The organism is Streptomyces sp. NPDC002055, assembly GCF_040296705.1.
Lineage (GTDB): Bacteria > Actinomycetota > Actinomycetes > Streptomycetales > Streptomycetaceae > Streptomyces.
The window spans coordinates 1-115,343 of the sequence record NZ_JBEOXS010000015.1; the positions used below are offsets into that span (position 1 = coordinate 1).

General features: G+C 72.7%; 100 protein-coding genes and 2 pseudogenes (1 of these 102 running past the window's edge). 57 read left to right on the plus strand and 45 right to left on the minus strand.

Annotated features, from left to right (window positions below):
• Window positions 1-172: 172 nt before the first annotated feature.
• The 4 genes from ABT112_RS11720 to ABT112_RS11735 are packed head-to-tail and all read right to left on the minus strand — an operon-like array spanning window position 173 to window position 3,793.
• Window positions 173-1,372: an ABC transporter permease gene (locus tag ABT112_RS11720; RefSeq protein WP_351508220.1), complete on the minus strand. Its 1,200-nt coding sequence runs from the start codon at window positions 1,370-1,372 to the stop codon at window positions 173-175.
• Entirely contained in the window at window positions 1,369-2,052 is a 684-nt protein-coding gene (locus ABT112_RS11725; protein WP_351508222.1) for an ABC transporter ATP-binding protein, read from the minus strand. Before ABT112_RS11725 ends, ABT112_RS11720 begins: the two co-directional genes overlap by 4 nt.
• Complete coding sequence (locus ABT112_RS11730) at window positions 2,049-3,260, minus strand: peptidoglycan-binding protein (RefSeq protein ID WP_351508224.1); 1,212 nt, start codon at window positions 3,258-3,260, stop codon at window positions 2,049-2,051. The genes ABT112_RS11725 and ABT112_RS11730 overlap by 4 nt, the downstream gene beginning before the upstream one ends.
• Window positions 3,257-3,793: a hypothetical protein gene (locus ABT112_RS11735; RefSeq protein WP_351508226.1), complete on the minus strand. Its 537-nt coding sequence runs from the start codon at window positions 3,791-3,793 to the stop codon at window positions 3,257-3,259. The genes ABT112_RS11730 and ABT112_RS11735 overlap by 4 nt, the downstream gene beginning before the upstream one ends.
• 143 nt (window positions 3,794-3,936) lie before the next feature.
• Here ABT112_RS11735 and ABT112_RS11740 point away from each other — a divergent pair, with 143 nt between their 5' ends.
• From ABT112_RS11740 to ABT112_RS11760, 5 genes are all read left to right on the plus strand, one after another.
• On the plus strand, window positions 3,937-4,593 hold the full coding sequence (locus tag ABT112_RS11740; protein ID WP_351508470.1) for a response regulator transcription factor: 657 nt from the start codon (window positions 3,937-3,939) through the stop codon (window positions 4,591-4,593).
• On the plus strand, window positions 4,590-5,861 hold the full coding sequence (locus ABT112_RS11745) for a sensor histidine kinase (RefSeq protein ID WP_351508228.1): 1,272 nt from the start codon (window positions 4,590-4,592) through the stop codon (window positions 5,859-5,861). The genes ABT112_RS11740 and ABT112_RS11745 overlap by 4 nt, the downstream gene beginning before the upstream one ends.
• A 140-nt stretch (window positions 5,862-6,001) precedes the next feature.
• Window positions 6,002-6,307: a response regulator transcription factor gene (locus tag ABT112_RS11750; RefSeq protein ID WP_351508230.1), complete on the plus strand. Its 306-nt coding sequence runs from the start codon at window positions 6,002-6,004 to the stop codon at window positions 6,305-6,307.
• A gap of 113 nt (window positions 6,308-6,420) precedes the next feature.
• On the plus strand, window positions 6,421-6,798 hold the full coding sequence (locus ABT112_RS11755) for a peptidase inhibitor family I36 protein (protein WP_351508232.1): 378 nt from the start codon (window positions 6,421-6,423) through the stop codon (window positions 6,796-6,798).
• Between the two features lie 171 nt (window positions 6,799-6,969).
• The gene (locus ABT112_RS11760; protein ID WP_351508234.1) at window positions 6,970-7,905 is read left to right on the plus strand and encodes a hypothetical protein; all 936 of its coding nucleotides are present in this window, start codon (window positions 6,970-6,972) and stop codon (window positions 7,903-7,905) included.
• Between the two features lie 23 nt (window positions 7,906-7,928).
• Here the strand turns inward: ABT112_RS11760 and ABT112_RS11765 are convergent, their stop codons facing one another.
• Both ABT112_RS11765 and ABT112_RS11770 read right to left on the minus strand, forming a co-directional pair.
• On the minus strand, window positions 7,929-9,329 hold the full coding sequence (locus ABT112_RS11765) for a glycosyltransferase family protein (RefSeq protein ID WP_351508473.1): 1,401 nt from the start codon (window positions 9,327-9,329) through the stop codon (window positions 7,929-7,931).
• A 792-nt stretch (window positions 9,330-10,121) separates the two neighbouring features.
• On the minus strand, window positions 10,122-10,424 hold the full coding sequence (locus tag ABT112_RS11770) for a hypothetical protein (protein WP_351508236.1): 303 nt from the start codon (window positions 10,422-10,424) through the stop codon (window positions 10,122-10,124).
• A 697-nt stretch (window positions 10,425-11,121) separates the two neighbouring features.
• Between ABT112_RS11770 and ABT112_RS11775 the strand changes: the two genes are divergently transcribed.
• The 21 genes from ABT112_RS11775 to ABT112_RS11875 all read left to right on the plus strand — a co-directional run bounded on the left by ABT112_RS11775 (window position 11,122) and on the right by ABT112_RS11875 (window position 35,968).
• Window positions 11,122-13,383, plus strand: coding sequence for an MMPL family transporter (locus tag ABT112_RS11775; protein ID WP_351508238.1), 2,262 nt, complete (start codon window positions 11,122-11,124; stop codon window positions 13,381-13,383).
• 84 nt (window positions 13,384-13,467) lie between these two features.
• Window positions 13,468-14,130 carry a helix-turn-helix transcriptional regulator gene (locus ABT112_RS11780; protein ID WP_351508240.1) on the plus strand — a complete coding sequence of 221 codons (663 nt, stop codon included), beginning with the start codon at window positions 13,468-13,470 and terminating at the stop codon, window positions 14,128-14,130.
• A gap of 108 nt (window positions 14,131-14,238) precedes the next feature.
• Window positions 14,239-14,367 carry a hypothetical protein gene (locus ABT112_RS11785; protein WP_351508242.1) on the plus strand — a complete coding sequence of 43 codons (129 nt, stop codon included), beginning with the start codon at window positions 14,239-14,241 and terminating at the stop codon, window positions 14,365-14,367.
• A gap of 131 nt (window positions 14,368-14,498) precedes the next feature.
• Window positions 14,499-15,452, plus strand: coding sequence for a class I SAM-dependent methyltransferase (locus ABT112_RS11790; protein ID WP_351508243.1), 954 nt, complete (start codon window positions 14,499-14,501; stop codon window positions 15,450-15,452).
• 104 nt (window positions 15,453-15,556) lie between these two features.
• Window positions 15,557-16,465 (plus strand): MaoC/PaaZ C-terminal domain-containing protein, encoded by a 909-nt coding sequence (locus ABT112_RS11795; RefSeq protein WP_351508245.1) that lies wholly within the window; start codon window positions 15,557-15,559, stop codon window positions 16,463-16,465.
• Window position 16,466: 1 nt separating this feature from the next.
• Window positions 16,467-17,465 carry an ACP S-malonyltransferase gene (locus ABT112_RS11800; RefSeq protein ID WP_351508247.1) on the plus strand — a complete coding sequence of 333 codons (999 nt, stop codon included), beginning with the start codon at window positions 16,467-16,469 and terminating at the stop codon, window positions 17,463-17,465.
• Between the two features lie 154 nt (window positions 17,466-17,619).
• Entirely contained in the window at window positions 17,620-18,375 is a 756-nt protein-coding gene (locus ABT112_RS11805) for an SDR family NAD(P)-dependent oxidoreductase (protein WP_351508249.1), read from the plus strand.
• A gap of 310 nt (window positions 18,376-18,685) precedes the next feature.
• Entirely contained in the window at window positions 18,686-18,940 is a 255-nt protein-coding gene (locus ABT112_RS11810) for an acyl carrier protein (protein WP_351508251.1), read from the plus strand.
• Window positions 18,937-20,169, plus strand: coding sequence for a beta-ketoacyl-[acyl-carrier-protein] synthase family protein (locus ABT112_RS11815; RefSeq protein WP_351508253.1), 1,233 nt, complete (start codon window positions 18,937-18,939; stop codon window positions 20,167-20,169). The genes ABT112_RS11810 and ABT112_RS11815 overlap by 4 nt, the downstream gene beginning before the upstream one ends.
• 5 nt (window positions 20,170-20,174) lie before the next feature.
• Complete coding sequence (locus tag ABT112_RS11820) at window positions 20,175-21,041, plus strand: SDR family oxidoreductase (RefSeq protein WP_351508255.1); 867 nt, start codon at window positions 20,175-20,177, stop codon at window positions 21,039-21,041.
• An 8-nt stretch (window positions 21,042-21,049) separates the two neighbouring features.
• On the plus strand, window positions 21,050-22,159 hold the full coding sequence (locus ABT112_RS11825) for an SDR family oxidoreductase (RefSeq protein WP_351508256.1): 1,110 nt from the start codon (window positions 21,050-21,052) through the stop codon (window positions 22,157-22,159).
• A complete protein-coding gene (locus ABT112_RS11830; protein ID WP_351508258.1) occupies window positions 22,156-23,409 on the plus strand; it encodes an aspartate aminotransferase family protein in 1,254 nt (417 codons plus the stop codon). The genes ABT112_RS11825 and ABT112_RS11830 overlap by 4 nt, the downstream gene beginning before the upstream one ends.
• 69 nt (window positions 23,410-23,478) lie before the next feature.
• A complete protein-coding gene (locus tag ABT112_RS11835; protein WP_351508260.1) occupies window positions 23,479-24,045 on the plus strand; it encodes a type II toxin-antitoxin system RatA family toxin in 567 nt (188 codons plus the stop codon).
• Window positions 24,042-25,232, plus strand: coding sequence for an acyl-CoA dehydrogenase family protein (locus ABT112_RS11840; protein ID WP_351508262.1), 1,191 nt, complete (start codon window positions 24,042-24,044; stop codon window positions 25,230-25,232). Before ABT112_RS11835 ends, ABT112_RS11840 begins: the two co-directional genes overlap by 4 nt.
• A 171-nt stretch (window positions 25,233-25,403) precedes the next feature.
• The gene (locus tag ABT112_RS11845) at window positions 25,404-26,486 is read left to right on the plus strand and encodes a hypothetical protein (RefSeq protein ID WP_351508263.1); all 1,083 of its coding nucleotides are present in this window, start codon (window positions 25,404-25,406) and stop codon (window positions 26,484-26,486) included.
• 2 nt (window positions 26,487-26,488) lie between these two features.
• A complete protein-coding gene (locus ABT112_RS11850) occupies window positions 26,489-28,804 on the plus strand; it encodes a SagB family peptide dehydrogenase (protein ID WP_351508265.1) in 2,316 nt (771 codons plus the stop codon).
• Window positions 28,801-30,960, plus strand: coding sequence for a YcaO-like family protein (locus tag ABT112_RS11855; protein WP_351508267.1), 2,160 nt, complete (start codon window positions 28,801-28,803; stop codon window positions 30,958-30,960). The genes ABT112_RS11850 and ABT112_RS11855 overlap by 4 nt, the downstream gene beginning before the upstream one ends.
• Window positions 30,961-31,161: 201 nt before the next feature.
• On the plus strand, window positions 31,162-31,947 hold the full coding sequence (locus ABT112_RS11860) for a DUF5944 family protein (RefSeq protein ID WP_351508269.1): 786 nt from the start codon (window positions 31,162-31,164) through the stop codon (window positions 31,945-31,947).
• Window positions 31,935-33,380: a M16 family metallopeptidase gene (locus ABT112_RS11865; RefSeq protein ID WP_351508271.1), complete on the plus strand. Its 1,446-nt coding sequence runs from the start codon at window positions 31,935-31,937 to the stop codon at window positions 33,378-33,380. Before ABT112_RS11860 ends, ABT112_RS11865 begins: the two co-directional genes overlap by 13 nt.
• A gap of 260 nt (window positions 33,381-33,640) precedes the next feature.
• On the plus strand, window positions 33,641-34,912 hold the full coding sequence (locus ABT112_RS11870; protein ID WP_351508273.1) for a M16 family metallopeptidase: 1,272 nt from the start codon (window positions 33,641-33,643) through the stop codon (window positions 34,910-34,912).
• 147 nt (window positions 34,913-35,059) lie between these two features.
• Entirely contained in the window at window positions 35,060-35,968 is a 909-nt protein-coding gene (locus ABT112_RS11875; protein WP_351508275.1) for an MOSC domain-containing protein, read from the plus strand.
• On the opposite strand, the gene ABT112_RS11880 is transcribed toward ABT112_RS11875, so the two are convergent.
• Together ABT112_RS11880 and ABT112_RS11885 are read right to left on the minus strand one after the other, a co-directional pair.
• Entirely contained in the window at window positions 35,902-37,134 is a 1,233-nt protein-coding gene (locus ABT112_RS11880) for an MFS transporter (RefSeq protein WP_351508277.1), read from the minus strand. The two genes, ABT112_RS11875 and ABT112_RS11880, sit on opposite strands and share 67 nt — an antisense overlap.
• Entirely contained in the window at window positions 37,131-37,769 is a 639-nt protein-coding gene (locus ABT112_RS11885; RefSeq protein WP_351508279.1) for a TetR family transcriptional regulator, read from the minus strand. Before ABT112_RS11885 ends, ABT112_RS11880 begins: the two co-directional genes overlap by 4 nt.
• 314 nt (window positions 37,770-38,083) lie before the next feature.
• On the opposite strand from ABT112_RS11885, the gene ABT112_RS11890 reads away from it, so the two are divergent.
• From ABT112_RS11890 to ABT112_RS35350, 3 genes and pseudogenes are all read left to right on the plus strand, one after another.
• The gene (locus ABT112_RS11890) at window positions 38,084-38,851 is read left to right on the plus strand and encodes a DUF1206 domain-containing protein (protein WP_351508281.1); all 768 of its coding nucleotides are present in this window, start codon (window positions 38,084-38,086) and stop codon (window positions 38,849-38,851) included.
• 653 nt (window positions 38,852-39,504) lie between these two features.
• Window positions 39,505-41,130 (plus strand): FAD-binding oxidoreductase, encoded by a 1,626-nt coding sequence (locus ABT112_RS11900; RefSeq protein WP_351508283.1) that lies wholly within the window; start codon window positions 39,505-39,507, stop codon window positions 41,128-41,130.
• A 58-nt stretch (window positions 41,131-41,188) separates the two neighbouring features.
• Window positions 41,189-41,377 (plus strand): annotated as a pseudogene (locus ABT112_RS35350) (hypothetical protein); the annotation flags it as partial.
• On the opposite strand, the gene ABT112_RS11905 reads toward ABT112_RS35350, so the two are convergent.
• From ABT112_RS11905 to ABT112_RS11945, 9 genes are all read right to left on the minus strand, one after another.
• On the minus strand, window positions 41,360-42,454 hold the full coding sequence (locus tag ABT112_RS11905) for an alanine racemase (RefSeq protein ID WP_351508286.1): 1,095 nt from the start codon (window positions 42,452-42,454) through the stop codon (window positions 41,360-41,362). The pseudogene ABT112_RS35350 and the gene ABT112_RS11905 sit on opposite strands and share 18 nt — an antisense overlap.
• A gap of 466 nt (window positions 42,455-42,920) precedes the next feature.
• Complete coding sequence (locus tag ABT112_RS11910) at window positions 42,921-43,058, minus strand: hypothetical protein (RefSeq protein WP_351508287.1); 138 nt, start codon at window positions 43,056-43,058, stop codon at window positions 42,921-42,923.
• A 421-nt stretch (window positions 43,059-43,479) separates the two neighbouring features.
• On the minus strand, window positions 43,480-44,589 hold the full coding sequence (locus ABT112_RS11915; protein ID WP_351508290.1) for a hypothetical protein: 1,110 nt from the start codon (window positions 44,587-44,589) through the stop codon (window positions 43,480-43,482).
• Window positions 44,586-44,894, minus strand: coding sequence for a helix-turn-helix domain-containing protein (locus ABT112_RS11920; RefSeq protein WP_351508292.1), 309 nt, complete (start codon window positions 44,892-44,894; stop codon window positions 44,586-44,588). Before ABT112_RS11920 ends, ABT112_RS11915 begins: the two co-directional genes overlap by 4 nt.
• Window positions 44,891-45,637, minus strand: a complete 747-nt coding sequence (locus tag ABT112_RS11925; protein WP_351508294.1) for a hypothetical protein — start codon at window positions 45,635-45,637, stop codon at window positions 44,891-44,893. The genes ABT112_RS11920 and ABT112_RS11925 overlap by 4 nt, the downstream gene beginning before the upstream one ends.
• Window positions 45,628-45,924 (minus strand): hypothetical protein, encoded by a 297-nt coding sequence (locus ABT112_RS11930; protein WP_351508295.1) that lies wholly within the window; start codon window positions 45,922-45,924, stop codon window positions 45,628-45,630. Before ABT112_RS11930 ends, ABT112_RS11925 begins: the two co-directional genes overlap by 10 nt.
• Entirely contained in the window at window positions 45,921-46,760 is an 840-nt protein-coding gene (locus ABT112_RS11935; protein ID WP_351508298.1) for a hypothetical protein, read from the minus strand. Before ABT112_RS11935 ends, ABT112_RS11930 begins: the two co-directional genes overlap by 4 nt.
• 66 nt (window positions 46,761-46,826) lie before the next feature.
• Window positions 46,827-47,561 (minus strand): Crp/Fnr family transcriptional regulator, encoded by a 735-nt coding sequence (locus ABT112_RS11940; RefSeq protein ID WP_351508300.1) that lies wholly within the window; start codon window positions 47,559-47,561, stop codon window positions 46,827-46,829.
• Between the two features lie 637 nt (window positions 47,562-48,198).
• The gene (locus ABT112_RS11945; protein WP_351508303.1) at window positions 48,199-49,020 is read right to left on the minus strand and encodes a hypothetical protein; all 822 of its coding nucleotides are present in this window, start codon (window positions 49,018-49,020) and stop codon (window positions 48,199-48,201) included.
• A gap of 487 nt (window positions 49,021-49,507) precedes the next feature.
• On the opposite strand from ABT112_RS11945, the gene ABT112_RS11950 reads away from it, so the two are divergent.
• Window positions 49,508-50,977: an AAA family ATPase gene (locus ABT112_RS11950; RefSeq protein WP_351508305.1), complete on the plus strand. Its 1,470-nt coding sequence runs from the start codon at window positions 49,508-49,510 to the stop codon at window positions 50,975-50,977.
• Between the two features lie 331 nt (window positions 50,978-51,308).
• Here the strand turns inward: ABT112_RS11950 and ABT112_RS11955 are convergent, their stop codons facing one another.
• The 10 genes from ABT112_RS11955 to ABT112_RS12000 all read right to left on the minus strand — a co-directional run bounded on the left by ABT112_RS11955 (window position 51,309) and on the right by ABT112_RS12000 (window position 62,076).
• A complete protein-coding gene (locus ABT112_RS11955; protein ID WP_351508307.1) occupies window positions 51,309-51,623 on the minus strand; it encodes a DUF6087 family protein in 315 nt (104 codons plus the stop codon).
• 306 nt (window positions 51,624-51,929) lie between these two features.
• A complete protein-coding gene (locus tag ABT112_RS11960; protein ID WP_351508309.1) occupies window positions 51,930-52,118 on the minus strand; it encodes a hypothetical protein in 189 nt (62 codons plus the stop codon).
• Window positions 52,115-52,465, minus strand: a complete 351-nt coding sequence (locus tag ABT112_RS11965) for a DUF6415 family natural product biosynthesis protein (protein ID WP_351508312.1) — start codon at window positions 52,463-52,465, stop codon at window positions 52,115-52,117. The genes ABT112_RS11960 and ABT112_RS11965 overlap by 4 nt, the downstream gene beginning before the upstream one ends.
• A gap of 87 nt (window positions 52,466-52,552) precedes the next feature.
• Complete coding sequence (locus ABT112_RS11970; protein ID WP_351508314.1) at window positions 52,553-53,806, minus strand: helix-turn-helix domain-containing protein; 1,254 nt, start codon at window positions 53,804-53,806, stop codon at window positions 52,553-52,555.
• A 177-nt stretch (window positions 53,807-53,983) separates the two neighbouring features.
• Window positions 53,984-54,886, minus strand: coding sequence for a GNAT family N-acetyltransferase (locus tag ABT112_RS11975; RefSeq protein ID WP_351508316.1), 903 nt, complete (start codon window positions 54,884-54,886; stop codon window positions 53,984-53,986).
• A 175-nt stretch (window positions 54,887-55,061) separates the two neighbouring features.
• On the minus strand, window positions 55,062-56,225 hold the full coding sequence (locus tag ABT112_RS11980) for an XdhC family protein (protein WP_351508475.1): 1,164 nt from the start codon (window positions 56,223-56,225) through the stop codon (window positions 55,062-55,064).
• 44 nt (window positions 56,226-56,269) lie between these two features.
• Complete coding sequence (locus ABT112_RS11985) at window positions 56,270-57,730, minus strand: NCS2 family permease (protein ID WP_351508318.1); 1,461 nt, start codon at window positions 57,728-57,730, stop codon at window positions 56,270-56,272.
• Window positions 57,731-58,167: 437 nt separating this feature from the next.
• A complete protein-coding gene (gene pucD / locus ABT112_RS11990) occupies window positions 58,168-60,582 on the minus strand; it encodes a xanthine dehydrogenase subunit D (protein WP_351508320.1) in 2,415 nt (804 codons plus the stop codon).
• Window position 60,583: 1 nt separating this feature from the next.
• On the minus strand, window positions 60,584-61,186 hold the full coding sequence (locus ABT112_RS11995) for a (2Fe-2S)-binding protein (RefSeq protein ID WP_351508322.1): 603 nt from the start codon (window positions 61,184-61,186) through the stop codon (window positions 60,584-60,586).
• Window positions 61,177-62,076, minus strand: coding sequence for an FAD binding domain-containing protein (locus tag ABT112_RS12000; protein WP_351508324.1), 900 nt, complete (start codon window positions 62,074-62,076; stop codon window positions 61,177-61,179). The genes ABT112_RS11995 and ABT112_RS12000 overlap by 10 nt, the downstream gene beginning before the upstream one ends.
• Window positions 62,077-62,352: 276 nt before the next feature.
• Here ABT112_RS12000 and ABT112_RS12005 point away from each other — a divergent pair, with 276 nt between their 5' ends.
• From ABT112_RS12005 to ABT112_RS12015, 3 genes are all read left to right on the plus strand, one after another.
• On the plus strand, window positions 62,353-64,050 hold the full coding sequence (locus ABT112_RS12005) for a PucR family transcriptional regulator (RefSeq protein WP_351508325.1): 1,698 nt from the start codon (window positions 62,353-62,355) through the stop codon (window positions 64,048-64,050).
• A gap of 435 nt (window positions 64,051-64,485) precedes the next feature.
• Window positions 64,486-65,268 (plus strand): hypothetical protein, encoded by a 783-nt coding sequence (locus ABT112_RS12010; RefSeq protein WP_351508328.1) that lies wholly within the window; start codon window positions 64,486-64,488, stop codon window positions 65,266-65,268.
• 344 nt (window positions 65,269-65,612) lie between these two features.
• Window positions 65,613-66,101 (plus strand): allene oxide cyclase barrel-like domain-containing protein, encoded by a 489-nt coding sequence (locus ABT112_RS12015; RefSeq protein ID WP_351508329.1) that lies wholly within the window; start codon window positions 65,613-65,615, stop codon window positions 66,099-66,101.
• 234 nt (window positions 66,102-66,335) lie between these two features.
• Here ABT112_RS12015 and ABT112_RS12020 read toward each other — a convergent pair whose 3' ends face one another.
• Together ABT112_RS12020 and ABT112_RS12025 are read right to left on the minus strand one after the other, a co-directional pair.
• On the minus strand, window positions 66,336-67,925 hold the full coding sequence (locus ABT112_RS12020) for an APC family permease (RefSeq protein WP_502975316.1): 1,590 nt from the start codon (window positions 67,923-67,925) through the stop codon (window positions 66,336-66,338).
• A gap of 270 nt (window positions 67,926-68,195) precedes the next feature.
• A complete protein-coding gene (locus ABT112_RS12025) occupies window positions 68,196-69,020 on the minus strand; it encodes a GntR family transcriptional regulator (protein ID WP_351508334.1) in 825 nt (274 codons plus the stop codon).
• A 117-nt stretch (window positions 69,021-69,137) separates the two neighbouring features.
• Here ABT112_RS12025 and ABT112_RS12030 point away from each other — a divergent pair, with 117 nt between their 5' ends.
• Window positions 69,138-69,980, plus strand: a complete 843-nt coding sequence (locus ABT112_RS12030) for a (2Fe-2S)-binding protein (protein ID WP_351508336.1) — start codon at window positions 69,138-69,140, stop codon at window positions 69,978-69,980.
• A gap of 185 nt (window positions 69,981-70,165) precedes the next feature.
• On the opposite strand, the gene ABT112_RS12035 is transcribed toward ABT112_RS12030, so the two are convergent.
• Window positions 70,166-71,275 (minus strand): LmeA family phospholipid-binding protein, encoded by a 1,110-nt coding sequence (locus ABT112_RS12035; protein ID WP_351508339.1) that lies wholly within the window; start codon window positions 71,273-71,275, stop codon window positions 70,166-70,168.
• A gap of 314 nt (window positions 71,276-71,589) precedes the next feature.
• On the opposite strand from ABT112_RS12035, the gene ABT112_RS12040 reads away from it, so the two are divergent.
• A complete protein-coding gene (locus tag ABT112_RS12040) occupies window positions 71,590-72,723 on the plus strand; it encodes a DUF2637 domain-containing protein (protein WP_351508341.1) in 1,134 nt (377 codons plus the stop codon).
• 81 nt (window positions 72,724-72,804) lie between these two features.
• On the opposite strand, the gene ABT112_RS12045 is transcribed toward ABT112_RS12040, so the two are convergent.
• Window positions 72,805-73,290, minus strand: coding sequence for an ATP-binding protein (locus ABT112_RS12045; protein ID WP_351508344.1), 486 nt, complete (start codon window positions 73,288-73,290; stop codon window positions 72,805-72,807).
• A gap of 395 nt (window positions 73,291-73,685) precedes the next feature.
• Window positions 73,686-75,428 carry a pyruvate dehydrogenase gene (locus ABT112_RS12050; RefSeq protein ID WP_351508345.1) on the minus strand — a complete coding sequence of 581 codons (1,743 nt, stop codon included), beginning with the start codon at window positions 75,426-75,428 and terminating at the stop codon, window positions 73,686-73,688.
• A gap of 586 nt (window positions 75,429-76,014) precedes the next feature.
• Here ABT112_RS12050 and ABT112_RS12055 point away from each other — a divergent pair.
• The 3 genes from ABT112_RS12055 to ABT112_RS12065 all read left to right on the plus strand — a co-directional run bounded on the left by ABT112_RS12055 (window position 76,015) and on the right by ABT112_RS12065 (window position 78,327).
• Complete coding sequence (locus ABT112_RS12055; RefSeq protein WP_351508347.1) at window positions 76,015-77,091, plus strand: helix-turn-helix domain-containing protein; 1,077 nt, start codon at window positions 76,015-76,017, stop codon at window positions 77,089-77,091.
• Between the two features lie 83 nt (window positions 77,092-77,174).
• Window positions 77,175-77,657 carry a DUF456 domain-containing protein gene (locus ABT112_RS12060; RefSeq protein ID WP_351508350.1) on the plus strand — a complete coding sequence of 161 codons (483 nt, stop codon included), beginning with the start codon at window positions 77,175-77,177 and terminating at the stop codon, window positions 77,655-77,657.
• 292 nt (window positions 77,658-77,949) lie between these two features.
• On the plus strand, window positions 77,950-78,327 hold the full coding sequence (locus tag ABT112_RS12065) for a PPOX class F420-dependent oxidoreductase (protein ID WP_351508351.1): 378 nt from the start codon (window positions 77,950-77,952) through the stop codon (window positions 78,325-78,327).
• Window positions 78,328-78,330: 3 nt separating this feature from the next.
• Here ABT112_RS12065 and ABT112_RS12070 read toward each other — a convergent pair whose 3' ends face one another.
• The 3 genes from ABT112_RS12070 to ABT112_RS12080 form a co-directional block, all read right to left on the minus strand.
• Window positions 78,331-78,828, minus strand: a complete 498-nt coding sequence (locus ABT112_RS12070; protein ID WP_351508353.1) for a methylated-DNA--[protein]-cysteine S-methyltransferase — start codon at window positions 78,826-78,828, stop codon at window positions 78,331-78,333.
• Complete coding sequence (locus ABT112_RS12075) at window positions 78,825-80,603, minus strand: DNA-3-methyladenine glycosylase 2 family protein (protein WP_351508355.1); 1,779 nt, start codon at window positions 80,601-80,603, stop codon at window positions 78,825-78,827. The genes ABT112_RS12070 and ABT112_RS12075 overlap by 4 nt, the downstream gene beginning before the upstream one ends.
• Before the next feature lie 263 nt (window positions 80,604-80,866).
• Window positions 80,867-82,069 carry a YihY/virulence factor BrkB family protein gene (locus ABT112_RS12080; RefSeq protein ID WP_351508357.1) on the minus strand — a complete coding sequence of 401 codons (1,203 nt, stop codon included), beginning with the start codon at window positions 82,067-82,069 and terminating at the stop codon, window positions 80,867-80,869.
• 18 nt (window positions 82,070-82,087) lie between these two features.
• Here ABT112_RS12080 and ABT112_RS12085 point away from each other — a divergent pair, with 18 nt between their 5' ends.
• Both ABT112_RS12085 and ABT112_RS12090 read left to right on the plus strand, forming a co-directional pair.
• Entirely contained in the window at window positions 82,088-83,749 is a 1,662-nt protein-coding gene (locus ABT112_RS12085; RefSeq protein ID WP_351508359.1) for an acyl-CoA dehydrogenase family protein, read from the plus strand.
• 259 nt (window positions 83,750-84,008) lie between these two features.
• Window positions 84,009-85,310, plus strand: a complete 1,302-nt coding sequence (locus tag ABT112_RS12090; protein WP_351508361.1) for a helix-turn-helix domain-containing protein — start codon at window positions 84,009-84,011, stop codon at window positions 85,308-85,310.
• Between the two features lie 317 nt (window positions 85,311-85,627).
• On the opposite strand, the gene ABT112_RS12095 is transcribed toward ABT112_RS12090, so the two are convergent.
• A complete protein-coding gene (locus ABT112_RS12095; RefSeq protein ID WP_351508363.1) occupies window positions 85,628-86,446 on the minus strand; it encodes a hypothetical protein in 819 nt (272 codons plus the stop codon).
• A 388-nt stretch (window positions 86,447-86,834) separates the two neighbouring features.
• Between ABT112_RS12095 and ABT112_RS12100 the strand changes: the two genes are divergently transcribed.
• From ABT112_RS12100 to ABT112_RS12155, 12 genes are all read left to right on the plus strand, one after another.
• Window positions 86,835-87,512 carry a class F sortase gene (locus ABT112_RS12100; protein WP_351508365.1) on the plus strand — a complete coding sequence of 226 codons (678 nt, stop codon included), beginning with the start codon at window positions 86,835-86,837 and terminating at the stop codon, window positions 87,510-87,512.
• A gap of 64 nt (window positions 87,513-87,576) precedes the next feature.
• The gene (locus ABT112_RS12105) at window positions 87,577-88,149 is read left to right on the plus strand and encodes a GNAT family N-acetyltransferase (protein ID WP_351508367.1); all 573 of its coding nucleotides are present in this window, start codon (window positions 87,577-87,579) and stop codon (window positions 88,147-88,149) included.
• 451 nt (window positions 88,150-88,600) lie between these two features.
• Window positions 88,601-90,298 (plus strand): nitrite/sulfite reductase, encoded by a 1,698-nt coding sequence (locus ABT112_RS12110; RefSeq protein WP_351508369.1) that lies wholly within the window; start codon window positions 88,601-88,603, stop codon window positions 90,296-90,298.
• A complete protein-coding gene (locus tag ABT112_RS12115) occupies window positions 90,295-90,477 on the plus strand; it encodes a hypothetical protein (RefSeq protein WP_351508371.1) in 183 nt (60 codons plus the stop codon). The genes ABT112_RS12110 and ABT112_RS12115 overlap by 4 nt, the downstream gene beginning before the upstream one ends.
• Window positions 90,474-91,181 (plus strand): phosphoadenylyl-sulfate reductase, encoded by a 708-nt coding sequence (locus ABT112_RS12120; protein ID WP_351508373.1) that lies wholly within the window; start codon window positions 90,474-90,476, stop codon window positions 91,179-91,181. Before ABT112_RS12115 ends, ABT112_RS12120 begins: the two co-directional genes overlap by 4 nt.
• A 44-nt stretch (window positions 91,182-91,225) precedes the next feature.
• A complete protein-coding gene (gene cysC, locus ABT112_RS12125) occupies window positions 91,226-91,792 on the plus strand; it encodes an adenylyl-sulfate kinase (protein ID WP_351508375.1) in 567 nt (188 codons plus the stop codon).
• Window positions 91,789-92,724 (plus strand): sulfate adenylyltransferase subunit CysD, encoded by a 936-nt coding sequence (gene cysD / locus ABT112_RS12130; RefSeq protein ID WP_351508376.1) that lies wholly within the window; start codon window positions 91,789-91,791, stop codon window positions 92,722-92,724. The genes cysC and cysD overlap by 4 nt, the downstream gene beginning before the upstream one ends.
• 2 nt (window positions 92,725-92,726) lie before the next feature.
• Complete coding sequence (locus ABT112_RS12135) at window positions 92,727-94,061, plus strand: sulfate adenylyltransferase subunit 1 (RefSeq protein ID WP_351508378.1); 1,335 nt, start codon at window positions 92,727-92,729, stop codon at window positions 94,059-94,061.
• Between the two features lie 220 nt (window positions 94,062-94,281).
• Window positions 94,282-95,409: an aliphatic sulfonate ABC transporter substrate-binding protein gene (locus ABT112_RS12140; RefSeq protein WP_351508380.1), complete on the plus strand. Its 1,128-nt coding sequence runs from the start codon at window positions 94,282-94,284 to the stop codon at window positions 95,407-95,409.
• A gap of 31 nt (window positions 95,410-95,440) precedes the next feature.
• On the plus strand, window positions 95,441-96,238 hold the full coding sequence (locus tag ABT112_RS12145; protein ID WP_351508382.1) for an ABC transporter ATP-binding protein: 798 nt from the start codon (window positions 95,441-95,443) through the stop codon (window positions 96,236-96,238).
• A complete protein-coding gene (locus tag ABT112_RS12150) occupies window positions 96,225-97,193 on the plus strand; it encodes an ABC transporter permease (RefSeq protein ID WP_351508384.1) in 969 nt (322 codons plus the stop codon). Before ABT112_RS12145 ends, ABT112_RS12150 begins: the two co-directional genes overlap by 14 nt.
• An 8-nt stretch (window positions 97,194-97,201) precedes the next feature.
• Window positions 97,202-98,005: a sirohydrochlorin chelatase gene (locus tag ABT112_RS12155; protein ID WP_351508385.1), complete on the plus strand. Its 804-nt coding sequence runs from the start codon at window positions 97,202-97,204 to the stop codon at window positions 98,003-98,005.
• A gap of 200 nt (window positions 98,006-98,205) precedes the next feature.
• On the opposite strand, the gene ABT112_RS12160 is transcribed toward ABT112_RS12155, so the two are convergent.
• Window positions 98,206-98,745, minus strand: a complete 540-nt coding sequence (locus ABT112_RS12160) for a DUF1697 domain-containing protein (RefSeq protein ID WP_351508387.1) — start codon at window positions 98,743-98,745, stop codon at window positions 98,206-98,208.
• A gap of 81 nt (window positions 98,746-98,826) precedes the next feature.
• Here ABT112_RS12160 and ABT112_RS12165 point away from each other — a divergent pair, with 81 nt between their 5' ends.
• Entirely contained in the window at window positions 98,827-99,378 is a 552-nt protein-coding gene (locus ABT112_RS12165; RefSeq protein ID WP_351508389.1) for a GNAT family N-acetyltransferase, read from the plus strand.
• A 181-nt stretch (window positions 99,379-99,559) separates the two neighbouring features.
• Here the strand turns inward: ABT112_RS12165 and ABT112_RS12170 are convergent.
• Window positions 99,560-100,546 (minus strand): annotated as a pseudogene (locus ABT112_RS12170) (glycosyltransferase family 2 protein); the annotation flags it as partial.
• Between the two features lie 436 nt (window positions 100,547-100,982).
• Here ABT112_RS12170 and ABT112_RS12175 point away from each other — a divergent pair.
• Complete coding sequence (locus tag ABT112_RS12175; protein WP_351508392.1) at window positions 100,983-101,819, plus strand: hypothetical protein; 837 nt, start codon at window positions 100,983-100,985, stop codon at window positions 101,817-101,819.
• 118 nt (window positions 101,820-101,937) lie between these two features.
• Here ABT112_RS12175 and ABT112_RS12180 read toward each other — a convergent pair whose 3' ends face one another.
• From ABT112_RS12180 to mgt, 3 genes are all read right to left on the minus strand, one after another.
• Window positions 101,938-103,158 (minus strand): S8 family peptidase, encoded by a 1,221-nt coding sequence (locus ABT112_RS12180; RefSeq protein ID WP_351508394.1) that lies wholly within the window; start codon window positions 103,156-103,158, stop codon window positions 101,938-101,940.
• Between the two features lie 434 nt (window positions 103,159-103,592).
• Entirely contained in the window at window positions 103,593-104,822 is a 1,230-nt protein-coding gene (locus ABT112_RS12185; RefSeq protein WP_502975319.1) for a CDP-alcohol phosphatidyltransferase family protein, read from the minus strand.
• A gap of 359 nt (window positions 104,823-105,181) precedes the next feature.
• On the minus strand, window positions 105,182-106,378 hold the full coding sequence (gene mgt / locus ABT112_RS12190; RefSeq protein WP_351508398.1) for a macrolide-inactivating glycosyltransferase: 1,197 nt from the start codon (window positions 106,376-106,378) through the stop codon (window positions 105,182-105,184).
• 288 nt (window positions 106,379-106,666) lie between these two features.
• Between mgt and ABT112_RS12195 the strand changes: the two genes are divergently transcribed.
• Window positions 106,667-107,572, plus strand: a complete 906-nt coding sequence (locus tag ABT112_RS12195; RefSeq protein ID WP_351508400.1) for an aminoglycoside phosphotransferase family protein — start codon at window positions 106,667-106,669, stop codon at window positions 107,570-107,572.
• A gap of 381 nt (window positions 107,573-107,953) precedes the next feature.
• Here ABT112_RS12195 and ABT112_RS12200 read toward each other — a convergent pair whose 3' ends face one another.
• From ABT112_RS12200 to ABT112_RS12215, 4 genes are all read right to left on the minus strand, one after another.
• Window positions 107,954-108,685 carry a 3'-5' exonuclease gene (locus ABT112_RS12200; RefSeq protein ID WP_351508402.1) on the minus strand — a complete coding sequence of 244 codons (732 nt, stop codon included), beginning with the start codon at window positions 108,683-108,685 and terminating at the stop codon, window positions 107,954-107,956.
• A gap of 190 nt (window positions 108,686-108,875) precedes the next feature.
• On the minus strand, window positions 108,876-110,111 hold the full coding sequence (locus tag ABT112_RS12205; protein WP_351508405.1) for a DUF5919 domain-containing protein: 1,236 nt from the start codon (window positions 110,109-110,111) through the stop codon (window positions 108,876-108,878).
• A 99-nt stretch (window positions 110,112-110,210) separates the two neighbouring features.
• Window positions 110,211-111,518, minus strand: coding sequence for a copper amine oxidase (locus tag ABT112_RS12210; protein WP_502975318.1), 1,308 nt, complete (start codon window positions 111,516-111,518; stop codon window positions 110,211-110,213).
• Window positions 111,519-111,578: 60 nt separating this feature from the next.
• On the minus strand, window positions 111,579-112,409 hold the full coding sequence (locus ABT112_RS12215; RefSeq protein WP_351508407.1) for a Tat pathway signal sequence domain protein: 831 nt from the start codon (window positions 112,407-112,409) through the stop codon (window positions 111,579-111,581).
• Window positions 112,410-112,630: 221 nt separating this feature from the next.
• Between ABT112_RS12215 and glgX the strand changes: the two genes are divergently transcribed.
• Window positions 112,631-114,769, plus strand: a complete 2,139-nt coding sequence (gene glgX / locus ABT112_RS12220; protein WP_351508409.1) for a glycogen debranching protein GlgX — start codon at window positions 112,631-112,633, stop codon at window positions 114,767-114,769.
• A 247-nt stretch (window positions 114,770-115,016) separates the two neighbouring features.
• A protein-coding gene (gene treY / locus ABT112_RS12225) for a malto-oligosyltrehalose synthase (RefSeq protein ID WP_351508410.1) crosses the window boundary here: on the plus strand, window positions 115,017-115,343 show its start. Its footprint extends 2,160 nt past the window's final position; only the first 327 of its 2,487 coding nucleotides appear in the window; it begins with the start codon at window positions 115,017-115,019; its stop codon lies beyond the right edge, outside the window.

Consider the following 115,343-nt stretch of genomic DNA (forward strand, 5'->3'; position numbering starts at 1 on the left):
GCTGCTCATCGGCGCCGTCGCCGGTCTCTACCCGGCGGTCCGGGCGTCCCGCATGCCGCCGACGGAGGCACTGGCCGGCGGCTCGTCCGATCCACTGCCCCGGGCCGGCGGCTCGTCCGGTCCGGCGCCGAGCGAGTGCCCGGCGCCGGTCGGGCCCCGCCGAGGACGGCCCTCACCGCGCGGCCAGTGCCTCCGTCGGCGGCATGCGGGACGCCCGGACCGCCGGGTAGAGACCGGCGACGGCGCCGATGAGCAGCGTCAGCGCCAGTCCGCCGGACACCGCCCACCAGGGGACCACCACCGACCAGCCCTGCGCCGTGGCGTACGCGGCGGTCACCGCCGTGCCCAGCAGCACCCCGCCCGCCCCGCCGAGGGCCGTCAGGAGCAGCGACTCGGCCAGGAACTGCAGCCGGATCTGCCCGCGGGACGCCCCGAGCGACCGGCGCAGCCCGATCTCCGGGCGCCGTTCCAGGACCGAGACGACCATGGTGTTGGCCACCCCGATGCCCCCGACGAGGAGCGCCACCGCGCCCAGGCCCAGCAGCAGGGCGCTCAGCGTCTCGTCGGTGGCCCGGCGGGCGGCCAGCGCGTCCGAGGGCCGGGAGACCCGGACCTCGGTGGGTGCCTCCGGGTTCGCGGTGGCCGCGAGTACCGAGCGCACCGTCTCCACGGCCGGTTCGGCGGATCTGACGTACAGGCAGGAGGGGTGGCCGTCGAAGCCGAGGTAGCGTTCCGCGGTGCGCCAGCCGACGAGGGCGGCGCCGTCCAGCTCTCCGGCCAGCGGCATCGGGGCCAGGATGCCGGTCACGCTGAACCACTCCTCCCCCAGCCAGACCCGGAGTCCGGGGGTGCGCACGTCCAGGCGCCGGGCCGCCGTGGCGCCGAGGACGACGCCCGGGTAGCGGGAGGTGGCGTCGTTCAGCCAGGCGCCGGAGCGGACGCGGCCGGCGAGGGCGCGCGGCAGGTCGGTGCGGGCCGCCAGCACCTCGATGCTGTTGGTCTGCCCGACGGGGATGCGGTCGTTGCGGTAGACGTGCGCCTCGACCCGGCCGACCGCCGACACCGACCGCACCGGCCCGATCCGGCGGACCATCGCCACGGCCCGCTCGGGGAGTTCGGCCGAGCCGCCGTACATCGTGCTGCCGGGGGCGACGGTGAGCAGATTGGTGCCGAGCCGGTCCAGGGCCCGGTCCAGACCGGCCCGGCTGGAGGCGGAGATGCCGACCACCGAGAGCATCGCCGCGATGCCGATGGCCACGCCGAGCGCGGAGAGCACGACCCGCAGCGGGCGGGTGCGCAAGCCCGCCGTGCCGACCCGGACCACGTCGGCGGCGCTCAGCCGCGCCTGGACCAGCTCCCCGGTCCCGGTCACGACGCCCCGCCCGCTGCCGCTTCGGAGGCCGGGCGGCCGTCGCGCATGTGCACCCGGCGGGGCAGTCCGGCGGCGACGTCCCGGTCATGGGTGATCACCAGGACGGTGGTGCCGGCCGCGTGCAGCTCCCGGAGGACCGCCAGCACGGCGGCTCCGGAGGCCGAGTCCAGGTTGCCGGTCGGCTCGTCGGCGAGCAGCAGGACCGGGTCGCCGACGACCGCGCGGGCCATCGCCACCCGCTGCTGCTCACCGCCGGAGAGCTGGTGCGGGCGGTGGCCGAGCCGGTGCCCCAGGCCCACCCGCTCCAGGGCCTCGGCGGCCGCCCGGCGCCGCTCGCGCAGCGGCACACCCGCGTAGAGCAGCCCGCCGGCCACGGCGTCCAGGGCCGAGGTCCCGGCGGACAGATGGAACTGCTGGAAGACGAAGCCGATCCGGCGGGCCCGCAGCGCCGAGACCCGGCGGTCGGACAGCCGGGCGACGTCGTGCCCGTCGACCAGTACCCGGCCGGAGGAGGGCCGGTCCAGGGTGCCGATGATGTGCAGCATCGTGGACTTCCCGGAACCGGACGGACCGACGATGCCGACCAACTCGCCGTGGGCCACGGTCAGATCGACCCCGCGCAGCGCTTCCACACCGCCGGGGTGGACCTTGGAGACCCGGTGCAGCTCGACGACGTTCATCGGGGCATCCCCACCGTCCGGCCGGCCCTGATCCCCTCGCCGCGCACCTCGACGCGGCCCTCGGCGAACAGGCCGGTGCGCACCGGCGCGATCCGGGTGCGCGGTGGTGCGCCGTTCCGCCCGGGTTCGACGAGCTCCAGGCCGTAGCCGCCCTCCGCGAGGGCGAGCAGCGCGGCCACCGGCACGGTGAGGGCTCCGGTGCGCCGGTCGGCGGTGAAGCGGATGCCGACCGGGGCGTGTTCCGGGCCGCGGAGCGCCTGCTGGGCGGCGACGGACACGGTGATGCGGACGGTGGCGTCACCGCCGGTTCCTGAGCCGCCGGAGCCGCCCCCGCCGGCGCCTCCCGAACCGCCGCCTCCCGAACCGCCGCCGGTTCCGGAGGAGCCGGAGCCGCCGCCTCCCGAACCGCCCGAGCCCCCCGACGCGTTGCCGTCCCCGCCGTCCTGCGTGCCCTCACCGGAGCCCTCGTCGGTGCCCGTGCCCGTGACGGTGCCCCGGACGGTCCGTCCGTTCTCCAGCTCCACCCGCACCTTCGCCCCCCGGACCGCCCAGCCGGCGTCGAGCACCCGCACCTCGGCCGTGACCACCCGCTCGGTGCCGGTGCGGGACAGGACCTCCGCGTCCGCGGAGCCGCCGACGCGGGCCGTGTGCCCGGCGATCCGCACCGGACCCGGCGCGTACACCACCTGCCCGACGGCGACCGATCCGGTTCTGCGCAGCCCGAGGCGCGCCTGCCAGCGTTTGACCGCGGCGGCCGTGTAGGCGGTGTACCGCTCGTCGGCGTCGAAGCCGACGTAGCCGAGCGCCGCCAGATTGCGTTCGAACTGGAGCACGTCCCGGCCGCGGGAGCCCGTCCGGAGCTCGCGGTACATCGGCAGGGCGCCGTAGAGCAGCGGCACCGGCCGGTCGTCCGCCCGCAGCAGCGGTGCGCCCCGGGTGACGGTGCTCCCGACAGCGGGCAGCCAGGTCACCGTGCCACCGGCCCGGGAGGCGACCGGCGTGGTGGCGCCGTATCCGAGTTCGCCGTCCACGGTGGTCGCGTCGGTCAGCGTCTGCCGGGTGATACGCGTGGTGGCCGCGGGGCCGTCGCGGCGCGGCGGCTCGGCTCCGCCGCCGGTGCCCGCGATGCCCACGGCGACGACCGCGGCCACGGCCGTCACGGCGGCGGCGGCCGCCACGGTCCGCGTCCGGCGGGTTGTCTTCCTCATCCGCCGTTCACCGCCGATCCGCCGGCGCCGGGCAGGAGTTCACGGCAGGTCTGCAGCGCCTCGGGGGTCTGGGGGTCCTTCTTGATCCGTTCGGCCAGCTCCGCGTCCATCTCCGGCTCACCGGTGCGCGGATCGGGGTCGGGGTACTGCGGAACCCCGTGCCGCCGCATGCACGCGGCGTACCGGCCGCGCTTCTCGATGTCCTCGGGCGCCGCCTTCTCCGGGGCGGTGCCGCCGGGCTGCAGGTCGCGGCACTTCTCGGCCGCCTCGGTGATCTTCCGGACCGGGGTGCCGTCCTTGTCCACCTGCGGCAGTCCCTCGGAGGTCTCCTCCAGCACCACGCCGTGCCGGCGCATGCAGGCGGCGTACTCACGGGCGCGTTTCCCGTCGTCCGGGTCCGCCGAACCGCGGGCGGTCGGCGAGCCGTCGGCCGTGGCCACTCCGGGGCCGTGGTCGTTGCCGCACCCGGTCAGTCCCAGGACGACGGCGAGCAGGGACGCTGCCGCGAGTCGTACCGTTCGTTGTCCAGCCATGGTCGGATTCCTTCCCTTTGGCCGGTCCGTGCCGTAGCCGATGAGAGCGAACGGTTTGTAAGTTCGCTGTCAGGATGAGTGCTTATGCCTGCCTTATGGGCGATGGCACACCATCCGGGAATCGACTCGAGGGGTGGCCGGTGGTGCGGGTGCTCGTGGTGGAGGACGAGGAACTCCTGGCGGACGCGATCGCCGAGGGGTTACGGCAGGAGTCCCTGGCGGTGGACGTCGCGTACGACGGGGCGGCGGCGCTGGACCGGCTGGGGGTCAACGAGTACGACGTCCTCGTGCTCGACCGGGATCTGCCGCGGGTGCACGGCGACGAGGTGTGCCGCGCCGTGGTGGCCGAGGGGTACGGCACGCGCATCCTGATGCTGACCGTGGCCGGTGACGTCGGCGACCGCATCGCCGGGCTCTCGCTCGGCGCCGACGACTACCTGCCCAAGCCGTTCGCCTTCGGCGAGCTGGTCGCCCGGGTCCGGGCGCTGGGGCGGCGGGCCCGCCCGGCCACTCCCCCGGTGCTGATCCGGGCGGGCATCTCGCTCGACCCCGGCCGCCGGGAGGTCTTCCGCGACGGCCGGTACGTCCCGCTGTCCCGCAAGGAGTTCGCCGTGCTGGAGGAACTGCTGCGGGGCGAGGGCAGTGCGGTGAGCACGGAGCAGCTGCTGGAGCGGGCCTGGGACGAGAACATCGACCCGTTCACCAACGTCGTCCGCGTCACGGTCATGACCCTGCGCCGCAAGCTCGGGCCGCCGCAAGTGGTGCGCACGGTCGCGGGGTTCGGGTACCGGATCCCATGAGGCCGAACACCTGGACCATCCGCGTCCGGCTGACCCTGCTCTACGGCGGGCTGGTCCTGCTGGCCGGGCTCGCGCTGCTGACCGTGACCTATGTGATGCTCGACCGGATCATCGCCACCCAGCCGATCACTCCGCCGACGGGGATGCCCGCGAGCGCGACCGGCGCCGAGGCCGGGCCCGCGCCCTCCGCACCGGCCTCGCCCGGCCCCCGGGCACCGTCCGCACCGGCCTGGCCCGGCCCCCGGGCGTCGGCCGGGGCACCGGCACCCCCGCCCGCGGGCCGGGACGAACGCGAGGCCATGGCGGTCAAGAAGCGGCTCAGCGCCGCGAGCGAGGAGCTCCGGCAGGAGTTCCGCCGGCGCACGCTCGACCCGCTGATCGGCCGCGGGGCCCTGACGCTGGGGATCTTCGCCCTGGGGGGCCTGTGGATCGGCTGGCTGGTCTCCGGGCGGGCTCTGCGGCCGATCAGCCGGATCGCGGCCACCGCGCGCCGGGTGGCGGACCGCAGTCTGCACGAGCGGATCGCGCTGACCGGGCCGCGCGACGAACTGCGCGAACTGGCGGACACCTTCGACGACATGCTGGGCCGGCTGAGCGCGGCGTTCGAGGGGCAGCGGCGGTTCGTGGCCAACGCCTCCCACGAGCTGAAGACGCCGCTGGCCATCAACCGGACGCTGCTGGACGTGGCGATGGCCCGGCCCGACGCGCCGCCGCAGCTCCGGCACCTCGGGGAGACGCTGATCGAGGTGAACGCCCGGCACGAGCGGCTGATCGAAGGACTCCTCATGCTGGCCCGGTCCGAGCACACGGTGGCCGACCCGGTGCCGCTGGACCTGGCCGACCTGGTGCGGCACGCGGTGGACGCCGCCGGGCCCGAGGCGGCGCACGCCGGGGTGCGCCTGTCGTGGGACGTAACACCGGCGCCCCTGACGGGGGATCCGGTGCTGCTGGAGCGCCTGGTGCAGAACCTTCTGCAGAACGCGATCCGGTACAACACCGCCGACGGGTGGGTGCGCGGCACCTGCCGCCGCGCCGGCGGATCCGTCCGGCTGACCCTCGCCAACAGCGGTCCCGTCGTGGCGGCGCACGAAGTCCCCGCGCTCTTCGAGCCGTTCCGCCGCCTCGACGACCGGGTCGGCTCGGCGCGGGGAACGGGGCTCGGGCTCTCGATCGTCCGCTCGGTCGCCCGGGCGCACGGGGGCACCGCCGTTGCGACACCGCGCCAGGGGGGCGGACTGGAGGTGACGGTCACGCTCCCCGCGCACTGAGTGTGCCCTGACGCGCCGATACGCGCCGCGTATGTAGGGGTATACGTCTTCCGCGCGCTATGTCTGCCCCGGAGTCACTGGGGGCGGTGAACGGACCTGGCACATCTCGGATGGATCGACGGATCGCAAATGAGGCAACCATGGACTCGCGCAACGAGTGCCGGATCTGTGCACTGTGCCTGCTCCCCCCGGAGCACGGGGCGGAGGGCGGCGCAACGGCCGTACTGGAGCGGGTCGGCCTGCTCAGCCACCGCGAGCGGGACGTTCTCCTGCTGCTGTCCGGGGGCCCGTCGAACCGGGACATCTCCCGCGCGCTGTGCATCACCGAGCGAACAGCAAAGGCCCATGTTTCCAGCATTCTGAGCAAGTTGGCGGTCAAGTCGCGTTTACAGGCCTGCCTGATCGCCTGCGCCTATCACGCCCAGAACTGTCCCAAGGGCCAATAGATGACACCTCCCGGTATCTGCTGCCATTGCCATGTCCGGCCGAAGGGGCCGGATTTCCATCGCATCGGCCACCAGATTCTGGGGGAAGCATGCACGGTAATATCAGACGAAGAATGCACCGCGCTCTCGCCACCGCGGCGGCACTGGCCGCTCTGGGCGGTCTGGGCATCGCCACGGCCGGCACGGCGGACGCCGCCGGGAAGAACGGCGTGGTGGAGGTCGGTGAACTCGGGCTGTACTACCTCACGGACTACCGCTCACCCATCTTCGACCTCTACGTCTCGGACGCCGACTTCAGCAACGACGTGTTCCCGGGCACCAGCATCTCCGCCAACAACAACACCGAGTCCTTCTGGAACCGCGACTCGTTCACCTGGTACGTGTGCCTGAACGCCAACTACGGCGGCGGCTGCGGCTACATCAATGCGGGCCAGTACGCCAACTTCAGCGCCACCTTCAAGAACACGGTGACGTCGGCGTACTACGCCTGATCCGACGAGGTCCGATCCGACGACGCCCGGCCCGACCAGGTCCGATCGGGCTCGCCTGATCCGACTCGCCGGAGGCACGACCTGAGGCACAAAGGGGCCGGTGCTCCGCCCATTGGAGCTGGGCGGAGCACCGGTGCCCGCACTCTATCCGCATTCCGCAGGGAGCCCACCATGCCCATGCCCGGCCGCCGACTCCCCGCACAGCGCGCCGCGACTCTCCTCACACTGTGCTGCGCGCTCCTGGTGTCCGCCGGCTGCTCCTCCGGCACGGCCGGCCCGGACCGGCGGGAGCCCGAGGTCACCGGCATTCCCTCGGTCCTCGCCAGTACGAAGCTGCGGATGCCGCTGGAGAGTTATCTCCCCAGCCGAGAGGAGCTGCGCGAAACGGACCGGGCCCGTGTCGTACTGATCGACCGCTGCATGGAGCGGTTCGGATTCGATTACACCGTCCAGCCGCCGGAGCGGGAATACGGCCCGCGCAGCCTGACGGAACGGCGGTACGGAATCTCCGAGGCGAAACTCGCGGCCGAGAACGGCTACGGCCTCGGCGACCGGGACCCGAGCCGGCAACCCCCTCCTGCCCGCCCGAAGGTCGGACCCGCCGCGGAGACAGTGCTCTTCGGCAAGGGACGCTCGACCGTCAGGGGAAAGAGTGTTCCCGAGGGAGGCTGTGCGGGGCGGGCCGAGCGGGAGTTCACCGCGCCCTCCTCCGCCGGCGCCTCGTCGGCCCTCGATCTGCCGCAGAGACTGTCCATGGAATCCTTCAACCGGTCACGGCTGGATTCCCGGGTGAAAAAGGCGTCCCGGGCATGGTCGGAGTGCATGACCGAGCGCGGCTACGACTACCCGGACCCGTTGGCCCCGCTGGCGGATCCCCAGTTGCGCGGGGACGGCAATACCGAAGCGGTCGCCACCGCCACGGCCGATATCCGGTGCAAGAAACGCACGAATCTGATCGGTATCTGGTTCGCCGTCGAATCCGCGTATCAGCGGGAGCTCATCCGGAAGAACTCCGGCGCACTGCAGATCGTCCGGCGGGCGAACGGGGAACGGCTGCGCATGGCCCGCGCCGTCACCACCGGAGTGTCCCGCGCGGGGCCGCGGTAGGCAGAGTGAGCCGAAGGCGACGATCAGCGAGCTTGCACAAGCCGCTCATACACCGTCACCCTGCGACCCCGAACCTGCTGATCGGCAACGCGTCTGAAGTGCTTCCTGAGCACGGAGATCTTCGCCCTGTCCCGCTCGGCGCTCACCGGCTTCGCCACCCGACTCGCATCCGTCACCAGCAGGATGCGTCGTTGGGTGAGCATCGCGGCACGTATGCGCTCCGGGTCTGCCTCCACGCCCTTGAGCGTCCCGGACTTCTCCGGGCTCTCCATCAGAGCTATGTCCCGCAGACCGGTGAAGGCCTCCGGCGAGACGGATCTGGTGTCCCGACGTGCCGAAGGGACGAAGAGCACCGCGTTCCCGCTCTCCTTCATGCGTCGCACCTCCGACGCCACAGACACGACGTCGTCCACCCTGCTCATGGGGGACCGCTTGGCCAGTGACTGCGGCAGCAGTGCCGCCATCGCCAGGGTGACCACTGCGGGGAGGATCCACTTCGCCGCCTTCGGATGTCGGGGCCTGACTGCCCGTATCCCCGAGCCGACCGCTGAACCGATCATCAGCGCCAGACCCAGCAGACTGAAGAGGATGTACCGGTCCAGGAACAACGGCTGGAACAGGGAAAGCCCGATCAGGGCGAACTGCGGCACAACCAGCAACGGTAATCCGACAGTTGCTGTCGACAGTCGGCCCACTTGGGGCCGATCCACTAGGGCTCCGACGCCACCGATCGCCAGCAGGACCACGGGACCGATCATCATGTGCCAGGTCAGCGGCGGGATCCACGACACCTGTGCGGCCTGGCCTCGGCTGAAGAGGACCAAAGGCAGCACACCAGCCGTGGCAGCCGCGGAGGCTGCCGTCCAGCCTGCCCAGACTCGGCGCCTGGCTCGTGCCCAGAACAGAGTTGCCAAGTGCGCCGGAAGGATCAGGAGCGAGAGCCAGTTCAGAAGCCCGATCATCATGACGGTGCCGCCATAGGCGGCCCAGTGCAGCCGCCGGACAGGCTGCTGGAGCACGGTCACGAGGAGCAGCGTGGACATACCGGCCCCGGCTGCGACCAGTGCGTACGGCCGCCCCTCCTGGAGGTAGAACTGCACAGCAGGAAGCAGACCGAACGCCATCCCTCCCGCTGAGCCCACCCACATGCCGCCCAGCCGGTGGCCCATGACGGCCACACAGGCCGCCGCCACTCCCATGGCCAGCACCGAAGGCAGGCGGAGGGTCGGGGTGCAGGGCCCGAAACATTCAAACAGTGCGTGCATCAGCAGGTAGTAGCACCCGTGCACGACGTCAACGTTGCCCAGCATGTGCCAGATCTCCGCCGTGGAGCGTTGGGCTACCTGCCAGGTTGCGGCCTCGTCTCGCCACACACTGCCCTGCCGCGAGAGCCCCCACAGGCCCAGAGCGAAAGTCCACAGCATGGGAATGACCCAGACAAGGAAATCACGACGTGGCAGGTGGGCGGGAAAAGTGGTGAACGATGTTCCGCTCCCCAAGTGGCGGGGCGGCACACGTAACTCACGATCGGTGGTCATGAATAAGGGCTTCCGGATAGGCTGTTGAACAGGGGGCGTCAGAGACGCTTGAAATCACTCGCCGGCTACGAATCGTACGCGCCGTAGCGCACCCCTATACGGCCCCGTTGAAAACCTCCACTGTCCATGGATGCCCACTCTGCGTCCGCTTGTCGCGCCCCTATTTGCTGGCCAGGACGGCGCGGGGGCTGAGAGAGTGCCTATATGAGCAACTCCGCTCACGGCCCTGCTGAATACAGATCCGAGGTGCGCGACCCGGCCCTTCGCGCCGCCTCCCACGGTCGCCTTGCCTCACGGACGACGCCTGCAGCGCAATTGCCACTCAGGCGGTGGGCTTTCCCGAGCTCAATGATGCGCTGCATTCCGTCAAGGCGAAAAGGCTGCACAACGGCGTCAACACGGTGAGTTCTGTTGGCCGTAAGCCCGCCTCGCCGCAGCGGGCCCCCGGACCATTTCGCCGCCGCGCGCAACGCACACATCGCGCCCGTGGCCCAGGAGACCGGCGGCCCGCCCGGCAAAGGGGACAGGCCGCCGGTCCAGGTGCTTCATCGGTTGTCGCGGATCACATGGCGCCGTGGCTGCAGAGCAGTTCCTCCCGCCGGCCGGCTTCGCACTTCACCGAGATCGGCGCCCCCGGACTCCGGCCACCGCCTCCGCCACCGCTCCCCCTCTCCGTGGTCAGCTCCCGTCCGCGATCAGTGAACGGACCATCCGGCAGGTCGTGTTGGACGGCCGGTGGATGCCGATGCGGGCGGCCGTGCTGCGTATCCGGCGGTTGCGGGCCTGCTCGGTCCGGTAGACGCCCGTGTCGAGCAGGGCGATGACCAGGCGCATGGCCTTCAGCTTGCGGTTGTGGGACTCGTACCACTCACGGGGCCGGCCCGCGGGCAGCGGCTTCTTCCGCAGCGGCGCGGGCGGTTGGGGCGTCGGCTTCGTCCGGTGCTTCGTGGTCGGCTTCTTCGTGACTGCGGTTGTGGCCATCGGCGACCTCCTGGCGTGCTGATCGGACCCCTCACGAACTGCCTCCATTTTACGGGCGACCACTGACAAAGGGCCTGGCCGGAGCGGGTGCGGCAGGGGGGGAGACTGGGGTGCGACCGGGGGTGCGGAGCGCCGTGGAGGCGGCCGGATCCGGAACGGTTCGCCCCGCCCCCGGAGCCGCCCGGGCCCCGACCCCCGCCCCGGACATGCCGTCCGGGCCCCGGCGCACGCCCCTCCGCCCAGGCGGCCGGGACTCCGCCGCGGAATGGCCGGGGCCGGCGAGAGGAGCCGGCCCCCGCACCGGAACGAGGCCGCCACCGCAGGCTCCAGGGTGACCAGTTACCGCCGTGACACCGCCGATCGCGGATGCCAGGGTGCTGGCTGCACGTGCACGTGCACGGGGCGGCGGGAGGCGCAGCACCGCCTGCCGTGTCCGTCCCGAGCGGAATTGGCCGGAGCCGACGCGAGGGGCGGGATCGCGCCGCCCGCGGCGCACGGCGCGTCCGGGGGTGGGAGCCCGGCGCCGGGCGCCCGGCCGCGACCGCCCCGTACCGCCCGGAAGGTGTCGGCGAAGATCGGATTCAACGGACTGTCAGAAACGTGTCTTCGCTGGTGACATGCGGTTTTCCGGCGTTCGTGGTGATCATACATACGCTCCTGTATGATTACGCCTCCGCCGATAGCTACGGGGGCTGGCATGGCAAGGCACACAGAGCCGCTACCTTCCGGGGAACTGCTCGACGGCCCGACGAACCGGCAGAGCGGCGGCACCTGGCTGGAACGGTTCGCCGCGATCGTGCTGCGCCGGCGCCGTGCCGTGCTGGTCGCGACCCTGCTGCTCACCGCGCTGGCGGGGGTCTACGGCGGCGGAGTGGTCGACCACCTCTCCAACGGCGGCTACGCGGCCTCCACCAGGGACCTCCGGATCGCGGAGGACACCCTGCAGGAGAAGTTCGGGGTGTCCAAGCCCCATCTGCTGCTCCTGCTCGAGTCCGGAACCCGGGTCGACACTCCGGCCACCGCCGCCGCCGGCACCGCGTACACCGAACGCGTCCGCAGACAGCCCGGAGTGGCGTCGGCCGAGTCCTACTGGACCACCGGCGACACCTCGATGCGGGCCCGGGACGGGCGTTCCGCGGTGGTGGCGGTGCGGCTGTCGGGGGACGACGACCGGGTGCAGGACACCACGGCGCGGCTCGTGCCCCGGCTCCGCGGTGCACAGCCGCCGTTCGAGGTCGGGGTGACGGGCGAGGCCGAGGCCAACGCGGAGCTGCAGCGGCAGAGCGACGAGGACCTCGTCCGGGCCGAGCTGGTGGCGGCGCCGCTGATCCTGCTGGTGCTGCTGCTGGTCTTCCGCACGGTGGCCGCGGCGCTGCTGCCGTTCCTCGTCGGAGTGGTCGGGGTGGCGCTCACCCTGGCCATTCTGCAGGGGGTCACCGAGTTCACCCAGGTGTCGATCTTCTCGCTGAACCTGACGACGGCGCTGGGGCTCGGGCTGGCGGTCGACTACAGCCTGCTGTTGCTGATGCGCTTCCGGGAGGAGACCGGCAAGGGGCTCGATCCGCACACGGCGGCGATCGTCACCGTCCGGACCGCGGGGCGCACCGTCTTCTTCTCCTCGCTCACCGTGGCGCTCTGTCTGAGCGCCCTGCTGATCTTCCCGCTGTACTTCCTGCGCTCGCTCGCCTACGCCGCCATCCCGGCGGTGCTGACGGTGGGGGTGGCCGCGATCGTGGTGCTGCCCGCCGCGCTGCTGGCGCTGGGCCGGTGGCTGGACGCGGGGGACGTCACGCCGCTGCTGCGCGGGTTCCGGCGGCGGGAGCGGTCCGCCGAGCCGGGGCCGCCGTTCTGGTCGCGGGTGGCCCAGCGGGTCTCGCGGCGGCCGCTGCTCATCGCGATGCCCGTGGTGATCCTGCTCGTCGGCCTCGGCCTGCCGTTCACCCAGGCGAAGTTCGGGCTGACCGACGAGCGGGTGCTGCCGCTGAGCGCCGAGGCGCACAGCACGGCGCGCAGCGTGGAGCGGCACTTCGCGGCCGGGGCGCTGAACCCGGTGCACGCCGTGCTCCGGGACGCCCCGGCGGACGAGCAGGCCGGCTACTTCCGCCGGGTGTCGCGGCTGGACGGGGTCGAGTACCTCGACACCCCGCTCGGCGCCTACGCGGACGGCAAGCGGGTGGGCAGGGCCGACCTGCCGGCCCGGGCGTATGTGCGGGGCGATGTGACGCGGCTGCTCATCGTGCCGTCCGACAACGCGTTCTCGCCGCGCAGTGAGGAGATCGTCCGGAAGGTCCGGGCGATGCCGGCGCCCGGCACCGTCCATGTGGCGGGCGACGCGGCGCGGTTCGCGGACACCAAGTCGGTGATCGGCGACCGGCTGCCGTACGCCCTGGGCATCATCGTGATCCTCATGTTCGTGCTGCTCTATCTGTTCACGGGCAGCCTGCTCGTACCGGCCAAGGCGATCCTTTTCAACACCCTCAGCCTCACGGCGTCGTTCGGCGCCATGGTCTTCATTTTCCAGGACGGACATCTGAAGTGGCTGGTGGGAGATTTCACCTCGACGGGCTATCTCGACGTCACCGTACCGGTGCTGATGTTCTGCGCCGCGTTCGGTCTGTCGATGGACTACGAGGTGTTCCTGATGTCCCGGATCCGTGAGCAGTACTCGGTGCACCGGGACAACACACGCGCAGTCATCGAAGGGGTGGGCAGGACCGGACCGATCGTCACGGCCGCGGCCGTGCTGATCGGCGGAGTGCTGCTCGCGCTCGCCAGCTCCGACATCTCGGTGCTCAAACTGCTCGGCCTGGGCATGTTCCTGGCCGTGCTGGTGGATGCGGTACTGATCCGGGGGGTTCTCGTACCGGCATTCATGCTCGTCATGGGCAAGGCGAACTGGTGGGCACCGCGCCCGCTGCGCCGCTTCCACGCCCGTTTCGGCATCACCGAGAGTGACTGACGCGTCGTCGAATCCTGTTCGGATCACTCCGGAGAGAATTCATGGAAGTGCAGTCGGTTTGTCAATTTCCGGGAAGAGGACTCTGTGACTCGCTCGTCCCTCAAGGACATCAAGCGCACCCCGGCAGAAACCGAGCGGGGGGACTGCTCTGTGATACTCGTCGGCACCTGGCTGGCGCTCTCGATGAACGCCACGGAACATTACGAAGGAGCGTGTATACACCGCTGTCCGGACCGCGACGACCTGATATCCGTCGTGCACGCGCGGCGGGCCGACTGGATCCTGGCCGGGCCGGAGCTGGACGACGGGGACATCCAGCGGCTGTTCTCCGTGGCGGGCGCGGTGCGGGAGAACGTCCGGCTGGCGATCCTGGGCCACCGCCGGGACTGGCGGCGCTGCGACCGCTGGATCCGCCGCGGCTGCCGCGTCTACCTCGACGAGTCGGTCGGGCCGGACCGGGCGGTCGCCGCCATCCGGGCCGCCCACACCCTCGGAGTGAACGTCATGGACCGGGGGTTCACCGAGGCGCTGCGCGAGCGGGCGACCGGTCCGGCGCCCCATCTGACCCGGCGTGAGCGCGAGGTCCTCGACCTGCTGCGGCGCGGGATGCGCAACCGGGAGATCGCCGGCGCACTGTTCGTCAGCGAGAACACCGTGGAGTACCACATGCGGCATCTGCTCTCGAAGTTCAGCGCCAGGAACCGGCTGGAAGTGGTGGAGCGGGCCACGGCGCTGGGCCTGGCCTGAGGGGTTGACCCCCGGATACTACGGCTATCCGGGATGCCCGCGGTGGCGCTCTCTTCATAATCTGGATCCCGCAAGGCCAGGAAATCCCGAATGAAAGTGGTGACAACAATGGAAGACATCACGTTCGAGATTGTGGACGAGCAGGTTTCCAGCCTCGACGCGATCGGCGTCGACGAGGGCTGCTCCACCACCACGACCAGCTCCTCTCTCGACATCTCCGAGGTCGAGTTCGAGTAAGCGGGAACGCTCCTCGCCGACGCGCGTCCGTGGGCCGTCGAAAGACGGTTCGCGGACGCGCGTCACGCGTATGCGGACACGGCGGCAGCGGGAATGCGGCGGACGGCACGGACCGGACGGAAGGCACACGCATGGGCGGCACGGTGCGGCATCAGCGGGATCTGCAGGGCGACTACCACCACCGCATCTTCCACGCGCTCCACGACTGGGAGCGGACCTGGTCCGGCGCCCTGGACGTGGCCGGTGAAGGGGCCCGGGCGCGTTCGCTCGGCTTCGACCAGCTGGGCCACTTCGGCGCCCCGGGCTGCGCCCTCGTCGTCGAGGAGCTCGTGCGCCGGCTGGGGCGGACGGACGGCACGCAACCGCCTCCGGCGCTCGCCGAGTTCGGCTGCGGGTTCGGCGGCGCGCTCCGCGAACTGGTGCGTGGCCTGCGCGAACACGGCGTCGAGGTGGGCCGGGCGGTGGGCTTCGACCTCGTCTGGGACCACGTCCGCCTGTTCCGCACCATCCAGCTGTCCGGCGCGGGCGGGCCGGCGGCGGGCCCGACCGGCGGGGCGGCGGCGCCCGAGGCCCGGCCGGTGCAGGCGGACGTACGGGCGGTGCCGGTGCGGGACGGGGCGCTCGACGCCGTGGTGTGCACCGGGTCGCTGCCGCACTTCGCCGATGTGCCGGCGGTGTTCGCGGAGGCCGCCCGCACCCTGCGTCCCGGCGGCGCGCTGGTGATGACCGAGGAGGCCAGCCTGGTGGCGGACGGGCGGACGGTGTCCGCGGAATTCCGCCGCCGGCATCCCCCGGAGATCTTCTTTCTCACCGAATCCGGGGAACGGGTGGCGCAGTTGGCCGCGGCCGGCTTCACCGATATCCAGGTGCGCGATGTCGGCGCCTGGGCCTGCCGGCTGCTGCACGACCGGCTCAAGGCGATGCGGCTGTTCTTCGGAGATGTCGCCGCGATTTACGGCGAGGAGGAGACGGAGACCCTTCTCGGAACGCTCGGCGCGGCCCGTGAGGAGTATGTGAGCGGAGCGCTCCTGCCGGCCCTGGTGACCGCGCGCCGGGCACACCCCGGGGAAATCCCCGAAAAATAACCACGGTATTCCGGGTGGTTGAGAGCCGTACCGATTCCATAGTCTTCTTCCATTCCCAGGAAAGCAATTCTCCGGCCCGTGGGGATTGCGGAACGGAAGGGACCGTGACCGTGAGTCAGCCGCTGTCCGCACCGCGCGCCGTCGCCCCGGCGTACCGGTTCGCGATCGACCCGTCGGAGGTCGCGCGCTTCCGGCGCCTGCTGCCCGGCGCCACCGACGCCGGCACCGGCGCGCCGCTCGCGGGCACCTCCGTACCGGCCTTCTTCCTCTGCCGCGCGCTGCCTCCGGCGGTGCGGTCCGCGCTCGCCGGAACCGGCGCCGACGCGGCGGCGGTGCGGCACGCCGGACAGCGGATCACCCTGCACCGCCGTCCGGGCCCGGACGAACGGCTCACCGCGCACGCCGTCGTCGAGTCCGTCGGCGACTACGGCTTCCAGCGGGCCGTCGTGCTGCGGGTGACCCTCCGGGACGCGGCCGACGGCGCGGTGGCCGAACTGCTCACCACCCTCGCCATCGGGCCCGCCACCGGGCAGGGCAGGATCGACCCGCCCCCGGCCGCGGTGCTCCGCGGGCCGCCGCTCCTGCGCTGGCACGCCCGCGTCCCGGACGACCTGCCGGAGCGCTACGCGCGGGCCAGCGGGGACGACAACCCCATCCACACCGACGCCGACGCGGCCCGCCGGGCCGGGCTGCCCGGCGTGGTGCTGCACGGCATGGCGACGCTGCAGCTGGCCGCCGCGGGGGTGACCGAGCGGCTCTTCGGCGGGGACGAGACCCGCTGGCGCGAGGTCCGGACCCGGTTCGCCCGCCCGGTACGGCCGGGCGACACCATCGCGTTCACCGTGCACCGCGACGAGACTTACCACGACGAGGCATACCGCACGGAGGGGTACCGCGAAGAGGCCTATCGCGCGGAGGGCGCCGCGCCGGGCGGGGACGTCCTCGGCCTCACCGCGAGCGTCGACGGGAATCCCGTCCTGAAGGACACCTGGTTCTCCGGGGCGGTGGCGTGAGATGACGGTCTGGATGTTCCCCGGCCAGGGCGCCCAGCGCCCGGGGATGGCCCGCGGACTCGACACCGCCCCGCGGCTGCTGCGGGAGGCGAGCGCGCTGCTCGACGAAGATCTGGCCGCCCTGTGCCTCACCGACGAGAACCCCGACGGGCGCCCCGAACTCGTCCAGCCCGCCCTGTTCGTGGTCGGCGTGGCGGCCGCCGCCGCACTGCGGCGGCACGGCCCGGCCCCGGCCGCCGTCCTCGGCCACAGCTTCGGCGAGTTCGCCGCCCTCACCGCCGCCGGCGCGCTCACCTTCGCGGACGGAGTGCGGCTGACCGCGCTGCGGGCCCGCGCCATGCTGCGCTGCGCCACCGCGGACAGCGCCATGGCGGCGGTGCTCGGCCTGGGCGAGGACGCGGTGCGCGCGGTCTGCGCGGAGGTCGGCGCGGGCGGCGGGCTGGTGGAGATCTCCAACATCAACAGTCCGGAGCAGATCGTCATCGCCGGGGAGCGCGCCGCGCTCGACGAGGCCACGGCGCGCTGCCGCGCCCGGGGCGCCTTCAGGATCCGCCCGCTCCGGGTACCGTACGCCGCGCACACCCGGCTGATGGCGCCCGCCGCCGACGAACTCCGCGCCGCGCTGGAGCCGGTGGAGCTGCGCCCGCCGGCCGCCCCGCTGTTCTCCTGCATCACGGCGGAGGCCACCACCGATCCGCACCGCGTCAAGGAGCTGCTGGTCCTCGGCCTGACCGGCACGGTGGACTTCGCCGCCGCCGTCCGGGCCGCGTCGGCCGCCGGGCACCGGGACTTCACCGAACTCGGCCCCGGCTCCCCCGCCCGGCTCCTCGGCCTGGTCCGGGCCGTCCTCCCCGGGCAGGCGCCCGGGCTGCGGCTGGTCTCCAACGACGCGGAGGCCCGCACACCCCAGCCGTTCCAGGCCGAGCGCGGCGGAACGCCGGGGAGCGTCCGGCCCCCGGTGGCAGTGCGTGCGGCGGGAGGCGGCGGCGATGGTGGGTGAACGGGTGGGCTCGGGGCCGGACTTGAGGGGTTCAAGCCGTGACGCGGGGCCGGACACGAGGGGCGCCCGTCCCGGCCCTGGGCCGGACACCAGGGACGCACGCCCCGGCCCGGGACCGGACACCAGGGACGCACGCCCCGGCACCGGACCTGTCGTGGGGGCAGGTCCCGGTACCGCGGGGGCGGCGCCGGCGGACGGCCCGCGGGTCGCGCTGGTCACCGGGGCGAGCGGGACCATCGGTTCGGCCGTGGCCCGGGCGCTGGCGGACGCCGGGCTGCGCGTCGCGGCCGGCTACCACCGGGACGCCGACGCGGCCCGGCAGCTGGCGAAGGAACTGCCCGGCGCGCTGGCCGTACCGGTCGACGTGACCGATCCGGACGCCGTACGGGCCGCCTTCCGGGACGTGGCCTCGGCCGCGGGACCGGTGACCGTCCTGGTCAACGCCGCCGGGGTGCTCCGGGACCGGCCGCTGCTGCGGATGGCCGACCGCGACTGGGAGGAGGTGCTGTCCGCGAACCTCACCGGCCCGTTCCGGTGCGTGCGCCAGGCCCTGCCCGCCATGGTCGCGGCCGGGTACGGGCGGATCGTCAGCATCGGGTCCGCGGCGGCGGCGTACGGGACGCCCGGCCAGGCCAACTACAGCGCGGCGAAGGCCGGGCTGCTCGCCCTCACCCGCTCCGTCGCCCGCGAGTACGGACGGCACGGGGTGACCGCCAACGTGGTGGCGCCCGGGCTCGTGGAGTCACCACTGATCGCCGGGGTCGGCGCCGACTCCCGGGCCGGGTTCGCCGAACGCACCGCGACCGGGGGCCTGGTGAGCGCGGAGGACGTGGCGCGGGCCGTGCGGTTCTGCGTCGAGACCCCCGGGCTGACCGGACGATCCGTCGACGTCGACGGGGGGTTCGGCTGACCGCGGGACCGGCTCCCGACGGCGTCGGCGGGACGTAAGACCGGCCGCGCACACACCGGACCAGCATCGACCCGGCCGGAGCACCGGCCACCGGCCGGGGAGCACCGACAGGGCGGGAGCACCACCACCGGGCCGGCACACCACCCCGGGAGCACGACCGCCGGGCAGCACCACCGCCGGGCAGCACCACCACCGGGCAGCACCACCGTCGGGCCCCCGGAGCACCACCGCCGGGCCGGCACCCGGCCGCACCGAGCGGCAGCCGGCCCGCCCCACCACACACGCCGTACCCAGCAGCGAGGAGAAGGCCGTGCAGGACAACAGGGAGAAGATCGAGGCCGAGGTGCGGGAGCTGCTCACCGAGCGGTTCGCGGTGCCCGCCGACCGGATCACGCCGGAGGCCCACGTGTTCGACGACCTCGGTCTCGACTCGGTGGACCTGATGAGCGCCGTCGCCATTCTGGAGGAGCGGTACGACACCTCCGTGTCCGACGCGGAACTCCAGGACATGCTCGTCATCGGCGGGGTCGTCGACCGGTTCAGCGCCACCGCGGACGCGGCATGACCCGGCGCGTCGCGATCACCGGCATCGGGCCGGTCACCCCGATCGGCATCGGGGTCAAGACGTTCGAGGAGTCGCTCCGCGAGGGCATGTCCGGCATCGGCCCGCTCACCCGCTTCACCGTGCCGGACTTCCCGGTGCACGCGGCCGGGGAGATCGACGACTTCGACCCGGCCGAGTACCTCGACGCCCGGCTGATCCGGCGCGCCGAACGGTTCGCCCAGTTCGGGGTCGCCGCCGCCCGGCTCGCCGTCGAGGACGCGGGGAACGTGGCCGACGGCCTCGATCCGGAGCGCGGCGCCGTGGTCGTCGCCACCGCCTACGCCGGGATGGAACGGATCTCGGCCGAGGCCGAGGTCCTGGGCCGGCGCGGCTGGCGGGCCGTCTCCCCGACCACCAGCATGGCCATGATGCCCGCGGTGGCCGCCGGGCTGATCTCCATGGAGTACGGCTTCATGGGCGCCGTCGAGTGCCCCACCACCGGCTGCGCCGCGTCCGGGCACGCCCTGTCGCGGGGCGCCGAACTGATCCGGCAGGGCCTGGCGGACGTCGCCCTCGCGGGCGGCTGCGACGCACCGCTCAATCCGGTGTCGCTGGCCACCTTCGCGACCGCCCGCGCCCTGTCCACCCGCAGCGACGACCCGGCCGCGGCCTGCCGCCCGTTCGACGCCGACCGGGACGGGTTCGTGATGAGCGAGGGCGGCGTGGTCCTGGTCCTGGAGGACTGGGAGCGGGCGCGGGCCCGCGGCGCCCGGATCTACGCCGAACTCGTCGGACACGGCCACACCGCCGACGCCTTCAACCTCTCCCGGCCGCGCCCGGACGGCCGGGGCGCCCTGAACGCCATGCGGCTGGCCCTGCGGATGGCCGGCCGGGAGCCCGCGGAGGTCGGCTATGTCAACGCCCATGCGGCGGGCACCCCGGCCGGCGACGCGGCGGAGGTGCTGGCGCTGCGCACGCTGATCGGGCCGGCCCTGCCCCCGGTGTCGTCCACCAAGTCGATGCACGGCCATCTGATGGGGGCCACGGCCGCCGCCGAGGCCGCCGCCACCGCCCTGGCCCTGCACCGCGGGCTGCTGCCGCCCACCATCAACTTCCGCACCGCCGACCCGGACTGCGCCGTGGACGTCGTCCCCGGCCGGGCCCGGAAGGCCGACGTGGACCTGGCGCTGAGCAACTCGTTCGCACTCGGCGGAGTCAACTGCTCCCTGGCTCTGGCGAAGGCGGTGTGAGCGCGGTGGATCCCCGGACGGAGACAGGCGACGGCACCGAGCCGTCAACCACCGATCGCGCGGTCCCGGGCACCGGCGGCTCCTCCCCCGCCTCCCATGACGGTGCGGAAGTCCGCGGCCCCGAGCGGTCGTTCGCCGGTCAGGTCGCGCTGGTCACCGGCGGCACCAAGGGGATCGGCGGCGGTATCGCCCGCCGGCTGGCCGCCCTCGGCGCCGATGTGGCCGTCACCTATCTGCGCGACCGGACCAGTGCCGAGAAGACGGTCGCGACGCTGACCGAGCTGGGTGTGCGGGCCTGCTCCCGCCGGGCGTTCTTCGGGGACCCGCAGGGGGACGTGCCTGCCGCGGTCGTCGACTGGGTCACCGCCGAACTGGGACCGCCCACCCTGCTGGTCTCCAACGCCGGTACGGGCGTCGAACGCTCCCTCATGGACTCCAAGCGGAGTCACTGGGACTGGACGGTGGAGACCCACGCCCGTTCCCTGCTGCGGCTGGTGCAGTGTGCCTCGCCCGGCCTGCGGGCGGTCGTCGCGGTCTCCAGCCCCGGCGCCCAGCGGGTGATACCGCACGCCTACGGGCTGCTGGCGGCGTCCAAGGCGGCCCAGGAGTCGCTGGTGCGGTATCTCGCCGTCGAGCTGGCGCCGCACTGCCGGGTCAACGCGGTCACCCCCGGCCTGGTCGACACCGACGCCGCCCGGAGCTTCGGCCGGCACGAGGAGCTGTTCACCACGGCACGGTCCCGCACGCCCGCCGGGCGGCTGACCTCTCCGGACGATGTGGGAGCGGCGGCCGCGTTCCTGCTCTCCGACGACGCACGAATGATCACCGGCCAGAACCTCGTCATCGACGGCGGCTATTCGATCCTGATGTGAGGCCCCACGTGAGCGCTGCTTCCCCACCCCGCCCTTCCCTCTCCCCGCCCCACCCCGGTTCCGTCTCCCCGCCCCGCGCCCGTCCGGACGCACCGCCCGAATCCGGTCCGCACGCCCCGTCCCGCCCGTATCTGCTGACCGGCGCGGGCGGGGTCATCGGCCAGAGCCTGGCCACGGCGCTCGGGCCGGGGCACGTCATCGGCCTGGTGCGGCCGGGCGGCAACCGGCCCGGACCCGGCATCGAGGCCGTGACCGGCGACGTCACCGCGGCCGGCCTCGGCCTGGACCCCGGCCCGGGACGGGTGCTCGCCGGCCGCATCGGCGGGGTCGTCCACAGTGCGGCGGTCACCTCCTTCACCCGGCCCGCCGAGGAGATCCGGCGCGTCAACACCGACGGCACCCGGCACGCGCTGCGGCTCGCCGAGGCCGCCGGGGTCCCGTTCCACCTGGTGAGCACGGTCTACGTGCGGCAGCGCGACGGGAGTGCGGAGACCGGGCGGTCGCGGGTGTACCGGGAGTCCAAACAGGCCGCGGAGGACCTGGTGCGGGCCGCGCGGGTGCCGTGGTCGATCCTCCGGGTCACCGTGGTGACCGGGGACAGCCGCACCGGCGCCACCCCCCGCTTCCAGGGCATCTACGCCGCGATGAAGGCCCTGGTCACCGGCGATGCCCCGCTGGTGCCGGTGGCGCCCGGATCCCGTCTGGACTTCCTGCCGCGCGACCATGTGGCGGCCTGTGTGGCGGCCCTGCTGGCCGCGGGGGCGCGCGGCGAACACTGGATCACCGCGGGCGAACGGGCCCTGACCATCGAGCAGTTCGTCGACCACTGTCTGCGCTTCGCGGAGCGGCTCGGCTGGGAGGTGCCCCGGCCCCGGCTGATGGACTCCGACGTGGTGCACCGGCTGATCCTGCCCGCCTTCGGTGACGCCCTCGCGGCCGACCTGCGGAAGCGGCTGGAGCTGTTCACCGACATCGTCGGCCCGCTGACCACCGACGAGACGCTGCCCGGCCCGGGTCCGGAGCTGCCCGATCCGCCCGACCTCGGCGCGGCGCTGGACACCGCGCTGGAGTACTGGAGTTCCCGGGTGCGGCTGGTGCGGCAGGGGGTACGGGTGTGATCACCGACGAGCGGCTGGACCGCGCCGAGGTCCTCGACCTCTACGCGAAGCATGTGAACTCCGGGCTGGCGCGGCTGGCCGCGCTGATGGCGGCGCCGGTCATCGTCCGCGGCGAGGGCGACTACCTCTGGACCGAGGGCGGCGAACGGCTGCTGAACTGCGGCGGGTTCAGTGTCTTCCTGCTGGGCCACGGCTATCCGCCGGTGGTCGACGCGGTGACCCGCCAGCTGGGCACCCTGGCGCTCACCGGCCCCCTGGTACACCACGAGGAACTGGCCCGCGCCGCGACGGCCCTGGCCGCCGTCTGCCCGCCGGGGCTGGAGTACGTCCACCTCACCAACTCGGGTGCCGAGGCCTGCGAGACCGCGCTCAAGCTGGCCCGGATGAACGGCAGGCGGCACACCGTCTCCACCGAGGGCGGCTTCCACGGCAAGACCCTCGGGGCGCTGTCCACCACCGGCCGGGCCGTCTTCCGCGACCCCTGCGAACCGCTGCCGGGACCGGTCGACTTCGTGCCCTACGGCGACGCGGAGGCCTTGGCCGCCCGCCTCACCGCCGAGTCCTGCGCCATCGTCGAACCGGTGCAGGGCGAGGGCGGGGTACGGGTGCCGCCGCCCGGCTATCTCCGCGCGGTCGAACGCGCCTGCCGCCGCACCGGCGCCCTGCTCATCGTCGACGAGGTGCAGACCGGGCTCGGCCGCACCGGACGGATGTGGGCGATCGAGGAGGAGGGCGTCACCCCCGACCTCCTGCTCTGCGGGAAGGCGCTGGGCGGGGGCGTGATGCCGGTGGGCGCCGTCGTGGCCACCGCGGAGGCCTACGCCCCGCTCAACCGGGACCCGGTGCTGCACACCTCGACGTACGGGGGCAACCCGCTCGCGTCCGTCGCGGTCCGGCACACCGTCGAGGCCGTGCTGCGGGAGGACGTCCCCGGCCGGGCGGCGGCCCTGGAGGGGCGGCTGCGGGACCTGCTGACCGACGGGCTGGCCGCGTGCGGGCCGCTGGTCAAGGAGATCAGGGGGCGCGGCGCGCTGTTCGGGGTGGAGTTCCACCAGCGGTCGCACGCCGGGGAGTTCGTGCTCGACCTCCTCGAACACGGTGTCGTCGTGTGCCCCACGGGCAACGCGCTGGGAACCGTGCGCTTCACCCCGTCCGCGTTCTTCGGCGAGCGGGAGCTCGCTCTGCTGGCCGCGGCGGTCGAGAGCTCCGCCGCGGCCCTCGCGGCCCGGCACGGGTGCGGGCCCCGCTGAGGAGTACGGGGCTGCTGGGAAGTACGGAGCTGCTGGGGACTGTGACGATTCATTGTTCAGGAGGCATGCATGCGGTACGTACGAATGGCGGGAACGGCCCCGGGCCGGAAAGCCACCGAAATCTATCCGGTCATCAGCGATTTCTCCCGCTACCCGGAACTGACCGACGCGGTGCGCAGCGTCGGAATTCTCGAACTCGACGGCGGCCGCACCGGGTGCGCCTGGGAGGTCACCTTCCGCCGGGGCATTCTGAAATGGACCGAGGAGGACCGGTACGACGCCGAGAACCACCGGGTCGACTTCTTTCTGGAGGAGGGGGACCTCGACCATCTCGTCGGCCACTGGCAGGTTCTGGACACCGACGACGGCTGCCGGGTGATCTTCTCCTGCGACTTCGACATGGGAATTCCCACCCTCGCCGAGGTCATCGAACCGATCGCCGAGCAGACGCTGCGCGACTACATCGCGGTGATCCTGCGGGCGCTGGTCGCCGGCATCGTGGTCGACCCGTACGGCGACGGCGATCCGTCCGGCGGCGACGCGGGGGGCGATGACGCGGAGGGCGCTGACGCGGAGGGCGCTGACGCGGAGGGGGCGGCCGACGGTCGTCTCGCGACCGGCGGAGGCCGGCGGTGAACGTCGGCACCCCGGGGGCAGCCGTGACCGTCGGCATCCGGACGGCGCCCGGCGCCGGATTCCTCGCCCGGGACCGGGAGCTGCTGGAGCGGCGGCTGCCCGGCCTGGACGCCCGGCTGGCCGCCACCGGCCTGGAGAAACTGGAACGGCCGGGCTCCCCCGCCGTCGACTGGTTCCGGCAGTCGGGCGCCGGTGCGCTGTTCGTCCCCACCGACCACCACGGCCTCGGCGCCGGGCTGCGCGAAGGCGTGCGGCTCCAGCGCGCCATCGCCTCCCGAGCGCCCTCGCTGGCCGTCGCCACCACGATGCACCACTTCTCGGTGGCGTCGCTGATCGGCTGGGAACGCCTCAGCGCGGGCCTCGAATGGCTGCTGGCCGAGGCGGTCGCGCGCAACACGATGCTCGTGGCCTCCGGAGCCGCCGAGGGGCGCCCGGGGGCAGGCATTCTCACCCCGTCCATGACCGCGCGCCCCGTCGACGGCGGCGTACGCGTCGACGGCACGAAGAAGCCGTGCAGCCTGAGCCGTTCGATGGGCCTGCTCTTCGCCACCGTGCGGGTGCGGCGGCCCGACGGTGAACGGTGCGCGGTCGCCGTCGTGCCGGCGGACTCGCCGGGGCTGAGCATCCGGCCGTTCTGGCGCAGCGACGTCCTGGCCGGGGCCGAGAGCGACGAACTGGTCCTCGACGACGTGTTCGTGCCCGAGCGCCTCGTCACCGACCTCGGCCCGGTGGGCACCACCAGTGAGCCGCTGCGCCGTTCACTGGTCTGGTTCGAGGTGCTGATCGCCGCCTCCTACCTGGGGATGGCCGCGGCGCTCGTCGAACGGGCGGTCGCCGCGCCCCGCACGGACACCGGCGAGCTCGCCCGGATGGCGGCGACGCTGGAGGGGGCGACGTACGCGGTGGAGGGGGTCGCGGCCCAGGCCGAGTCGGACGCCGCGGCGGGTGCGGACCCGGCCGCGCTGCTGGGCCCCGCGCTGGCCGTGCGCTTCGCCGTCCAGGACGCGGTGGTCGAGGTGGCCGCACGGGCCGCCGAGGCCCTCGGCGGCGGCGCGTTCATCGGCGACCCGGACATCGCCTACCTCTGTGCGGCCACCCGCTGCCTCGCCTTCCACCCGCCCTCCCGGACCGCCGGCGAGACGGCGCTCGTGCAGCACCTGCGGGGGGAGACGGTGGACGTGCCGTAGGTCCTGTCGTCGAACTCCCGTCTGCTCCACGACGACAGGGCCTATGGGCTTCGCACGGGACGGGTGTTCCCGTCGGCCAGGGTTTCGGCCACGGAGCCTGATGAAAACCGTAGTTCCGTACTACGGAAATCGGTATCGGACCGCCGAAGAATCGCCGTTAGGTTGATAATTGTGAATACATGGGACGCAGCAGGGGATGTCGTCGGCGCGACCGATGTGGAGCTGACAGCGCTCGGGAATTCCCGCTTCCAAATCATCGCGGGTGCCCGGAAGTTCGTCGTGGAGGCGAAGGGGGAAAGCGGGGAGACGCTGCGGCACTTACTCACCGAGGTGGTGCCGAAACTCAACCGCACCGCCCCGGTCCGGGAACAGCTGACCGCGGCCGAGGCCGAACGGCTGCGGCCGCACATGAAGAATCTCGCCGCCATGGGCGTCCTGCTGCAGCCACGGGAATCCATCGGCTCGAAGGCGGAACTCCGGCTCTACTCCTTCATATCCCGTCGTACCTCGTCCCCCGACGCGGTCTTCGCCTCGGTCCGCCGGGACATCACGCTCACCGGCCCGTCCCGAGTGACCGATGTCCTCGGGGAGGCGCTGCGGCGGCAGGGGCTCCGGGTCCGGGACGCGGCGGACGCCCCGGACTCCGAGGACTCCGAGGCCGGTGCGGCTGGTGCGGCTGGTGCGGCCAGGGCCTCCGGTGCGGCCGGCGCGGACGACCGCACCGGGAACACCACCCCGGACGGTCTCACCGTCGTGGTCTCCCTCGCCGACGAGGCGGCTCTGCACCGGGCCGCACACCAACTCTGCGCGGAGCACCGCCCGTTCCTCCCCGTTCTCGTCACCCCGGAGCAGATCCGACTCGGCCCCTGGACCATGCCGGGCGAGTCGGCGTGCCCCCGGTGCTCCGCACCGTACGGGGCCTCTCTCGGGGACACCGGCGTCGGCACGGTTGCCGACGGCCTCGCCGGTGATGGCGCCACCGCGGACGACACGCCGCGGCGGACCACGACGCCGGCCGTCGCCCACGACAGCTGGCCGTCCCTCCAGCCCGGCTGCCTGGTCTGGGCGGCAGGGCTCACCGCGCAGCTCACCCTGCGCGCCTTCATGCCGATGGGCGCCGAGCACCCGTGGGGACGGATCGTCACCCTCGACCCCGTCACCTGCGAGCAGACCTCCGTACGGGCCTGGCGGGACCCCTACTGCGCGTGCTGCGCAACCGCCGGACCGGTGGCCCAGGAATGGCTGGAGTTCTGACCATGACGGATCTCCGCACCGACCTGCGCACCGACCTCCGCACCGACCTCCACCTCCGCACCGACCTGCGCACGGGCCACGGCACCGACGTCCGCACCGCACACCCCGAGGCGGCCGTCACGGCCCAGGGCTACGCCGTCCGGCCGCTGCCCCTGCCGCTGTACGTCCGCGCCCACGCCGTCGCGCTCGTCCCCGCCGCCCACCGCCGTGAGGACCTGGACCTCGGTGCCGCCGAGATTCCGGTGCTCGACGTCGCGGTGGCCGGGGACCGCGCGAGTGCAGTACTCCAACTGGTAGCAGCAGCAGCCGCTTTGAAGCTCGAACGGGCCGGCGTCGACGCCACCGCGGGTGCCGGAGCCACCCATGACGAAGCCGTCGCCGACGCCGTCTACACCGCACTCGCCCACCGTCACCTGGACGACGCCTCCGCCGTCGGCACCGGGGCGGGCACCGGACCGGACGGCGGGGCGGAGGGCGGAGCGCGGGGCGGACCGGAGGGCGAAGCGCAGGGCCGAGCGCCGGGCGTGGCGGTCACCGGGTGCGAGGCGGCGGACAGCGTGCTGCGCGGCACCGGCGCCCGTATCGAGTGCCGGCTGCTGGGCGAGTCGGCGTCCGTCCCGGTCATCGGCGCCCGGCTGCACCTGGACCGGCTGGCCCGTCCGCTGGAGGCGGCGGTCTGTGACCTCGACCTCGGGCGCGGCGCCCGGCGAGCCGTGCACGCGGTCCTGCGCGAATTCGTCCTCGCCGGGCTGGAGCAGGGTGCGGCCGGGGAGGACTCCGCCGCTCAGGGGCCCGCAACGGAGACCTCAACGGCCCACCGGGGCACGGCTTTCGTCCACCAGGACGTCACCGGGAACGCCGTCCGGGCGGACACCCCGGGCCTCGCCCCCGGCACCGAACCGGACCTGCTGCGCGCCGCTCTGGAAAAGAACGGCCTCCGCGTGCAGGTCCGCACCCTGAGCCCGCCGGACGCGGGAACGGTCGTGGTGGCCTGCCGCATCACCCCGGCGACCGCCGAGACAGCTGACAGAACGACCGCGGCGTCCGGACGGACCGCCGAGGGGACGTCCGCGCGGTCCGAACGCACCACTCACGCAACAACCGCACCGTCCGAACGCACCGCTGACGGAACGACCGCACCGTCCGGGCAGGCCGCCTCCGCAACCGCCTCGGGCTCCCGACGTCCCCCGGTGCCGCGTGGACTGCGCGCCCCCCGTCAGCTCTCCCTCACCTACGAGTCCGACGAGGTGCGCCTCAGCCGGATCTTCCACGAGAACTCGAAGATGCGGACCGTCTTCGGCACCCTGCCGGCCGTCGATGTGAACGACATGGCGCCCGCGGCCCGTCGCCTCATCGGCCGGGCCTACCGCGACTTCCGCGACAGCGCCCGCGTCCACGACCTGCGCACCGACGGTCCGCCCGCCCTCGCGCCCCTCGAGGACTGCGTGCGGCGCCGCCGTTCCTGGGCGCCCATGGGCGGCGGCTCCCTGACCCGCGACCAACTGGCCCACCTGCTGAACCTCTCGTACGGCACCACCGGCAGCGGACTGGCCGGCGGCGACGTCAGGCTGCCGCTGCGCGCGACGCCGTCGGCGGGCGGGCTCTACTCGTGCGACCTGTTCCTGCTGGTGAACCGGGTCACCGGGATCGAACCCGGCCTGTACTACCTGCACCCCGGGCGCCGGGAGCTGCAGTTGGTCCGGGCCGACCGCAGCTGGGCCGACGTCACCGCGCAGACCGGCTATCAGGGCCGCGCGGACGAAGCCGCCGCGATGGTCATCTACACCGGTGCCTTCCGCCGCAACCAGTGGAAGTACCGGGAGCGCGGCTACCGCACCGTCCTGCTCGACTGCGGCCATCTCGCGCAGAGCGTGGTCCTCACCGCCACCGCGCTCGGCCTCGTCGCCCACCCGATGATCGCCTTCGTCGACGACTACTTCAACGACCTGGTGGGCGTGGACGGCGTCGACGACGCGGTGCTGTATCTGACTCTGCTGGGGCCCCGCGCCGCCGCACCGCCGAGGGACACCGCGGGCACGGGCACGTCCGCCGAGGCCCCTGCCGGGACGGCCGCGGAACCGTCCGCCGACTCCCCCGGAGGGACGGCCACCGGAACGTCCGCAGGCTCCCCTGCCGGAACCGCCACGGACCCGTCCGCCGCCGCCCGCACCCCCACGGCCCCGGAGGGCTCACAGCGCCTCACCACCGCCCCGAATGCCCTGCCCCGCACCGCCACCCCGGCCGGAACCGCGCCCGCGGCGCCCCGGCCCCCTCTCCCGCCCGAGGGGCCCGGTACCGGGCCCGAGGAGGCCAGATGACGGACATCGACACCTCGGCCCCGCCGGCCGAGAGCATGCGCGTCCACCCGCTGGACGACGAGAACGGCTTCGTGGAAACCGCCTCGGAGGTACGCCGGATCAAGGGCACCGGTCTGCTCCGGCTCGCCGAACGGCTCGCGCGGCAGGACTCCGCCACGGCCCCCGGCTCCACCGGGCCGGCCGGTCCGGAATCGGACGGCCCGGCGGCCGGCAGCCTGGTGATCCTCGGACCGCCCGAACTGACCCGGCAGCTCGCCGTGGTCGCCGAGGGCACCCCGGGCACCACCGTCCGCACCGCCGCCCCGGACAGCGACCCGGAACCGCTCGTCGACCCACCGGACGGCCCCCGGCCGTCGCTGGTCGTCATCGCCACCGCGTCCCTCTTCGACCCCGGGCCGGCCCGGGCCGCCGCACTGTGCGTCCGCGCCGGCGTACCGCACCTGGTGTACGGCGCGGCCGGCGCGACCGTGACCTTCGTGGGGCCCCTGTGGATACCGGGGCGGGGAGTGGCCTGTTACGAGTGTCTGCGCATCCGCGTCAGTTCCCACTCGGTGCACGGCCCCACCTGGCGGGCCTACATGAGCCATCTCGCGGACAGTGACGGCCGGCCGTACGAGCACACCGTGCCGTCCTGGGCGTCCGCCCGCCTCGCCGGGACCGCCGGCAGCCGGATCGCCGGCTGGGCGGTCACGGCCGGCACGAAGGGGACGGATGGCACGGGTGGCACGGGTGGCACCCCGGACCGGTCCGCCGACACCCTGCTGTGGCGCGACCCCACCAGCCCCGACCGCGTCGAACGCCACCTCTCCGTCGTGCCCAACTGCCCGGTGTGCAAGGGCGGTCCGGCCGACGACACCACCGTCACCGGCACGCTCCGGGACGCCGAGGACGACCGGGTCGGCATCGTGCACGCAGCCAATGTGCGGCGCGCCGAGAGCGGACCGCCCGTCTACCTCAGCGGCAGCACCTCCGCCGACCTCTCCCTCATCAAGCCCCCGATGCGGGTCACCCGCAACGGCGGTGCGGGCTTCTCCAAGGGCGAGGCCATCGACGCCACGCTGGGCGAGTCGCTGGAGCGCTACGCCGCCGGGTTCTACCGCCCGGACCGGCTGCGGCTGGCGGCCTGGTCGGAGCTGGACGAACCGGCAGTCGAGCCGCACCGGTTCGCGCTGTTCTCCAAGACCCAGTACGCCGAGCCCGGCTTCCCGTTCGAGCCCTTCGGCGCGGACACCCCGGTCCGCTGGACGCACGCCACCGACCTGGCGACCGGCGCCACCGTGCGCGTGCCGTCCTCCCAGGTCCACATGCACTACCGGCGTGCACCGGGGGAGAGCGCCATCGCCCCCTCCATCTCGACCGGCCTGGCCGCCGGCCCGTCGTACCGGCAGGCCGTCCTCGGCGGCCTCTGCGAGATCGTCGAACGCGACGCCCTGGCCGTCTCCTGGCTGCACCGGCTGCCCCCGCGGCCGGTCGCCCCCGAGGTGGTCGCGGCCTCGTCCCGGGTGTCGTACCTGATCGAACGCTCGGCGTCGTGGCGGGTGCGGTTCTACGACCTGTCGCTGGACCTGGCGCCCTCCTGCGTGGTCGCGGTGATGGAACACGGCAGCGGGGCCGACCACATCATGTCCTTCGGCAGCGCCTGTCGCCCCTCCCCCGTCAAGGCGGTGGAGAAGGCGTTCCTGGAGGCGGCCCAGGGGCTCACCTATGTGCGCCGGCTGCTGCGGCAGTACAAGGACTGGACGGAGCCGGCCGAGGACTTCTCGGACGTGGACGACTTCAACAAGCACGCCGTGCTGTACACGAAGTTCCCCGAGCTGCGCGAGAAGGCCGGGTATCTGGTGCACCCGACGCTGCCGGCCCCCTGCACCCGACCGCAGCGCCCGCCGTACGACGAGGCCGGGGCACCCGCGGACCCACTGGACGGGCTCGTCGAGGAACTCACCGCCGTCGGCCACCCGGTGTACGCCGTGGACCTGACGACGCCCGACACCCGCAGGCTCGGGGTGCACGTCGTCCGCGTGCTGGTCCCCGGGCTCCAGCACCTGGCGGGCATCCACGGCTGCCGGATGCTCGGCGGGCGCCGGCTGCACGAGGTCGCGGCCCGGCTCGGCTTCGACTCCGCGCCGGACAATCCCTATCCGCATCCGCTGCCGTGAGGGGTCGGGGCGTCCCGGTTGTGAGGCATCCCGGTTCGGTCCCTCGTCATCTCCGAGGGACCGGACGGCCCGGCACGTCGCCCTGCCCGAAGCCTCCCCCGACCCGCCCGCCGGCCCCCCCATCCCGCACCACCACAGGCGCAGCACCCAGCGCACCCACCCGCCGCACCGCTGAAGCACCCGCCCCGTGAAGGAGCCGTGATGTCCGCATCGTTCACCGTCACCCCCGCGATGTCCGTGGTCCGCAACGAGGACTTCGCCCACACCTCCGACATCGCCGCCGTCTTCGCCCGGCGGATGGCGAGCCGGCAACTGACCTCCGAGCAGGGCCCGGTCACGTGCGAGATCGGCGTGACGGCGCTGGACGGCGGGGTGAGGCTGACGTTCACCAGCACCGTCCCCCGGCCGGCCGACGGCACGGTGCTGACGCACAAGTTCTTCTTCGTGGACCGGGAGGAGTGCCGTGTGCGGATGCACGCGCTCTCCCCCGACCGGCCCGCCGCCACCACGGAACTGCTGGTCCTGCTCCCCGAGGGACAGGAGCGGGACTACTGTCACGCCTCCGTCTACGACGCCGAGAACCGGCTGGTCGCCGCGCACGCCGTCGTCTTCGACCGGAGCGGACGGCATGTGCCGTACGCCTTCACCGAGCAGTACGTCTCACCGCTCCGCCTCGGCCGCGCCGCACTGGACACGGTGCGCGACGACGCCGGGCGGCGGGTGGCGCGCTGGTCCGTGGGCCTCGACGGCCTGGAGGGGCCGGAGACGATCAGCCTCGCCTGGGAGGCCGCCGGGCTGGTGCACACCCGGGAGCTGATCTGCACCCCGGAGGATCCGGTGGCCCGCTACGACATGCCGCTGGACGACAACGCCGTGCTGGCCCCCGGCGACTGGGTCGTGATCGCGACCGACGAGAAGGGGCGGCTGCTGGCCCAGACCCTGGTGACACTCGCTCCCGCCGACCCGGCCGCCGCATGCCCGTCCTGAGCCGCCCGCCGGCCGGAGGGCCCGCCCTGATCACGGTGGACCGTCCGGGCGCCCCGCTCGCGGCCGTCCGGCTGCACGTGGCGGTGGGCAGCGCCGACGAGCCGCCCGGCGAACGCGGGCTGGCCCATGTCGTGGAACACCTGGTGGTGCGGTGCGCGATGGACGGCGGACGGGTCGGGAACGGCGCCCTGGTCAGCGCCCGGACCGGCCGGGAACGGACGAGCTACGCGGTACTGGTCCGCCGCCCCGACGCCCCCGCCGCGGTCGCGGCCCTCGCCGCGGCCTTCGACACCCTGACCGTCGAGCCGTCCGTGCTCGCCACGGAACTGGCGGCCATCCGCCGGGAGACGGCGCAGCGCACCGCGGACCTCCGCTGGCGCCTCCAGGAGACGCTGCTCGCGGCGCTGTGGCCGGGCACCTCGTACGCGCACTCCCCCCTGGGGGACCGGACGGTGCTGGACGCACTCACCCCGGACGCGGTGCGCTCCTTCCACGCGGCCTGGTACCGGCCGTCCGACGCCACGGCGGTCATCGTCACCGACGGCGCTTCGGCGGTGGGGGCGGCCGCGGCGGGGCCGTGGGGAGGGCCGGTCGCCGGACACGGAGTGCCGCCCCGGCTGATCCGTTCCCCCAGGTGCGACGCCCGGCCCATGTCGCACGGTGTCTGCGTCGAACTGACACCTGAGGGCGCCGGGGTGCCGGGGCCCGGCGCTTCGGGTCGGGTTGGGGGATCCGGCCGGCTTGGCGGACCTGACCGGTACGGAGGGTCCAACCGGCAAGGGGGGTCCGACCGGCAAGGGGCGTCCGGCGCCGCAGTACGGTCGGCGGCGGCGAACGGCACCCAACGGCGGCGCGGGGGCCGGGCCGTGGGGCTCGCGTTCGCGGTCGACCACCCCGGCAACGGCCCCACGCTCCCCTCCCGCCAGGACCTCGTTCACCAAGCGGGCCGACATCCCACCCATCGCGCACGCCAGGAACTCGCCCGCCGCGCCGTCCGCGCGGCGGGCGGACTCGACCTCCAGTTGCTGGAACTGCGCGGCACGACCTGCGTCTGGGCCATGGTCTCCGCCCCGGACGCGGGCGCCGCCCGGCGCGCACTGCACACCGCGCTCTGGGACGCCCGGACCCGGCTACTCGCCGCGGACGGGGAACTCTGGCTGCGAACCGAGGCGCTGATCCCCGAACTCCGCGCGGCCGACGACCTGGAGACACTCGCCGAGCGGGCTGCCGAGACCGGTCCCGCCGCCTGGAGGGACAGTCCGAAGGGGCGGTATGGACCGGAAGGGCCGTACGGACCGGAAGCGCCGTACGGACCCGTCGCTCCGGAGCGGGTGACCGCGGCCGAGGTGGCGGCGGTGCTGGCGGAGTGGGAACGCCACGTCGAAGCGATCCAGCAGGTCGAGCCGGGGACAGCGGGGAAGGACGGCCGATGACACGGAACCTCGGAGCGCCGAGCGGTGTAGTCAGGAACAAGAACGCCACTCCTGACCCCCCGCGCGCCGACACCCGACCTGCCGACACCCGACCTGCCGACACCCGACCCACTGATCCCCTCGACCCCGCACCCGTCGATCCCGCACCCGCGTCGGCGTCGGCTTCCACCCCCGCCCCCGCCCCCGCACCCGCCGTCGCCGCCACCGCTTCCGCTTCCGCTTCCGCCCCGATACGGATCCCGGCGCGGGGCGGCGGAGTCGTGATCGACGGACGGGTCGACGGCGGCACGCTGTCCGCGGCCACGCTCGCCCTGCCGCTCACCACGGCCGGAGACCGCGCCGCCATCGTCGCGGCGCCGCTGATCGCCGCCTGCTGGGCCCGTGCGGTGGCACGGGCCGCGCGGCGGTCGGGGGCCGCGATACGCGCCGAACCGGTGGTCACCGCCGACTACGCCGGCGTCACCGTGGAATGCGTGCGCTCCGACGGCCCGGTGCTCCGCGCCGTACCGGAGTGGTTCGCCGAGCCGGAGTGGTTCGCCGAGCCGGAGTGGTTCGCCGAGGGAGTGGGTCAAGGGGCGGCCCCGGAGGCCGACTTCGAGAAGGCGAAAGCGGAGTGCCTGGCCAGGCTCGCAGCGGACGACCGGTGGTCGGACGGGGTCCGGCGCGCCCTGTTCGGTGAGAACCACCCGTACGCCATCGGGCACGCCGAACGCGCCGCCGCCCTCGCCGCCATCGGCCCGGACGCCGTACGACGACTCTCCGCCACCCTCCGCGCGGCCCAGCCCGTCCTGGCCGTCTCCCACGCGGACCCCACCGCCTTGCGAGACCTGGTCGCGGACCTGGAGAACACCGGCCTGGTCGCGGCCCTGGGGAGCCCCGGCACTCCCCCACCGCCCGCGATCACTCCCCCACAGAGCACACCCCCCACCCGCACCGCCCCGGCGAGCAACCCCGACAGCCCCGACACCCTCGACACCCCCGGTACCGAGCCTGTCGGACCCGCCACCGCCCGTCCGGTCACGGTCTCCGTCCCGGCGGGCCGCCCCGGGTCCGCGTACCACCTCCTCGGCACCCCGGGCGTCCCCCTGAGCAGCCCGGACAAGCCGGCCGTGCACCTCGCCTGGGCCCTGCTCGGCGGCCGGGACGGCCTCCTCGACCAGCACCTGCGCACCGAAAGGGCGTTGACCTACTCCCTCGCCGCGTTCAGCCGGGAGTTCGCACACGGCGGCTACGGCCTGGTCGCGGCCGGCTGCGCCCCGGAATCGCTCCCCGAGGTGGTGGCCGGCAGCCAAGCCGTCATCAGCGCCTTGGCCCACGGAGAGTTCAGCGGCGACCTGCTGGAATCCGCCAAGGAACGCCTGGTCATCCAGTACCACCGGGCCGGGCGCAGCTCCCGCGGCATCACCGAACGCCTCTGCGGCTACGAGGTGGCGGGCCTGGAACCGGCGGAGAGCACCCGCTACCCGGACCGGCTCCTCCAGGTCACCGCCCACCAGGTGCAGCAGGCGGCCGGGCAGTACCTCCTCGCCTGAGGTCACAGAGCGCCGCACCAGGCCCCGTCACGACGCCCCGGACGACCCGAACGACCAACCTTGACCACCCGACAACCCGGTCGACCCGAACAACCCGGACCACCCGGACCACCCGAGCAACCCCAACGACTCAGGATTCGGCCCACCATGACGACACATCAGACACTCGACACACGAACGACCACTGACCGCGACCCCAACCCCAACCCCACACCCCCCGCCGTGCAGAACATCTGGCGCTACCCCGTCAAAAGCATGGCAGGCGAACGTCTCGACCACTGCGAGCTCACCACCGACGGCATCGCGGGCGACCGCTGCTGGGCGGTGCGCGACGAGAAGCGCGGCTGCGTCACGGACGCGCGCTCGCTGCCCGCGCTGCTCGACATCGGAGTCCGGTATCTGCGCCCACCCATCCCGGGCGAACCGTCACCACCCGTCGAACTCAGCGCCCCCGGCGCGCCGCCGGTGACGTCCGCCGACCCGGGCGTCCACGACGCGCTCAGCGCGCACCTGGACGCCGATGTCACCCTCTGGCCCCGCGTCCCCGCCGACCAGCGGGAGCACTACACACGGGTGTACCCGGAGGATGTGAACGGCTACCTGACCGGCCTGTTCGGGGTCGCCGACCTGGAGGACATCCCGGATCTCTCACACCTCCCGCCCGCCGTCATGGAGTTCCAGACCATCCCGGGCAGCTACTTCGACGCGTATCCGCTGCACATCCTCACCACCGGCATCCTGGAGGCGCTCCGCGCCGCGCTCGGCAGCCCGGTCGACATCCGCCGGCTGCGCCCCAACCTCGTGGTGGACGGCCCCGCCGAGACCGACCAGGACTGGACCGGCCGGGAGTTGCGCATCGGCGAGTCGACGGTCCGCGTCGAGGCGGCCTGCCCGCGCTGCGTGATGATTTCGCGCCCGCAGCAGGGGCTGGCGGTGGACCGTGAACTGCTCCGTACGGTCCACCGCCGCTTCGGACACAACCTGGGCTATTACGCGTCCGTGGTGAAGCCCGGACGGGTGAGGTCCGGCGATGCGGTCGAGCCGGTGGCGGGCTGATCCCGCCGGAACATCAGCACCGCCGCGAGCACGACCGCGAACCCACTGGCGACGAGCGTCGTGGTCGGGACGTCGGCCGCCTTCGCGCCGGCACCGGCCAGCACCGGGGCGACCGCGAGCCCGCCGGTGTAGGCGAGGTTGTAGAGGGCGTACGCCGCGCCGTACGCGGCGGGCCTGGTGTGTTCGGCGAGCGCCCCGATGAGCACCAAGGTGGGGGCGAGGACGAGTTGGGCGCCGAAGCCCACCACGATCAGCCCGGTCACGGACCACACCGTGGAGTCGCGTCCGGCGAGGAAGAAGCCGAGGGCGGCGACGAGCGCGCCCGCGGCCGCGATCCGGCCGGCTCCGGCCCGGTCGGTGAGCATGCCGGCGATCGGAGCGGCCAGGGTGCCGCCCAGTGCGGCGCCGGCGAAGACGAGGCCGATGGCGGTCGTGCCGAGCCCGAGGTCGTGCAGGTGCAGCGGCAGGACGGGCTCGGGGAAGGCGATCGCCGCGGCGCCGAGCCCGGTCAGCGCGATCAGCAGGGCGACGCGCGGGCCGCGCAGCACGACTCGGTAGGGGGTGCGGACCTCGTCCGCGGGCGTCTCCTTGACGAGGAGGATCCGGGCCACGGCATCGCCCGCGGCCAGCGCCGCGATGAGGTAGAACGGGGCGCGCGGGCCCCAGGCGTCGTTGAGCACACCGCTGACGGCGGGCCCGAGCAGCACACCGACGCCGACGGCCGAGAGGGCGAACCCCATCACCTTGCCGCGCTGGTCGGGCTGATGCGTGGCGGCGATGAGCGCGAGCCCGGAGGTCCAGGAGGCGGCTGCCGCAACACCCTGCGCGGCACGCGCCACGAGCAGCAGCGCCAGCCCGGAGGAGCCGTCGATCTCGACGGCGGAGGCGAACAGCACGGTGGCGGCGGCCAGCCCTAACAGGCCGGCGAGCATCGGGGCGCGAGGCCCGCGCCGGTCCACCCACACTCCGACGAACGGGGTGGCGGCCAGCAGCGCCGCCGCGTAGACGGCGAAGAGCACACCGGCGATGAGCGGGGAACCGTCGACGGCGGGCAGGCCGGGCAGCAGCGGAACGATGCTGCCGTACAGGAACATGTCGACACCGAGCGCCAGCGCGGTGACCGTGACGGCGGCTCCGGGACGAGTCCCCGAGCGGATGTCAGTCATGGCAGAAGTCCTCTGAGAGCGGGGGCGACGCCGGTGGCGTCGTCCGGAGGGAGAAGGTCCGGATCGGTGGCGGCCAGCAGCGCGGTGCCGCACAGCCAGGCGAGCAGACTCGCGGCGGCACTCTCCGGGGTTATCGCGGCGGTCTCGCCCGCGCCGGGGCGGCGCGTGTGATCCGCGCCCGTGTCCGCGGCGGCCGGCTTCTCGCCGAAGAGAGCTTCGAGCTGCTGCTGCCACTCGGCGAGGCCGGAGGCCTTGGCGGCCCGGCCTTCGGGCAGGCCCGCGGCGTCGTACGAACTGTCCAGGGTGAGGGTCAGCAGCGCACGGAAGCGGGCATCGTGGCGCAGGCGTCGCAACCACGTGGTGAGGAAGCTGTGGAGTCGCTCCTCCAGCGGCGCGTCCGAACCGAGAATGCCCCACACCGGCTCGGTGACGGTCTCCCAGGAGTGGGCCATCACGGCGGCGTGCAGGGCGGACTTGTCCGCGAAGTGGTAGTAGAGCGCGCCACGCGTCAGCCCGGCGCGCTGTGCGACATCCGCCAGCCGCGCCGAGGCCAGGCCTTGTTCGGCGAAGACGAAAAGTGCCGCATCCAGCAGGGCGGCCCGGGTCTGTGCGGCTTCCTCGGCGGTTCTACGCATACAGCTATCATACATACACGCACGTATGCGTCAACGCGCAGCGCACCACCCCGTCACACCCCACCGACCCCAGCCCTCCCGCCCCGGACGCCGACCCTCCACACACCGCCCGCACCACCCCGTCGGGGCCCCACCCCCGGCACCGTTTCTCCGACCACGACCGGGGCACACGCGGAACACACGGTGCCCGGCACGGCACGCCGGGTGGGTGGGATGGGGAGGCCGCAGTGAAGGCAGCGTCAGTCATACGGGGCCGTCGGACGGCTCAGCGCACGGCTCGTCGCACGGCCAAGCAAGCGGCGGACAGCCCGGCCATGGAAGCCGCGGCCCGCTGGGGACTGGCGGCCCGCGGAGCGATCTACTTCCTGGTCGGCCTCCTCGCCCTGCGCATCGCCTTCGGCGACGGCGGCGAACAGGCGGACCGCGGCGGCGCACTGGAGGAACTGGCCGCCCAGCCCTTCGGCGCCTTCCTCGTCTGGGCCGTGGGCATCGGCCTGGCGGGCATGGCCCTCTGGCGCCTCTCCGAAGCGGCCTTCGGCGCGGCCGGCCCGGACGGCCACAAGCCCTCCAAGCGCCTCCTGTCAGCGGCCCGCGCCGTCTTCTACGCCTTCGCCGCCTACTCCGTCCTCTCCTTCGCGGCAGGCGAGAAGGGCAGCGGTTCGAGCGACCAGCAGTCCCGGGACATCACCTCCCGCGCCATGGAACTCCCCGCCGGCCAGTGGCTGGTGGCCCTCGGCGGACTCGCCGTCGCCGGAGCCGGCCTCTGGATCGCGATCCGCGCCATCCTGCGCAAGTACCACAAGCACCTGAAGCTCTCCGCGATGTCCCGCCGCACCAAGCAGGCCGTCGACGTCCTCGGCGTCTCCGGCGGCATCGCCCGCGGCGTGGTCTTCGCCGTCGCCGGCGCCTTCGCGGTCCAGGCCGCAACCCACTACGACCCGGACGAGGCCAAGGGGCTCGACGACACCCTCCGCACCTTCTCCGACACCCCAGCGGGGCCGTGGCTGCTGGTCGCCATCGCCGCGGGGCTGGCGCTGTTCGGGGTGTTCTCCTTCGCCATGGCACGGTGGCGGAAGGTGTAGCCCGGGACACCGCGCCAGAGGTTCGGACCACCCCGACCGGTGCGCAACTCACCAACCGGTCACTTCGGAATGCGGTTCGCAGTCGCCGCAAGCAGATGACGCTGCGGGCGAGTTGGCGCAGCCCGAGGTGGAGGTCGGCGCGTATCCGGTAGCAGGCCCGGAGGCGTTCGAACCGGTGGAGCCAGGCGAAGATCCGCTCACTGGTGGAGCTGTCGCCGGTGAGCGGGCACCGCCGCGGACACGGCGGGCCGCATGACGCCCTGGCGGTCGGCCGCGTGGACATCGCGCCAGAGAATCGACCTTGACGACGATTCGGTGACGACGGCTGCCCGTCCTGGCCGAACGCCCTGATGCGCCTGCTCAGGCCCGTGGATTCCTCTCAGGCGCGCAAGTAAGCGGGCCGGCTGTTGCCCGACAAAGAATATGTGGATAATATTTTATCGATGACCCAACATGCCGCTGCCGGGCTGGATCGTCGGCGGCCTCGGCATCGGCCCGGCCACCAACGCGGTCGTCAACCTGTTGATCGGCGGATCGTGATGTCCGGTCGGCTTCCGGATCCGCGCCACGCTTCAGGGCATCTCGGCCTCACCTGGCGTGCCCGGCACTTCCCCACCGCCTTCATGCATGGATCGTTTCCAGGAGGAAGTTTGATGAACATGCCTGACCGCCGCGCCGTTCTGGCCGGTCTGACCGTCGGCGCCGTGGGTGGCCTCGCCCCTGACGGTGCCGACGGCTGGGCCGGGCCCCGGTCGGCCGCCGCAGCGACGCCCGCCACCAGCCCGCCGCCGATGCCGGGGGACAAGGTCGGCCGCCGCGACACCCGATACCCCGATCTGGTCGCCAGGGGCACCAACCAACGGTTCCGCGCCGAACCGGACTACGTTCACCTCGCCTCCTCCACCGACCAGGTCGTCGCCGCGGTCACCCAGGCGGTGAGAGCCGGGAAACGCATCGCCGTCCGCAGCGGTGGAGGCTGCTTCGCCGACTTCGTCGACAACCCCGACACCGAGGTCATCATCGACCTGGCCGGGATGACCGGCCTTTGGTACGACCCCGCCCGGCGGGCGTTCGCGGTCGAACCGGGCTTACCCCTCGGGGAGCTGTACCGGCGGCTGTTCCTCGGGTGGGGAGTGACCGTCCCGCTCGGCAGCTGCCCTGAGGTCGGGGCGGGCGGGCACATCATGGGCGGTGGGCACGGCGCGATGTCCCGGCTGCACGGGCTGGGCGTCGACCACCTGTACGCCGTCGAGGTCGTGACCGTCGACGCCTCGAACGCGGTACGGGTCACCGTGGCCACCCGTGAGCCCCACGATCCCAACCGCGACCTGTGGTGGGCGCACACAGGAGGCGGCGGCGGCAATTTCGGCGTGGTGACCCGCTACTGGCTGCGTACCCCCGGTGCGGCCGGCGACGACCCGCAGCACCTGCTGCCGCGCCCGCCCGCGCGGGTGCTGGACTTCCAACTGCTGTGGCCATGGGACCAGCTCGACCACGCGTCGTTCACCCGGCTGGTACGCCGGCACGGCCGATGGCACGCCGCCAATAGCGCGCCTGGTTCCCCCGGCACCGCCCTGCACAGCGCGCTGCTGCTGTTCGGGACCAAGCTCGGCGCGGTCATCGTGAAGGGTCAGGTGATCGGCCCGCAGGCCAAGCGCACGCTGGACGATTACGTCGCCGCCCTCACTGCGGGCACGAGCGCACCGCATCACCTTGAGCAGACGTACCGGCCCTGGCTCGAGAACCAGACGTCGGCGGGCGACAGTGAGGAGATTCTCGGCTCCCGCTTCGTCGTCAAGACCGGGTATCTGCGCGACCGGTTCACCGACGCGCAGATCGAGGTGTTGTGGCAGGCCCTGTCCGCCAAGCCCGAAGCCGGTCCGCAGGGCGCGGTGTGGCTGGTCTCCACCGGTGGCAAGGTCAATGCCGTCCGCCCCGACGACACCGCCGTCGCGCAACGCGACTGTGTACTCAAGGCCATCTTCACCGCGTCCGGCTCGTCGGCCAAGGACGACGCCGAGCATCAGAAGTGGGTACGCGACCTCTACCGGAAGGTGTACGCCACCACCGGTGGCGTACCACCGCATGACGCGCGCAACGGCGGCTGTTACATCAACTATCCCGACCCCGATCTGGCCGACCCCGAACAGAACACCTCCTCCGTGCCCTGGCACACCCTCTACTACGGCAAGAACTACGCCCGGCTCCAACATGTGAAGCGGACGTGGGATCCACGGAACCACTTCCGGCACGCCCTGTCGGTACGGCCGTCCGACTGAGCCAGCACTCCTCCTGACACCCCTCGGAGTCATGTGCGTGGCCTTCCGCAAGGCCGCACTGGCCGGAGATTCCTTTCGCCGGACCGGCCACCCGCCGGAGTCGTTCCAGCGGGTGGCCCCGGCCGCTCCGGTACGGCTCCAAGGCGGTGGCCGACGCCGGCATGGGGACCGGGCGCCGGCGGCCACCGTGTTCGTGGCCACGACGGGCTGTACGTGGCGCCGACTACTGTCAGGTGTTGGCACCTCGTGCTGTGACCTGCCAACGGTCGACCACCTCGCGGTCCCGGACGACCAGCAGCTCATCGGCGAGATTCACCGGCGTGCATACGTGGTTGGGGACGACGGCGATCACCGACCCGAGGTGTGGTCCTCGCACGCCTTCCGGAAGCCGGACCACGGCGTGGTGCTCCCACAACCCGGTGATGGTTCCCTGCGGGAACTGGGGCAGGTAGCCGTGGCCCGTCACCCAGGACGACCGGTCGGAGCCGAGGACCTTGCTACCGACATCAAGCACAAAGCGATCCGGAGCGGGAACGCTGATCACGGTCGACGCGGCGACCAGCGCGAGATCCTCCGTCCCGCAGGTGCCGATGGCCAGTTGGGTGGCGTCGTTGAGGACGTAGACACCGGGCCGCAACTCGTTCACCGCGCCCGGCTGCCACTGCCCCACCGTCGGTGTCGACCCGCCACTGATCACCCGGATGTCGAGCCCAAGGTCCCGCAGCGCCTGTGCGGCCTCGCCCAGCGTGCGCTCCTCGTCCCGTGCGGCACGCTCGCGTGCCCGTGCATCGTGACCGTAGCCGTGTCCCGGGAACGTGAACACGCCGACAACATCCAGTCCCGCGTCGGAGGCAGCCTTCCCGACCTCACCGGCAGCGTGAGGCTGCACTCCCGTCCGATGGCTCCCGCTGTCGACCTCGACGAGCACCTCGACCGGCCGGGCGCTGCCACGCACGGCATGCCCCAGCCGCTGCGCGCCTTCGATCGACTCCACGCCGACTCTCAGGGCAACGCCGTCCGCCAACCGGCGCAGCCGCGGCGCCTTGTCGGCATCGAGCCACACGGGGTAGGCGATGAACAGGTCGTCCACGCCGGCCCGGGCGAATGCCTCGGCCTCGCCGATCGTGGCCACCGACAGCCCGCGCGCGCCGGACCGAAGCTGACGGTCGGCGATCTGTGCGCACTTGTGACTCTTGGCGTGCGGACGCAGCGCGAACCCTTGGGCCCGCGAAGCCTCAGCCATCCGCGAGATGTTTCTGTCCAGCACATCCGGATCGACCACGAGCGCCGGCGTAGCCAGTCCATCGGGCAGCGGTATCGACATCTCTTGCCTCCCACCATGAAACACCGTCGAGATGATCATGGCAGGCCGGCGGACCAGGACCACAGGGTCATCGCCGACAGGACGCATACGCCGATCGAGACGTCCCCTGAGCCGCTGGCCTGGGGGACCTTCCCCAGGCCAATGGTTCCCTTCGGCCTCGGACCTCTCGTCCGGGACCGCTACTTCACCCAGCGGAAGTGTGCTCCAGCCAGCGCACCACAGCGTCTCGCGTGGCCTGAGGGAGATCGGACCAATGGGCCATGTCGGCACCGAAATCTCGGAGCGTCTGAATTCGATGCGGATCCTTCAAGAGAAAGGCCACACGAACAGTTGGAATGCGTGTTGGGGGCAACCCCTCACGAGTGCGAATCTCGTACCCTCCGCACTCGCTCACCAGGGCAAACGAAGGGCCCGACCGCGCTCAGCGGTCGGGCCCTTCCTCGATCGAGGGTTGCGCTTACCGCGATCAGGCGGCGGGCGCCGCGTCGTGCTGTCGGCCGTCGCGGATGCCCGCCGCCTTGAGGAGGGCCTTCCACTGGTGGTGGTCGGTGTTCAGGTTGATCACCTCGCCCGTGGGCGAGGTGAAGACGTATCCCTTCTCCACCCACAGGTCTGCGGCTGCCTGCCGCTCCCGTTCCTGCTCCGAACGGTGCCGCGCGAGGAGCGCCAGCAGCGGCTGGGGAACGCCGATGGCCTAGCGGCCCGCACGGGACTTGGTGTCCTTCGTCTACGGCCGCCTGTTGATCTTCCGTGGGCGGTAGCCAGGCTTGCGTCCGCAGCGGTCCCCGCAGCCGTGCTGGTAGCGGGGCCGGAGTCGCCCACGGCGGACGACCAGGATGCCGAAGTCGATGCCGGTCCACTTCAGCCGAGCACCTCGCCCTGCGCCGCCTTGTTCAGCCGGATGGCGGCGGCGCGGGCGGGCGAGGGCTTCCACGGGTGAGTCGATCGCGCGGCTCACCGTCCGACAGGTGGGCGGCGCGGGTGGCCCGCCCCGGCAGCCGTCACCGAGGCCACCTGCCGCGCGGTCAGATCAGTTCGCGGGCCCGGCGCTCCCAGTCGGCGATCCGGGTCATCGCGGCACTCACCTGCTTGACCGCGGCCGAGATGTCCCGGCCGGGCGCCCGCAGCTCCCGGCTCATCTTCGCCACCCATCGCATGCAGACCTCGACCTCGCCGAGCGCGCCGACCACCTCGTGGGTGGACTCGGCGATGCCGACCATCTGCTCCAGAAACCCGGTCGGCGGCCCGGTGCGCTGCTCGGGCGGCATCGTCGCGATGACGTCGAACGCCGTTTGGGCTGCCGCGTCCATCTCCACCATCTGCCCGGCGAAACGGGTGCACGCCTCCCGGAGACCGGAGGCCGGCTCAGCCATCGCCTTCCCCAACTCGGTCATGGCCGGCAGCCACGCGCCCATCGGCACCCCTGGCTGGGAGGCCCGCTCCATCACGGGACCGATCTGCACGACGGCGTCGGTGATCACCGTCATGAACCCGGTGATCGCCTCCGCGGTCTCGGTCATCGCCTCCATCTGCTCCTCCACCCGGGCGAACTGGTCGATCATCCCGGGCGCCTCCGGGTCGTCCTGCTCCGCCTCGACCACAGCCGGCAGCGCCGCCGGCAGCCCGAACAGGATCCGGGCCGGGGTCAGGGGCTCGAACCCGTTGTGCAGAGCACCCTCCAGCGCGCTCTCCAGGTCCCGCCGCGCCCTGACCAGCCCGCTCCTGCTGCGCTTGAACATGATCGTCCGGATCAGCGAGAGATCGAGCGGCAGCTGCCCGTTCTCGCCGATGTGGATGATGGGCTTGCCGGTCAGGTGCCGGATCCCGAGCTCATAAGCGACATTGGCATTGCCCCCGGTGAGGTCGGCGATCACGAGGTCGTCCTGCAGGAGGTGCCGGCAGACCTGCTCGGTGATCTCGCCCGGGTCGGCGATCCCGTCCGCCCGGACCGGGACGATGCCCTTCTTGGCGCAGGCGGGCAGGATTACCTTCTCGTAGATCTCCAGGTTCTCCTCGAACGCCAGGAGCTCCGGACTCCCGTCCGGGGCGTGCTCGTTGCCGATGGGCGCGATGACGAAGCAGGTCGTCATCGGCGCCTCGTCGGGCTCCGGACCACCGACGGCCACGATGCTCATGCGTAGTCCTCCGTTTCGAACTGCGTTGCTTGGTGGTGCTGTTCCGCGAACTCGGCGCCGGCTCGCAGATCGGCCGGGTAGACAGGGCGCTCCTCGATCCCGAGCGCCCGCAGCAGGTCAGCGGTGGGGATCCGGTACTGCCATCCGAGGCGCAGCACCGAACAGGGGAAGCCGCCCTGGTGGATGAGCTTGTACGCGGTGGCGGGGCAGAGCCCGAGCGCGCGGGCGGCGGTGCGCAGGTCGACGACCAACGGCAGGTCGAACGCCTCGCCGAACGACAGCCAGGTGCCGGAGCGTGGGGTCATCGCCGCCCTCCGACCGGGCGCAGCGACAGGGCGCCGATCCGGCTGCCTTCGCTCGGGCGCCGCGCCCGGTGCACGATCTCCCCGAGGCCCAAGTGCCCTGCCAGTTCACCCAGTCGAAAGCTCTCCAGCCGCTCGGGTGAGACGCTAAACCGCACTGTCGCCGACAGGCCGTCAGGCCGGGCAGGCGGCGACACCCGCAGCTCCCAGCCATCCCGCCAGTCGCCGACCGGCGACTCCACGGGTGCCTCCACGGCCAGGTGGGCGGCGGCCAGCGCCGCGACGTCCGCCACCGGTCGCTCCCGGATGCGGGCCCGGGCGAACGCCCACACTCGGTTACCGGCGGGGTGCAGCAGTGCGAGGCCAACCTCTTGGGCTTGCAGATCCACGTCCGCGAGCACTGCCAACAGGGCGAACAGTGACTCGGATTCGAGCTCCCGCCGGTCGATCGGCCACCGGATCGCGATCCGGTAGAGGGTGCCCCGCATCGCGGGCAGGGCCAGCCAGAGCGCCAGCAGCCGGTCAGCTCCGGCCGCGTCGCTGTCGCGCTGCGCCGCGCCGATGGCCTCGCGCCAGATCTCCTCGCGGAGCTGCGGGTCGGCCGACCTGCCGTACAGCGCCCGCCGGGCCGCCAGGGCGGAGATCCGGGCCGGACCGTCGGCCGTGGTGACCGGGAAGGGCAGGTCGGCTGGCCGGAACAGGTGCTCCAGCACGTCGAACACCCGGTTGTAGGAGATCAGTCCCATGGTGAACCTCCCGAGTCGTCGGTGTCGTCACGCAGGTCGTCCACGATGCGTGAGCAGGCCCGGACGATCCGGTGCAACTCCTCGCGCAGCGTCTCGTAGGGGACCGGCGAGAAGCCGGCCGTGCGCCGCCGCGCGCTCGCGGCGGAATGGTGGTCGCAGGCGGCGGCGTAGTAGTGCACATCGCCGGTCCGGCCCTGGACGGAGAGGCCCCGGGTGCCCTGCTGGCGGTTGTGCCCCGCCGCGTTCTCGCACGATGTGCAGCCTCCGGCGGGCGGGTCGTCGCTCATCGGCCTGCCCCGCCAGGCACCGCCCCGTGGACGATGGCTCCATGGATCACGCCCTGGATGGCGGTGCCGTGAACGTCGTGCTGCACGAAGCTCGGCTGCCCCCGCTCCTCCGCTCGCGCCGGCGGTCGCGGCCCGTCCTCCGGCGCACCCGGCCAGGGGGCCTGCGCGTCCTGCGGGTCCACTCCGGGCAACCGGAGCCAGCCGTACCCGGCGAACTCCTTCTGCCGCACATGGATGCGGCGGTAGTGCTCCGGGGCGAGCCCGTGGAACCCCGAGCGCACCACGTCCTGGTAGAGCCGGTCGGAGACCACCACGGCCAGGCTCGCCGACCCGGCGGCCGCCAGGGCCTCCTTCACCTCGGGTGCGTTCAGGTAGCGGGCCACCGCGATCGGGGCGGGGCCGGAGAAGCCCAGGGCTGCCGTGGTGGCCACGCCGTTGTCGATGGCCAGCCGAAGCCGCATCCGCTCGGCGGGCCGGCGGGTGGCGTTGTAGCCGCCGAGCTCGGCCGCCAGGTGCGTGACGTACGCGCCCAACACCAGTTGCTCGGGAGTGCCGGGCGGGAGAACCGCGAACTCCAGGTCGCCCTGCGGCTGGGTGGACCATCTGCCGTGGTCCAGCCCGCTGCGCTCGGCCGCCATCCGCAGCACCCGGGCGAGTTGGGCCTGCGCGGCCCGCTGGTCCGGAGTGTCGAGGTGGCTGTACTGCTCGATGTCCGCCGCCAGGCAGAGGCGGCTGGTGACGTCCGGCCGGGGCTTGCCCCAGGGACTGACGGTCGGGTGCGACGTCATGTGAACCATCACCTGCTCGATGAGAGTGGACAGTTGCTTGCGTTGCACGCCCACTGTGCGGCCGGTGGGCCGGAACCTCCGAGCAGGCCGCAAAAATGCGGTTCCCAGGTCCCGTCAACGACCGGTCATCGGCAGGAGTCCGATCGCCCGGAGGCGGTCCAGCTTGATCACCCCCATCTCGCCGCCGCCGGTGCGAACGATCCCCTGGTCGCGAAAACCCGCCAGCGCCTTCTGTACCGCCCTCAGCTTCGCTCCGATGAGCGCGGCGAGTTCGATCTGTGTGAGGTCGAGACAGATCACGGTGTCCGAGCCGACGCGTCGGCCGTAGTTCTCGGCCAGTTCAGCGAGCACACGGGCCAGCCGCACTCGAACGGGGAACTCACCGAACGCGATGCGCCAGGAATTCGCGGTGCGCAGGCGGCGGTTGCTGAGCCGCACGATCTGAATGGCGGCTTCGGGACACTTGTCGAGGAAGCTCCGCATTGCTCGGCCTTGGACGACGTGCGCGTCGACGTCGTCGCACGCCGTCACCGTGGCCGACCTGGGCAGGTCGTCGAGCACGGCCATCTCCCCGACCACGTCTCCGCCGACCCGGATGGCGATCAGGGTTTCATGCCCGTTGCCGAGCGTGCCAGTGACCTTCACGCAGCCGGCCCTCAGGAGCACAAGATGATCGCCCGCCTCCCCTTCCACCAGGATCTTCTTCCCGGGCGGATACTGCTTCGGGGAACCGATACTCAGCAGTTCCTCCCGGACCGTCCGCGACAGGCTCCAGAGGAAGCGGACAGGCCGCCGCTCGCCGATGCCATCCGTGCAACTCCGTGCTGTCCCATGGGTCGCGCGCTCCATGCCCCACCTCGTGGTCGAACCCAAGTGCCTTCCCGGTCAGGGAATCAGAGCCGGATCCGAGCAGATAGAGCGTGTGCACGGACAGCTACTGCACCAGCGGCTCACGTGCTCTCCGATATATGACCGACGCGGCTGGTCTGCGACGACAGCGTGACCCGCGTTCCCCGCTATACACCTATCTCGGCATCCACGACGTCACCCCTAAAGCGAAACGTTCAGTGCCATGCTCGCGAGGTCATTGATGGTCAGGCGCCGACACGACGATGCGGGAGTGGATACTTAAGGCTCACCGAGGTCGCACAAACTCCACTTCGGGCCGAAAGGCCGAGCCGCGCTAGACGGAGCGAACGCACTGGTCAGCAGCCTCCTCTGCGTGAGCGATGCGTGAGCGGATGGTCCGGCACAAGGTGTCATGAGCGGGATCGGATCCAGACTCGGGATCCACGCTTCCCCGATCCCGCCCCGAACGGGGCCGCGGCCATGACGGAACCGCTCCGCTGAACAGAAGCGGCACTGTCCGGAATCTCACCAGGTTGCTCGTTCCGCCGCCACTTGTCGGCCGAAAGCGTCCCAGAACAACGCGTGACCGCGCGGAGCCCTCGGCTGTGCGGTGAGACACATGGAGGGCAGGGCGGGCCTAATCCACGGCTCGGCCTGCGCTGAGCATCAGTTCGCGGATTTTGTACCCGTAGGTCTCGGCGAGGCCCTCCCCGGCGCAGCACAGCACCTCGTCGCCGTCGTAGTCGCCTTCGCAGGCGTCCAGGCCGTCGAGTACGCCCAGGGCCACGGCCTCAGCGGCGTCGGGCATGCCGAGCGCCAGCCGGCGACGGACATCGGCCTCGTACCGTTCGATGACCGGCCCGATCAGACGGCTCGCGGCCTCGTACACATCCGTGTACCCGAAGCCCGCGCGATAGCCGGTGCTCAGATGGGTGACGTCCAGGGCGCGCAGGGCCTGCTCAACCTCGCTCGCCGTCTTCTCCTGAAGGGCGGACAGTTCGGCGCGGGCCTGTGGGGCCCAGCATCTGTACGGGCAACTGATCGGCTTCTGCAGACAGTTCGGGGCGGGCATCCAGCAACCGGTCCAGCACCGCGGCCTTCTCCACGGCAGTGAGTGCGCCCAGGGCTTCACCGGGGGGCGGCAAGTGTCGTCGACAGGCACGGCCTGCCAGGACATGCCCCGTTCGACGGCGTGCAGGGAGAGTGCGACGGCATGTCGGCACAAGCGTCCTGATACCAGGTTGCACGAGCCGTCGCACTCCGCCGTCAGCTCCCGCCCCACGACCCGCACCCAGACACCACAGGCGGCGCCCGAACCGTCCCGCACCAGCCCGCAGATACCGCGGGGCTCGCTCTCCGCCTCGATCACCGCACCGTCGGCGAGCAGGGTCCGCCCCTCGGCGACCTCGGCGTCGTGGGCGAACGCGTAGACCGTCTCCTCATCCATGACCACAGCCATGCGGTCATTAAAAAGCGCACCCCCCGGGAGAGCATGTGGCTCTGGCTACTACGCTCGGCAGCGCGACGCACGGCGACGCGCCCGGCGGAGCAGGAATGGACCTTCGGTGCCGCGTTCGAGTTCGGCGGCTGTTGTGGCTGCGGCGATCCCTTCCGGAGGTGGGCAGCGGGGTGTCCGTACCGTGCCCGCGCGGCCCGCGGACCGTCGCCGACCTACTCGACGAGGCCATGACAAAGCACGCATCCCGCCCGCCGACACGGCGCGCCGCAATACCGCTCCGGGGCGGGCCGGGCCGCTGCCCGTTCCCCAAGGCCGGCATGGTCGCGGCACTGGCGGCAGGCAGTGCGGTACTGCACGCGGCGTGAACCACGACTGCAGCCCGCTGGTGCGGCGCGCCCCCTGGCCAACGTCAGGCGCGCCGCACGAAAGAAAACACTCTCGATAAGTCCAGATACAATAAGCGCACCTATCCATATAGAGGTGCGCCATGGACAAACCTGCCGAGATGTTCGACCGCGACTTCGAGTGGGCCGAGCTGACCCGCTTCGCCGCCCTACCCGGCCCGCGCGCCACCCTCGGCGTGGTCTCCGGCCGCCGCCGCCAGGGCAAGACCTTCCTCCTGGACGCGGTCACGCGGGCAAGCGGCGGCTTCATGTTCACCGCCACCGAGACCACCGAAACCGACGCGCTGCGCCAGTTCGGCGATGCCCTCGCCCGCCACCGCGACCAGCCCACCCCGTTCCGCTTCACCCACTGGGACGAGGCCGTCACCGAGCTGATGCGCACCGCCGACAGGGGCGGCCCCACCGTCGCGGTCATCGACGAATTCCCCTTCCTCGCCAAGGCCTCCCCTGCCCTCCCTTCGATCATCCAGCGCGCGCTCGACCCCGCCGCCCAGCACACCAACACCCCCGTACGGCTCCTGCTGTGCGGCTCTGCCCTGTCCTTCATGGGCGGACTCCTCGCCGGCAACGCCCCGCTGCGCGGTCGCGCCGGCCTGGAACTCGTTGTCCCCACCCTGGACTTCCGCCTCGCCGCCGAGTTCTGGGAGATCATCGACCCGCGCACCGCACTGCTCACCCACGCCATCGTCGGCGGCACCCCCGCCTACCGCCGCGAGTTCACCCAGGGCGACGCCCCCGCCGGGCCCCACGACTTCGACGCCTGGGTCACCCGCGCCGTCCTCAATCCCGCCCGTCCGCTCTTCCGCGAGGCCCGCTACCTGCTCGCAGAGGAACCCGAACTCCACGACACCGCGCTCTACCACTCCGTCCTGGCCGCCATCGCCGCCGGAAACGCCGCACGCGGCGGCATCGCCGACTACCTCGGCCGCAAGTCCACCGACCTCGCCCACCCGCTCAGCGTTCTCCAGGACGTCGGCATGATCACCCACGAGGCCGACGCCTTCCGCCGCAACCGCTCCGCCTACCGCATCGCCGAACCTCTCATCGCCTTCTACCACGCGGTCATGCGCCCCGCCTGGGGCGATCTGGAACGCCCCGGACGCGCCCCCGCCGTCTGGCGCCGCGCCCAGTCCACCTTCCGCAGCAAGGTTGTCGGCCCGCACTTCGAACAGGTCTGCCGTGAATGGGCCCGCTGGCATGCGTCCCCCGCAACCCACGGCGGACAGGTCACAAGGGTCGCCAGCGGGACCGTCAACGATCCTGCCGCGAAGACCAGCCACGAAGTCGACGTCGCGGTCCATGGCGAGAGCGACAGCGGCCGCGAAACTCTGCTCGCCATCGGCGAAGCCAAATGGAATGACGTCATGGGAAAGGGCCACCTCGAACGTCTACAGCACATCCGTGCTCTCCTCACCGCGCGCGGCACCGCCACCGACGCCACCCGGCTGCAGTGCTACAGCGGCACCGGCTTCACAGACGAACTGCGCCACCTCGCCGAGAACGACCCCGCCATCCAGCTGATCGATCCCGTTCGCCTCTACCACGGCGACTGACCCGGTCGCAGCCACCACCCCTGTACGGGGAACATGGCCTCCGGATGGAAGCGCGCCGGAGGCGACCCAGGCTGAGCAGTTCCCGAACAGAGAAGAAACGAGCTAGCCTGCCGTCAGGCAGCTGACCTGCGGAAACGGCCCCTGATTCAATTCCCGGGCCGAGGGGGCGAGCCTGGTCGTGCCTCCCAAAGCATCTGCGGCGCTCATGGAACCCGGCTGGCCAACGGGCCTGCGTAGACGCTTTTGCCGACCCTCGAAGGCCAGTCCCCACGACCTCAGCTGGGAACGTGATGGGAACAGCAGGACCAAGAACGGGGTGCCAGATCTACCCTCAGCCGTTGGACCTCGGTGGCTGGGGCTTGCGGTGCTTGCCGGTGCCTGTGCCGAGTGGTTTGGGCGCCGGTCCCTGGGCCGGAGCCGGAGAGTCCTTGGCTTCCGGGTAGAGGATTGCCTTCGCCTCGGCCAGGTTTGCGGCGAACCCGTACGGCTCCCACGCGTACCCGTTCCATCGCTCGATGGCGCGTGGTGCGTCCGGGTACAGATGCGATCCTCTGGGCCCGCCCCCGGGGACGATCGGCAGGGCACGCAGGCGTCCGATCCTGGCGTCGCGGCGTTCCGCCCAGCGTTCCAGCGGTTCGTCGTCCATCCTGGCGTTCCTCGCGTCGGTGGTTGCCGGCTCCAGAAGGTAGCGGCCCTGGGGCCGCGGGGGGGCCTGGGGCAAGTGCCTATCCACCGTGAGGGTGACTTCGTCCCGAACGCCGCCTCTGCCCGGTGGCTGTCCGGCTCCAAGCGGGCGGTGCCGGCCGCTCCGATGGAACGATGTGGTCGGCTGCTGCGGGCCGTCGCCGACGGAGGGGGAAGCCGCCGACGACAGCCCTGTCTCAGTCGCGGCCTCAGCCATGGACCAGCCGGGGCACCCGTCACTGGCTCAGTCGCGGGCTCGGCAGCGGCCTCAGTCGCGGCGCCGCTCGTAGACCGGGCAGCCGTCGGCGGCCGGGTCGAAGGGCCGCAGTCGATAGATGCGCATGCAGTCCGGGCAGGCGTAGTAGATGGCGCCGGGGCCGCTGCCGGTTTCGATGAGGGCGATCAGGGTGGGGCGATCGGTGTATCCCGGGTGCCAGTTGCACATCCGCTGGGTCACCGGTGTGCTCCGAGCTGGGTCAGGAGCCACTCGCATTCACGGGCCAGGGTCGTCACGTGAATGTGTGCGGTGAGCGGGCGGTCCGTCAGTCCCCGTGCGGTCTGGTGCCGGATGGTCTCCAGTCGGTCCCGCTGTTGGTACCAGGCGATACTGCCGCGCCAGATCCGTTCGGCTGCGGCTTCCGCCTCGGGGAGCAGCCGTTCGATGTGGGCGCGCAGGGACTGTTCGAGGACGACCAGATCCTCCATGACCAACGGGCCATTGCTGGTTGCTAATGCTGTGGTGATGGTGGCCTGAATGGCCGCGACGTCGATCGGCCTGCTGTGGCCGTCTGTTGTGGTGTGCACGGGCGCTCCTGCTGTCGGCGTGGTCGGGTACGCGACGACAGTAAGAGCGGTTCCGTGAGGGAGGGGACACAGATCGTGTCCCCTCCCTCACGCCGCCAGAACTCCCACCTTGACTGCCAACGCGGAGGCGCGGCGGCGTCGGCCGGGGCTTGCCGATTCGGTCTCCTCCATGATGATGCGCCGGGCGAAGCCGTTGTAGCGGATCGTCTCCGGGGCGGCCTCGTAGGCCTGGTCCAGCAGGGCGAGGGCGGTGTCCGGCCGGCCGTCGAGCCGGTATCCGCGGGCCTGTTCGATGCGGTGGCGGGCGCGGCGTGGCCGGGAGGGGATCGCCGTGGCGTCCGCGCGGTCGGACTGGCGCACGGACTCGCTGCCGGAGTGCAGTTCGACGGCGATCGTGACCGCGTGGGCGCCCATGATGGCCTGCGAGAAGCTGGTGACCGGGTGGAAGTAGCCCGCGGGAAGGCAGTCGGCCATCGCCCGGGCGATGTCCCAGTGGTGCCACGCCGTCCCGGTGTCCCCTCGTCGGGCGGCGGTGTACGCGGCGGCGACGGTGAGTGCTCCGGCGATGGCGCGTACGTCATCACCGGCATCCGGCAGCAGTGGTCGCAGGTGGTCGAGGGTTTCCCTGGTGACCGCGTCGGCCGCTTCGTAGTGGGCCGGCCCGGAGTCGCGGTGTGCCTCGGCCGCCAACCACGCCGCGATGCCCATGGCGTGCGGGTCCTCGGACTCCTGAGCGGCGACCATCCCCCGGTCTGCGACCCGCCACAGCAGGGAGGGGTCCGGCTGGTACGCCAGGAAGAACTGCGACAGGCAGTAGACCTCGGAGAGCGTGGCCTGCGCAGCTCGCCGGTCGGCCGCGGTGTCCGCCTGACGGATGGCCAGTTGGGCATCGCGGATCAGTTCAGGCAGGAGGCCACCGACCACATCCCGGTGGTGGGGAGAGGAGTGCCGGGCCGACCATGCGCGATCGAGGCGGGCGCGGAGGTGGTCGGGTCGGGGCGCGGGCCGGTCAACGCTGAAGGGGAAGGCGTTCACGGCTGCCGCGACCGCGGGCAGCCGGGGGTGGCCCGGACCGGTGAAGAGATCGACGCTGAGGGCGTGCCGTCCGGTCAGGTCGGCGAGGTTGCGGACCCGGAGTGTCTCGGCGATGCGGAGAATCATCTCCAGCCCTGGCGTTTGCAGTTGGCCGGATTCCACTCGCTTCACCCACGACGGGGACATGCCCAGCAGACCGGCCATGACGGTGCGGGTGATGCCCCGGCGCTGGCGGAGGATCTGCATCCGCTGGCCGAACGCCAGTGGATCGGCGTACGGGTCCGGGGTGGCATCGGAAGGTGACACGGCCTTGCCCCTCTCTGGACAGCTCGTCTGTCGAAAGTATGCGGTCGCGCCCGATCAGTGCGTCGGCGAACGCGCCAATCCGCCCCGCCCAGTCACCTGCCCGCCCAGTGACCTGTCGGCTCAGTCACCTGCTGGAAGAGCACCCGGGAGGGCACGGCGTGGGCTCAGCACCCGGCCTCACCCCGCTCCACCGCGGTAGTGATACCCGCACACCTCGCCGAAGCCCGCGCGGTCGTAAAGCCGGAGGGCCGGAGCGTTGTCGCGTTCGACCTGGAGGTACATGCGGTGGGCCTCGTGTGACCCGGCCCAGTCGGCCAGCGCGGCGAGTACGGCGCGGGCCGCGCCCTTTCCGCGTGCCCGGGGGATCGTGGCCATGCCGAACACTCCTGCCCAGCCCTCGTCGGCGACCGCGCGGCTCACCGCGATGACCTCGCCGTCGCTCAGCGCGCAGGCGTAGGCGGAGTGGCGGTTCACGCGGCCGAGCAGGTCCCACTCGGAACGAGGTTCGGCACCTTGTCCGTGCACGGCGTGCCAGACGTCGAACCACGCGCTCGTCGGGTGATCGTCCACGCGGACCCGCAGTGGGCCGGTCGAGGCGCAGGCGCTTCCCCGCAGTGAGCCGGTCGGGGCTTGCGCCAGGACGGCCGTGGTCGGGGCACACCGCAAGGTCATCGGGCTTTCGCGGCGGTACCCGCGTTCCGCCAGGAGAGGGTCGAGGCCCGACGGGCAGGTCCCAGGGGTGATCTGGAATCGCGGTGCCGCGGCGTATCCGGCGTAGAACTTCTCCACGGCGGCCACCCTGCCGCGCAGGTCGAGCGGTCCGGTCGGAGCGATTTGCCCGTTCAGGTCGAGCGGTCCGGTCGGAGCGAGTCGTCCGTTCGGGTCGAGTGGTCCGCCAGGGTCGAGTCGTGCGGCGTCCCCGTGCGGCAGCACTGTGCCCGCCCACCACGCGGAGCCGGTGGTATGGCGCAGCCACCATCCGTCGAGGTGTTCGACGTACTCTGCCGGAAGGGCTCTTGCCGCTCTCTCCTGCAGGCCTCGCACCAGGTCCGGACGGCTCGGGGCGGGCGGTGTCGGCATGCGTACCTCCTGTGCGGCCAACCCTGGTATGCCGCAGGGCCGGTCGACAACCGCTTTCCTTCCGGCACGCCCGGCGTCGGGCCGGGGCGCGTGTCGGCCGGGCTTCTCACGAGCCGTTCACCGGCCCCCGCTCCCGGCCCCGTTCGCCTTCAAGCCCCCGCCTCAAGCCCCGCCCTCAAGCCACCGACCCGATCCGCCCCACGCTCGCCGTCCCGTCGTGGTGGATCGGGGTGTGGGCGCCGGTGAGGGGGACGCCGGTGCCGCCGCGGCGGTCGGCGACGATTTCGGCGGCGATGGAGAGGGCCGTCTCCTCGGGGGTGCGGGCGCCCAGGTCGAGGCCGATCGGGGAGCGCAGGCGGGTCAGTTCGAGTTCGGTGACGCCGGCGTCGCGGAGGCGCTCCAGGCGGTCCAGGTGGGTGCGGCGGGAGCCCATGGCGCCGACGTAGGCGACGGGGAGGCGCAGGGCGCGTTCCAGGAGGGGGACGTCGAACTTGGCGTCGTGGGTGAGGACGCACAGCACGGTGCGGCTGTCGAGGTCCTGTGAGTCGAGGTAGCGGTGGGGCCAGTCGACGACGATCTCGTCGGCGTCCGGGAAGCGCTCGGCGGTGGCGAAGACGGGGCGGGCGTCGCAGACGGTGACGTGGTAGCCGAGGAAGGAGCCGACCCGGGTCAGGGCGGCGGCGAAGTCGATCGCGCCGAAGACGATCATCCGGGGCGGTGGGACGCTGGACTCGACGAAGAGGGTGAGGGGCTGTCCGCAGCGGCTGCCGTCGGCGCCGATGCCGACCGTGTCGGTGCGGCCCGCGTCGAGGAGGGCGCGGGCCTCGGCCGCCGCCGTGCGGTCCAGCTCGGGGTGGCCGCCGAGGGTCCCGGCGCAGGAGCCGTCGGGGCGTACGTGCAGGGGGCGGCCGATCAGCTCGGCCGGGCCGTCGACGATCCGGGCGACCGCCGCTGCCTCTCCCCCGGCCGCGGCGGCCAGCACGGCGGCGAACACCTCGCGCGCGAGGCCGGTCGAGGGGGAGGTGCCCGCCCGCACCGGCGTGACCAGCACGTCGATGTCCCCGCCGCAGGTCAGGCCGACGGCGAAGGCGTCCTCGTCGCTGTAGCCGAAGCGTTCCAGCACGGATGCGCCGGATTCCAGGGCCTGTTGGCACAGGTCGTAGACCGCGCCCTCCACGCAGCCGCCGGAGACGGAGCCGATCGCCGTGCCGTCGGTGTCGACCGCGAGGGCGGCACCGGGCCGGCGGGGCGCGCTGCCGGTGACGGCCACCACCGTGGCCACGGCGAAGTCGCGTCCCTGCTCGCACCACCGGTTCAGTTCCTCGGCGATGTCCAGCATGGCGATCACCTCTCCTTCAGGGTTGCGTGGAGGGCACGGCGGCGCTACTTGACGCCGAGCCAGTGCTCGATGGGGCGGAGGGCGAAGTAGACGACGAAGATGCCGGTGAGCGCCCACATGAACACGCCGGGTTCGCGCCACTTGCCCTGGGCCGCCTTGATGGCGGTCCAGGCGATGACGCCCGCACCGACACCGGCGGTGATGGAGTACGTGAAGGGCATCAGGACAACGGTCAGGAAGACGGGGATCGCCACCGTGCGGTCGGCCCAGTCGACGTGCCGGGCGTTCTGCATCATCATCGCGCCGATGACGACCAGGGCGGCGGCAGCCACCTGACCTGGGACGATCTGGGTGAGCGGGGTGAAGAAGAGGCAGGCGGCGAAGAGCAGACCGGTGACGACGCTGGACAGTCCGGTGCGGGCGCCCTCGCCGACGCCGGTGGCGGACTCGACGAAGACGGTCTGGCCGGAGGCCCCGGCGACACCGCCGACCGCGCCGCCCGCGCCGTCGATGAACAGCGCCTTGGACAGGCCCGGCATGCGGCCCTTGTCGTCGGCGAGGCCGGCTTCGGTGCCGACGCCGATGATGGTGGCCATCGCGTCGAAGAAGCCCGCCAGCACCAGGGTGAAGACGATCATGCCGACGGTCATGGCGCCGATCGAGCCCCAGCCGCCGAACTCGACCTGTCCGAAGAGGGAGAAGTCCGGTGCGGAGACCGCGCTGCCGTCGAGTTCCGGCGGGGCGCCGCCCCACTCCTTCGGGCTCAGCCCGCCGACGGTGTTGACGACGACGGCGAGGACGGTCCCGACGGCGATGCCGATGAGGATCGCCCCGGGGACGCCGCGGGCCTGGAGCATGAAGATCAGCAGCAGGGTGACGCAGAAGATCAGGACCGGCCAGCCGGCGAGCTGTCCGCCCGCCCCGAGGGTGACCGGGGCGGTCTCGGCGCCCATCTGCACGAAACCGGCCTTGACCAGGCCGATCAGGGCGATGAACAGGCCGATGCCCATCGTGATGCCGTGCTTGAGCGGCAGCGGTATCGCGTTCATGACCAGTTCGCGGAGGCCGGTGACCACCAGCAGACAGATCAGCAGGCCGTAGATCACGCACATGCCCATGGCCTGCGGCCAGGTCATGTTCGGCGCCACCTGGGTGGCGACCACCCCGGAGACGCTGAGGCCGGCCGCGAGGGCGAGCGGCACCTTGCCGATGAAGCCCATCAGCAGGGTGGTGAAGGCGGCGGCGAACGCGGTGGCCGTGATCAGCGCGCTGCGGCTGAGGGTGTGCTCGGCGGCGTCCTCACCGCCGAGCAGTAGGGGGTTGAGCAGGAGGATGTACGCCATCGCCATGAAGGTGGTGACGCCGCCGCGCAGCTCGCGCGCGACGGTGCTCCCTCTGTCGGAGATGTGAAAGTACCGGTCGAGCCAGGACCGGCCGGCGGGCGGACGCGAGCCGGTGGCCGCATCCTCCGCCGCGGTGTCCGGCTGTACGGACGACTGGGTCATGGTGCCTACTCCCAAGGTTCACAGGGGCACCCGCGCAGCTGTGGGGGACGCGGGATTTGGGATGTCGAGGTGGCTGCACGACCCGGGGGACGGCCCGAGACGAACGGGGTGGTGCGGGCACTGCCGGATGGCCCGAAAGCGCCGTTACTGCTCGGTAGTGCCGGTGGTGCGGGGTACTGCTGGACGGTGCCGATGGTGTGAGGTATCGCTGAGTGGTGCCGGTGGTGCGTTTGCTGCGAGGTGGTGCGTTCCCTGCGGGGCGGTGCGCTTACCGCTGGGTTTCCTGCGGGATGTGCCGCGAGCGGTGCGGCACGGCTCCGGGCGGTGCGGGGGTCTCCCGGGCCGGGGCCCGGCGAGGGACGGACATGGGGGCGTCCGTCCGCACCGCCCGGAGAGCGGGTGAGGTACCGGAGGGGATCGGGTACCGGAGGGGCGGGTCAGGTGCCGGTGAGGTGTTCGGGCCGTACCGGTACGCGGGCGAGGCCGAGCCCGGTGGCCTCCCGGATGGCCGCCACCACCGCCGGGGTCGAGGAGAGCGTGGGCGCCTCGCCGACGCCGCGGAGCCCGTACGGCGCGTGGTCGTCGGCCAGTTCGAGGACGTCGACGGGGATGACCGGGGTGTCCAGGATGGTGGGGATCAGGTAGTCGGTGAAGGACGGGTTGCGCACCCGGCCGTCCGGGGAGACCACGATCTCCTCCATGACCGCGAGGCCGAGGCCCTGGGTCGTGCCGCCCTGGATCTGCCCCTCGACGGAGAGCGGGTTGAGCGCCTTGCCGACGTCCTGGGCGCAGGCCAGTTCGATGACCTTGACCAGGCCCAGTTCGGTGTCGACCTCGACGACCGCGCGGTGGGCGGCGAAGGAGTACTGGACGTGCCCGTTGCCCTGGCCGGTGCGCAGGTCGAACGGCTCGGTGGGGCGGTGCCGCCACTCCAGCTCGATGTCGATGGCCTCGCCCTCGATGACGTCGGTGAGGTCGGCGAGGGCCTCGCCGCCGTCGGTGACGACCTTGCCGCCCTCCAGCAGCAGTTCGGCGGTGGCCCACGCGGGGTGGTGGGTGCCGAACTTCCGGCGGCCGAGCTCCAGGACCTTCTCCCGGACAGCCTCGCAGGTGTGCTTCACCGCGCCGCCGGTGACGTAGGTCTGCCGGGATGCGGAGGTGGAGCCGGCCGAGCCGACCCGGGTGTCGGCGGGGTGGATGGTGACCTGGGTGACGCCGAGTTCGGTGCGGGCGATCTGGGCGTGCACGGTGACGCCGCCCTGGCCGACCTCGGCCATCGCGGTGTGCACCAGGGCGACCGGTTCGCCGCCGACGACCTCCAGCCGGACGCGGGCGGTGGAGTAGTCGTCGAAGCCCTCGGAGAAGCCGACGTTCTTGATGCCGACGGCGTAGCCGACGCCGCGGACGACGCCCTCGCCGTGGGTGGTGTTGGAGAGGCCGCCGGGCAGGGCGCGGACGTCGGTGGCCGAGCCGTCGGGGCCCGCGGTCTCCCACTGCCGCTCGGGCGGGAGCGGCATCGCCTTGAGGCGGCGCAGGAGTTCGGCGACCGGGGCCGGGGAGTCGACGGGCTGGCCGGTCGGCATGACCGTGCCCTGCGACATGGCGTTGATCCGGCGGAACTCGACCGAATCCAGGCCGAGTTCGGCGGCGAGCCGGTCCATCTGGGCCTCGTAGGCGAAGCAGGCCTGGACGGCGCCGAAGCCGCGCATCGCGCCGCAGGGCGGGTTGTTGGTGTAGAGGGCGACGGCCTCGATGTCGACATTGTCGATGACGTACGGGCCGGCCGAGAGGGAGGCGGCGTTGCCGACGACGGCCGGGGAGGACGAGGCGTAGGCGCCGCCGTCCAGCACGATCCGGCAGGTCATATGGGTGATCCGGCCGTCGCGGGTGGCACCGTGCTCGTAGTGGAGCTTCGCCGGGTGCCGGTGGACGTGGCCGAAGAACGACTCGAACCGGTTGTAGACGATCTTGACGGGTTTGCCGGTGCGCAGCGCCAGCAGGCAGGCGTGGATCTGCATGGACAGGTCCTCGCGCCCGCCGAAGGCGCCGCCGACGCCGGAGAGCGTCATCCGCACCTTGTCCTCGGGGAGGCCGAGGACGGGGGCGATCTGGCGGAGGTCGGCGTGCAGCCACTGGGTGGCGATGTAGAGGTCGACGCCGCCGTCCTCGGCGGGCACCGCGAGGCCGGACTCGGGGCCGAGGAAGGCCTGGTCCTGCATGCCGACCTCGTAGTCGCCGCTGACGATCACGTCGGCGCGGGCGCGGGCGGCCGCGACGTCGCCGCGGAGGATGGGCTGCCGGTGGACGATGTTGGGGTGCGGGGCGTGCGCTGCGTGGTGGTCGTCACGGCCGGGGTGGAGCAGCGGCGCGTCGTCGGCGGTGGCGGACGCCTCGTCGGTGACGACGGGCAGTTCGGCGTAGTCGACCTTGATCTTCGCGGCGGCGCGGCGGGCGGTCTCGGGGTGGTCGGCGGCGACGATCGCCACCGGTTCGCCGTGGTGGCGGACCCTGCCGTGGGCGAGCACCGGGGTGTCCTGGATCTCCAGGCCGTAGTGCTTCACCTCGGTGGGCAGGTCGTCGTGGGTGAGGACGGCGTGCACCCCGGCCTGGGCCAGTGCCTCGGAGACGTCGATGGAGCGGATCTCGGCGTGGGCGTGCGGGCTGCGCAGGGTGAAGCCCCACAGCATGTCCTCGTGCCACAGGTCGGAGGCGTAGGCGAACTCGCCGTTGACCTTGAGGGTGCCGTCGGGCCGCAGGGTGGACTCGCTGATGCCGCCGCGGGTGGCCCCCTGGGTGATGCGGGTGGGGGAGCCGGAGGGCACCGAGGTGCGGGTGGTGTTCGGGCGGGTCATCTCAGGCCCCCTCCCCGGCGGTGGTGGTCGCGCCGCGGGCGGCGGCGAGGCGTACCGCGTCGAGGATCTTCTCGTAGCCGGTGCAGCGGCACAGGTTGCCGGAGAGCGCCTCGCGGATGTCGGCGTCGGACGGTTCGGTGGTGCGCTCCAGCAGTTCGTCGGCGGCGACGAGCAGGCCGGGGGTGCAGAAGCCGCACTGGACGGCTCCGGCGTCGATGAAGGCCTGCTGGATCGGGGCGAGGGCGGCGTGTTCGCCGGTGCGGCCGTCCGTTCCGGTGGGGCGGGCCTGCCAGCGGCGGGCCTCGTCGAGGCCGGTGCCGCAGGCCCCGCCGGCGCAGCCGCCGGCCGCGCGCTGGTCGGCGAAGTCGGCGAGGCCTTCGACGGTGACGACCTCGCGGCCCTCGGCCTGTCCGGCGGCGACCAGGCAGGCGCAGACCGGCACGCCGTCCAGGCGCACGGTGCAGGAGCCGCATTCGCCCTGTTCGCAGGCGTTCTTGGAGCCGGGGAGGCCGAGGCGCTCCCGCAGCACGTAGAGGAGGGACTCGCCCTCCCAGACGTCGTCGGCCTCGTGGGGGCGGCCGTTGACGGTGAGGTTCACGCGCACTGGGCGCCTCCTTCGGTTCCGCGGGCGGCGCCGCGGTGGGCGTCCCAGGTCCAGCCGAGGGTGCGGCGGGCCATGACGCCGACGGCGTGACGCCGGTAGCGGGCGCTGCCGCGCACGTCGTCGATGGGGTTGCAGGCGCCCGAGCACAGTTCGGCGAACTGCCGGGCGACGGACGGGGGGACGGCCTTGCCGCTGTCCCAGAGGCCGCCCTCGTCGAGCGCGGCGGTGAGGAAGTCCTCGGCGGCGCGGGCGCGCACCGGGGTGGGGGCGGCGGAGCCGATGCCGGTCCGCACGGTGCGGGTCTCGGGGTGCAGGGCGAGGGAGAAGGCGCAGACCGCGATGACCATGGCGTTGCGGGTGCCGACCTTGGAGAACTGCTGGGGGCCGTCGGCCTTCCTGATGTGCACGGCGCGGATCAGCTCGTCCGGTTCGAGCGCGTTGCGCTTGACCCCGGTGTAGAAGTCGTCGACGGGGATCATGCGGGTGCCGCGCACCGACACGGCCTCGACCTCGGCCCCGGCGGCCAGCAGCGCGGGGTGGGCGTCACCGGCCGGGGAGGCCGCGCCCAGGTTGCCGCCGACGCTGCCGCGGTTGCGGATCTGCGGGGAGCCGACGGTGTGCGAGGCGAGCGCGAGGCCGGGCAGTTCGGCCCGCAGGTGCTCCATGATCTGCGTGTACGGGACGGACGCGCCGAGCCGGACGGTCTCCTCGCCGACCTCCCACTCCCGCAGTTCCGGGATGCGGCCGAGGTCGAGCAGATGCTCCGGACGGCGGTGGTCGAAGTTGATCTCGACCATCACGTCGGTGCCACCCGCGATGGGCACGGCGGCAGGGTGCTCGGCCTTGGCGGCGAGCGCCTCCTCCCAGCCGGCGGGACGAAGGAAGTCCATGAGTGGCTCTCTTCTTCGGGATCGGTCGTTCGGCCCGGCGGGAGACCGCGGGCTCGCCGCCGGCTCGTTTCATGTCCTGTTCACACGCCTCGTCAGTCAGTACACCGAGGTACGCCCTCATGGGTGCAGTCACCGAAAACATGAAGCAGTTGGCTGGCCAGGGACCCCGTCTTGTAGATTCGAACGAAAGGCGGGGTCCGGAAACCTCGACGTAATCTCCCCTGGTGCTCGCCACGGGGAACGACCCCTGCGGCACACAAGAGATCGGCGGCGACGATGCGGCTGCGCGCACTGCTGGAGACCGGCACCCTCGGCCTGCGGCTCCTCGGTGGTGAGGAGGAGCTGGACCGGCCGGTCCGCGGCGTGATGACCACCGACCTGCGCGACCCGAGCCGCTATCTGTCCGGCGGGGAGCTGGTGCTGTCCGGTTTGGCCTGGCGGCGCCGGCCGGAGGATTCGGAGCGGTTCGTCCGGATCCTCGTCCAGGCCGGGGTCGCGGGGCTGGCCGCGGGCGAGGCCGAGCTCGGTTCGGTGCCCGAGGATCTGGTGGCGGCCTGTGCCCGGCACCGGCTGCCGCTGTTCGCGGTGAACGAGGCCGTGTCGTTCGCCAGCATCACCGAGCATGTGGTGCGGCAGGTCTCCGGCGAGCGGGCGGGCGACCTGGCGGCCGTGGTGGAACGGCACCGCCGGATGATGACGTCCGGCCCCTCGGGCGGCGGCCCCGAGGTGGTCCTCGACCTGCTCGGCAGCGACCTCGACCTGCGGGCCTGGGTGCTCTCCCCCACCGGCCGGCAGATCGCCGGCTCCGGCCTCAACGACTCCGGCCCCGCGCTGCCGGCGGCCGTGCGCGCGATGCTGGCGGGCGAGCATCTGGCGGCGACCCGCGGCGGCCGGCGCGGGCCGCACCGCGCCCTGGCCGACGGCACCACGTACTCGCTGTTCCCGGTCCGCAGCTGGGGGGACCGGCCCGCGGCGGGCGCGGGACGTCCCGGTGCGGGCGCCCGGGACGTGCGGGAGACCGTGCTCTCCGACTGGCTGCTGGTGGTGGAGGCGGACGCCTGGGACTGGCCGGCCGAACGGCTGGACCTGCTGCACGGCGTGACCCAGCTGATCGCGGTGGAGCGGGACCGCCGGGACGCCGCCCGGACGGTCCGCCGCCGGCTGGCCCAGGAGGTGCTGGAGCTGGTGCAGGCGGGCGCGCCGCCCGCCGAGGTCGCGGCCCGGCTGCGGCTCGCGGCGCCGGTGCTGCTGCCGGGGCTGGGCGGGGCGCCGCACTGGCAGGTCGTGGTGGCCCGGGTGGAGTGGGACGGCGGTGACATCCCGGGCGGCCCGGTCACCCAGTCCCTGCTGGAGGAGATCCTGGTCGACCCGGAGGAGGACGGCACGGATGTGTCGGACCGGATCGCGGTGGCCGACACCGGGGACGAGGCGATCGCGCTGCTGCCGCTGCCGGTCGCGGAGGGCACGGAGACGGTGACGGGTCTGCGGGCCGACCGGCTGCTGGCCGCGGTCGGCGAGCCGCTCTCCCGCGGTCTGGACGGCGACGGGCGGCTGACCATGGGCGTCAGCGCGGCCGTGCACTCCGCGGACGGGCTGCGCGGCGCGCTGGAGGAGGCGCGGCACGCCCGCCGGGTCGCGGCGGCCCGGACCGGCCGGGTCTGCGCGGCGGGCCACCAGGAGCTGGCCTCGCACGTGCTGCTGCTGCCGTTCGTGCCGGACGACGTCCGCCGGGCCTTCACCGCGCGGCTGCTGGACCCGCTGCGGGACTACGACCGGCGGCACCGCGCCGAGCTCATCCCCACGCTGGAGGCGTTCCTCGACTGCGACGGCTCCTGGACCCGGTGCGCCGGCCGGCTGCATCTGCATGTGAACACGCTGCGGTACCGGGTGGGCCGGATCGAGCAGCTGACTGGGCGTGATCTGTCCCGGCTGGAGGACAAGCTGGACTTCTTCCTGGCCCTGCGGATGAGCTGACGCGCGGCGTCGCGGAGGTGCTGACACTGGGTGTCGCGGATGAGCTGACGCGCGGCGCCTCGGAGGGGCCGACGACGGACGTCACGGAGGGGCTGACGGCCGGCGCCGGGCGTCGGCCCCTCCGCCGTACCGCGGGAGGGCCGGCACGCCACGGCGCGGAAGGTGGCACCCCGTACCCGCGGGAGGCCTGCACGCCGCGGCGCGGAGGAGCCGATACGCCGCGCCGCGGAGGGGGCCTGCCTACGGCGCGGAGGTCCCGGGCGCGCACCCGCGCGCTGCCGTGCGCCCCCGCAATGAGCCGAATTCGTGCTTCCGCTCCCCCGTTTGTGAATCTGTTCACCCACCCCCTTGGCGCGGCGGCGGTTCCGTGCTGAGATGCGGCCACGACTTCCGGCTCGACGGCGCGCAGAGGGAGGGAATGTGGCGGATACCGCCATGTCACATTCAGGGAAGCCAGAGTCAGTCGAGGCGGACGATCCGCACGATCCCCGCCGGGTCGCCGTGTGGCGGCTGCGGTCCCGCGGGTGCTGGGACGACGCGGCCGCGCTGCTCGCCCCCTACGCTGCCGACGATCCGGACACCGCGCTGCGGCGGGCCGCGCTGCTCGTCGAGCGGTGCATGTTCACCGCGGCGGGCTGGGCGGAGGCGGAGGACGCGCTCCGGGCCGCGGAGGCCGTGGCGAGCAGCGACGACGAGCGGGGCGGGGCGGCCTGCGAGCGGGGGAATCTGGCGTATACGGCGACCGTCCTCGGGGCCCGCGACCGGTCCGACGAGGCCCGCGCCGCGCTCGGGCGGGCGGCGGCGCTGCTGGATCCGGCCGCACCCGGCCGGGCGCTGCTGGACTTCCGCCGCGGCCTGGTCGCGGAGCACCTGGCCGACAGCCCGCAGGCGGCCCGCGCCGCGTACCGGCGGGCCCACGCGGGCGCCGCCGCCCGCGGTGACCTGCTGCTGTGCTCGTTCACCTGGCGGCATCTGGCCGGGCTGGCGCTGCGCGACGGGGACCGGGCCGAGGCCCGGCACGGCTTCGCCGAGTCGCTCCGGATCCGGGTGGAGCTGGGCTATCTGGTCGGCACCGCGCCGGCCCTGGCGGCGCTGGCGGACGCCGAGCCGGAGCCGGAGGCGGCCCGGCTGCGGGCCGAGGCCAGCCGGCTGTTCCGGCTGCTGGGCGGGGTGCCCACCTGGCTGGCCGCGCAGCTGGACCGGGCTCCGGCGGCCTGACGAACGGTGGCTGTCGCGGGTAGCGGATCTGCGCCGCTCCCGACCGGCCGGAGGGCGGGCGGCCTCGCGAAGGGCCGCCCGCCGCGCTCGTCTTCCCCCGCACACCCCGACCGGCCGTGACCTCGCGGCGGGGCCGGAATCAGCCGCACGGCCGACGAACAGCGGCCCGATATCCAAGGGAACGTCTCGGCGTCAACCAATTCGCTCACCCACACGGCTGGTGGTGCAACACCTTCACCCGGACGGCGGTCACTGAGTCGTATGGGCGCCAGCATGCTGGGCTGGCTCGGCAAAGGCTTTCCGAGCGACGTGGATTGACCTGACCGCTGATTCGGAGAATCCCCATGCGGAATTCCAAGTTTCTCGGCCTGAGCGCCGCCACCGCTCTGGCTGCCGTCGTCACCGGCGTATCGGCGGCGCCGGCCGCCGCCTCCTCCCAGAACACCCGGGACCTGGTGTTCCGGTTGGTCTCGAAGCAGACTCAGCTCTCCTACGTCGACGTGGGCGGCCCCGGCCCGAGCCAGGGAGACGAGTTCGTCTCCAGCTCGGATCTCTACCGCGGAAGCACCAAGGTCGGCACCCAGGGCGGAGTCTGCACCCTGACCCGCACCGCCCCGAACGACGAGTTCGACCAGCAGTGCGTGAACTCCCTCTCCCTGCCCGGCGGCCAGCTCACCGCGCAGGGACGGATCGCCGTCACGAGCGCGGGCCCCGGCAACATCGACCTGGCGATCACCGGGGGGACGCGGCTCTATCGCAAGGCCCGCGGCTATATCCACGTCGAACTCCTCAATGAGACGGACGCCGAGCTCACCGTCCACCTCGATCTCTGACGCCCCCGCTCCGCGGAATCCGGAAGAGCGATCGGGCCGGCCGCCTTCGCCGGCCTTCCGCGTCCGGGAATCCGACAAGGGCTCCTGCCGCATACGGCAGGAGCCCTTCGCGTGTCACCTTCAGCCGGACAGCCCTTCCGGACGTCCTGAACGCTGCTGTTTCCACCTCGGCGCACCGGGGCGGAAACAGCAGCACTCAGCGCCGCGTGCCTCGGTGGGCGGGCGGTGCGAGGGTCACTTGGGCGCCGGCGCGGGGTCGGCCGCGGCGCCGGCCGGCGCGCCCTCGGCCACCGCGACGCCGGCCGTTCCGGTGCCGCCCGGCCCAGCGCCGTCCATTCCGGAGCCGCCTGTTCCGGAGCCGTCGTCACCGGCACCGTCGTCACTGGCACGGTCGTCACCGGCACCGTCCCGCAGCGCCGAGTGGCGGCGGCCGAAGGCGAGGTAGAGGACGGCCGCCAGGGCCAGCCAGCAGCCGAACAGCGCCCAGGTGATGCCGGGCAGCAGATACGCGAGGTAGAGGCAGGACACGGCCGCGAGCACCGGGACCACCGGGTAGAGCGGCACCCGGTACGAGCGGGGCGCGTCCGGCGCGATACGGCGCAGCACGACCACCGCCGCGGCGACCGCCACGAAGGCGACCAGCGTTCCCATGCTGGTGAGGTCGGCGAGGTACTGGAGCGGGACGAGGGCGGCGAGCCCGCCGACGCAGGCGCCGACGATCCAGGTGTTGTGGACGGGGGTGTGCCGCTTGCGGTCCACCCGCCGGAACATCTCCGGCACCAGGCCGTCGCGGGCCATCGAGAACAGGATGCGGGTCTGTCCGAACAGCGTGACGAGCACGACGCTGAAGATGGAGACCACGGCGCCCGCGGAGAGCAGCAGCGCGGGCCATCCGGCGCCGGTCACGTCGCGGAGGATCTCGGCGAGCACCGCCTCGCCCGCGTCGGCCTGCGCGCCGAACTTCCCGGCCGGCTGGGCCCCGACGGCGGCCAGCGCCACCAGGATGTAGAGCAGGGTGACGGCGGCCAGGGTGAACAGCAGGGCGAGCGGGATGGTGCGGCGCGGGTTGCGGACCTCCTCGCTGGCGGTGGCCACCGTGTCGAAGCCGACGTAGGAGAAGAAGACGCCGGAGGCGGCGACGCCGATCCCACCGATGCCGTGCGGGGCGAAGTCGGCGAAGTGGTCGGCCCGGAAGGCGGCCAGGGCGACGGCGACGAAGAGCACCAGCACGCCGAGCTTCACGCACACCATGACCGCGTTGACGACCGCGGACTCACGGGTGCCGCGGGCGAGGAGCAGCGAGCAGAGCAGGACCACGACGAGGGCGGGGATGTTGACGTAGCCGCCGGCGCCGGGCGGCTGGCTGATGGCGTCCGGCAGGGTGACGCCGAGGAGGGTGTCGCTGAGCTCGTTGAGGTACTGGCCCCAGCTGACCGCGACGGTGGAGACGGCGACCCCGTATTCGAGGATCAGGCACCAGGCGACGAGGTAGGCGGCGCCTTCGCCGAGTGAGGCGTAGGCGTAGGAGTAGGTGCTGCCCGCGACCGGGACGGCTCCGGCCAGCTCCACGTAGCAGAGGGCGGCGAGCCCGGCGACGGCGGCGGCGAGGACGAAGGAGAGAATGACGGCGGGGCCCGCCTTGGGCACGCTGGTGCCGAGCACGAAGAAGATCCCGGTGCCGACGACCGAGCTGATGCCGAGAAGGGTCAACTGCCAGAGCCCCATGGTCCGTTGCAAGGAGGCACCGGAGGAGTCCCCGTCGGCTTCGGCGATCATCCGGCCCAGCGGTTTGCGGCGACACAGCTGGCTGGCCATTCGGCCCATGGCTCCTCCTGGGATCCGGTCGCGCCCCGCCTGTCGGCGGGGTTTCGGGGATCCTGCGGGAACGTAAATGATCAGGCAACAGAAGATCCGTACAAGAGGAACTGCGGCCGTTGGACGAATCGACAGTTGAATCGGCGGCATCCGGGCCGGTCGGTTCACGATCACCCGGGCAGGTGCGGGCACTCCGGGCGGCCGTGCGATCTGTCCGGACATGCCCCGATTCGACGGCCATGGCGGGCCACTTCCGCCACACCGGGCCCGCCGCCGGGCTCAGCGCGTGCGGCGCGCCCCGGCGAAGTGCTCCCGGACCAGCTGCTCGACCACCGGGAGGTCCCCGGCGACGAGGGCGTCGAGCAGCGCGGTGTGCTCGGCCGCGTCGGCCAGCAGATCGACGCTGCGGACGATCGCGCCGTCGGTGACCGGCCCCTGCGCCCTGCGGTGCAACTCGTCACCGATCATGGCCAGTTGGCGGTTCCCGGTCAGGGTAAGCAGGGCGTGGTGGAACTCCCGGTCGGCCTCGGCGTAGCCGACGCGGTCGCCGCGCGCCGCCGCCGTGACGGTCCCGGCGGCGAGCGGCCGCAGCTCCTCCCAGGCCTCCGGCGGCACCGTCCGGGCGAGCTCCAGCATCACCGGGACCTCCAGCAGCGCCCGCACCTCGGCCAGTTCGGCGAGGTCGCGGGCGGTGCGCCGGGCCACCCGGAAGCCGCGGTTGGGAACGACCTCCACCGCGCCCTCGGCGGCGAGCTGCTGCATCGCCTCGCGGACCGGGGTCGCCGAGACGCCGAACCGTTCGGCGAGCGCGGGGGCCGAGTACACCTCGCCGGGGGTGAGCTCGCCGCCCACCAGCGCGGTGCGCAGGGCGGTCAGCACCTGGCCGCGTACGGAGTGCCGCTGCGGCATCCGACGTGGGGGCGACCCGGCGGGCGCCGGGGGCTCCCGGTGGCCGCGCGCGCTCTCCTGCGGCGCCCCGCACCCGGACTCCGGGCCGGGGGCTTCGTGGTTCCCCGGGAGGCGGTCCCCCGAACGGGGGATTTCCCGCCCCGATGCGTCCTCCCGCAGGCGTGGCGCCTCGGCCTCGGCTCCGGCCTGCTCCATGGGTCCTCCCTGAATGTCCCGAGAACGATAGGCCGAGAGGCCCCCAGTTCAAACCTCGATCACATCGGGTAAGGTAAGGCTAACCTGCTAACGATCGCGTGAACTCGGTGGTCCCGCATGTCCGTCGCACCCGTAGCACCCGTCGCACCGGCCGTCACCCCCTCCCCCGTGGCCGGGGCCTACACCCGGCTCGCCGAGGTGTTCCCCGGGCTGCGCGTGACCGAGGAACCCCCGCGCTCCGGCGGCGGCTGGGTCGCCGCGACCGAGCTCGCCGCCGGCGGCACGGCCGTCGACGCCTTCCTCGCCTGGGACAACGCCCAGATCCTGCGGGACTACGGACAGCAGGCCCGTCCGGACGTCATCGCCAGCTTCGGGCTGCACCGCTACGCCTGGCCCGCCTGCCTGCTGTTCACCGTCCCCTGGTTCCTGCTGCGCCGGGTGCCCCGCGTGCCGGTGGGCCAGGTGTCGTTCCAGCGCACGCTCGGGCGGATGACCGCGCGCGTCCGGGACTTCGCCTGCCTGCCGGACGACCCGGCCGCCGGACTGCCGCACGCCCGGGTCGTCCCGGACGAGGAGGCGCTGCGCGCCGAGGTGCGCGAGGCCGTCGCCGAACACCTCGGCCCGGTCCTGGACGGCTTCCGGCCGCGGATGCGCCGCGGTCCGCGGGCGCTGTGGGGCATGGCGACCGACGAGATCGTCGAGGGCCTCTGGTACATCGGGCACCTGCTCGGCGAGGAACAGCGGGCCATGAGCGAGCTGGAGCTGCTGCTGCCCGGCTCCACGAAGCCGTACGTCGGCCGCTCCGCGTTCCGCGAGCTGACCGGCCCGAACGGCGAGGCGCTGCCGACCCGCGACCGGGCGAGCTGCTGCATGTTCTACACCCTGCGCCCCGAGGACACCTGCCTCACCTGCCCCCGCACCTGCGACGCGGAGCGGATCTCCCGGCTGACCACGGGCTGAGCGGCGTCGGCGAGGATCGCTCACGCACGGTGCCGGGGACACGGAAGCGTCCCCGGCAACGTCGTCTCCACCCGGGCTCCGGCCAGGGGCCCGGATGCCCTCGGGCCCGGATGTCCTCGGCCGGTGCGGCGCCTTGCGTCCGCCCCATCGCGACCGCGTGACGGCGCCTGCATCCGTGCAGTCGCTCAGCCCACCGGTACGTCCCTGCCGGTCAGCTGCGCCCGAATGCCGCTCTTCGTCACGGAGATGTCGCGCAGCCGCATGTCGCCCGGCAGGTTGTCCGGCAGCTGAGCGGAGAACTCCATCTGCTGCGCGACCTTCGGCTCCCGGAGCTTGCGCAGACCCTGGACGAGCGAGGGATCGATGCCGGCGGGCTCGAGCAGCGAGGGATGGTCCACGAGTGTGTCCAGCACGCGGCCCTTCATCATGTCCTGCGGACGGACGGGCTTCCCGGCCGCCTGCCGCAGCTCGTCCTCGTCCAGCTTGTCGGCGACGGGTGCGGTCAGCTGCAAGCCACCGCCCTTGCCCGGTACGTACGTGAGCAGGCCGGGCACCACCACGCGCGTGTCCCGCACGGTCATGCGCAGGCCGCGGTTCCCGACGCGCTGCAACTGCGCACGCCCCCGGACCTGGGCCTGCTTGCCGCCCACCGGCAGGTCGCCGCCGGCCAGCACCGTGTTCTGCCCGGGGCCGGGCCTCAAGTGGATCTGCGACGCGCCGACTTCGCGGTTCAGGTCCTTGAAGTCCAGCAGGACGTCACCGCGCACCCAGCTCAGCACCGCGCCCTTGACCGAGGACGGCAGGCTGCCGACGATCCGGATGCCGTCCACCGACCCCTTCACCTGAGCGACGGAGGCCGGCCCGGCGTCGACATCGGGGACGTTGACCTCGACGTGGTCGACGCGGCCCGCGAGCACCTGCCCGACGAACGGGACGCTGTCGATGTGCACCTCGGGCTCAGCGTGCAGCTTCAGCGCCTTCTCCACCTGCTGCGCGGCCATGTTCTCCGCGTAGAGCACCGCCCAGCGGTCACCGAGGGCAAGAAACGCAAGAACGACGGCCAGCGCGAGGACCGACTTGGCGGTCCTCCGCACGATCCGGCGCGGCCGGCGAGCGGCCCGCGGGGAGCCGGCACCGGCGGTTCTGTCCTGGGCCGACGGCTCGTCCGGGCCCTGGTGCCCCGCGGCAGGGCCGTCCTGGGCGGCGCGGCTCGCCGGTACCCACGCCGTGGAGTCTGCGGAAGGTTCGTTGGAGAGCATCGCCACATGCGACCACAGCCCGGGCGTTCGAACCAAGTTGTGCACGGTCTTCGAGACGCCTGAGCGAGAGGGCGCCGAAACCGGGGTGGGTACCGTGCCCGAGCACCCCTCCCCCACGGCACGTTACGCAGACGCGCATCGCCCCCTCGACCTCGCGCCCCGGTCCCCCACGCCACCCGCCAGGGTGATGTCGCTCGAACTCAACTTCTGTCCATGGAAGGGAAGTTCGACACCGATGTGGCTTCATCGCACCCCTTGGCGTCGTCCTGTTCCGAATGCCTCGGTTACGGCATCGGGTTCCGCCAGGATGGCGCGCACAACGCGGACCGCGAGGCAAAAGGGACACCAGGATGAGAATGACCGATATATCGCTGAACTGGCTGCTCCCGGTGCTGGTGCTGCTCGTCGGCGTGCCGGCGGCGGTGGTGGTCCGGGGCCGCGGCCGGCGCACCGGGGAGAACGCGGGCACCGACACCTGGGAGCGCAGCGAGGAGCGGCGCCGCCGCAAGGAGGCCGTCTACGGCACCGCCTCCTACGTGCTGCTGTTCTGCTGTGCGGCGGTCGCCGCCGCCCTCTCCTTCCACGGGCTGGTCGGCTTCGGGGAACAGAACCTCAACCTCTCCGGAGGCTGGGAGTACCTCGTCCCGTTCGGCCTGGACGGCGCCGCGATGTTCTGCTCGGTCCTCGCGGTGCGCGAGGCGAGCCACGGCGACGCGGCGCTCGGATCGCGCCTGCTGGTCTGGACGTTCGCGGGCGCGGCCGCCTGGTTCAACTGGGTGCACGCACCGCGCGGCATCGACCACGCGGGCGCCCCGCACTTCTTCGCCGGGATGTCCCTGTCGGCCGCGGTGCTCTTCGACCGCGCGCTGAAGCAGACCCGCCGGGCGGCGCTGCGCGAACAGGGCTTGGTGCCACGGCCGTTGCCGCAGATCCGGATCGTCCGCTGGCTGCGGGCGCCGCGCGAGACCTTCGGCGCGTGGTCGCTGATGCTGCTGGAGGGCGTGCGGACGCTGGACGAGGCGGTGGAGGAGGTGCGCGAGGACCGGCGGCAGAAGGACCAGGACCGCCGGCGGCGGCGCGATCACGAAAAGCGGGAACGGGCGCAGATCAAGGCGATCAACCGGCAGCACCGGGTGCTCCGGAGCCGCACCGGGCGCCGGCTGGAGCAGGCGTCGGCCGCGGCACCGGCCCAGGTCGGCGCGGAACCTGCCATAGTGGCGCCCGGACCGCCGCCCGCGCTCTCGCGTCCGTCCCTCCAGGCCATGACCGGTGGTGACGACGCCTCGGCCGCTCCCGGGGGCACCCCGGACCGGCCGCCGCGGACGGCCGAGACGGACCCCGGCGGATCACCGCGCACCATGGAGGCGACCGCCGACGGGTCTCCACGGACGGTGGATCTGACCGCCGAGGACGACACCCTGACGATCCCCCGGCTCGACTCCCTGGAGCGCAAGCTCAAGGACCTCGAGCAGCAGTTCGGCTGAACCGAGCGGTGGACCGGTGGACCCGGTTCACCGCTCGGACGCGTAGGGCGCCCGGGTGACGGTCGCCCGGGGCGGGTCCGCTCAGGCGGCGGCCCGGCCCTCGAGTTCGAACCACACCACCTTGCCCGGCCCCTGCGGCTGAACGCCCCAGGAGTCCGCCAGTGACTCCACCAGCACGAGCCCCCGGCCGCCGGTCGCCTCACTGCCCGGCTTGCGCACCGCGGGGCGCCGGGGGACGAAGTCCCGCACCTCCACCCGCAGCCGGTCCGCGGTCCGCGCCACCCGGCCCTGCACCAGAACCGCCGTCACCTCCGCACCGCTGTCGGTGTGCACCAGCGCGTTGGTGACGAGCTCGCTGATGAGCAGCTCCGCCACGTCCGCCTGGTCCGGACCGCCCCACGACCACCTCCCGAGCAGTTCGCGCAGTGCGTGCCGCACGTCGGAGACCGCGGTCAGGTCGGACTCCCGCAGCCGCTTGTTCAGTACGGACTCCTCGCGCTGATGCGCCATCCACTCCGCCCCGTAACCCGAATCGGTCTGATCCACCTCGAACAGGCACACGCTCATGCATTCCCAACCGGCACCGGGCCACTCCTCCGGGCCGCGGTCCGGGCTCTGGACAGGACCGGGACACGCGTCAAGGGCACATGCCCGTGCGGGCGGCGGCCCGGGGCCGCGGTGCGCGGTGCAGCGGTGCGCGGTGCAGCGGTGCGGAGGAGCCTGCGGGAGGAGCCGGCGGCCGGCGCGGCGCCCGGGCGCGGCAATGCCCGGCACCGCCGGGAGAACGGTGCCGGGCATCAGGGGAGGACGGCCGCCGCGGTCACCAGCGGCGCGACAGTCGACACGGGGAGCCATTCCGTGCGGCCCTCGCGGGCATTCCACTCGGGCACCTGTTCCACCCGTACGGCGCACCGGGGATCCCGGACGGCGGAGAGAGCGGCGACCGGGAGCGGGACCGGACCTCAGGGACGGGGGACGTTGCGCAGGTTCGAGCGGGCCATCTGCACCATCCGGCCGACGCCGCCCTCCAGCACCATCTTGCTCGCCGAGACGGCGAAGCCCGTCACCATCTCCGCACGGATCTTCGGCGGGATGGACAGCGCGTTGGGGTCGGTGACGATGTCGACCAGCGCCGGGCCCTTGTGCTTGAAGGCGCCCTTCAGCGCACCGTGCAGCTGCTTGGGCTTCTCCACCCGGACACCGTAGGCGCCGGCGGCGGTGGCCAGCTCGGCGAAGTTCGGGTTGCGGTTGCCGGTGCCGTACGAGGGCAGCCCGGCCACCATCATCTCCAGCTCGACCATGCTGAGCGAGGAGTTGTTGAAGACCACCACCTTCACCGGCAGGTCGTACTGCACCAGAGTGAGGAAGTCGCCCATCAGCATGGCGAAGCCGCCGTCCCCCGACATGGCGATCACCTGGCGCCTCCGGTCGAGGAACTGCGCTCCGATCGCCTGCGGCAGCGCGTTCGCCATCGAGCCGTGGGTGAAGGAGCCGATCACCCGGCGCCGGCCGTTGGGGGTCAGATAGCGCGCCGCCCACACGTTGTTCATCCCGGTGTCGACGGTGAACACCGCGTCCGGCGCCGCCTCGTCGTCCAGCACCGCCGCCACGTACTCCGGGTGGATCGGGGTGTGCTTCTCGACCTTGCGGGTGTAGGCCTTGACGACCCCTTCCAGGGCATCGGCGTGCTTCTTCAGCATCCTGTCGAGGAAGCGGCGGTCCGTCTTCTCCTTCACCCGGGGCGTGAGGCAGCGCAGGGTCTCCCGCGCCTCGCCCCACACCGCGAGATCGAGCTTGGAACGCCGGCCCAGGTGCTCGGGCCGCACATCGACCTGCACGATCTTCTTGTCCGTCGGGAGGAAGGCGTTGTACGGGAAGTCGGTGCCCAGCAGGATCAGCAGGTCGCACTCGTTGGTCGCCTCGTAGGCGGCGCCGTAGCCGAGCAGCCCGCTCATGCCGACGTCGTACGGGTTGTCGTACTGGATCCACTCCTTGCCGCGCAGCGCATGGCCCACCGGGGCCTTCACCCGCTCCGCGAACCGCATGACCTCGTCGTGCGCACCGGCCGTGCCACTGCCGCAGAACAGCGTCACCGTCTTCGCCCCGTCCACCATCCGGGCGAGCTCCTCGATCTCCGCGTCACCCGGGCGCACCGTCGGACGGGAGGTCACCAGGGCGTGCTCGATCGGCCGGTCGGGCGCCTGATGCCCGGCGATGTCACCGGGCAGCGCGAGCACGCTGACCCCGCTGCGGCCCACCGCGTGCTGGACCGCCGTCTGCGCCACCCGCGGCATCTGCTGGATGTTCGAGATCAGCTCGCAGTAGTGACTGCAGTTGCGGAACAGCTGATCGGGGTGGGTCTCCTGGAAGTAGCCGGTGCCGATCTCGGTGCTGGGGATGTGCGAGGCGATGGCGAGCACCGGGGCCATCGAACGGTGCGCGTCGTACAGGCCGTTGACGAGGTGCAGATTGCCGGGCCCGCTGGACCCGGCACAGGCCGCGAGCCGGCCGGTGAGCTGCGCCTCGGCGCCGGCGGCGAAGGCCCCGGTCTCCTCGTGGCGGACCTGGATCCAGTCGATGCCGGAGTGCCGGCGCACGGCGTCCACGACCGGGTTGAGGCTGTCACCGACGATGCCGTAGAGGCGCCGGACGCCTGCCCGGGCGAGGATGTCGACCAGCTGCTCCGCCACGCTCTGCTTCGCCATGTCTGCGCACCCCTTCGGCTCGGTTCGGCTCCCGTCCATCCATGCACGGTTGGTGCGGTTGCGCCTCTCATGGTTGGTGCGGTTGCGCCTTCCACGGTTGGCCTGGTTGCGCCGCTCACGGTTCGGTGCGGTTGCGCCTCTCGCGGCTGGTCCGGTTGCGCCGCTCACGGCTCCGGTTGCGCCGCTCACGGCTGCGGTTACGCCTCCCGGACCCCGGCAGCCGTACGGTCGCCCGCGGGGTGGGGGTCTGGGCCGGGGTCCGGGGCCTGCGGGGTGGGGGTTCCGGAACGTATATTTACGGCCCTGGGGGCCACAAATACACGGAAGCTTCCGGAACCCCCACCCCTCCGGCCCCGGCCCCCTCCCGTCCGTTCGGGTCGGGAGCGGGTCGGGAGGGGATCCGTGGTCAGGGAGAGCGCTCGGTGGAATCGGCCGGACGGAGCCCGGCGGTGGCCTGAGCGGACCGTGGCAGAGTGCGCTGTGGTGCGGGGATGATGTTTGCGGCGGACAGCTGCCGTGGCCCGTCCCCGCCACGCCGCCGCACCGTACCGCCCGGAGGAGTCGGCCCAGAGCCCGGAGGAGTCGGATGCTGAGCGCGCTCGGCCTGGACGAGGTGCAGGAATCGGCGTACCGCACGCTGGTGGTGCTCGGCGCCGCCGAAGTCCCGGACATCGCGGACCGGCTGACGCTGCCCCAGGCGGAGGCCTTACGCGTGCTGCACCGGCTGGAGCGGCAGGGGCTGGCCGCCCGGTCCTCCGCCCGGCCGGGCCGGTGGGTCGCGGCTCCGCCGGCCGCCGCGCTCGGCGCCCTACTCGCCCGGCAGCGGCGGGAGTTGGAGCAGGCCGAGCGGGCCGCGGTGCGGCTGGCCGAGGAGTACCGCACCGGGGGCGCGGAGCCGGATGTGCACGATCTCGTGGAGGTCGTGACCGGTGCGAGCGCCGTCGCGCACCGCTTCCTGCAACTGCGGCTGAGCGCGACGGAGGAGGTGTGCACGCTGGTCACCGGCCCGGCCGACGCGCTCGCCGGCCTGCCGGGCGGGGACCGGGAGCCCGGTGAGCGCGTCGTGTCGCGCGGGGCCCGCCACCGCGTGGTGATCGAGCGTGCGGTGCTGGCCCGTCCGTCCGGGGTGATGGGGCTGTCCGCGGCGCTCGGCCGGGACGAGCGGGTGCGGGTCGTGGACGCCGTTCCGACGCAACTCGTGGTCGCCGACCGGGGGCTCGCGATGATCCCGCTGACCGGACGCTCCTCCGAACCCGCCGCCCTGGTGGTGCACGCGAGCGGGCTGCTGGAATCGCTGGTCGGCCTGTTCGAGGGCATCTGGCGGTCGGCGCTGCCGCTGCGCCTGGGCTCCGACGGCCTGCCGCGACCGGCGGAACCGGACGGTCCGGACGACACCGACCTGGAGATTCTGTCGCTGCTGCTGGCCGGGCTGACCGACGCGAGCGTCGCCAAACAGCTCGACCTGGGGCTGCGGACCGTGCAGCGCCGGGTGAAGCGACTGATGGAGCTGACCGGGGTGACCACCCGGCTCCAGCTGGGCTGGCACACCTACGAGCTGGGCTGGGTGTCCCGGGAGGCGGGGCACGGGGGCGGGCGGCCGGGCCCGGGCGCGGTTCCGGAACCGCCTGGGCCTTTTGTTCCCGCCCCGGCTCAGCCCTCCTGACCTGGACCGATGTCCGTTCGCCCGGCGCGGCCCGCCCCGGGTGCCGGGAAGCGCCCCGGCCGCCCGTCCGGCACGCTGGGCCCATGGGGACCTGGCAGCTGGTCGCGGTCGGGCTGCTGATGCTGCTCGGCCTGCTGGGCGTGCTGATCCCCGGCGTGCCCGGGCCGGCGGCGGTCTGGGCCGCGGTGGTGTGGTGGGCCCTGACCGAGAAGACCGGTCTCGCCTGGTGGCTGCTGATGGGTGCCACCGCGCTGCTGCTGCTCAACCAGACGCTCAAGCTGCTGCTCCCGGGACGCCGCATGAGGGAGTCGGGGGTTCCCTGGCGGACGCTGTACATCGGCGGCGGGGCGTGCGTGGTGGGGTTCTTCGTGGTGCCGGTGCTGGGCGCGCCGCTGGGGTTCGTCGCCGGGGTGTACGGGGCCGAGCGCGCCCGGCTGGGCGGTCACGGCGCCGCCTGGGCCTCGACCCGCACCGCGATGCGGGCGATCGGGCTCGGCGTGCTGATCGAACTCTTCGCCTGTCTGCTGGTGCTCGGGGCCTGGATCGGGGCGGTCGTGGCGGGCTGAGGCGTCCCGGTGTCCGGTCCCGTCGTGCGGCGTGGGGTCCGGAGCCCGAGCCTGTCCCGGCGTCCACGTGGAGTCCGGAGCGCCCGCGCGGAAGGCGGCCACGGGACCCGGAGCATGGGACCGACGGACGGCCGAGCCCGCTTGTTCCCGGAGGCCGCCGCGGAGAGCCCGCCGGTTTCCCGGACGCCGCGGCCGGGTTCGCGAGCTCCCCCACTGCCTCAGAGGCCGTAGGACGCGGGGCGTAAGGCCGGCGTCCGATGCGCCGGGCGGCGCCCGGTGGAATTCTGGGGCCATGAGCGACTTCAGCGAGACCGAACGCGCCTACCTGCGGACCCAGCGCCTCGGACGGCTGGCCACCGTCGATCCACGGGGGCAGCCGCAGGCGAACCCGGTCGGCTTCTTCCCGCAGACCGACGGGACGGTGCTGATCGGCGGATACGCGCTGGGCGCCAGCAAGAAGTGGCGCAATCTGCAGGCCAACCCCAAGGTCGCGCTGGTCGTCGACGACATCGCCAGTGTCGATCCGTGGCGGGTGCGCGGGGTGGAGATCCGGGGCGAGGCCGAGCTGCTCACCGAGCCGCACGACCTCGGGCCGTTCGTCAGTGAGCAGGTGATCCGGATCCATCCGCGGAAGATCCACAGCTGGGGTCTGGACGAGCCCGCCGGGTGACCGCTAGCCGGCGGCTTCGAGCGCCAGCAGCGTCCGCTTCCGGTCGAGCCCGCCCGCGTAGCCGGTGAGGGTGCCGTCGGCGCCGATGACGCGGTGGCAGGGGCGGACGACGAGCAACGGGTTCGCCCCGATGGCTCCGCCGATGGCCCGGACCGCGGCCCGCGAGGCCCCGATGCGCGCGGCGACGGCACCGTAGGTGGTCGTGGTGCCGTACGGGACGGTGTCGAGGGCGGCCCACACCCGCTCCCGGAACGCGCTGCCGTGGGTGACGAACTCCAGGACGAAGGTGTGGAGTTCACCGGCGAAGTACGCCTCGATCTGCCGCCGCGCCTCGGTGAACGCGGCGGGCGCGCGGTGCGCCGCGGGGCCGGGGTCCGGTGCGGACGGCTGCCCCGGCACGGACACGGAGGTGAGGGCGGTGCCGCCGGGGGCGGTGAGCGACTCCTCTCCGGTCAGGAGCAGTTCGCCGAGCGGGCTGTCGAACGTGGTCCAGAGCGTCATGGTGCGTCGTTCTCCGGGGTCGTGGTGGCGTTCTCGGTGATCGCGGTGACCGGTTCCGTGGCCGGGGCAGCGGTTTCCGTGACCGTCGCCGCTGTCTCCGCGGTCGTAGCGGCGGCCGTCTCCGTGATCGTGGCGGCGGCCGTTTCCGCGGTCGTGGTGGCCGTCAGGAGATGGTGGTGGGCATAGGAGCGCCAGGGCCGCCAGGGATCGGCGGCGTGGACGCCAGGTGTGCCGTCCGGCGTGGGCGGCAGGACGTCGGGGTCGCCCAGCGCCCGCATCCGGATGACCGCCGCTGTCGTCGGGTCCATGCCCGGCAGGGCGAGGATGCCCTGTTCGGCAGTGTCGCGGTCGGCGCCGGGGTCGAGGCGCAGGGTGCCGTCGGCGAGGGCGGCGGCGAGGGCACGCAGGGTGCGGCGCCGGGGTTCGGGGAGGTCCAGGCCGTCGAGGGCCGCCTCGGCGAGCTGGTCGGCTGCCGGGAAGAGGTGGGTGAGCGTGCCGTCGGGTGCGGGCAGCGGCTTCCCGTGGGCCGCGACGAGGGCCGCCGCCACCGCACGGACCGCCCCGGGGTCACGGACCGCCCCGGGGTCACGGGCCGTCGCCGGGGTCTCGCCGAGGACGGCCCGTACGGCGAGTTCGTGCGGGTCCGTCGTGCCCGGGGAGCGCAGTCCGGGCCGGGCCAGGACGAGCGGGGCCAGCGCCGGGTCCGCCCCGAGCCGCTCGGCGACGGCGTACGGATCGGCGTCGAGGTCGAACAGCCGGCGGAGCCGCTGGACGGCGGTGGTGAGATCGCGCAGATCGGTGAGGTGGAGCCGGCACTCCAGCCAGCCGCCGTCCCCGGACGGCCGGTCCGCGGCTCCCCTGGTCGGCGCGGCCCCGGTCCGCGCGGAGCCCGCGCCGGTCCGCCCCCGTCCTGCACCGGTCCGCTCCCGGACCGCGGCGACGCCGGTGCCGTGCGGCAGGGCGAGGGTGCGGCGGTAGACCCGGTCACCGGGGTCCCCGGACACCTCCTCCACGCCGGGGACGGCCCGCGCGGCCAGGAAGCCGAAGATCTCCCGCACGGCGTACGGGCCGCGGTGGGCGAGCCGCAGGGGGATGCCGAGCCGGGCGACGCGGTCGGCCGCCGCCGTGTGCCCGTCCGGCGCGGCGGCCGGTCCGCCGCCGGGGGCGGGGACGCGCCGGTCCGCCGCCGGGGTGGCGGGGCGCCGTGCGCCGCTGCCGGAGGCCGCGCGCAGCCCGCTCGGGGAGGCCGCGTAGATCTCCCGCACGGTGTCGTTGAACTGCCGGACGCTCGCGAACCCCGAGGCGAAGGCGATGTCGGTGACCGGGAGGCCGGTGGTCTGCAGCAGCACCCGTGCCGTGTGGGCGCGCTGCGCCCGGGCCAGGGCGATCGGCCCGGCCCCGAGCTCTGCGGTGAGCTGCCGCTGGAGCTGGCGGGCGCTGTAGCCGAGCCGGGCGGCCAGCCCCGCGACGCCCTCGCGGTCCACGACGCCGTCGCCGATGAGCCGCACCGCCCGGCCGACGAGATCGGCCCGCACGTTCCAGGCGGCGGAGCCGGGCACCGCGTCCGGGCGGCAGCGGCGGCAGGCCCGGAAGCCGGAGCGCTGCGCGGACGCGGCCGTGGGGTGGAAGCGGACGTTCTGCCGCTTCGGGGTCACCGCGGGGCAGCTCGGGCGGCAGTAGATGCCGGTGGTCACCACCGCGAAGAAGAACTCCCCGTCGAAGCGGGCATCACGGCTGCGCACCGCCTCGTACCTGGTGTCCTCGTCGTCCGTCACCCGTCCAGTCTCGGTCATCGGCGGTCGGCCGACCGGCGGGAATCGGACATGGCGCTGCGGGCGGGCGCGCGGCGGCCCGGACGACGTTCCGGGCAGGTGCGCGGCGGTCCGGATCGCGTCCCGGGCGGTCGTGCGGCCCGGGCGTGTGGCCCGGCCTTCGCCGGATGACGTTCCGGGCAGGTGCGCGGCGGTCCGGATCGCGTTCCGGGCGGCCGGGCGGGCGCGGCCCGGGCGGGCGTGCGTGCGGCCGGCGGAGTGCCGGGTCAGGTCTCGTCGACCGGCTCCGGCCGCTCCTCGGCCTCCGGCGAGGGGGCGGGCCTGCGGCGGTGGGGCAGCCGGGAGCGGATGTCCTCCGGGGGCAGGAACTGCGCCCAGCGCTCGGGATACTCCGACGGCGGCTCGGTGTCCGGGCCGTCCACGGCCTCGTCCCAGGTGTCGTCGGCGTCGTCCGCGGAGGGCAGGGCCGCGGCGCGCTGGGCCGCCGCCTGGGCGATCAGTTCGGCGGCGGCCTTCTCCCGGGCCCGGGCGTTCTCCTCGCGGGCGGCGGCGGTCGCGACCGAGGGCCAGACCCGGTCGATGGCGGCGTTGACCCCGGCCCCGGCCAGCACGGCGAACGCGGAGACCCCGATCCACAGGAGGACGGCGACCGGCGCGGCCAGCGAGCCGTAGATGGTCGGGCCCTCGACCGTGTTGATCAGGTAGATCCGGAGCAGGAAGCTGCCGAGCACCCACATGGCCAGCGCGACGAGCGCCCCCGGGATGTCCTCCGCCCAGGGCGACCGGACCGGCACGGACACGTGGTAGAGCGTGGTCAGGAAGACCACCGAGAGGACGAGGACGACCGGCCAGTACAGCACCCGGACGACCGCCCCGCTCCACGGCAGGAACTCCATCACGGCGTCCGGGCCCGCCACCATCAGCGGCAGCACCACGGCCCCGATCACCAGCGCGATCACATACAGCCCGAACGCCAGCAGCCGGGTCTTCACGATGCCCCGCTTGCCGTCCAGCCCGTACATCACGGTGATCGTGTCGATGAAGACGTTGACCGCGCGGGAGCCGGACCAGAGCGCGAAGGCGAAACCGAGCGAGATCAGATCGGGCCGGCCGCCGCGGGTGACGTCGTTCAGCAGCGGGCGGGCGATGTCCTCGACACCCCGGTCGGAGAGGACGGCGCCGGACGCGGTGAGGATGTTCTCCCGCACGTGGTCGATGGTCTCGATGCCGATCCACGGATCGAGGTAGCCGAGCAGTCCGATGAGGCCGAGCAGCAGCGGCGGCAGCGACAGCAGGGTGAAGAAGGCCGCCTCGGCGGCCAGCCCGACGATGCGGTACTCCATGCAGGAGTTGATCGTGTCCTTCAGCAGCAGCCACGCCACCTGGCGCTTGGACACATGGGGATAGAGGGCACGGGCCCGGCGGAGGCGGCCCGTGGCTCTGCTGGGGGATGACTCTGCTGCCGACACCTCCTTAACGTATCTGCCATGGCAGCCTCGACCCACACGGTGACCAACCAGGCCCCGCCCCTGGTCGGCTACGACGTTTTCGCGGCGGATACGGCCCTCTCGGAGGCCGTGACGCGTCACACCGGCCCCGAGCACCTGGACCGGGTGCGGGAGGAGCTCGGCGAACTCGGGCGCGCGGCGGGCTCCTCCCAGGGGCAGAAATGGGGTGCTCTCGCCAACGAGAACCCCCCGGTGCTGCGCACCCACGACCGCTACGGCCACCGCATCGACGAGGTCGACTTCCACCCCTCCTGGCACCGGCTGCTCGGCCACGCCGTCTCCGCGGGGCTCACCGACGCCCGGACCCGGCCGCACGGGCAGCTGCGGCGCGCCGCGGGGTTCTTCGTCTGGACGCAGACCGAGGCGGGGCACGGCTGCCCGCTGTCGATGACCCACGCCGCGGTGCCCGCGCTGCGGACCGACCCCGAGCTGGCGGCCGTGTGGGAGCCGCGGCTCACCTCCCGGGTGTACGTGCCGGAGCTGCTGCCCGCGGACCGCAAGCCGGGCGCCCTGTTCGGGATGGCCATGACGGAGAAACAGGGCGGTTCGGACGTGCGGGCGAACACGACCCGGGCGGATCCGCTGGACGCACCGGGCGAATACCTCCTCACCGGACACAAGTGGTTCTGCTCGGCACCGATGTCCGACGCGTTCCTGGTGCTGGCCCAGGTGCCGTCCTCCGCACGCGGCGACGGCGGCCTGACCTGCTTCCTCCTCCCCCGGGTGCTGCCGGACGGCACCCGCAACCCGTTCGCCGTCCAGCGGCTGAAGAACAAGCTCGGCAACCGCTCCAACGCCTCCGCCGAGGTGGAGTTCGACGGCACCTGGGCCCGGCGGGTGGGCGAGGAGGGGCGCGGCGTCGCCACGATCATCGGGATGGTGGCGGCGACCCGGCTGGACTGCGTGACCGCGTCGGCGTCGCTCATGCGGCAGGCCGTGGCCCAGGCCGTGCACCACAGTGCGTACCGCAGCGCCTTCGGCGGGCCGCTGATCGACAAGCCGCTGATGCGCAACGTGCTGGCGGACCTGGCCCTGGAGTCGGAGGCCGCGACGGCGCTGGCGATGCGGCTGGCGGCGGCCCAGGACGCGGCCGACGGCGGCGACGAGAACGCGGCACACCTGCTGCGGCTGGCGGTGCCGGTGGCCAAGTACTGGGTGACGAAACGCTGCCAGCCGCTGGTCGGCGAGGCCCTGGAGTGCCTGGGCGGCAACGGCTACGTGGAGGAGTCGGGCATGCCCCGGCTGCTGCGGGAGTCGCCGCTGAACTCCCTCTGGGAGGGTGCCGGGAACATCCAGGCGCTCGACGCGCTCCGCGCCCTGAGGCGGGAACCGGCCGCACTCAACGCGTTCCTGCTGGAGATCGGCCGGGCCCGCGGCGCCGACCACCGGCTGGACGCGGGGATCAAGGACCTGCTCGCCGAACTGGCCGACCTGAGCGGCATCGAGGCCCGGGCGCGCCGGGTGGCCGAGCGGATGGCATTGGTGCTTCAGGGGGCGCTGCTCGTACGGTTCGCGCCCCCGGAGGTGGCCGACGCGTTCTGCGCCTCGCGGCTGGGCCGCGACGGGGGAGGAACGTTCGGCACGCTCCCGCACACCTTGGACCTGGCGTCGATCGTGGATCGTTCGCGGGTGCCGGTCTGAGAAGTACGGGAGCGGCCCGTTCCGGACGAGGGTGATGCTGCGCCGACACGGCACCACCCTCGTCCGGCAGCGCCACCGTGACGGGCAGTACGAGCGCACCGGGTGGCGTGGTCATCACTCTGCTGCCGGGGAGCGGGGGTGCACAAACGTTGCGACGGGTTGCACCAACTGGACCGAGTACCGTCGGAGTTACGGCTTTCGCCGGCACCCTGAAACAGGCCGGCCCCTCCGGCCCCTGCCCCCTTCGGAGACCGACCCCGTGAACGAGGAATCGCTGGATGTGGCCCGGCTGTCGGGCGTGGACCCCCGCCGGGCCGCCCGACTGATCAGTGGCGCCCGCGCCGCCGCACTCGCCGGGGACCGCCCGCCGACGGCTCCGCGGCCGGTGATCGGCGAGTCCTGGAAGCGGACCTTACGGCTCGGGGTGGACCCCGACCGGGGCACGCCGACCGGGCGGCTGGCGCTGGAGGAGATCGAGCACCGGCGGCAGTCCTCGCCGCTCGCCACCGTCCTGCCCACCCTGCGCGAGGGTCTCGTCGCGGTGGCCGACGCGGCGCAGCACATCATGGTCGTCACCGACCCCGAGGGCCGGGTGCTGTGGCGGGACGGAAGCGCGGCGGTGCGCCGGCAGGCGGACGGGATCGGCTTCTCCCCCGGCGCGAGCTGGGCCGAGGAGAGCGTCGGCACCAACGCCGTCGGCACGGCGCTGGTCGCCCGCCGGCCGGTCCAGGTGTACTCGGCGGAGCACTTCGTCCGCAGCCACCACTCGTGGACCTGTGCGGCGGCGCCGCTGCACGACCCGCGGGACAGGCGGCTGCTCGGCGCGGTCGATGTGAGCGGGCCCGCCGCCACCGTCCACCCGGCGACGCTGGCCCTGGTCGGCACGGTGGCGCGGCTGGCCGAGAGCGAACTGCGGGACCTCCACCGGGCGTCGATCGACCGGCTGCGGACGGTGGCCGCGCCGGTGCTGTGCCGGATCGGCGGCCGGGCCCTGGTGGTGGACCGGAACGGCTGGCCGGCCGCCGTCACCGGGATGCCGCCGGTGGACCGGGTGCAGCTCCCCAAGTCCGTCCGGCCGGGACAGATATGGCTCCCCTCGCTCGGCCTGTGCACCGTGGAGCCGCTGCCGGACGGCTGGCTGCTCCGGGTCGACGCCACCGGCGCGGACGCCGCCGGGCCGGGGGCGGAGCCGAGCCGGGTCGCCCTGGACCTGCGGCTGCCCCGGCGGTGGACGCTCTCCGTGACGAGCGGGGCGGGCAGCTGGACCCAGGACCTGTCCCCACGCCACGCGGAGCTGCTGTACGTGCTGGCGCGCCGCCCGGAGGGCCGGACGGCGGCGCAGCTCGCGGACGACCTCTTCGGCGACGCCACCCGCACGGTGACGGTGCGGGCGGAGATGTCCCGGGTCCGGCGGACCCTGGCGGGCGTCCTGGCACACCGGCCGTACCGGTTCGCCGACGGGGTGGCGGTGGAACTGCTGACCCCGGACCACCCGGGCGACCTGCTGCCTCACTCGACGGCCCCGGCGGTGCGGGCGGCGGCGGGTGAGGGCGGGGGGTGAGGGCGGGGGGTCCGGGGGCTGATCGGAGGGGCCGGGTGCGGGCCGGGGCCGGGTGTGGTCCGGCGGGCGTTGGCCAAGCCGGGCCGGCGGGCGTTGGCCAGGGCGGGCCGTCAGCCGGGGCAGGGCGTGACGGGCCCGGTGCGGGGTTCCGGCCTGTCGGCCTTGCCGGACGGGGGCAGTGGGGCGTGAGCGTTGCCGCGCCGGGCGGGCCGCCAGGGCAACGGCTCAGCCGGAGCGGCGGAGGCGACGGACGACCCGGCCGAGGGCAGTAGGGCAGTAGGCATTTGCCGCGCCCGGCGGGCCGTTACGGCAACGGCTCAGCCGGAGCGGCGGAGGCGACGGACGAGGCAGTAGGCGACGATCGCCGCCGACACCATGACCAGTCCGCCGCCGAGGGCCACCCCGAACGGGGTCGAGCGGTCGGCGCTGCCGACCCCGGCGTTGGTGGCGCTGTCCGGCACCGCCCCGGCGCTTGCGCCGGGAGCGGGGTGCCGGGTGTCGCGGCCCGGGTCGGGCCGGGCGCTGTCGCGGGGCCCGGGCTCCGTACCGCCGCTCGGGGCCGCCCCGGGGTGGTGCGGGGCGGCACTCGTGCCGGTGCCGCTGCCGGTGTGGGTGCCGGTGTCGCCACTGCCGTTGTGGGTGCCGGCACTGCTGCCGGTGCCGGGGGCGGTCGCGGAGCCGGCGGGCGAGGAGGGCGCCGCGGTACCGGCCGTGGCCGTGCCGCTGCCCGCTCCGGTTCCGGGAGCGGCCGACGCGTTGCGGGGCGGCAGCACCCGGAAGTGCCCGCCGGTGATCGTCTTTCCGCCGCAGGTGGCCGAGACGGTGTGCGTGCCCGGCGCGGCGGCGGCGAAGACCGTGGGCCGGGCGGCGGAGGTCTTCCTCCGGTCCGGCAGCCCGGTGAGCCGAGTGCGCGGAAAGGCGTTCGACTCGACGATCGCGTCGTACATCCGGCCGATGCCGCGGCAGGCGGTGCCGTCGACGGTGATGGTCACGATCGCGCCCTGCTCCACCGCGGCCGGGACCACGACGATGTTGCTCGGCCCCGCGTCGACCGGATCGGCGGCGGCGGGCGGGCCCGGCAGCACGAGTACGGCTCCGGCGAGGGCGGCGGCCACGGCGACACGGGGCACGGGCATGGCACTCCTTCGGCGTTCTCGGCGGACGCGCGGGGAACGGCGGCCCGGGGCCGGCGGGACACGTCCAGGTCGACCGTCTCCCGGCGGGCGGGCCGGTGCCCGGTGCTGCTGGTCCGAACGGGGCCGATTCCCCCCGTGCGGCGGAGCGCGCGGACGGCGGGGAGGCGGCGCTCCGGGCCGGGCGCGGGCGCGCGGGCGGCGGGGCCCGCGGTGGTCGGGCGGTGGTCGGGCGGCGCCCCTCCGCTCCCCCGGGAGGCGCCACGCGTCCGGCCCGCGCGCCGCCACCCGTTCGCCCCCGCTGCTGTCGCAGCGGGACACCCCCGGCCATAACGTTCCGTCAGAGGCCGGTGCGGAGCGCGGCTGCCCCGCGCTCCCCGAGGGGAGAGAGATGGGCGCGAAGGACAGGCGGGGCCGGGTCCGTGGCCGCTACACGCCGGTGCGCAGCCGCCCCTCGCCCTGGGGTGCCATAGCGCTCGTCCTGCTCGCCGGTGTGGCCCTGATACGGAACGGCGCCGAGGAGGCGGGCGGCCCCCCGCAGCCCGCGGCCGAGTCCGCCGCGGTCGGCCGCACCGTGCCGGGCGCGGCGGGGCCCGCCGCGGTCACACCGCTGCCGGCGTCCACGCCGGCCCGGGTGAAGGTGCCGACGATCAGGGTGGACGCTCCGCTGATGGAGGTCGGCCTCGACGCCGAGGGCGGGATCGCCTCGCCACCGGCGGCGGACAAGAACCTGGCCGGATGGTTCAAGGACGCGGTCACCCCCGGCGAGCAGGGCACGGCCGTCGTCGTCGGGCATGTCGACAACGCCTCGGGGCCGGCCGTCTTCTACAGCCTCGGAGCCCTGAAGAAGGGCCACCGGGTGGAGGCGGTCCGGCAGGACGGCCGCACCGCGGTGTTCGAGATCTACGGCATCGAGGTGTTCGAGAAGCGGAACTTCCCGGCGGAACGCGTGTACGGGGACACCGGGCAGCCGGAGCTCCGGGTCATCACCTGCGGAGGCGGCTACTCCAAGGGGCAGGGCTACAACGGGAACGTCGTCGTGTTCGCCAAGCTGGTCGAGGTGCGCTGACCAGATCCCGGGGCGCGGGCGGGGGCCCCGGACCGGGTCCCGCGGGCCGTGGTTGGCTGACGGCATGAGCATCACCGTGACCACCTGGTCCCTGGAACAGACCTCGCCCGCCGACCTCACACCCGCCGCCCCGCCCGAGGACGGCCGGGACATACGGATCGTGCGGTCCGAGGTGCCCTCCCCCGAGCTGAGCCGCTTCCTGTACACCGCGGTCGGCGGTGACATCCACTGGACCGACCGGCTGGACTGGCCGTACGCGCGGTGGCAGGAGGCCCTTGAGCGCCCCGGCTCCGAGACCTGGGTGGCCTACGACCGGGGGACGCCCGCCGGTTACATCGAGCTGGCCGCCCAGGACGGCGGCGTGGTGGAGATCAGCTACTTCGGGCTGCTCCCCGCCTTCCGGGGCCGGCGGATCGGCGGCCATCTGCTGAGCGAGGGCACGGCCCGCGCCTGGGACCTCGCCGAGCGGTGGGACGGCCTGCCCCCGACCACCCGCGTCTGGGTGCACACCTGCAGCAAGGACGGCCCGTACGCCGTCGACAACTACCGGCGCCGGGGCTTCCGGGTCTTCGACACCGCGGTCGAGGAGGAGCAGGACGCCCCCACTCCCGGCCCGTGGCCCGGCGCACACGGCTGACCGTCCTCCCGGCGGCGCGCCCCGGCACCCGCCCGTCCCGCCCGGCCCTTCCGGATGCGGGCCGGGCGCGTGACCGAGTGCGGGCCGGGCGCGTGACCGGGGCCACAATGTCTCGTCCAGCGGGACAGTCTTGTCCGAATGCTGGATTGCGGTGGACGCTCCCGAGATCTGCGTGCCACGCTTCCGTCATGTCTCGAGCTGGAATTGCCTTGGTGAGTCGGCGGCACGTCGACCTCGGCCGCATGTCCAGCGCCATGTGTCCGGCGGGCTGACAGTCACAGCACCGCCGCATTCAGCACCGTCCCCACCGCTGCGGACGAGTGTGCACCCCTGACCCCGCCTTGCCGCACGCGTCCCCACGCCGTGCCGAGCACACGCGCATATGCGCAGGTCAACAGGGGTGCCGTCGTTACCGTCCGCTGCCTTGAGCCGCCCCGAAGGACAGACACCCATGGCCGCCACTCCAGAAAGCGCAAGCGCTGCCACGTCCCGCCGCAAGGCCGGCCGCCACCGCGGTGAGGGCCAGTGGGCCGTGGGGCACTTCACTCCGCTCAACGGCAACGAGCAGTTCAAGAAGGACGACGACGGTCTCAATGTGCGGACACGCATTGAGACGATCTACTCCAAGGCCGGATTCGACTCCATCGACCCGCAGGACCTGCGCGGGCGGATGCGCTGGTGGGGCCTCTACACCCAGCGCAAGCCCGGCATCGACGGCGGCAAGACCGCGGTCCTGGAGCCGGAGGAGCTGGACGACAAGCACTTCATGCTCCGCGTCCGCGTCGACGGCGGACGGCTGAGCACCGAGCAGCTGCGGGTCATCGGCCGGATCTCGGAGGAGTTCGCCCGCGGCACCGCCGACATCACCGACCGGCAGAACATCCAGCTGCACTGGATCCGCATCGAGGACGTGCCGGAGATCTGGCGGCGGCTGGAGGACGTCGGGCTGTCCACCACCGAGGCCTGCGGCGACACCCCGCGCGTCATCCTCGGCTCGCCGGTCGCCGGGATCGCCGAGGACGAGATCATCGACGGCACCCCCGCCATCGACCAGATCCACAGCCGCTACATCGGCAGCAAGGAGTTCTCGAACCTCCCCCGGAAGTTCAAGACCGCGATCTCCGGATCGCCGCTGCTGGACGTGGCGCACGAGATCAACGACGTCGCGTTCGTCGGCGTGGACCACCCCGACCACGGGCCCGGCTTCGACCTGTGGGTCGGCGGCGGGCTGTCCACCAACCCCAAGATCGGCGTCCGGCTGGGCACCTGGGTGCCGCTGGCCGACGTGCCGGACGTCTGGGCCGGGGTCATCGGCATCTTCCGGGACTACGGCTACCGCCGGCTGCGCACCCGCGCCCGGCTCAAGTTCCTCGTCGCCGACTGGGGGGCGGAGAAGTTCCGCCAGGTGCTGGAGGACGAGTACCTGGAGCGCAAGCTCACCGACGGCCCCGCCCCGGCGCAGCCGCCGCAGGAGTGGCGCGACCACATCGGCGTCCACCGGCAGCGGGACGGCCGGTTCTACGTCGGCTTCGCGCCGCGCGTCGGCCGCGTCGACGGCACCGTCCTCACCAGGATCGCCGAGCTGGCCGAGGCACACGGCTCCGGCCGGCTGCGCACCACCGTCGAGCAGAAGATGATCGTGCTCGACGTGACCGAGGACCAGGTCGAATCGCTCGTCGCCGGGCTGGAGGCGCTGGACCTGCGGGTCACCCCGTCCCCGTTCCGGCGCGGCACCATGGCCTGCACCGGCATCGAGTTCTGCAAGCTCGCGATCGTCGAGACCAAGGCGCGCGGCTCCTCCCTCATCGACGAACTGGAGCGCCGTCTCCCCGAGTTCGACCAGCCGGTCACCATCAACATCAACGGCTGCCCGAACGCCTGCGCCCGCATCCAGGTCGCGGACATCGGTCTCAAGGGGCAGCTCGTCATGGACGCCGACGGCAACCAGGTCGAGGGCTACCAGGTGCACCTGGGCGGCGCGCTGGGCCTGGAGCCCGGCTTCGGCCGCAAGGTCCGCGGACTCAAGGTCACCTCCGACGAACTCCCGGACTACGTCGAGCGCGTGCTGCGCCGGTTCCAGGAGCAGCGCGAGGACGGCGAGCGGTTCGCCCAGTGGGCGGCCCGCGCCGACCAGGAGGCCCTGTCATGAGCGAGCGCGCCGCACCCTTCTACTGCCCGTACTGCGGCGACGAGGACCTGCGGCCCTCCGAGGAGGGCCACGGGGCCTGGGAATGCGCGTCCTGCAACCGGGCGTTCCGCCTCTCGTTCCTCGGGCTGCTCGCCAAGGGCCTGCAGCGCGACCACGACGAAGGGGGCAGCACCGCATGACCACCGCACCCGAACGCACCGCGGCCGAACTCCAGCAGCTCGCCGAAGAGGCGGGCCGCGCGCTGGAGAACGCGCCCGCCCTGGAGATCCTGCGCTGGGCCACCGGCACCTTCGGCGGCCGGTTCTGCGTGACCTCCTCGATGGAGGACGCCGTCGTGGCGCACCTCGCCTCCCGGGCCGCCCCGGGCGTGGACGTGGTGTTCCTCGACACCGGCTACCACTTCCCGGAGACCATCGGCACCCGGGACGCGGTCGACGCCGTGATGGACGTCAACGTCATCACGCTCACCCCGCGGCGGACCGTCGCCGAGCAGGACGCCGAGCACGGGCCGAAGCTGCACGACCGCGACCCGGACCTGTGCTGCGCCCTGCGCAAGGTCCAGCCGCTGGAGGAGGGCCTGACCGGCTACGACGCGTGGGCGACCGGCCTGCGCCGCGACGAGTCCCCGACCCGGGCGAACACCCCGGTCGTCGGCTGGGACGCCAAGCGGCGCAAGGTCAAGGTCTCCCCGATCGCCCGCTGGACGCAGGACGACGTGGACGCCTACGTGAGCGAGCACGGCGTGCTCACCAACCCGCTGCTGAGCGACGGGTACGCGTCGGTCGGCTGCGCCCCCTGCACCCGGCGGGTCCTGGACGGCGAGGACGCCCGCTCCGGCCGCTGGGCGGGGAGCAACAAGACCGAGTGCGGACTGCACGGCTGATGAGCGAACGGACGGATGGGATACAGGCGGATGGGATACCGGACATGGGCCTGACGGACGGCGGGGCGAGCGTGCCCGCGACGGGCGCCACGATCTGGCTCACGGGTCTGCCGAGCGCCGGCAAGACGACGCTCGCGCACGCGCTGGCCGAGCGGCTGCGCGGCGAGGGCCACCGGACCGAGGTGCTCGACGGCGACGAGATCCGCGAGTTCCTCTCCGCGGGCCTCGGGTTCACCCGCGAGGACCGGCACACCAATGTGCAGCGGATCGGCTTCGTCGCCGAACTGCTCGCCTCCAACGGCGTGAAGGCCCTCGTCCCGGTGATCGCCCCGTACGCGGACAGCCGGGAGGCGGTACGGGGGCGCCACCAGGCCGAGGGCACCGCCTACCTGGAGGTGCACGTGGCCACACCGGTCGAGGTGTGCTCGGTGCGCGACGTGAAGGGCCTGTACGCCAAGCAGGCGTCCGGCGAGATCTCCGGACTGACCGGGGTGGACGACCCCTACGAGGCACCGGCCGACCCGGACCTGCGGATCGAGACGCACGAGCGGACCGTCGAGGACTCCGCCGCCCAGCTGCACGCGCTGCTGACCGAGAGGGGACTGGCGTGACCACCGCGACAGACCGGACCGAGAGCACCGACAGCCCGTACGCGCTGTCCCACCTGGACTCCCTGGAGTCCGAGGCCGTGCACATCTTCCGCGAGGTGGCGGGCGAGTTCGAGCGGCCGGTGATCCTGTTCTCCGGCGGCAAGGACTCCATCGTCATGCTGCACCTCGCGCTGAAGGCGTTCGCCCCCGCGGCGGTGCCCTTCTCGCTGCTGCACGTGGACACCGGACACAACTTCCCCGAGGTCATCGACTACCGGGACCGCACCGTCGCCCGGCACGGGCTGCGGCTGCACGTCGCGTCCGTCCAGGAGTTCATCGACGCCGGAAAGCTCCGCGAGCGCCCCGACGGCACCCGGAACCCGCTGCAGACCGTCCCGCTGCTGGACGCCATCGAGACGGGCCGGTTCGACGCGGTCTTCGGCGGCGGCCGGCGCGACGAGGAGAAGGCCCGCGCCAAGGAGCGGGTGTTCTCGCTCCGCGACGAGTTCGGCGGCTGGGACCCGCGCCGGCAGCGCCCGGAGCTGTGGCAGCTCTACAACGGCCGGCACTCCCCCGGCGAGCACGTGCGGGTCTTCCCGCTGTCGAACTGGACCGAGCTGGATGTGTGGCAGTACATCGCCCGGGAGGACATCGAACTCCCGGAGATCTACTACGCGCACGAGCGGGAGGTCTTCGCCCGCAACAGCATGTGGCTGGCGCCCGGTGAGTGGGGCGGCCCCAAGGACGGCGAGACCGTGGAGAAGCGGCTGGTGCGCTACCGCACCGTCGGCGACATGTCCTGCACCGGCGCCGTCGACTCCGACGCCGCCACCATCGAGCAGGTCATCGCCGAGATCGCCGCCTCCCGGCTCACCGAGCGCGGCGCCACCCGCGCCGACGACAAGCTGTCCGAGGCCGCCATGGAGGACCGCAAGCGCGAGGGGTATTTCTAACCATGACCAGCACCATCGCCGAACAGACCGCGGCCACGTCGCTGCTGCGCTTCGCCACCGCCGGATCCGTCGACGACGGCAAGTCCACCCTGGTGGGGCGGCTGCTGCACGACTCCAAGTCGGTCCTCGCCGACCAGCTGGAGGCCGTCGAGCACGCCTCCCGCTCCCGCGGCCAGGAGGCCCCGGACCTCGCGCTGCTCACCGACGGGCTGCGGGCCGAGCGGGAACAGGGCATCACCATCGACGTCGCCTACCGCTACTTCGCCACCCCGCGGCGGCGCTTCATCCTGGCCGACACCCCCGGCCACGTGCAGTACACCCGCAACATGGTGACCGGCGCCTCCACCGCCGAACTCGCCGTGGTGCTGGTGGACGCCCGCAACGGCGTGGTCGAGCAGACCCGCCGGCACGCCGCCGTCGCCGCTCTGCTGCGCGTCCCGCACGTCGTCCTCGCGGTCAACAAGATGGACCTCGTCGACTACGCGGAGCCCGTCTTCGCCGCCATCGCCGAGGAGTTCACCGCCTACGCCGCCTCCCTCGGCGTCCCGGAGATCACCGCGATCCCGATCTCCGCGCTGGCCGGCGACAACGTCGTGACCGCCTCCGCCACCATGGACTGGTACGGCGGCCCCACCGTGCTGGAGCACCTGGAGACCGTGCCGGTGGGCACCGACCCCTCCGCGGACCCGGCCCGCTTCCCCGTCCAGTACGTCATCCGCCCGCAGACCGCCGAACACCCCGACTACCGCGGCTACGCGGGCCAGGTGGCCTCCGGCGTGCTGCGCGCCGGCGACGCCGTGACCGTACTGCCGTCCGGGCTGACCAGCACCGTCGAGGGCATCGACGCGCTCGGGGAGAGCGTGGAGCAGGCCTGGGCTCCGCAGTCGGTGACCGTCCGGCTCGCCGACGACCTGGACATCTCGCGCGGCGACACGATCGTCACCACCGCCTCCGCCCCCGCGGCCACCCAGGACATCCACGCCACCGTCTGCCATCTGCACGACCAGCCGCTGACGCCGGGCGCCCGGGTGCTGCTCAAGCACACCACCCGCACGGTGAAGGCCATCGTCAAGGACATCCCGTCCCGGCTGACGCTGGACGACCTCTCCCAGCACCCCGCCCCCGGCGAGCTGGTCGCCAACGACATCGGCCGGGTCGTGCTGCGCACCTCCGAGCCGCTGGCGCTCGACGCCTACGCCGACTCCCGCCGCACCGGATCGTTCCTGCTGATCGACCCGTCCGACGGCTCCACCCTCACGGCGGGCATGGCGGGCGCGGCGTTCGCCGACTCCGAGGCCGAGGTCGGCACCCGCGACGACGACGGGTGGGACTTCTGATGACCGACATCTTCTCCACCTTCGCGAAGGAGGGCGGCCGCGTCGGCAGCGGCGCCCTCGGGAGCGGTCAGGGCGGAGTGGGGCGATGTGCGTGCTGACACCTGAGCACCGCAGGCACCCGCTCCCCCGACGAAGACCCTCCCCCGCTGCCGCCGAGCGGTAGCACCGCACCGCCGGGCGTCCCCGCGACGTACCGGCTCACCGAGAGGAAACACCTCCCGTGACTGCCGTTCGCTCCACCCTCGCCCGGCCGGCGGCCCGCCGCGCCGTCGCGGCAGCCGCCGCCCTCCCGCTGCTGATCGTCTCCCTCGGCGCCTGCGGCTACGGCTCCAAAGCCACCCCGGAGGACGCGGCCCCGGCCGCCAAGGGCAAGAAGCTCGACGGCCTCGACGAGGTGAAGATCGGCTACTTCGCGAACACCACCCACGCCACCGCGCTGGTCGGCCTCGGCAGGAAGGGCCTGATCCAGAAGGAACTGGGCGGCACCAAGGTCACCCCCCGGGTCTTCAACGCGGGCCCGGCCGAGATCGAGGCCCTCAACTCCGAGGGCATCGACATCGGCTGGATCGGCCCGTCCCCCTCCATCAACGGCTACGCCAAGTCCCACGGCAAGGCCCTGAAGATCATCTCCGGCTCGGCGTCCGGCGGCGTCTCCCTCGTGGTGAACCCGAAGAAGATCAAGAGCCTGGACGACCTCAAGGGCAAGACGATCGCCACCCCGCAGCTCGGCAACACCCAGGACGTGGCGCTCCTCAACTACCTCTCGGAGAAGGGCTACAAGGTCGACCCCAACTCCGGCAAGGGCGACGTCACCGTCGCCCGCACCGACAACAAGGTGACCCCGGTCGCCTTCAAGAGCGGCAGCGTCGACGGGGCCTGGGTGCCCGAACCCACCGCCTCCAAGCTGGTCGCCGAGGGCGGCAAGGTCCTCCTCGACGAGAAGAAGCTCTGGAAGGACGGCAAGTTCGTGATCACGAACCTGATCGTCTCCCAGAAATTCCTCAAGCAGCACCCGGACGTCGTCGAGGCCGTACTGCGCGGCTCGGTGAAGACCAACGACTGGATCAAGGGCAACCCGGACGCCGCCAAGAAGGCCATCAACGACGCCCTGAAGGCAGAGGCCGGCAAGCCCCTGCCGCCCGAGGTGCTGGACCCGGCGTTCCGCAACGTCGAGGTCACCGACGACCCGCTGGCCTCCACCCTCGGCACCGAGGCCGGCCACGCCGTCAAGGCCGGCCTGCTCGACAAGCCCGACCTCAAGGGCATCTACGACCTCCGGCTGCTCAACAAGGTGCTGAAGGCCGAGGGCAAGCCGCCGGTCGACGACGCCGGGCTCGGCACCAAGTAATCCACCGGCACGCTCCCAGGAGGTGACACCCATGGCCATCACCACGCTCACCAAGACCCCCGCCGTGGACGACGCGGCGGTGTCCCACGTCGCGCGCATCGACCACGTGTCGAAGTCGTTCGGCCGGCCCGGAGCCCAGCAGCTCGTCCTGGACGACATCAGCCTCGATGTGGCACCCGGCGAGTTCGTGACCCTCCTGGGAGCCTCCGGCTGCGGCAAGTCGACCCTGCTCAACCTGGTCGCCGGACTCGACAAGCCGTCCGCCGGAGCCATCGAGACCCCCGGCGGCCGGCCCGCCCTGATGTTCCAGGAACACGCCCTCTTCCCGTGGCTCACCGCGGGCCGGAACATCGAACTCGCCCTGCGCATGCGCGGCCTGCCCAAGGCCGAACGGCGCCCCGAGGCCGAGCGCCTGCTGGAACTCGTCCGCCTCAAGGGCGCCTACGGCAAGCGCGTGCACGAGCTGTCCGGCGGCATGCGGCAGCGCGTCGCCCTCGCCCGGGCCCTCGCCCAGGACAGCCGGCTGCTGCTGATGGACGAGCCGTTCGCCGCGCTCGACGCCATCACCCGCGACGTCCTGCACGACGAACTGACCCGCATCTGGCGGGAGACGAACCTGTCCGTCCTCTTCGTCACCCACAACGTCCGAGAGGCCGTGCGCCTCGCCGAGCGGGTCGTCCTGCTGTCGTCCCGCCCCGGCCGCATCGCCCGCGAGTGGAAGGTCGACATCCCGCAGCCGCGCCGGATCGAGGACTCCGGGGTCGCCGACCTGTCCATCGAGATCACCGAACAGCTGCGGGGAGAGATCCGCCGACATGGCCAGCACTGACACCGAGCAGCGCACCGGCGCCGACCCGGCCGCCTCCGACGACACCGCCAACACCGCCACTGCCAAATCTGCCACTGCCACATCCGCCACCACCCCTCCCGACCAGCTCGCCGGCCTGGAGGCAGGGCTCGACGCCCTGGAGACCCGGGCATCCCAGCGCGCGCCGCTCGGCCGCACCCTGCTGTCCAAGGCCGTGCCGCCGATCATCGCCGTCGCCATCGTCCTGGTGCTGTGGCAGCTCGCCTACCACTTCAAGCTCAAGGAGCACTACCTGCTCCCCAGCCCGGTGGACGTGGGCCGCTCCCTCCAGGAGAAGTGGCTGGAGGGCACCCTCCTCAGCTACGTGTGGACCAGCCTCTCCCGCGGCGGCCTCGGCTTCCTCATCTCCGTGGCGATCGGCACCCCACTGGGCCTGATCGTCGCCCGGGTCAAGCCGGTACGCGCCGCGATCGGCCCCATCCTGTCCGGACTGCAGTCGCTGCCGTCCGTCGCCTGGGTGCCCGCCGCGATCATCTGGTTCGGGCTGACCGACGCCACCATCTACGCGGTCGTGCTGCTCGGCGCCGTCCCGTCCATCGCCAACGGCCTGGTCTCCGGCGTCGACCAGATCCCGCCGCTCTACCTGCGCGCCGGCCGGGTCATCGGAGCCAACGGGCTGCACGCCGTACGGCACATCCTGCTCCCCGCCGCGCTGCCCGGCTACATCGCCGGGCTCAAGCAGGGCTGGGCCTTCTCCTGGCGCTCCCTGATGGCGGCCGAACTGATCGTCAACGCCGGTGACCTGGGCGTCGGCCTCGGCCAGCTGCTGGAACAGGGCCGGGAACTCCAGGACATGTCCTGGGTCCTCTCCGCGATCCTGCTCATCCTCATCGTCGGCATCGGCATCGAACTCCTCGTCTTCGCCCCGATCGAGCGGCGCGTCCTGCGCAGCCGCGGCCTCCTCGTCAAGAACTGACCCCTGCCATGCACACCCCGCACCCACTCCGCCCGGACCTGCGCCACGTCCGCCCCACGGCCCCCGTGCTGCTGATCGTGGCCCACGGCAGCCGCGACCCGCGGCACGCGGCGACCGTCACCGCGCTCACCGAGCGGGTACGGTCGCTGCGGCCCGGGCTGCGTGTCGAGACCGGCTACCTGGACTTCTGCGCGCCGAGCGTGCCCCAGGTGCTGCAACGGCTCGCCGCCGAAGGCGTACGGGACGTGGTCGCCCTGCCGCTGCTGCTCACCCGCGCCTTCCACGCGAAGTCCGACATCCCCTCCGTGCTGCACGAGATGTCGGGCCGGCTGCCGCAGCTCTCCCTCCGGCAGGCCGACGTGCTCGGCCCGTCCCCCCTCCTGACCGCCACCCTCGAACAGCGGCTGTACGAAGCCGGGGTACGCCCCGGCGACCGGCGCTCGACCGGGGTCGTCCTGGCCTCGGCGGGCTCCTCCGACCCGGAGGCGATCGCAGTGATCGCTGAAATCGCGCGGGAGTGGCGGCACACCGGTTGGTGCGCCGTGCGGCCTGCGTTCGCCTCCGCATCTCTCCCCCGCACCGCGGACGCGGTCCGGCAGTTGCGCGCCGAGGGCGCGAAGCGGGTCGCCGTCGCCCCCTACGTCCTCGCCCCCGGCTTCCTGCCGGACCGGATCGTCACCGGCGCACGCGAAGCCGGAGCGGACTTCCTCGCCGAAGCCCTCGGCGACGCCCCGGACGTCGCGCGGCTGATGCTCCAGCGGTACGAGGAGGCTTGGGGGGAGCGGGAGGGCGGGCTGCGGGCCTCGGCCTGACGAGGACGGCGTCCCGGGGGCCCCACCCCCACCCCCTCCCCTGCCCCTCGGTCACGCCGGTTCGCCGGAGTGTCGGAGTGCCGGTTCGCCGGTTCGCCGGAGTGTCGGAGTGTCGGTCACGGCCCTTGCGCTGCCGTCGCGCCCTCGGGCGCGTCGGTCCGGCCCTCCACCGCCGGCCGCGCCTCACCCGCGGCCTGGCATCAGCCCTCGCTCATCGCCAGCAGCTTGACCACCGTGTTCCAGTTGCGGGCGGTGGCCACGGCATCGCCGGTGGCCTTCCCCAGCACCGGCATGAGCTTGCTGGTGCCGAGACCCCCGGGACAGTGCACGAAGATCTCCCGCTCGCCCGGCCGGAACTCGTCCGGGCGGTACTTCCCCTCATCGATCGTGCCCAGCCGCCCGAGGTCGGGAGGCGACGACAGGAAGAGCACCGCCAGCTTCGACGGTTCGAACGACGAGGGCGGGAACGGGTTCCGGCCGGCCGCCGCCCGCAGCTCGGCCGCACTGAGCACGATGCACCGCACCTCGAAGCCGAACCGGTCCTCGATCGCCCGCTCCAGCCCGTCCACCAGCACCGCCGGATCCTGCTCGGCACTGGTGAACACCGCGTTGCCGCTCTGCAGATGCGTGCGGACCGCCCCGTGCCCCAGGCCCGTCAGCAGCTCGCGGAGCGCCGCCATGGGCACCTTCTTGTGCCCGCCCACATTGATCCCGCGCAGCAATGCCACATAGCTCGTCACGGCGGCACCCTACCGAGAGGCACCGACAGCGCCCGGCAATCCGATGGCCCGACCGGTGGTGCGCGGCATAGTCTCCCGGCCGTGACCCCGCCCCCGCTGCACACCGAACGCCTCCGGCTGACCCCCTACGCCTCCGCCGACGAAGAGGACTTCGTCCGGCTCTTCCAGGACCCTCGGGTGTCCCGCTGGATGGGGGACGGCCCGTCGAGCGAGGCGGAGGACCGGGCACTCTTCGGACGGATCTTCAGCAAGGTCTACGCCCGGCGGCTGTTCGACGTGTGGGCCGTCCGGCTGGCGGGAGCAGGCGGGCCCGGCCGGTATGTCGGGCACGCCGAGATCAAGCGCACCGACACGGTCGACGGGTATGAGGTCGTCTACGCCCTGGCGGCCGAGCTCTGGGGCGGGGGCCTCGGCACTGAGGTGGCCGAGGCCGTCCTCGCCCATGGCTTCGACGCCCTGGGCCTGGCCGAGGTGCACGCCACCGTCGCCGCGCCGAACAGCGCCTCGCTGGCGCTGCTGGCACGCATCGGCTTCGTCCCGGTGCGGGACATCGTGGAGGACGACGGCAGTTCGACCCGGGTGCTCACCCTGCGGCGAGCGGCGTGGGAGCACGGCCCTTCTCGTAGACCGTGAGCCCCCGTGAGAGGCGGAGGGGGACCAGGACCAGCTCCACCCAGACGGCCTTCCACGCGTAGTAGAGGTTGACGGCCTTCGCCGGGTAGACGCAGGGGATGTTGAGCAGCACTCTGCGGACCGGGAGTTTCCGCCGCCTGGCCGCATAGACCAGGGGTGGCACGGTGAGGAGTATGTCCGTGCCGGCCCACCAGCCCAGTGCCGAGGGCAGCGTCTGATCCGTGGTCGCGGCCAGGATCACCGGTGTGGCCCACCACAGCGGCGCGGTGAGGATCTCGACCATCGCCAGCAGGATCCACACGGCGAGCAGCGGCTTGCGGAGGATCAGCCGGCCCAGGTGCAGCCGGACGTTCTGGCAGAACCCGGCCATCCACCGCCAGACCTGCTTCCGCAGATACGTCAGGGTCTCCGGGTCGGCCGCCCACGCCTCGGCGTCCGCGACGTAGACGGCCCGACGGCCCGCGATCTGCTGGGACCAGGTGTAGTCCATGTCCTCGACGATGGTCCGCTCCGGGAAGCCACCGAAGCCCGCCAGGACGTCGCGGCGGAAGACGGAGCAGCAGCCGGAGCAGACGACGGGGCTGTTGGCGCCGTTCTGGATGGGCCGGTGCCAGTGGAATCCGAAGAGGTACTCGACGGACCGGCCGCGCTCCCACACCGTGCGGGTGTGCCGCGTCTGCACATTGCCGGCGGCGACCACCACCGCGGGGTCGTCGAAGGCGGGGGTGATGCGCTCGATGTAGTCGGGCGCGAGGACGGTGTCGGCGTCGACCGCGAGGACCAGTTCGGTCGAGCAGTGGGGCAGGGCGAAGTTCTGCGCCTTCGCCTTGCTGCCCAGGTTGTGCGGTGGTGTCAGGACCGTGGCGCCGAAGGCGCGTGCCACGTCGCCGGTGCGGTCGGCCGAGCCGTCGTCGACCACGATGACCGCGTCGGGCGGCACTGTTTGCCGGAAGACGGATTCCAGCGTCGCCGGGAGCCCTTCCTCCTCGTTGTGCGCCGGGACGATGACCGTAAGGCTTCGCATGATTCGCTCCCCCGCTTCGTTCCGCGTCGCAGGACTCCGCGTCCCATGACGGTGATCAGCGCGACGACGCCGTAGACGATGGTGCTCAGGCCGATGAACGGCAGGCCCCCGTGCATCTGGTGCTCCTTCGAGTCGGCTGGTGATGGCGTCTGCTGGTCACTGACGGTAGCCGGGTCGGGGGATTCGCGCTGATTGCCGCCGTTGCCTGTGGATAACTCCGCTGCGGGGACCGCGCCCGGGCATGTCAGCGCAGGTGGGAGCGGTGTGCCGGGTGGCGTGCGGTGTGCCGGGTGCCGGGTGGCGTGCGGTGTGCCGGGCAGCGGGCGGTTCGGGATTTGCGCGCGGTGCGTCCCGGAGGGATACCGGTCGGTCGGTGACGGCCTGCACAAGGACCGAGCGGCTCCGCGCGGATCCGGCAGGTTCACCGGCGGGCGGGGAGGTGCCTCATGACCCCGGCAACTCCCGCTCACCCCGGGCCACTTGTGGCCCACTGTCAGACCCGGCACCTAGGCTGTTGGGGACTCCGGTGGGCGCGCCGACGTGCGCGGCCAAGTGTCCGACGATCGCACGGGAGGGGATTGTGGCCAAGGAACGGGACTTCGGTCCGCACCAGTTGGCTGACTGGCTCGGGCTCGAACCGAAGCAAGTCCGACGAGCCCAGGCCCGGGGGCTCATTCCGCCGCCGGACATCGACGACGAGCGATGGTCGCTGACGCTGGCCAAGACACTGCCGGACCGCCTGGAGGACATCAGGGATGCCCTGGGCACCGGACACGCCACCGCAGCGGCGCCGCCGCCCGGCGGCTCGTCGTCCGCCGGCAGCTCCTCGTCCGCCGGCGGGACCGGAGGCCACAAGGCCGCCCGAGGGAGGGACTTCGGCCCCGTTCAACTGGCGAGGTGGCTGGGGCTGGAGAACTGGCAGGTCCCCCGGGCGGTGCAGCAGGGCGTGATTCCGCCCCCGGACGTGGATGCCAAGCGCTGGTCGTACGCGGTGGCGACAACACTGCCTGATCGCGTCGAGGAGATCAGGGCGGCCGTGGGCGACCATCCCGGGCTCGGATCGATCAAGGCAGCGGAGCATCTGTCCTTGCGGGTCCAGAGGGACGTCGAGCGTGTCGACGTGCAGACCCTCGCCGATCAGGGCCTGTTACGGCCTCGGGGCGAATTCAAGGGGCACCCCATGTACGCCGTGGACGACCTCGACGAGCTCCCTGAGGAGCACATCGCCGCCACGGTCCGCGACCGCCATGCCTGGATCGCGGCGAGCCGGTCGGCCAAGGAAGCGGCGGAATCCCTGAGCTGGCCCGTCGGCAAGTTCGAGGTGACCGCCGAACGTCACGGAGTGCGGCCCGGACCGCTGGGACGCTTCGCCCAGGCGGACGTAGAGGCACTGCGTGACCAGCGGGAAACGGTCTGAGTCCTGCAGCTGGGCCGCTCTACGCCTACGGCCCGGAGTGACGCCGGAGACACAAGGAGGCCGCCGCGCTCCGTGGGGGAGAGCGCGGCGGCCGTCTGCTACTGGGGTGTGCGAAGGGTTACTTCGTGACCTTCAGCAGCTTGTTCGGGGTGCCCTCGCTGGGGTTGCTGATCTTGTCAGGGGTGGCACCGTCGGTGAGGGCCTTCGAGACCTGCTCCGGGGTGGCGTCCTTGTGGGAGCCGAGGTAGACCGCGGCGGCACCCACGACGTGCGGGGTGGCCATCGAGGTGCCGGAGATGGTCTTGGTGCCGGTGTCGCTGTCGTTCCAGTCGGAGGTGATGTCCGAGCCGGGCGCGTACAGGTCGACGACCTTGCCGAAGTTGGAGAAGTCGGACTGCTCGTCCTTCTCGGTGCTGGAGGCGACGGTGACCGCTTCCTTCACGCGCGCCGGGGAGCTCTGGCCGGCGTCGGAGGACTCGTTGCCCGCGGCCACGACGAAGGTGACGCCGGCGGCGACGGCCTTCTTGACGGCCGCGTCGAGGGCCTCGTCGACGGTGCCGCCGAGGCTCATGTTGGCGACCGACGGGCCCTGGTGGTTCTTGGTGACCCAGTCGATGCCGGCGACGACCTGCTCGGTCGAGCCGGAGCCCTCGTCGTCCAGCACGCGGACGGCCACGACCTTGGCCTTCTTCGCGACACCGTGCTTGGCGCCGGCGATGGTGCCGGCGACGTGGGTGCCGTGGCCGTTGCCGTCGTCGGCGTCCTTGTCGTTGTCGATGGCGTCGAAGCCGGAGGTGGCGCGGCCGTCGAAGTCCTTGTGCGTGGTGCGGACACCGGTGTCGATGACGTACGCGGTGGCGCCCTCACCGGCGCCCTCCGGGTAGGCGTACTTCTTGTCGCCCTTGGTCTCTTCCTGGTCGATCCGGTCCAGGCCCCAGGACGGGGGGTTCTCCTGGGTGGCGTTGATGTGGAACTTCTTGTTCTGTACCACCTTGCCGACCGACGGGTCCGCGGCGAGCTTCTTGGCCTCGGCCTCGGTGAGGCCGTTGGCCGAGAAGCCGTTGACGGCGGAGGAGTAGTTCCGCTTGAGCTTGCCGCCGTACTCCTTGGCCAGGTCGGACTTGGCGTCCTTCGCGGCCATCGTCTTGGCGCTGTCGTCCATCAGGACGATGTAGCTGCCGCTGACGGCGTTCTGGGCGTTGGCACCGTAGATCTTGCCCGTGGGGGTGGTGCTCGCGCCGGCGGGAAGGGTCAGCAGCGTGCCGCCCGCGGCAACGGCCACGGTGGCGGATATCGCCACGGTCAGCCGACGCTTGCTGTAACGCTTGTGTGAAGCCATGAAGAGAGGTCTCCTCGATTGCTGTGGGGGGTTGAAGCGTTGTTGCAATCGCCCCGGCCCGCAGGAAGATCTGCGTCCGGGTGATTCGAAACCCTGGCCGATTGACGCGCTCAATTCAATGACAACGGTGTGACATCTGGCAGGTGTGACGGAGACAACAGGTTTACGGAAATCCAAACCGCACCAAACTGGACCCAGTTGAGGCACCCCGCCTCAACTCCTTTTACCTGCGGGCGATCCGACCGTCCCCGGGAAGGGGATTTGCTACCCGCGGTACGGATATCCCGGACATGGCACGACCCCCGGTCCGTGAGCCAGGGGGTCGTGCCGAAACGGCCGCGAAGGCGAGAGCAAAGGGGCCCGAGGGCCGCGGACCAGGAACAGTGCCGACAGGGTGTCGCGAGCCGTGAACGCCGTGTAATCGACGCCGCGGGTCAGGCGGTCTTCTCGAAGGACGCCATGGTGCGCGTGAAGTCGCGGGTGGACAGCAACAGTTTGTAGATGATGGCCAGTTCGAAGACCAGCAACAGCACACCGGCGCCGACGGTGACCGGAGCGACCGCGTCCACCAGGGGAGCGACGATGAATACCGCCATCTGGAATTCGATACCGCTGACCAGGTGCGTACGGATGCGATGACGCAGCAGGAAGGACCGGAAGCGGATGTACCAGGGGAAGCGGTGCCGGAATTCCTGGTGCAGATCGACGACCTGCGGGCGCCGCTTCAACGGCACGGCCTCGACCGGGCCCGCGCCTCCGTCGACCGGGTCTGCGTCCTCCACCAGGTCTGCGTCCTCCACCCGGCCCGCGCCCTCGACCAGGTCCGCGCTCTCGGCCAGGTCCGCGCTCTCGGCCGAAGACTTGAGGGCGACCGTCTCGGGAAGAACCCCGGCGTCGACCTCGGCGCGGGACCGCACCGGCGTCACCGACAGCGGCACGGCGGCAACGCCGGCGGGAGCCCCGGCCCCGGCCCGCGGGAACGTCGCCGCCACCACCCGGCCGCCCTCTACCGGCCCGGCGGCCGCACCGTCGAACGCGAGCCCGCCCCGGACCGGCTCCCCGGCGTCGGCCAGGTCCACCGGTACGGTCCCGTGCTCGGCGTCCGCCTCCGGATTGTCCCGCAGCAGGTCCTCCATGAAGGCCAGTTCCCGGGCGTTCTCGGCCCGACGGGCCGCCCGCACCCGCGCCTTGATCTGCTTCCGCATCCCATGGCGGATCTTGAAGATCTGCAAGGCGTCGATGTACCGGAGCATGTCGAGGAAGACGACGGCGAGGGCCAGCCAGAGGTACAGCACCTCACCGGTGCGGCTGTACTGACCGCCCATCAGGGCGACCGCGCAGGCCAGCACCCGCACCCGGTCGAAGACGTAGTCCAGCCAGGCGCCGAAGACCGAGCCCGTTCCGGTCAGCCGGGCGAGCTTCCCGTCCATGCAGTCCAGGATGAAACTCACGTGGTAGAGCACGGCGCCGGCCAGCAGCCAGCCCCAGCTGCCGGCCGCGAAGCAGCCCGCGGCGCCGAGACCGAGCAGGAGGGCGAACCAGGTGATCTGGTTGGGGGTGATCCGGGTCCATCTCGCCGTCCAGCGGACGAGCGGGGTGGCGACCGGATCCACCAGCAGCACGGTCCACCACGCGTCGCGCTTCTTCTCGGTGGTACGGCGCACCTCGGCGAGGGGCGGTATCTCTCGGGGCATGGTCAACTTCCTGGCGGCAGGTATCTGTTCACCTGACGTTAGAAAGTCGGTCATTGAAAGGACAAGATGTGCTAAGTACAACCTTTTTGTGGGGGTAGCGGTCTCCTTTTCTGCTCGGGTCGATGGCCCTTTCAGGCTCCATGGGGAGAACCGGCGCGGGGAGCCCCCGGGCCGGTCGAGCGCGCCCGCTCAGGCCGGCCGGCCGGGTTCCGGCCCGGGACCGTGACGCCGCCTCCGAAATGGCCCCGAAGCCGGGCCGGACACCGCCCCCAGCGACGCGAGGTTTCGAGCGGCCCGCCAATCAAGCGCGCCACGCCGGCCCCGCCCCGTCAGCCCCTCAGTGCCGCCTCGATCAGGTCCGCGGCCCGGCGGGTGCCGCCCTCGGCGGCCATCTCCTGCTGGATCCTCCGGGACCGGGCGGCCACTTCGGGGTCGTCGACGAGGGTCAGCACCGCCTCGCGCAGGGCGTCCGCCGTGGCCTCCTCCTTGGGGAGGTGCCGGGCCACACCCAGGGACTGCAGGGTGTCGGCGTTGCCGAACTGGTCGGCGGCCTGCGGGACGGCCACCATCGGCACCCCGCAGGAGAGCCCTTCCTGGCTGCCGCCCATGCCGGCGTGGGTGATGAAGGCGTCCGCCTGTTCGAGCACGGCCAGTTGCGGCACCCAGCGGTGCACCTCGATGTTGGCGGGGATGTCACCGAGCTCCGCCGGGTCGACGTGCTTGCCGATCTGCAGGACGACATGCCAGCCGTCGAGGCCGCCGAACGCCGTGACGCACTCACGGTAGAAGGCGGGCTCCTTGGTGAACATCGAACCGAGGGAGACCAGCAGGACCTTCGCCGCGCCGGCCGGACGCCGCCAGTCCCCCCGGTCGGACCGGTCGCCCCGGCACGGGCCGACGAACGTGACGGTGGAGGTGTCGACCTGCTCGGCGTTCGGCTGCATGGCCCGGGGGATCAGCGCGATGCAACGGTCCGGGCGGCCCCCGAAGGTGTCCGGGTCGAGCGGAACGCCCTCGGCGGAGAGCCAGTCCGAGAAGCGCTGGTAGTAGGCCTTGCCCCGTGGGGATTCCCGCATCGGGGCGAAGATCTCCCGCACATCGTCCTCGTACCCCTCCCAGGCGACCATGGCGGGCGAGAGCTGCACGATCGGCACGCCCCACTGGTGGGCGAGCACCCGCGCCGGATAGGAGGCGATGTCGTAGAGGACCAGGTCGGGCTCGTCACCCCGGTAGGCGTCGGCGAGCTGTGGGAGCGCCTGCACGGCATCGGCGAGGAACGGCTCGATGTTGTCGATCAGTTCGGTCCCCCACGCCTCCGGTTCGTCGTCGGTGGGGAGCACGGAGGTGTAGATCCGCGGTTCGGCGCCGGTCGCGGCGACGGTGTCCGCGAAGGACTCCGGAATGGCGTAGGTGACGCGGTGGCCGCGGGCGACGAGCTCCCGGACGACCTCCAGGCTCGGGTTGACGTGCCCGTGGGCGGCGATGCTGAACATCGCGATGTGAGCGGGCTGATCGGCACGCTGCATGGGCGCACCCTCCTTGATTCCTGTCGTGCGGCCGGGCCGCACGTGCTGCTGGGGCGGACGCGAGGTTTCGAGGAGCCGTCACTCGTAGATCTGGAAGGCCATGCCGGGACAGTAAGCGAGACGAAACGTCTCGTGCAAGTTATTTTCGGATGCGCGCCGCTGGTGGGCGATGCTGCGCCATCAACGACTGGGAGACTGGAGCCGGGTACAGCACCGACGGACACAACACGCTGGACACGGCACGACAGCGGGCAACGGGCAACGGGCAACGGGCAACGGAGGCGGAGCATGGCACGGGCGGGATCGGTGCCCTTCACCGAGGAGCGGGCCCGGCAGGTGCTCGCGCACGCCGGACACCGTGCCGCCGACGCGGAGTTGCTCGCCCTGGGCGAGAACGCCGTCTTCGCGCTGGGCTCCGACGGGCCCGTGGTGCGCGTGGGCCGCAGCGCCGAGCTGCTGGACCGGATGCGCCACGAGGTGCGGACCGCTGCCTGGCTGGCGGAGCAGGGCGTGCCGGCCGTCCGGCCCGCCGACGTCCCGGGGTCCGGTGAACCGGGCGGCGCGCGGCTGGTCGACGGGCATCCGGTGACCCAGTGGCTGCGTCTGCCGCCGGCCGTCCGGCCGGCCGGCGGCGGTGATCTGGCGGCGCTGCTGCGGAGCGTGCACCGGCTGCCCGCGCCGCTGCATCCGCTGCCCCGGCGCGATCTGCTGGGCGGTGTGGAACGCTGGCTCCGGCTCGCCGGGGACGCGATCGACCCCGCCGACGCGGCCTATCTGCGCGAGCGGCGCGACCGGTTCGCCGCGGCCGTCGGGGCGCTGACGCCCCGGCTGGCCCCGGGCCCGATCCACGGCGACGCGCTCCCCCGCAATGTGCACGTCGGCCCCGACGGGCCGGTCCTGGTCGACCTGGAGACCTTCGCCGACGATCTGCGTGAGCACGACCTCGTGGTCATGGCACTGGCCCGGGACCGCTACGGCCTGCCGCCCGGGGAGTACGGCCGCTTCACGGCCGAGTACGGCTGGGATGTACGGGAGTGGGAGGGCTGTGCGACACTCCGGGGCGCGCGGGAGACGGCCGGCTGTGCCTGGGTGGCCCAGCACGCCCCGGGGAACCCGGCCGCTCGCGCCGAGTTCCGCCGCCGGGTCCAGTCACTGCGCGCCGGGGACACCACGGTCCGCTGGCACCCCTTCTGACACGGGATGACGCGGGACGGCGCGGGACGGCGCGGGACGGCGCGGGACGGCGCGGGATGACGCGGGACGGCGCGGGATGACGCGGGACGGCGCGGGATGACGCACAACGGCGCGGGGCGGCGCGGGGCGGCGCGGGATGACGCGGGACGGCGCGGGATGACGCACAACGGCGCGGGGCGGCGCGGGACATCATGGACGGCCTGGGGACGGCACCGGAGGGCGAGCCGCGCCCCGGCCCGTAACAGCGGGCCCGAACATGCGGTCCGGCCGGCCCGATCCGCCGCCGAACGTGAAGCCGCCCACCCGGTGGCGACACCCGGCCGTCTCCCCGGCCCGGAGGCCCCCCGGGTGCGGGGCGAGGCCGCGCCCGGGAACGCGGAGTTACGCGGGGCCCGAGGAGGTCCGCTGGGCCGGGATCAGCGGCCAGGCCGGTTCCACGTAGGCCTGGGGGTTCGAGGTCCGGCGCAGATACTGCTGGAAGGACGTCGCCTGCTCCGCCGCCGCGCGTATCTGGAGGTCGTGCAGCGCCGCGAGGTCGATCGAGCCCAGGTCCGCGTGCTTCTTCCCGATGCGCAGGGCCACTTCGGCCGCGGCGAGGGCGTCGGCCCCGGCGTCGTGGGCGCTGTCCAGCCGCACCCCGTAGTGCGCGCAGAGCGCTTCCAGGGTGCGCTTGCCCTTGCGGTACCGGTCGGCGTGCTTGTCCAGGACGAGCGGGTCGATGACCGGGCCGGGTGCCCGGCCCAGGCGGGCGGACAGCGGTGCGATGCCGTGCCGCAGGCACTCCCGGTCCAGCAGCGACAGGTCGTACCGGGCGTTCATCACCGCCAGCGGCCGTCCGGAGCGCAGCACGTCGGCCACGGCCTCGGCGATCGCGCCGACGCCCTCACCGGCCGGGGTGCCGCGCTCGCGCGCCTGCTCGGTGGATATGCCGTGGATCGCGGTGGCGTCCTCCGGAATGGGCACGCCCGGGTCGAGCAGCCAGGTCCGGCGGTCCGCCGGGGCGCCGTCCGGTCCGATGCCGACGAGTGCGGCCGTCACGATCCGGTCCTGCTCGATGTCCGTGCCGGTGGTCTCCAGATCGAAACCCGTCAACGGCTCACGGTGCCAGCCCATGGGCGCGGCCCCCCTCTTCTGCGGTGCTGTGGCGCATCCCCCTTGATGGCCTTCACCCTCCCACGGGCCACTGACAGGCGGTGCCGCGCGGGGAAGGGCGCGGCACCCGCGGCCCGCAGGAGCGACCGTTCCCGTCGGGTGGCTCCTGCCCGGTGGGCTCCCGCCTCTCGGCTCCCGTCGGGTGGCTGCATCACGACACAGGGCGCGAATCGGTCCAGACGCTCTCGAACTCCTCCCGGTAGGTCTGGAAGAGTCCGTTGTCCGCCTCCGAGCCGCGGTCGGGGACGACGTCGCGCCGTCCGCCGCGCAGCACCAGCACCGGCCCCTCCATGCCCCGGGCCCTCCGCAGATAGGACTGGACGACGGCCAGGCCGTCCGACCCGTCCCCGTTGACGAGGTAGGCGGTGAAGCGGGGCGTCTCGTCGAAGACGCGGATCTCGAAGCCGCCGGTGTCGCGCAGCCGGGCCCGCACCCGGCGCATGTGCATGATGTTCGTCTCGACCGAGCGGCTCAGCTCGCCCTTCTTCAGGCCGAGTTCGCGCTCCCTGCGGCGCACCGCGCTGCTCGCCGGGTTGAGGAAGAGCAGCCGGGTCCGGCAGCCCGCCTCGGCGAGCCGGACCATGCGGCGGCCGGAGTAGTTCTGCACGAGCAGGTTCAGGCCTATGCCGATGGCGTCGAGGCGGCGGGCGCCCCCGAAGAGGTCCTCGGCGGGCAGCTGCCGCTGCAGCCGCACCCGGTCGGTGTGGACGCCGACGACGTCCGCGTACCGGTCGCCGACGAGGTCCTCCACGGCGTCCACGGGGAGCCGGTCGGCCGACGGGGTGCCCGTGCCGCCGCCGAGGATCTCCAGCAGCCGGGCGGCGGCCCGCTCGGCCTGGGCGAGCACGGTGACGGACAGCGCCCGGTTGCGGGAGACGACGTTGCGGGCCACCTCCAGCTCGTCGAGGGCGAGTTCGAGGTCGCGGCGGTCGTCGAGGTAGGGCTCGAAGCACGGCCAGTGCTGGACCAGCAGCTCGCGCAGCTGGGGCAGGGTCAGGAAGCTGAGAACGTTGTCGTCGGCGGGGTCGAGGAGGTAGCCCTTGCGCCGGCTCACCTCGCGTACGGCGACGGCGCGCTGCACCCATTCGTGCCCGGCCGGGCCGGCCGCGGCGACCACCCATTCGTCGCCGTGCACCGGTTCGTAGACGGGCCGCAGCACCGCGGCGACCACCGCGCGCAGCCGCTGCTCCACGAGGTTCAGCCAGATGTAGGCCCGGCCGGCGCGGCTGGCCCGGGTCCGTACTTCGGTCCAGGCGTCGGCGCCCCAGTCCAGCTCCGCTCCGATCTCCATCGGACGTGCCAGGGACACCGCTCCCGGTGGGACGTCGGCGGAACCTCCCTGCTGACCTCCGTCACCAGGGGGCAGCTCAAGCCCGCCCGAGCTCACCAGTGCACCGCCTTCCGCCCCCGTTCCACGATCAAGGAAGGGTACTGCCTGGGCGGAGGGCGGTGCACCCTCATCCGTTGACTGCTGTACCAACTCCCCCTACGGGAAGACCGGTTGGCCGTTCTGTGCGGTGAGGTCGGCCGGGGTCAGCGGATTCATGGCGGTCACGTCGCGCGGGGCGAGCTGGAAGCCCTGCCAGTGGACGGGCATCGGGGTCTGGTCCTCGTCCCGGGCCACGTGGTGGAAGCCGACGTTCACCCAGGTGACCGGGTGCTTGAGCCGCTGGCCGTTGACCCACTTGTCGACGCTGGTGCCGCCGCAGTTGCGGTTGTGGCTGGCGAACTGCTGGCAGGCGTCGTACTCGGTGAAGTAGACGTCCTTACGGGTGTAGGGGCGGCCGGGGTACTTGTTGGTGTGCCCGGGGACGATCTCGTAGGAGCGGGCGTGGCCGTCCTTGTTCTTGCCCCGGGTGCTCACCACGCGCCACCAGCGCTGGGCCGCGTTGTTCCCGGCCAGTTCCTTGGTGACGTCGGTGCGCCGGGTCTTGGTGGTCGGGGTGCGGCGTCCGCGCTCGGTGGTCGTCGCGTCGAACTGCTGGACTTTGGAGGGCGCGCCGTCGAGGCCGAAGTTCAGCCGCCAGAAGATGTTGTGGCTGTGGCTGGTGGCGTAGGCCTTGGCGCCCCGGCCCACCGGCCAGCCGCGGCCGTCCCCGGCGTCGTAGTCGAACGGGGAGAGGTTGCCGGTGGCGCCGACCTGGGTCGATATGGTGCCGTCGTCGGAGAACCGCCACTCGGTGATGTACTCGTACCAGCCGACCTTGTTCACGCCGTAGACGAGCAGGTCCTTGCCCTGTGCGGACCAGACCTTGGTGCCCTCGTCGGCGGCTGCGCGGTAGGCGTGGCCGCGGGAGCGGGTGGTGGTGCACAGGCCGTTGACGGCCGCGGCGTGCGGGAGCTTGACCTTCTTCAGGGTGCCGCCGGGGCACTCCTGCGGGGAGAGGTTCTGGACGCCCTCGCCGAAGCCGTAGCTGGTCAGGTCGTCGAACTCGTTCTTGCCGTCGTCGTAGGGGACGTGGATCTGGCCCAGCTTGGCGGTGGTGAGGACCTGGATGGGCCGGGCCTCGCCCTTGGGCTGGTAGGTGACCTTGTCCAGGACCAGGCCGGCCTTGGACTCGTAGTGCCAGCACATCCGCCAGGTGGTGCCGCCGGCGAGCTTCTGCTCGATCCGGGAGGCGGCGCTGCAGTCCGCGGGGGCCTGCGGTGCGGCCTGGGCGGTGCCGGCCGGGCCGGCCGCGGCCAGCGCCCCGCCGAGCAGGGCCGTCAGGCCGACGGCCGCGGTGCCGCGCAGACGGCCGCGGCCCCTTCTGCGGGCAGCGCTCCGCCCGCCGGTGTTCATGCCTTCGCGCATGAGAGGTGACTCCGTTGTCTCGTCCGGACGTGCCGTCCGGAGGTCCGGGGATCCGGACGCTTATCGGATGCGGCCCACGGTGCGGGCGCTGAGGTCGATGACCAGGTGGCGGGTGTCGATCCAGGGACCGTTGCGCACCTTGGTGAACAGCCGCATGCAGCGGTGCTCGCCGCACTTCCGCAGCGCGGCCGGCCCGTCGTTCTCCTCGTCGACCCGGTAGATCATGCCGGTGGTCTGGAGCTGGTCCGCGCCGGAGAGGGCCTTGCCGGTGGCGTCCTGGTAGTCCTTCTTCAGGCCGGCGCTGAGCGGGCTCTTCAGGAGGACGGAGGCGGCTTCGGCCGCCTCGGCGCGGCTCGCCGGGGGCTGTTCGCCGTGCCGGGTGTCGGTGTCCTCGACCTTGCCGGTGGTGAGGTTGACGGTCTTGATGACGAGCGTGTCGTCCCGGTAGTCGTAGTACGTGACCTCGGCGCGGCGCGGCGGCGCGGCGGCGCCCGCCTCCGAGGGCCGCAGCTCGGCGAGGTCGGTGCTGAGCCACTGCGGCCCGGTGGCGCCGTCTGCCTTCTTGCTGCTCGAATGCAGGCCCCGGTCGAGGGCGAGCCGCTCGACCCGTTCCAGCTCGTCGTCGGTGAGCGCGTCCCGGCCGGTGCCCTGCTCCCCCGTCGGGGCGCGTTCCTCGACGACGCCGGGCTCCACGCGGCTCTCCGCCTGCCGGCCCGGCTGTCCCTGTTCGGCGAGCGAGCCCTGGCCGTCCGCGGCGGATTCCGCCCGCAGACCTCCCGGTTCGCCCGCGGCTCCGGCCTCCCTCGGCAGCGTCACCCCGACCATCACCGCGGTGCCGGTCACCGCGATGGCCGCCCCCGCCACCACCTTGCCCAGGTGGCGACGCATCATGATCCGCACATGACCCCCCTGTCCCCTATCTCCCCCGATAGCTGCATACAACGTTGCATCGGTCACCCAAGAGGACGAGTGGTTGTCGTAGGAGGTTGCCCGGCTTTCCAGGAAGATCTGACGAAAGTGCCGCGAATCCGTGCTGGTTGGACAAGGTTTCCTGGTCGGCGGGGGATGTGCCGTCTCGCGGAGCCCGGACCGGAAGTGGAAGAGTCGACATCATGCAGGTCTGGCCGGGACAGGCGTATCCCCTCGGCGCCACGTACGACGGCGCCGGGACGAACTTTGCGGTGTTCTCCGAAGCCGCCAGCAGGATCGAGCTGTGCCTGCTGCACGACGACGGCTCGGAGACGGCGGTGGAGCTGCGCGAGTCCGACGCGTCCGTGCGGCACGCCTATCTGCCGGGGGTGATGCCGGGGCAGCGGTACGGCTTCCGGGTCCACGGGCCGTACGAGCCGGCGCACGGGCACCGCTGCAATTCGGCGAAGCTGCTGCTCGACCCGTACGCCAAGGCGGTGAGCGGCCGGATCGACTGGAACGAGGCGGTCTACGGCTACCACTTCGGCAGGCCGGGCGACCGCAACGACCTGGACTCCGCGCCGCACACCATGGCGTCCGTCGTGGTCAACCCGTACTTCGACTGGGGGGACGACCGGCCGCCGCGCACCGACTACCACCGCACGGTGCTCTACGAGGCGCATGTGAAGGGGCTGACGATGCTCCATCCGGCGCTGCCGGACGAGCTGCGGGGCAGCTATGCGGCGCTGGCCCATCCGGCGGTCATCGAGCACCTCACCGAGCTGGGGGTGACGGCGCTCGAACTGATGCCCGTTCATCAGTTCGTGCAAGACCACCGGCTGGCGGACGCCGGGCTGGCCAACTACTGGGGCTACAACACCATCGGCTTCTTCGCCCCGCACAACGCCTACGCCTCCTGGGGCGACCGGGGCCAGCAGGTGCTGGAGTTCAAGTCGGCCGTCCGGGCGCTGCACGCGGCCGGGATCGAGGTCATCCTCGACGTGGTCTACAACCACACGGCCGAGGGCAACCACCTGGGCCCCACGCTGTCCTTCCGCGGTCTGGACAACGCCTCGTACTACCGGCTGGCGGAGGATCCCCGCCACTACACGGACACCACCGGCACCGGGAACTCGCTGCTGATGCGCAGCCCGCACGTGCTCCAGCTGATCATGGACTCGCTGCGCTACTGGGTGACCGAGATGCGGGTGGACGGCTTCCGCTTCGATCTGGCGGCGACCCTGGCCCGGCAGTTCCACGAGGTGGACCGGCTGTCGTCGTTCTTCGACCTGGTGCAGCAGGATCCGGTGGTCAGCCAGGTGAAGCTGATCGCCGAGCCGTGGGACGTGGGCGAGGGCGGCTACCAGGTGGGGAACTTCCCGCCGCTGTGGACCGAGTGGAACGGCATGTACCGGGACACGGTGCGGGACCTGTGGCGCGGCGAGCCGCGCACGCTGGCCGAGTTCGCCTCCCGGCTGACCGGCTCCTCCGACCTCTACCAGAGCGACGGCCGCCGCCCCATCGCCTCCGTCAACTTCGTGACCTGCCACGACGGCTTCACGCTGCACGACCTGGTGGCGTACGACCAGAAGCACAACGAGGCCAACGGCGAGGGGAACCGGGACGGCGAGAGCCACAACCGGTCGTGGAACTGCGGCGCGGAGGGGCCCACCGACGATCCGGGCGTGCTGGCGCTCCGCGCCCGCCAGCAGCGGAACTTCATCGCCACCCTGATGCTGTCCCAGGGGGTGCCGATGCTCGCCCACGGTGACGAGTTCGGGCGCACCCAGGGCGGCAACAACAACGCGTACTGCCAGGACAGCGAGGTGTCCTGGGTGCACTGGCCGGACCCGGACCCGGACCCTGACGAGGACGGGGAGGGGGACGCGGACCTGCTGGAGTTCACCCGGTCGATGGTGCGGCTGCGGCGCGACCATCCGGTCTTCCGGCGCCGCCGGTTCTTCCAGGGCAGCCCGGTGGAGGGGACGCACGACGAGCTGTCGGACATCGCCTGGTTCACTCATGAGGGTGAATCGATGAAGCAGCGGGACTGGCAGGTGGCGTCCGCCCGCTCGCTGACGGTCTTTCTCAACGGCCGTGCCATCTCCGAGCCGGGCCCGCGCGGGGAACGGATCACCGACGACTCGTTCCTGCTGATGTTCAACGCGAGCGACGAGCCGCTGGACTTCACGGTGCCGGTGAACCACGGGCGGCAGTGGCGGATCGTGGTGGACACCGCGCGGACGGAGATGCCGGAGCCGGGTTCCGGGCGGCGGGTGAAGGCCGGGGACCGGCTGACCCTGGTGGACCGGAGCCTGACGGTGCTCCAGCGCCCGGCCTGACACCGGTCGGCGGACCGTCGGCGGACGGACGGCGGACGGCGGACGGCGGACGGCGGACGGCGGACGGCGGACGGCGGACGATGCTCCCCGAGCGGGCCGGGCGGTGCCTGCCCGCCACCCGGGTGCGCGCGGCAGGCACGGATCCCGGAGCGGCGGGTACCTACTCGCCATGACGCCTCAGCCCGAGCCGCCCCAACCCGAGCCGTCCCTTCAGCCCGAGCCGTCCCACCTCGTACCGTCCCACACCGTGCCGTCCCACCCCGTGCCGGCGCCCCAGCCCGAGCCGTCCCGGCCGTCCGCGGCTCCGGAGGGCGCCGCCGGCCTTCCGGACCCCGGCCCCGGCGCCCCGCCGACCGCCACGTACCGGCTCCAGCTCCAGCCGGACTTCCCCTTCTCCGCCGCGGCGGAGGCCGTGCCGTATCTGGCGTCGCTGGGGGTCTCCCATCTGCATCTGTCACCGGTGCTGGAGGCCGTGCCCGGCTCGGCGCACGGCTACGACGTCGTGGACCACACCGCGGTCCGGGCCGAGCTGGGCGGCGAGGAGGGGCTGCGGGCGCTGGCCCGGACCGCCCGG

Bases quoted from the DNA above. Each gene is read 5' to 3' on its own strand.
- ABT112_RS11760 (WP_351508234.1), top strand. From the start codon at position 6,970: ATGCCCATGCCCGGCCGCCGACTCCCCGCACAGCGCGCCGCGACTCTC.
- mgt (WP_351508398.1), bottom strand. From the start codon at position 106,378: ATGCAGCGTGCCGATCAGCCCGCTCACATCGCGATGTTCAGCATCGCC.
- ABT112_RS12050 (WP_351508345.1), bottom strand. From the start codon at position 75,428: ATGGCGAAGCAGAGCGTGGCGGAGCAGCTGGTCGACATCCTCGCCCGG.
- ABT112_RS11725 (WP_351508222.1), bottom strand. From the start codon at position 2,052: ATGAACGTCGTCGAGCTGCACCGGGTCTCCAAGGTCCACCCCGGCGGT.
- ABT112_RS12020 (WP_502975316.1), bottom strand. From the start codon at position 67,925: ATGGGCCGAATGGCCAGCCAGCTGTGTCGCCGCAAACCGCTGGGCCGG.
- ABT112_RS12135 (WP_351508378.1), top strand. From the start codon at position 92,727: ATGACCAGCACCATCGCCGAACAGACCGCGGCCACGTCGCTGCTGCGC.
- ABT112_RS11770 (WP_351508236.1), bottom strand. From the start codon at position 10,424: ATGGCCACAACCGCAGTCACGAAGAAGCCGACCACGAAGCACCGGACG.
- ABT112_RS12085 (WP_351508359.1), top strand. From the start codon at position 82,088: ATGGCAGCCTCGACCCACACGGTGACCAACCAGGCCCCGCCCCTGGTC.
- ABT112_RS12155 (WP_351508385.1), top strand. From the start codon at position 97,202: ATGCACACCCCGCACCCACTCCGCCCGGACCTGCGCCACGTCCGCCCC.
- ABT112_RS11945 (WP_351508303.1), bottom strand. From the start codon at position 49,020: ATGGCTGTGGTCATGGATGAGGAGACGGTCTACGCGTTCGCCCACGAC.
- ABT112_RS11890 (WP_351508281.1), top strand. From the start codon at position 38,084: ATGGAAGCCGCGGCCCGCTGGGGACTGGCGGCCCGCGGAGCGATCTAC.
- ABT112_RS12215 (WP_351508407.1), bottom strand. From the start codon at position 112,409: ATGATGCGTCGCCACCTGGGCAAGGTGGTGGCGGGGGCGGCCATCGCG.
- ABT112_RS11745 (WP_351508228.1), top strand. From the start codon at position 4,590: ATGAGGCCGAACACCTGGACCATCCGCGTCCGGCTGACCCTGCTCTAC.
- ABT112_RS11755 (WP_351508232.1), top strand. From the start codon at position 6,421: ATGCACCGCGCTCTCGCCACCGCGGCGGCACTGGCCGCTCTGGGCGGT.
- ABT112_RS11775 (WP_351508238.1), top strand. From the start codon at position 11,122: ATGGCAAGGCACACAGAGCCGCTACCTTCCGGGGAACTGCTCGACGGC.
- ABT112_RS11885 (WP_351508279.1), bottom strand. From the start codon at position 37,769: ATGCGTAGAACCGCCGAGGAAGCCGCACAGACCCGGGCCGCCCTGCTG.
- ABT112_RS11915 (WP_351508290.1), bottom strand. From the start codon at position 44,589: ATGAGCATCGTGGCCGTCGGTGGTCCGGAGCCCGACGAGGCGCCGATG.
- ABT112_RS11905 (WP_351508286.1), bottom strand. From the start codon at position 42,454: ATGTCGATACCGCTGCCCGATGGACTGGCTACGCCGGCGCTCGTGGTC.
- ABT112_RS11900 (WP_351508283.1), top strand. From the start codon at position 39,505: ATGAACATGCCTGACCGCCGCGCCGTTCTGGCCGGTCTGACCGTCGGC.
- ABT112_RS12015 (WP_351508329.1), top strand. From the start codon at position 65,613: ATGCGGAATTCCAAGTTTCTCGGCCTGAGCGCCGCCACCGCTCTGGCT.
- ABT112_RS11950 (WP_351508305.1), top strand. From the start codon at position 49,508: ATGGACAAACCTGCCGAGATGTTCGACCGCGACTTCGAGTGGGCCGAG.
- glgX (WP_351508409.1), top strand. From the start codon at position 112,631: ATGCAGGTCTGGCCGGGACAGGCGTATCCCCTCGGCGCCACGTACGAC.
- ABT112_RS11855 (WP_351508267.1), top strand. From the start codon at position 28,801: ATGACGGACATCGACACCTCGGCCCCGCCGGCCGAGAGCATGCGCGTC.
- ABT112_RS12055 (WP_351508347.1), top strand. From the start codon at position 76,015: ATGCTGAGCGCGCTCGGCCTGGACGAGGTGCAGGAATCGGCGTACCGC.
- ABT112_RS12120 (WP_351508373.1), top strand. From the start codon at position 90,474: ATGACCACCGCACCCGAACGCACCGCGGCCGAACTCCAGCAGCTCGCC.
- ABT112_RS12145 (WP_351508382.1), top strand. From the start codon at position 95,441: ATGGCCATCACCACGCTCACCAAGACCCCCGCCGTGGACGACGCGGCG.
- ABT112_RS11765 (WP_351508473.1), bottom strand. From the start codon at position 9,329: ATGCTGTGGACTTTCGCTCTGGGCCTGTGGGGGCTCTCGCGGCAGGGC.
- ABT112_RS12180 (WP_351508394.1), bottom strand. From the start codon at position 103,158: ATGGCTTCACACAAGCGTTACAGCAAGCGTCGGCTGACCGTGGCGATA.
- ABT112_RS12110 (WP_351508369.1), top strand. From the start codon at position 88,601: ATGGCCGCCACTCCAGAAAGCGCAAGCGCTGCCACGTCCCGCCGCAAG.
- ABT112_RS12005 (WP_351508325.1), top strand. From the start codon at position 62,353: ATGCGGCTGCGCGCACTGCTGGAGACCGGCACCCTCGGCCTGCGGCTC.
- ABT112_RS12000 (WP_351508324.1), bottom strand. From the start codon at position 62,076: ATGGACTTCCTTCGTCCCGCCGGCTGGGAGGAGGCGCTCGCCGCCAAG.
- ABT112_RS12040 (WP_351508341.1), top strand. From the start codon at position 71,590: ATGAGAATGACCGATATATCGCTGAACTGGCTGCTCCCGGTGCTGGTG.
- ABT112_RS12150 (WP_351508384.1), top strand. From the start codon at position 96,225: ATGGCCAGCACTGACACCGAGCAGCGCACCGGCGCCGACCCGGCCGCC.
- ABT112_RS11875 (WP_351508275.1), top strand. From the start codon at position 35,060: ATGACGACACATCAGACACTCGACACACGAACGACCACTGACCGCGAC.
- ABT112_RS11785 (WP_351508242.1), top strand. From the start codon at position 14,239: ATGGAAGACATCACGTTCGAGATTGTGGACGAGCAGGTTTCCAGCCTC.
- ABT112_RS11800 (WP_351508247.1), top strand. From the start codon at position 16,467: ATGACGGTCTGGATGTTCCCCGGCCAGGGCGCCCAGCGCCCGGGGATG.
- ABT112_RS12195 (WP_351508400.1), top strand. From the start codon at position 106,667: ATGGCACGGGCGGGATCGGTGCCCTTCACCGAGGAGCGGGCCCGGCAG.
- ABT112_RS11865 (WP_351508271.1), top strand. From the start codon at position 31,935: ATGCCCGTCCTGAGCCGCCCGCCGGCCGGAGGGCCCGCCCTGATCACG.
- ABT112_RS11860 (WP_351508269.1), top strand. From the start codon at position 31,162: ATGTCCGCATCGTTCACCGTCACCCCCGCGATGTCCGTGGTCCGCAAC.
- pucD (WP_351508320.1), bottom strand. From the start codon at position 60,582: ATGACCCGCCCGAACACCACCCGCACCTCGGTGCCCTCCGGCTCCCCC.
- ABT112_RS11735 (WP_351508226.1), bottom strand. From the start codon at position 3,793: ATGGCTGGACAACGAACGGTACGACTCGCGGCAGCGTCCCTGCTCGCC.
- ABT112_RS11815 (WP_351508253.1), top strand. From the start codon at position 18,937: ATGACCCGGCGCGTCGCGATCACCGGCATCGGGCCGGTCACCCCGATC.
- ABT112_RS11975 (WP_351508316.1), bottom strand. From the start codon at position 54,886: ATGCCGACACCGCCCGCCCCGAGCCGTCCGGACCTGGTGCGAGGCCTG.
- ABT112_RS12030 (WP_351508336.1), top strand. From the start codon at position 69,138: ATGTCCGTCGCACCCGTAGCACCCGTCGCACCGGCCGTCACCCCCTCC.
- ABT112_RS11750 (WP_351508230.1), top strand. From the start codon at position 6,002: ATGGACTCGCGCAACGAGTGCCGGATCTGTGCACTGTGCCTGCTCCCC.
- ABT112_RS12115 (WP_351508371.1), top strand. From the start codon at position 90,295: ATGAGCGAGCGCGCCGCACCCTTCTACTGCCCGTACTGCGGCGACGAG.
- cysC (WP_351508375.1), top strand. From the start codon at position 91,226: ATGGGCCTGACGGACGGCGGGGCGAGCGTGCCCGCGACGGGCGCCACG.
- ABT112_RS11835 (WP_351508260.1), top strand. From the start codon at position 23,479: ATGCGGTACGTACGAATGGCGGGAACGGCCCCGGGCCGGAAAGCCACC.
- ABT112_RS11925 (WP_351508294.1), bottom strand. From the start codon at position 45,637: ATGGGACTGATCTCCTACAACCGGGTGTTCGACGTGCTGGAGCACCTG.
- ABT112_RS12070 (WP_351508353.1), bottom strand. From the start codon at position 78,828: ATGACGCTCTGGACCACGTTCGACAGCCCGCTCGGCGAACTGCTCCTG.
- ABT112_RS12010 (WP_351508328.1), top strand. From the start codon at position 64,486: ATGTCACATTCAGGGAAGCCAGAGTCAGTCGAGGCGGACGATCCGCAC.
- ABT112_RS12095 (WP_351508363.1), bottom strand. From the start codon at position 86,446: ATGCCCGTGCCCCGTGTCGCCGTGGCCGCCGCCCTCGCCGGAGCCGTA.
- ABT112_RS11880 (WP_351508277.1), bottom strand. From the start codon at position 37,134: ATGACTGACATCCGCTCGGGGACTCGTCCCGGAGCCGCCGTCACGGTC.
- ABT112_RS11980 (WP_351508475.1), bottom strand. From the start codon at position 56,225: ATGCTGGACATCGCCGAGGAACTGAACCGGTGGTGCGAGCAGGGACGC.
- ABT112_RS12210 (WP_502975318.1), bottom strand. From the start codon at position 111,518: ATGCGCGAAGGCATGAACACCGGCGGGCGGAGCGCTGCCCGCAGAAGG.
- ABT112_RS12025 (WP_351508334.1), bottom strand. From the start codon at position 69,020: ATGGAGCAGGCCGGAGCCGAGGCCGAGGCGCCACGCCTGCGGGAGGAC.
- ABT112_RS12200 (WP_351508402.1), bottom strand. From the start codon at position 108,685: ATGGGCTGGCACCGTGAGCCGTTGACGGGTTTCGATCTGGAGACCACC.
- ABT112_RS11920 (WP_351508292.1), bottom strand. From the start codon at position 44,894: ATGACCCCACGCTCCGGCACCTGGCTGTCGTTCGGCGAGGCGTTCGAC.
- ABT112_RS11930 (WP_351508295.1), bottom strand. From the start codon at position 45,924: ATGAGCGACGACCCGCCCGCCGGAGGCTGCACATCGTGCGAGAACGCG.
- ABT112_RS12045 (WP_351508344.1), bottom strand. From the start codon at position 73,290: ATGAGCGTGTGCCTGTTCGAGGTGGATCAGACCGATTCGGGTTACGGG.
- ABT112_RS12100 (WP_351508365.1), top strand. From the start codon at position 86,835: ATGGGCGCGAAGGACAGGCGGGGCCGGGTCCGTGGCCGCTACACGCCG.
- ABT112_RS11730 (WP_351508224.1), bottom strand. From the start codon at position 3,260: ATGAGGAAGACAACCCGCCGGACGCGGACCGTGGCGGCCGCCGCCGCC.
- ABT112_RS11955 (WP_351508307.1), bottom strand. From the start codon at position 51,623: ATGGACGACGAACCGCTGGAACGCTGGGCGGAACGCCGCGACGCCAGG.
- ABT112_RS11985 (WP_351508318.1), bottom strand. From the start codon at position 57,730: ATGACCCAGTCGTCCGTACAGCCGGACACCGCGGCGGAGGATGCGGCC.
- ABT112_RS12060 (WP_351508350.1), top strand. From the start codon at position 77,175: ATGGGGACCTGGCAGCTGGTCGCGGTCGGGCTGCTGATGCTGCTCGGC.
- ABT112_RS12065 (WP_351508351.1), top strand. From the start codon at position 77,950: ATGAGCGACTTCAGCGAGACCGAACGCGCCTACCTGCGGACCCAGCGC.
- ABT112_RS11790 (WP_351508243.1), top strand. From the start codon at position 14,499: ATGGGCGGCACGGTGCGGCATCAGCGGGATCTGCAGGGCGACTACCAC.
- ABT112_RS11940 (WP_351508300.1), bottom strand. From the start codon at position 47,561: ATGGAGCGCGCGACCCATGGGACAGCACGGAGTTGCACGGATGGCATC.
- ABT112_RS11850 (WP_351508265.1), top strand. From the start codon at position 26,489: ATGACGGATCTCCGCACCGACCTGCGCACCGACCTCCGCACCGACCTC.
- ABT112_RS12105 (WP_351508367.1), top strand. From the start codon at position 87,577: ATGAGCATCACCGTGACCACCTGGTCCCTGGAACAGACCTCGCCCGCC.